At 43.2% G+C, this 81,876-nt stretch carries 62 protein-coding genes and 1 tRNA gene (1 of these 63 cut by a window edge); 29 read left to right on the top strand and 34 right to left on the bottom strand.

Annotated features, from left to right (window positions below):
- The coding region (locus EAH55_RS07005) for an NAD-binding protein (RefSeq protein ID WP_162996778.1) at positions 1-86 on the bottom strand (86 nt) is incomplete at its 3' end.
- Positions 87-239: 153 nt separating this feature from the next.
- Between EAH55_RS07005 and EAH55_RS07000 the strand changes: the two genes are divergently transcribed.
- The 9 genes from EAH55_RS07000 (at position 240) to hemH (ending at position 8,606) form a co-directional block, all read left to right on the top strand.
- Positions 240-1,493, top strand: a complete 1,254-nt coding sequence (locus EAH55_RS07000; RefSeq protein WP_317127561.1) for a 3-deoxy-D-manno-octulosonic acid transferase — start codon at positions 240-242, stop codon at positions 1,491-1,493.
- Between the two features lie 84 nt (positions 1,494-1,577).
- On the top strand, positions 1,578-2,387 hold the full coding sequence (locus EAH55_RS06995) for an alpha/beta fold hydrolase (RefSeq protein WP_121808979.1): 810 nt from the start codon (positions 1,578-1,580) through the stop codon (positions 2,385-2,387).
- A 3-nt stretch (positions 2,388-2,390) separates the two neighbouring features.
- Positions 2,391-3,014, top strand: coding sequence for a lysophospholipid acyltransferase family protein (locus EAH55_RS06990; RefSeq protein ID WP_121808978.1), 624 nt, complete (start codon positions 2,391-2,393; stop codon positions 3,012-3,014).
- Positions 3,015-3,026: 12 nt separating this feature from the next.
- Positions 3,027-3,653, top strand: a complete 627-nt coding sequence (locus EAH55_RS06985; RefSeq protein ID WP_121808977.1) for a lysophospholipid acyltransferase family protein — start codon at positions 3,027-3,029, stop codon at positions 3,651-3,653.
- A 3-nt stretch (positions 3,654-3,656) separates the two neighbouring features.
- Complete coding sequence (locus EAH55_RS06980) at positions 3,657-4,745, top strand: glycosyltransferase (protein WP_121808976.1); 1,089 nt, start codon at positions 3,657-3,659, stop codon at positions 4,743-4,745.
- 26 nt (positions 4,746-4,771) lie between these two features.
- Positions 4,772-5,404, top strand: a complete 633-nt coding sequence (locus EAH55_RS06975; protein ID WP_121808975.1) for a carotenoid biosynthesis protein — start codon at positions 4,772-4,774, stop codon at positions 5,402-5,404.
- 93 nt (positions 5,405-5,497) lie between these two features.
- The gene (locus EAH55_RS06970) at positions 5,498-6,349 is read left to right on the top strand and encodes a 4-hydroxy-3-methylbut-2-enyl diphosphate reductase (protein ID WP_121808974.1); all 852 of its coding nucleotides are present in this window, start codon (positions 5,498-5,500) and stop codon (positions 6,347-6,349) included.
- 29 nt (positions 6,350-6,378) lie between these two features.
- Positions 6,379-7,080: a fatty acid desaturase gene (locus EAH55_RS06965; RefSeq protein WP_121808973.1), complete on the top strand. Its 702-nt coding sequence runs from the start codon at positions 6,379-6,381 to the stop codon at positions 7,078-7,080.
- Between the two features lie 500 nt (positions 7,081-7,580).
- On the top strand, positions 7,581-8,606 hold the full coding sequence (hemH, locus tag EAH55_RS06960; protein WP_208644804.1) for a ferrochelatase: 1,026 nt from the start codon (positions 7,581-7,583) through the stop codon (positions 8,604-8,606).
- Positions 8,607-8,729: 123 nt separating this feature from the next.
- Here the strand turns inward: hemH and EAH55_RS06955 are convergent, their stop codons facing one another.
- From EAH55_RS06955 to crtD, 3 genes are all read right to left on the bottom strand, one after another.
- Positions 8,730-8,921 (bottom strand): cold-shock protein, encoded by a 192-nt coding sequence (locus EAH55_RS06955; protein ID WP_112573252.1) that lies wholly within the window; start codon positions 8,919-8,921, stop codon positions 8,730-8,732.
- A gap of 167 nt (positions 8,922-9,088) precedes the next feature.
- Positions 9,089-11,026: an alpha-amylase family glycosyl hydrolase gene (locus EAH55_RS06950; RefSeq protein WP_121808972.1), complete on the bottom strand. Its 1,938-nt coding sequence runs from the start codon at positions 11,024-11,026 to the stop codon at positions 9,089-9,091.
- A gap of 168 nt (positions 11,027-11,194) precedes the next feature.
- Positions 11,195-12,688: a 1-hydroxycarotenoid 3,4-desaturase CrtD gene (crtD, locus tag EAH55_RS06945; protein WP_244228107.1), complete on the bottom strand. Its 1,494-nt coding sequence runs from the start codon at positions 12,686-12,688 to the stop codon at positions 11,195-11,197.
- Positions 12,689-12,864: 176 nt separating this feature from the next.
- On the opposite strand from crtD, the gene EAH55_RS06940 reads away from it, so the two are divergent.
- Positions 12,865-15,366: a M1 family aminopeptidase gene (locus EAH55_RS06940; protein WP_244228106.1), complete on the top strand. Its 2,502-nt coding sequence runs from the start codon at positions 12,865-12,867 to the stop codon at positions 15,364-15,366.
- Positions 15,367-15,513: 147 nt separating this feature from the next.
- Here the strand turns inward: EAH55_RS06940 and EAH55_RS06935 are convergent, their stop codons facing one another.
- From EAH55_RS06935 to rplM, 7 genes are all read right to left on the bottom strand, one after another.
- Positions 15,514-16,020, bottom strand: a complete 507-nt coding sequence (locus EAH55_RS06935; protein ID WP_223818103.1) for a lipocalin family protein — start codon at positions 16,018-16,020, stop codon at positions 15,514-15,516.
- Between the two features lie 228 nt (positions 16,021-16,248).
- A complete protein-coding gene (gene pyrH, locus EAH55_RS06930) occupies positions 16,249-16,953 on the bottom strand; it encodes a UMP kinase (RefSeq protein WP_121808969.1) in 705 nt (234 codons plus the stop codon).
- 126 nt (positions 16,954-17,079) lie between these two features.
- Positions 17,080-18,204, bottom strand: a complete 1,125-nt coding sequence (gene nagA / locus EAH55_RS06925; protein ID WP_121808968.1) for an N-acetylglucosamine-6-phosphate deacetylase — start codon at positions 18,202-18,204, stop codon at positions 17,080-17,082.
- 182 nt (positions 18,205-18,386) lie between these two features.
- Entirely contained in the window at positions 18,387-19,238 is an 852-nt protein-coding gene (gene tsf / locus EAH55_RS06920) for a translation elongation factor Ts (RefSeq protein WP_112573241.1), read from the bottom strand.
- 165 nt (positions 19,239-19,403) lie between these two features.
- Complete coding sequence (gene rpsB / locus EAH55_RS06915; RefSeq protein WP_112573239.1) at positions 19,404-20,246, bottom strand: 30S ribosomal protein S2; 843 nt, start codon at positions 20,244-20,246, stop codon at positions 19,404-19,406.
- Positions 20,247-20,264: 18 nt separating this feature from the next.
- Entirely contained in the window at positions 20,265-20,651 is a 387-nt protein-coding gene (gene rpsI / locus EAH55_RS06910) for a 30S ribosomal protein S9 (RefSeq protein ID WP_090529485.1), read from the bottom strand.
- Positions 20,652-20,676: 25 nt separating this feature from the next.
- Positions 20,677-21,114: a 50S ribosomal protein L13 gene (gene rplM, locus EAH55_RS06905; RefSeq protein WP_091220406.1), complete on the bottom strand. Its 438-nt coding sequence runs from the start codon at positions 21,112-21,114 to the stop codon at positions 20,677-20,679.
- Positions 21,115-21,531: 417 nt separating this feature from the next.
- Here rplM and EAH55_RS06900 point away from each other — a divergent pair, with 417 nt between their 5' ends.
- Positions 21,532-22,821, top strand: a complete 1,290-nt coding sequence (locus tag EAH55_RS06900) for a BamA/TamA family outer membrane protein (protein ID WP_121808967.1) — start codon at positions 21,532-21,534, stop codon at positions 22,819-22,821.
- A gap of 89 nt (positions 22,822-22,910) precedes the next feature.
- Positions 22,911-23,597 (top strand): PAS domain-containing protein, encoded by a 687-nt coding sequence (locus tag EAH55_RS06895; RefSeq protein WP_121808966.1) that lies wholly within the window; start codon positions 22,911-22,913, stop codon positions 23,595-23,597.
- Between the two features lie 55 nt (positions 23,598-23,652).
- Here EAH55_RS06895 and EAH55_RS06890 read toward each other — a convergent pair whose 3' ends face one another.
- A complete protein-coding gene (locus EAH55_RS06890) occupies positions 23,653-24,054 on the bottom strand; it encodes an SPW repeat domain-containing protein (protein WP_091165187.1) in 402 nt (133 codons plus the stop codon).
- A gap of 118 nt (positions 24,055-24,172) precedes the next feature.
- On the bottom strand, positions 24,173-24,658 hold the full coding sequence (locus tag EAH55_RS06885; RefSeq protein ID WP_121808965.1) for an ABC transporter ATPase: 486 nt from the start codon (positions 24,656-24,658) through the stop codon (positions 24,173-24,175).
- A gap of 46 nt (positions 24,659-24,704) precedes the next feature.
- Between EAH55_RS06885 and EAH55_RS06880 the strand changes: the two genes are divergently transcribed.
- The gene (locus EAH55_RS06880) at positions 24,705-25,187 is read left to right on the top strand and encodes a hypothetical protein (protein ID WP_121808964.1); all 483 of its coding nucleotides are present in this window, start codon (positions 24,705-24,707) and stop codon (positions 25,185-25,187) included.
- On the opposite strand, the gene EAH55_RS06875 is transcribed toward EAH55_RS06880, so the two are convergent.
- Both EAH55_RS06875 and EAH55_RS06870 read right to left on the bottom strand, forming a co-directional pair.
- Entirely contained in the window at positions 25,182-25,979 is a 798-nt protein-coding gene (locus EAH55_RS06875) for a (Fe-S)-binding protein (protein ID WP_121808963.1), read from the bottom strand. The two genes, EAH55_RS06880 and EAH55_RS06875, sit on opposite strands and share 6 nt — an antisense overlap.
- 108 nt (positions 25,980-26,087) lie before the next feature.
- Positions 26,088-27,389, bottom strand: coding sequence for a (Fe-S)-binding protein (locus EAH55_RS06870; RefSeq protein ID WP_121808962.1), 1,302 nt, complete (start codon positions 27,387-27,389; stop codon positions 26,088-26,090).
- A 207-nt stretch (positions 27,390-27,596) separates the two neighbouring features.
- Here EAH55_RS06870 and EAH55_RS06865 point away from each other — a divergent pair.
- The 3 genes from EAH55_RS06865 (at position 27,597) to EAH55_RS06855 (ending at position 29,530) form a co-directional block, all read left to right on the top strand.
- A tRNA-Phe gene (locus EAH55_RS06865) sits at positions 27,597-27,669 on the top strand.
- A gap of 353 nt (positions 27,670-28,022) precedes the next feature.
- Positions 28,023-28,808, top strand: coding sequence for a hypothetical protein (locus EAH55_RS06860; protein ID WP_121808961.1), 786 nt, complete (start codon positions 28,023-28,025; stop codon positions 28,806-28,808).
- A gap of 335 nt (positions 28,809-29,143) precedes the next feature.
- Positions 29,144-29,530, top strand: a complete 387-nt coding sequence (locus EAH55_RS06855; RefSeq protein WP_121809057.1) for a DUF302 domain-containing protein — start codon at positions 29,144-29,146, stop codon at positions 29,528-29,530.
- Positions 29,531-29,650: 120 nt separating this feature from the next.
- Here EAH55_RS06855 and EAH55_RS06850 read toward each other — a convergent pair whose 3' ends face one another.
- On the bottom strand, positions 29,651-33,355 hold the full coding sequence (locus tag EAH55_RS06850; RefSeq protein WP_121808960.1) for an ABC transporter permease: 3,705 nt from the start codon (positions 33,353-33,355) through the stop codon (positions 29,651-29,653).
- 1,066 nt (positions 33,356-34,421) lie between these two features.
- Here EAH55_RS06850 and EAH55_RS06840 point away from each other — a divergent pair.
- The 3 genes from EAH55_RS06840 to EAH55_RS06830 are packed head-to-tail and all read left to right on the top strand — an operon-like array spanning position 34,422 to position 40,123.
- Positions 34,422-35,846, top strand: coding sequence for a TolC family protein (locus EAH55_RS06840; RefSeq protein WP_121808958.1), 1,425 nt, complete (start codon positions 34,422-34,424; stop codon positions 35,844-35,846).
- Positions 35,847-35,857: 11 nt separating this feature from the next.
- On the top strand, positions 35,858-39,025 hold the full coding sequence (locus tag EAH55_RS06835; RefSeq protein WP_121808957.1) for an efflux RND transporter permease subunit: 3,168 nt from the start codon (positions 35,858-35,860) through the stop codon (positions 39,023-39,025).
- Between the two features lie 12 nt (positions 39,026-39,037).
- Positions 39,038-40,123 carry an efflux RND transporter periplasmic adaptor subunit gene (locus EAH55_RS06830; RefSeq protein ID WP_121808956.1) on the top strand — a complete coding sequence of 362 codons (1,086 nt, stop codon included), beginning with the start codon at positions 39,038-39,040 and terminating at the stop codon, positions 40,121-40,123.
- Between the two features lie 124 nt (positions 40,124-40,247).
- Here the strand turns inward: EAH55_RS06830 and EAH55_RS06825 are convergent, their stop codons facing one another.
- The 3 genes from EAH55_RS06825 to EAH55_RS06815 form a co-directional block, all read right to left on the bottom strand.
- Positions 40,248-40,706: a hypothetical protein gene (locus EAH55_RS06825; protein WP_121808955.1), complete on the bottom strand. Its 459-nt coding sequence runs from the start codon at positions 40,704-40,706 to the stop codon at positions 40,248-40,250.
- Between the two features lie 31 nt (positions 40,707-40,737).
- Positions 40,738-41,688: a heme-binding domain-containing protein gene (locus tag EAH55_RS06820; RefSeq protein WP_121808954.1), complete on the bottom strand. Its 951-nt coding sequence runs from the start codon at positions 41,686-41,688 to the stop codon at positions 40,738-40,740.
- 63 nt (positions 41,689-41,751) lie between these two features.
- Complete coding sequence (locus EAH55_RS06815) at positions 41,752-42,804, bottom strand: alpha/beta fold hydrolase (RefSeq protein WP_208644803.1); 1,053 nt, start codon at positions 42,802-42,804, stop codon at positions 41,752-41,754.
- A gap of 418 nt (positions 42,805-43,222) precedes the next feature.
- Here EAH55_RS06815 and EAH55_RS06810 point away from each other — a divergent pair, with 418 nt between their 5' ends.
- On the top strand, positions 43,223-44,398 hold the full coding sequence (locus tag EAH55_RS06810) for a cupin domain-containing protein (protein WP_121808953.1): 1,176 nt from the start codon (positions 43,223-43,225) through the stop codon (positions 44,396-44,398).
- Positions 44,399-44,419: 21 nt separating this feature from the next.
- Positions 44,420-44,614 (top strand): Sec-independent protein translocase subunit TatA/TatB, encoded by a 195-nt coding sequence (locus tag EAH55_RS06805; RefSeq protein WP_121808952.1) that lies wholly within the window; start codon positions 44,420-44,422, stop codon positions 44,612-44,614.
- Between the two features lie 68 nt (positions 44,615-44,682).
- Here EAH55_RS06805 and EAH55_RS06800 read toward each other — a convergent pair whose 3' ends face one another.
- From EAH55_RS06800 to EAH55_RS06765, 8 genes are all read right to left on the bottom strand, one after another.
- Positions 44,683-48,759: a hybrid sensor histidine kinase/response regulator transcription factor gene (locus EAH55_RS06800; protein WP_121808951.1), complete on the bottom strand. Its 4,077-nt coding sequence runs from the start codon at positions 48,757-48,759 to the stop codon at positions 44,683-44,685.
- A 62-nt stretch (positions 48,760-48,821) separates the two neighbouring features.
- Positions 48,822-50,297: a right-handed parallel beta-helix repeat-containing protein gene (locus EAH55_RS06795; RefSeq protein WP_162996769.1), complete on the bottom strand. Its 1,476-nt coding sequence runs from the start codon at positions 50,295-50,297 to the stop codon at positions 48,822-48,824.
- Positions 50,298-50,320: 23 nt separating this feature from the next.
- Positions 50,321-52,375 (bottom strand): glycoside hydrolase family 2 protein, encoded by a 2,055-nt coding sequence (locus EAH55_RS06790; RefSeq protein WP_121808949.1) that lies wholly within the window; start codon positions 52,373-52,375, stop codon positions 50,321-50,323.
- Positions 52,376-52,504: 129 nt separating this feature from the next.
- Positions 52,505-54,019, bottom strand: coding sequence for an alpha-L-fucosidase (locus EAH55_RS06785; RefSeq protein WP_121808948.1), 1,515 nt, complete (start codon positions 54,017-54,019; stop codon positions 52,505-52,507).
- A 72-nt stretch (positions 54,020-54,091) separates the two neighbouring features.
- Positions 54,092-55,858 (bottom strand): RagB/SusD family nutrient uptake outer membrane protein, encoded by a 1,767-nt coding sequence (locus EAH55_RS06780; protein ID WP_121808947.1) that lies wholly within the window; start codon positions 55,856-55,858, stop codon positions 54,092-54,094.
- Positions 55,859-55,869: 11 nt separating this feature from the next.
- A complete protein-coding gene (locus EAH55_RS06775) occupies positions 55,870-59,184 on the bottom strand; it encodes a SusC/RagA family TonB-linked outer membrane protein (RefSeq protein WP_121808946.1) in 3,315 nt (1,104 codons plus the stop codon).
- Between the two features lie 474 nt (positions 59,185-59,658).
- The gene (locus tag EAH55_RS06770; RefSeq protein WP_121808945.1) at positions 59,659-61,131 is read right to left on the bottom strand and encodes a glycoside hydrolase family 32 protein; all 1,473 of its coding nucleotides are present in this window, start codon (positions 61,129-61,131) and stop codon (positions 59,659-59,661) included.
- Positions 61,132-61,303: 172 nt separating this feature from the next.
- Positions 61,304-61,771, bottom strand: coding sequence for an Lrp/AsnC family transcriptional regulator (locus EAH55_RS06765; protein ID WP_112573113.1), 468 nt, complete (start codon positions 61,769-61,771; stop codon positions 61,304-61,306).
- Between the two features lie 94 nt (positions 61,772-61,865).
- Between EAH55_RS06765 and EAH55_RS06760 the strand changes: the two genes are divergently transcribed.
- Complete coding sequence (locus tag EAH55_RS06760; RefSeq protein WP_121808944.1) at positions 61,866-62,765, top strand: DMT family transporter; 900 nt, start codon at positions 61,866-61,868, stop codon at positions 62,763-62,765.
- 41 nt (positions 62,766-62,806) lie between these two features.
- Here EAH55_RS06760 and EAH55_RS06755 read toward each other — a convergent pair whose 3' ends face one another.
- On the bottom strand, positions 62,807-63,055 hold the full coding sequence (locus EAH55_RS06755; RefSeq protein WP_208644802.1) for an ABC transporter permease: 249 nt from the start codon (positions 63,053-63,055) through the stop codon (positions 62,807-62,809).
- Positions 63,056-63,258: 203 nt separating this feature from the next.
- Here EAH55_RS06755 and EAH55_RS06750 point away from each other — a divergent pair, with 203 nt between their 5' ends.
- The 7 genes from EAH55_RS06750 (at position 63,259) to EAH55_RS06720 (ending at position 75,342) form a co-directional block, all read left to right on the top strand.
- On the top strand, positions 63,259-63,861 hold the full coding sequence (locus EAH55_RS06750; protein ID WP_162996768.1) for an RNA polymerase sigma factor: 603 nt from the start codon (positions 63,259-63,261) through the stop codon (positions 63,859-63,861).
- Between the two features lie 73 nt (positions 63,862-63,934).
- Complete coding sequence (locus tag EAH55_RS06745) at positions 63,935-65,119, top strand: FecR family protein (RefSeq protein ID WP_121808942.1); 1,185 nt, start codon at positions 63,935-63,937, stop codon at positions 65,117-65,119.
- 190 nt (positions 65,120-65,309) lie between these two features.
- A complete protein-coding gene (locus EAH55_RS06740; protein ID WP_121808941.1) occupies positions 65,310-68,645 on the top strand; it encodes a TonB-dependent receptor in 3,336 nt (1,111 codons plus the stop codon).
- Positions 68,646-68,668: 23 nt separating this feature from the next.
- Positions 68,669-70,261, top strand: a complete 1,593-nt coding sequence (locus EAH55_RS06735; RefSeq protein WP_121808940.1) for a RagB/SusD family nutrient uptake outer membrane protein — start codon at positions 68,669-68,671, stop codon at positions 70,259-70,261.
- A 63-nt stretch (positions 70,262-70,324) separates the two neighbouring features.
- The gene (locus EAH55_RS06730; protein ID WP_244228105.1) at positions 70,325-71,950 is read left to right on the top strand and encodes a glycoside hydrolase family 28 protein; all 1,626 of its coding nucleotides are present in this window, start codon (positions 70,325-70,327) and stop codon (positions 71,948-71,950) included.
- A complete protein-coding gene (locus EAH55_RS06725) occupies positions 71,951-74,164 on the top strand; it encodes an alpha-N-acetylglucosaminidase (RefSeq protein ID WP_121808939.1) in 2,214 nt (737 codons plus the stop codon).
- Positions 74,164-75,342, top strand: coding sequence for an acyltransferase family protein (locus tag EAH55_RS06720; RefSeq protein WP_121808938.1), 1,179 nt, complete (start codon positions 74,164-74,166; stop codon positions 75,340-75,342). The genes EAH55_RS06725 and EAH55_RS06720 overlap by 1 nt, the downstream gene beginning before the upstream one ends.
- A gap of 70 nt (positions 75,343-75,412) precedes the next feature.
- Here the strand turns inward: EAH55_RS06720 and EAH55_RS06715 are convergent, their stop codons facing one another.
- The 6 genes from EAH55_RS06715 to EAH55_RS06690 form a co-directional block, all read right to left on the bottom strand.
- On the bottom strand, positions 75,413-75,874 hold the full coding sequence (locus EAH55_RS06715; RefSeq protein WP_162996767.1) for a hypothetical protein: 462 nt from the start codon (positions 75,872-75,874) through the stop codon (positions 75,413-75,415).
- A 132-nt stretch (positions 75,875-76,006) separates the two neighbouring features.
- Positions 76,007-78,319, bottom strand: coding sequence for a PAS domain S-box protein (locus EAH55_RS06710; protein ID WP_162996766.1), 2,313 nt, complete (start codon positions 78,317-78,319; stop codon positions 76,007-76,009).
- Positions 78,320-78,711: 392 nt separating this feature from the next.
- On the bottom strand, positions 78,712-79,950 hold the full coding sequence (gene soxC / locus EAH55_RS06705) for a sulfite dehydrogenase (RefSeq protein WP_244228104.1): 1,239 nt from the start codon (positions 79,948-79,950) through the stop codon (positions 78,712-78,714).
- 2 nt (positions 79,951-79,952) lie between these two features.
- On the bottom strand, positions 79,953-80,537 hold the full coding sequence (locus tag EAH55_RS06700; RefSeq protein ID WP_121808934.1) for a c-type cytochrome: 585 nt from the start codon (positions 80,535-80,537) through the stop codon (positions 79,953-79,955).
- Between the two features lie 13 nt (positions 80,538-80,550).
- Positions 80,551-81,807, bottom strand: coding sequence for a YeiH family protein (locus EAH55_RS06695; RefSeq protein ID WP_121808933.1), 1,257 nt, complete (start codon positions 81,805-81,807; stop codon positions 80,551-80,553).
- A gap of 28 nt (positions 81,808-81,835) precedes the next feature.
- Positions 81,836-81,876 carry the 3' portion of a phytoene desaturase family protein gene (locus tag EAH55_RS06690; RefSeq protein WP_121808932.1) on the bottom strand. Its footprint extends 1,405 nt past the window's final position, so only the last 41 of its 1,446 coding nucleotides appear in the window; the start codon falls outside the window, past its right edge; it ends in the stop codon at positions 81,836-81,838.

The raw sequence follows: 81,876 nt of genomic DNA, 5'->3' as shown, positions 1-81,876 counted from the left end.
ACACAGGTTACTTCATTCCCTGTTTCGGCCAAACAGGTTCCCGTTACCAAACCAACATAGCCAGTACCAATTACTGCAATTTTCATAGTGTTAAGTGTGTTTTAAATTTAAGGTAAGCAAATTGTATAATGAACCATATTAACAGCTTATTACGGCACCGGGCGGGCCATAAAACCAATATTGTAATTATTGTTATTACTTTTATGCCCGGCTAAGATAATCATTCAGCATTAAAATTGATGTTATTATATAATATAGGTATCAAATTATATTCCCTTTTTATCCGTTTTGCCGCATTGTTTAACAACAAAGCCAAACTTTGGGTTTCAGGGCGTAAAAATCCTGTCTTTGTACGTATAGAAAGCAGTATTTGGTTTCATTTTGCTTCACTTGGTGAGTTTGAACAAGGCCGCCCAATCCTGGAAGCTATGAGGAATTTACACCCCGGCAAAAAAGTGGTAGTTACTTTTTTTTCTCCTTCGGGCTATGAGATCCGGAAAAACACCCCGCTTGCCGATTATGTTTATTACCTGCCCTTAGATACTTCCGGTAATGCGAAACGATTTATCGATGCCATCAACCCCGAAACTATTATTTTCACCAAATACGAATACTGGTTCCACTTTTTTAATGAAGCGCACAAACGTGATATTCCGCTATATATAGTATCGGGGATATTCAGGCCGGGGCAGGTGTATTTTAAATGGTACGGCGGTTTTAACCGGAGAATTTTAAGCTTGGTAAGCCACTTTTTTTTACAGGACGATGCTTCTGAACAATTATTACAGGGTATTGGCATCACCAATACATCAGTAAGCGGCGATACCCGGTTTGACCGCGTTTGGGCCAACGCGCAAAACCCCAGAGTACTACCCTTGATAGAAGAATTTAAAAACGGGCATAAACTGTTTATAGCAGGAAGCAGCTGGCCGCAAGATGAAGCGCTGTTGGCCAAACTGGTAAACCAATACCCCGACTGGAAATTCATCTTTGCCCCACATGAAATACCTGAAGAAAAAATAAAAAACCTGATAGACCTACTTCCAGAAGGAAAAGCGATTACCTTTTCGCAATTAAAAACCGAAGCCGAAGGCTTGCAGTCCGGAGATTTCATATACCAATCACTTACATCTAACAATCTCCAGTCGCTGGTGATAGACAATATCGGTATGCTTTCGTCCCTTTACGCCTATGCGGATATTGCATATATAGGCGGTGGATTTGGCGTAGGCATTCATAATACCTTGGAAGCAGCAGCTTTTGGGTTGCCCGTTATCTTTGGCCCTAACTATCAAAAATTTAACGAGGCCAGAGAGCTCATAGCCATTAAAGCCGGGTTCAGCATCAGCAATGAAACCGAACTGAAAGAAATTGTTGACAGATTAATCAGCGACGAAGCATTTTATAACAATACCCGGAAAAAAGTGGCCAATTACGTGAAGGAAAACGTTGGGGCCACGGAAATGATCATGAAGTATATCGATAAGCGATAAAGAATTCCATGTTTTGGTCATACTTTCCAAAACAAAACAACTGCATTCACTGTACAAAAGCCATAAATTCTTAATATTGCCTTAATGGGTTTTTTACATCTGCCTGGCTTGGGCAAAGCACATTTTCACGAGTACGGTAGCGGGCAAAAGCCTTTACTGGCCTTTCATGGCTACGGCATGACGGGGAAGCAGTTCCATGTGCTTGACCAATCAGTTTTACCACGATATCATATCTACGGCTTCGATCATTTTTTTCATGGCGAAAGTCGGCTCGACGGCTGGACAGAGCAGCAGATCCTGTCCGGAATGCCCAAGGCCATGGTGCGCAGTTACATGGAAGAATGGTTTAAACTTTATGGCAAGCAGCGTTTTTCGGTGATGGGTTATTCCATAGGCGCCAACCTTGCCCTGATACTGGTTGAAGAATATGCCGACATGATTGACGATATCATATTAATGGCACCTGATGGCCTGGCTGTTTTTAAAGGCTTTCACTTCATTTTGCACAATAAGTTTGGTCGCGCAATTTTCCGTACGGCTACCAAAAGCAAATGGCTTGCCCCTTTCCTGGTTAAAAGCGTAAAAAAGGTTGGCGTTATTGACGAAAGCCTGTATAAGATTGCTTATAATGAAATTGACACCGAACAAAAGCGGCTTGATACCTATTATACCTTAAATTTGATCAGGCAGTTAAAGCCCGATGTGCAGCAGGTAGCACAACTGATCAATCAGCATAAAATTAAATGTTTGCTGATATTTGGAAAGCATGATAAGCTGTTCCCCAAATCGGCCGCGATGCCCTTTTTAGGAATGCTTGATGATGCTGAAGTGCATGAAGTTGAGCTTGGGCACTGGCTGGTTACAAAGGCTCTTGATGAGTATTTAGTTAAATAAAACATGGTACCCTCGCGTAAAAAGAAATTCTGGAGTAAACTTTATATCAGCTACGTAAGGTGGTGGATTAGCCGCAATTTTAAGGAGGTTAATGTACAGCCTTTTGAGCCACGTCCCGGCCATTCTATATTACTTTTAAGTAATCATTTTAGCTGGTGGGATGGCTTTATTGCCAACTGGACGGCCTATTACAATCTCAAAAAGCAATATTACGTAATGATGCAGCAAGATCAGTTTGATCAACGCAGCTATTTACGATATATTGGCGCATACTCTATCCAAAAAGGCTCAAGGGCTATGCTGGAGTCGCTCACCTACTCGGCCGGGATATTGGATAAACCGGATAACCTGATCGTGATATTTCCGCAAGGCGAATTATTCTCAAACCACGAAACACATATCCATGTTGAAAAAGGTGTTTATAAACTGATGCAACAAATAAAAGGCCCCTGCCAGATTGTTTACCATTGTATCCTGATAGATTATTTTGAAAGCCTGAAACCCCGGGCTTATGTTCACCTTTTTGATTTAGGTGTTGCCAATGAGCTTACCTTTGAGCAGCTGAAGGAGAATATTAACCAGGCCCATCAGCAAGCTTTGAAAAATCAAATCAATATGGAGCATTGATCTGTATCAACTATGATCAGCAATAAAAAGAACTTTTTCCTGAACCGCATTGTGCACTATTACATTAAATGGGTAGTTGGCAAAACGTTTCATGAACTATTGTTTAATGATATTGTGGTTGATCAAAACAGGTCGGTATTATTAATAGGCAATCATTTTAGCTTTTGGGATGGCCTAATTTTGTATTGCATAAACGATAAATTGCTGAAGAAAAAGCTGCATGTGATGATCCTGGAAGAAACGGCCCGTAAAGAGCGTTTTTTGAAATATGTCGGTGCTTTTTCGGTTAAAAAAGATTCGAAAAATATCCTCCAATCGCTTGACTACGCCGCAGCATTACTTGCCGATCCTGCCAACCTGGTTTTGATGTTTCCGCAGGGAAAACTGTATGCTAACTTTGTTACAAACATAAATTTTGAGAAAGGGGTTATGAGGATAATTGAGAAAGCTGCCGGAAATTTTCAAATTATTTTCGCTTCAACTTTTATTCAGTACTTTAAACATAAAAAGCCGACTGCAACCGTTTACTTAAAAAGCGAACCCGAAAATTACGCCGGTAAAAACATAGATAAATTACAGGCAGCATACCAAAGGCACTACGAAGCCTCCAAACTGCTGCAAACCGAATTTGATATATAAAAAGTGACAATAGCTATATTAATAACCCTCTTTTTTATCATACTCAGGTTTGCGGTAACGCTGTTCAATTATATCTCCAACCCCAAACTCCCTCATATAGGCCGGTACTACTCGGATAAGGTTTCGATTCTGATCCCGGCGCGTAACGAGGCCGGTAATATATTAACACTGCTAAATTCCATCTACAAGCAGGATTATAACAATTATGAGGTTATCATTTATGACGATGACTCTACCGATGATACTTACCGCGTTTGCCATGATTTTGCAGCCAATCACCCGCATTTCAGGGTAATAAAAGGCGGCAAACTACCCGATGCCTGGATGGGGAAAAACTATGCCTGCCATCAAATGGCCAAACAGGCCGATGGTAAATACCTGCTGTTTTTAGATGCCGACGAGCAGATCAGTAATCATCTTATCAACAGCGCGATACACCGCATGCACTTGCATCAGTTAGGCTTATTAAGCCTGTTTACTAATCAAACCATGCTTACCCTGGGCGAAAACCTTGTGGTTCCGCTGATGCATTTTATATTACTTAACCTGCTGCCTTTACGCCTGGTGTATATCGTAAAAAATGCTTCGGTGGCAGCAGCCAGCGGACAGTTCATGCTATTTGATGCCGCCATTTATCACAAGCACCAATGGCACAAAGCTGTAAAAAATAAAGTTGTTGAAGATGTAGAGATCATGCGCCTGATCAAGGCCGAACGTTATAATGGCGAGGCTTTACTGGCCAATGGCATGATCAGCTGCCGTATGTATCGTGGTTATGACCAAGCGATAAACGGTTTCAGCAAAAACTTCCTGGCGGCTTTTAATTACAGCATTATTGGCTTTCTGGTATATATCACTATCATTATTGCCGGTCCGCTCATTATCCTTACTACTTTAAATCTGCCTCTCATATTTTTTACTGTAGGGTTGATCTTGCTTACGCGGATCATGATCTCTCTTTCGGCAGGGCAAAAAGCCGGGTATAACATCCTTCTGCATCCCGCTCAAATGTTTAGCCTGCTTGCTGTGGCAGTTTTATCTATACAACGCTATCTTACCAAAACCACCATGTGGAAAGGGCGAAAGATTTGAGATCCTCTGAATTCAATAGGGCGATATTGGCAAAAAACAGAATCTGTGTTACGATCATTTTTTTGTTTCACCTGGTGGGTTTAATCGGCTTCACTATCCCATCTTTAGCTGCATTATTTATAGCGTTGGTGCCCTGGCATTTACTATTGATGCTTGGGGTTGTTATTTATAGCCATGACGTTTTTAACGGCAGGTTTATGCTATTCGCTGTAATTATTTTTATCGCGGGCTTTATGGCCGAATATATTGGTGTGCATACCGGCTGGCTGTTTGGCAATTACAGTTATGGCGCAACACTCGGCACAAGGCTGCTCGATATCCCCCTGATGATCGGGGTAAATTGGTTTCTGTTGATATACGCTACAGGAGTTTTTTTACGAAGAAGCCGTCATTTCAACAACAAGTTGGCAAGGATATTAACCGGCGCTCTGGTGCTCACCTTGCTTGATATGCTTATTGAACCTATCGCCATTCATTTTGATTACTGGCATTGGCTGGGTGGTGCTGTTCCTTTACAAAACTACGTTTGCTGGTTTGCATTGAGCGCGTTGCTGCTTTTTATATCTGAGCAATTTAAATTTAAACGGCAAAGCATTGTTGCTCCGGCGTTGCTGATTGCACAATTTGTGTTTTTTGCTGTTTTGAATCTGATGTATTAACTTAAGTCGATCAAAATTCATCAACATAAAAATCAGCTAAATCAACGCAATCATTACAATCAACGATTAATTTTGCCGTAAATTTGCAACACCATGGGAGATTATCAGTTACAGGTTACTATTGATCAGGATTCGGGCTTTTGCTTTGGGGTGGTTTATGCCATTGACATGGCCGAAGAGATTTTAGAAGAGGACGGTTACCTGTACTGCCTGGGCGATATTGTGCACAATGATGAAGAGGTTGAGCGACTAAAATCAAAAGGCCTCCGCATTATTGAACACAGCCAGCTTAAGGACCTCCATAACGAAAAGGTACTTATCCGTGCCCATGGCGAAGCACCTGATACTTACCGCACGGCTTTAGAAAACAATATTACCCTTATTGATGCTTCGTGCCCGGTAGTGCTTAAGCTGCAAAACCGCATCAAAACTTCATACGACTCAAACGAGAAGATTCTGATTTTTGGCAAGCACGGCCACGCCGAAGTGGTTGGTTTGCAAGGACAGACCAATAACGAAGCGATAGTTTTCCAGGATATTGCCGAATTGGATCATGTAGAGCTTCCGCACAATATCACACTGTACAGCCAAACCACCAAGAGCATGGATAAATTCTACTCGGTGAAGGATGAGCTTATTTCGCGCGGATATGACCTGAAAGCTAACGATACCATCTGCCGCCAGGTAAGCAACCGTGATAAAGATCTTCCTAAATTCGCGACACGTTTTGATAAGATCATTTTTGTATCGGGCAAAAAATCATCAAACGGCAAGGTATTGTTTGAAGTATGTCGCAAGCATAACCCTAACACCTACTTCATATCATCAACCGACGAACTGGAACAAAGCATGTTTGCACCAAACGATACTGTAGGTATTGCCGGCGCTACATCAACCCCTATGTGGCTGATGCAAAAAGTAAAAGCCGCCATAGAAAGCTTTTAACAGCACGCTTTTTGCTGTAACATTATAGCATGCAAAAAAGCCCTTCACATACCGGTTTATTAGTAGCCGCCCTGGTAATTGGCTGCTGGGCAACAAGCATTATATTATTAATGCGATGGCATTTCAGCTTTACCAATCCCCTTGTTTATGTATTTGTGCTGGTACAGATGCACCTGTATACCGGGCTATTCATCACCGCGCATGACGCCATGCATGGTACCGTTTCGCCCAATAAGGGTTTAAATAACTTTGTTGGTTACCTGAGTACTTTTCTTTACGCTTCGTTCTGGTACCCGAAGTTATACACCAAGCACCATAAACATCACAGCCACGTACATACCCACCACGACCCGGACTACCACCAGGGCAGCTTTTTTGCCTGGTATGTGCAGTTTATCCGCAATTATCTGTCTGTATGGCAAATTGTGGTCATGGCCATTGTTTTTAATATCCTGAAAATCTGGATTCCGCAGCCAAACCTGATCATGTTTTGGGTGGTGCCATCGCTCTTGAGCACATTGCAACTATTTTATTTCGGCACTTATCAGCCCCATAAAGGCGAACATAACAACCCGCATTTTGCCCGGAGCCAGCGCCGTAATCATATTGTCGCTTTTTTTAGCTGTTACTTTTTCGGATACCATTATGAGCATCATGAAGCGCCGGGTGTGCCGTGGTGGAGGTTGTGGAAAGCTCCGTTACCAGAAAAGAAGAGGCTGACCAATCCATAATTCGCCAATTGCGCGGTAGCCGCGTTAGGGATAGAAGCGTAAAGCCCAAAGCGTGCGCCGGATTTGTTATCAGGCAAAGCGAGGACTTGCAGCGGATAGCCCGGACCGCAGGCAACGCCCATATTTTAAAACTGATCAAAATTCACTCCCAACAATCAATCACTTATAATCACTTCGCTGTTCGAAGTCTCTGACTTCGAACCTATATGCTTGTAGTTTGCAACTACAGCCATATTAGTAAAACTGCAAATAACTTCTTAATAACACAATACTGTAGTCTGAAGACTACATGCATAGGCGTCCGAAGTCAGAGACTTCGGACAGCACAGCCGCCAAGCACGTCCCCCCTGTAAAGTCGGGGATTGCTTCGTGCCTCGCAATGACGGGAGTAGATAACAGAGAGTATTTCGACACAAAAACCTTACACCTCATTTATTTGTAATTTGTGACCACCGTCATAAGTTACGGGGCATTTTTTGTTACTTTTGTACCTGATAATTATGGCTAAAAAAGGAATTTTACTGGTTAACCTGGGCACACCGGATAGCCCGAGTACAGCAGATGTTAAGCGTTATTTGAATGAGTTTTTAATGGACCCCCGGGTTATTGATATTGGAACCCTTTCACGTACCATTTTAGTAAAAGGCCTTATTGTTCCTTTCAGGGCGCCAAAATCGGCCAAATTGTACCAGGCCATCTGGGATCCTAAAACAGGCTCACCACTATTACATTATAGCATTTTACAGCAAAAAGCGTTACAGCAGCGCCTCGGCGATGAGTATATGGTTGAGTTGGCCATGCGCTACCAAAACCCTTCTATCGAATCGGCTTTGGAGAAACTGAAAGCAGCCCTTGTTGAAAGTATCCAGGTAATTCCGTTGTTTCCGCAATATGCCTCGGCCAGTACCGGTTCTGTTTATGAAAAGATTATGGATATTGTGGGTAAATGGCCAACATCGCCAAATATCACCTTCATTAACTCGTTTCATGATAACGAGTTAATGATTGAAACTTTTGCCGACAACGCGCAAAAATATAATCCGGATACGTACGATCATGTTTTGTTCAGCTTTCACGGCTTGCCGCAAAGGCAGCTGATCAAGGCCGATCATACACATAACCATTGCCTTAAATCATCAGGTTGCTGCGAAACACTTACCGATGCCAACAGGTTTTGCTACTCGGCACAATCGCACCACACTGCGAAGCTAATAGCTGATAAAATGGGGATCCCGAGAGAGAAATATACCATCTGCTTTCAATCACGCCTGGGTAACGACCCATGGGTACAACCTTACACCAGCGAAATTGTAGCCCAACTGGCCAAGGAAGGCAAAAAGCGTTTACTGGTATTTTGCCCTGCCTTTGTTGCCGACTGCCTTGAAACTGTATACGAAGTAACAACGGAGTACGGTGATGAGTTTAAAGCACTGGGCGGAGAGCATGTTCAACTGGTAGAAAGCCTGAACGACGCTCCCAAGTTTATTGAAGCTTTAGTACAAATGGTAAATCCGGTGGTTGCCTAAAAAAGCTTAATAGATATAAATGAAAGCCTGATGATATTATATACATCGGGCTTTTTTATTGCATAAAAAAAGCATCTGCCCATTGCTGAACAGATGCTGTACGATTTTTATATAATTGATAGTTTAAGCTACTTTTACATTTACCGCATTTAGGCCTTTTTTGCCTTGTTCTACATCGTAGGTAACGCTATCGTTTTCACGAATAGTGTCAATCAAACCTGATACGTGTACAAAAACTTCGGCGCCACCGTTAGTTGGTGTAATAAATCCGAAACCTTTGGTTTCATTAAAGAATTTTACTGTTCCTTGCATTATATTTTATTTAAGATTGCAAAGATATACATTAAAATCCAATAATTATTTAAAAATAAGGCAATTACACCTTTATAGTTTTTAAGAGTATAACCATTCACCCCAAAGCGGAATGTAAAAGTATCATTTCCTATCGGCCAGAAGCCTTAACTCTTAGTGTTTTAACTTCTTTATTGCTGTAAAACAACACTACTGTACACATGATATTCGCCCGGTTGCAAGGTCATGGAATATGGCAATGATGTTACATTTATGCTGTTTTTGGTAATATTGTCATACCATGTTCCGGTTGATGGGAAGCTGATACTGGCTGATTGCGGCATCACATCAAAATTACCAACTACTTCAACATTGGCGCTGGCATCTTTTAACTGGATGGTTTTAACAGCACCCGCAAGATCATAAGTAGAATTTGTTGACGCAAATACAGCATTCTTCTCTTTCATTTTAATCATTTTGGCGTAAATGCCATATAAACGCCGTCTGTTAGGGTCGGTATTGTAGTTCCAGTAGATGGGCTTATTGCTGGTACGGCCGCCCTGATCAATACTTACATCATAGCCAAGCTCACCAAACTGCCAGAGCATTTTAGGCCCCGGAACCGAGAACAGGAATGCTGCTGCCATTTCTTCGCGGGCCAGGCCGGTGTTTCTATCTTTTACATTATAGCCATTATAGCTGTTACCGTAGCTTTCGTTTTTAAATTGCAGGCGTTCTTCGTCATGGCTTTCAAAGTAGCTTACCAGATTATAAGGCTGGGTAAATGTATGCTGATCGTAAAACAAACCCTGGAAATTGGAATTGGTTAGCCAGCCCATGGTGGCTTCATTGGCATTGTAGTTCAGGTTATTCCAAAGCATCATGCCTTCGCCGGCCAGTTCTTTCTCCTCCTGGTTAGCCGCAAAGTGCTCCAGTATCACGTAGAAATTATTATTGTCGATACTTTTAATGTAATTGTTATAATCTTTCCAGATAGCCACGCGACTGGCGTCATATTGTCCCCACGGACCTACAGCAGCATCAGAAGTGCCATAATTAACCTGTGTAAACCCTTTGGAAAGGTCAAAGCGGAAACCGTCGATCTTATACTCCGTCATCCAGAATTTGAGCACGTTCTTGACAAAATATTTGGTATCGGCACTTTCGTGGTTAAACTGGTAACCCACGTTATAGGGATGCGTAGGGTCAACATTATACCATGGGTTATTAGCCGCAGGCTTGCCGGCGGCCGTGTTGAAATACATTTGCACCATAGGCGATTGGCCAAACGAATGGTTAAGCACAATGTCCTGAATCACGGCTATACCGCGTGAGTGGCACTCGTCTATAAAAGCTTTCAATGCATTTTTGGTACCGTAGTACTTGTCAGGCGCAAAATAAAAAGATGGGTTATAACCCCATGAAAGGTTTCCTTCAAATTCATTAATTGGCATTAACTCAACGGCGTTAACACCCAAATTTGATAGATATTTTAAAGTATCGGTAAGGGTTTGATAGTTATGGGCATCAATAAAATCCCGTACCAATAGCTCGTAAACAACCAGGTTCTTTTTGTCGGGACGGGTAAAACTCGTGTTTTTCCAGCTGTATGCAGGCTGATTGGCCTGAAACACACTCACATTACCGGTAGTTTTTCCTGTTGGATATTTCTTCAGGTTCGGATACGTATCTGACGAGATGTATGAATCATTATCCGGATCAAGCACCTTTTCGGTATATGGGTCGGCTACTTTTAGTGATTTATCAATATAAAACTGGTAACCGTATTCAGTAGTGGGGTCGATGTTATCTATCTGTACCCACCAGCGTTTGCCATCGGGCGTGTTGTTCATAACGGCTTTGGTATCATTAGCATCCCAACTGTTAAAGTCGCCTATTACCGATACCGATTTTTTGCCGGGTGCATACAGGTTAAAAATAACCGATTTACCCGAGTTGATGAAGGTAACACCATCCTTAGCCCCTGCCGGTAATGCCTTTCCGGTACTCACCGTCGTATCACCGGGAACGTTCCCGGTATTGCCCGGCAAAACGTCTTTCTTCTTGCATGAAGTAAAACCGGCCAATAAAAGTCCGGCAAGTAATAAGTAAACATTCTTGATTGTCATATCTCGTTATAATTGGTTTTTGTACCGAAGCAATGTGTAGCCTACTGGTTTTCAGGCCACATCGCATCACCGTCGCAATATCAGTAAAATAATTGGTAAAATTATCTTTCGTTAAAATTATGTATTTATCATTTGAAGAGATGTATCTCTACATTTTAGGCGGCATTGTTAATCAATCAACCCGCTCACAATTTTTGCCGATAGCAAACACAGCGGAATCCCTCCTCCCGGATGCACACTTCCACCGCAAAAATATAGTCCCTTTATCTTCGACGATCTGTTAGCGTGCCTTAAAAAAGCAGCGAACTGACTGTTTGAGCTGGTACCGTAAAGTGAACCCTGATATGAAGAAGTACGGCTTTCGATGCTTCGCGGATCGAGGATATTTTCATTCACGATAAGTTTGCTGATGTCTTTATTTAACAGTCGGCTTAATTTGCTTAAGATATTTTCCCGCCCGCAGGCTATAAGGCTATCCCAGTCCTGTCCGGTATTGGCAGGTACATTGATCATTACAAACCAATTTTCGCAGCCCTCAGGCGCATCATCCGCTTTATATTTTGAGCTGATATTGAGGTAAACAGTTGGATCATCATATATGTCTTTTTGTTGCCAGATATGATCAAACTCAGCTTCGTAATCGGCACTGAAAAAAATATTATGTAAGTCGAGTTCTTTAAACTGAGTTTTTACTCCCCAGTAAAATATCAATGCCGAGCTGCTCCGCTCCTGGCTTAATATTTTTTGAGGATGAAGTTTTGGATAGTCCTTTAGTAATTTATGATAAGTAAACCAGATATCCATGTTGGATACCACAACATCCCCTTCAATGATCTGTTCATCTACCCGGATTCCATTTACTGTTTTCCCGTCTAAAAAAATCTCTGTTACGGGGCTATTGTAATGAAACTTTACGCCTAACGATTCCGCCAGTCTTACCAGGCCTGAAGTGATGCTGTACATCCCCCCCTCCGGTAAATAAGCGCCAAAGTGCTGCTCCAGGTGCGGGATAACGTTCAGCGTAGCCGGCGCATGATAAGGGTTGGAGCCGTTATAGGTTGCATATCTGTCAAAAAACTGAACAATGCGTCTATCCTTAAAAAAACTTTGATTAGCCGCATGCATGGTACGGAAAGCATCTATTTTCCCAAACCTGAATACCGACTTAACCGTATCCCAACGCAAATAGGTTTTAAGCCTGTGCAGGGATCGTTCTAAGAAAACGTGATTGGTGATATTGTAGATTCGGCTGCTGTTTTCAAAGTATTGTTTTATGGATGTAGCAGGCTCTCCGGTTTGTGCTTGTACCTCGCTCCCAAGCTTATTAAAATCAGCATAGGCAATTAAACGGGTACCGTCTTCATAAAAATATTTGCAAACGGGATCCAGCTTTTGGTACCGGAAATAATCCGAAGGTTTTTTACCAGCCAGTTCAAAAAGCTCATCCACATATTGCGGCATGGTGAACAGGCTCGGGCCGGCGTCAAAGCGGTAGCCATCCTGCTCAAATTGATTAAGCTTGCCACCCGGATAACTATTGGTTTCATAAACTTCAACCTCATATCCTTTTATCGCCAAACGAATAGCCGCGGCAATTCCGGCTACGCCGGCACCAATAATTAAAGCTTTTTCAGGAAGAGGCATAGCGGTAAAGATAAGCACATTGGCCTTTAGCTATGATATTCAAAATCAAAATCAGTTGCCTGTACGTAACATAATCTTGTCCCGCGCGTCATAGGTGATTTACGCACAAAACATTTTAGCTGCAGGGATGTATATTTGAAAATTAACTATCCTCAACAGCTTGCAAAAAAAGCTAACTTGTTGTTATTAAATATATGACTGATCGAAAACTTCTAAAACAACTCATGCTGTCGTGTGCCCTTACCGCAGCGGCAATGACTACTGCCTACGCGCAGCAAACACCTCAACCCGAAAATCCGGCTTTAAAAATTTACCGGGCCGTACCAACTAAAATCAACGACCTTATCCACACCAAGCTTGATGTTAGGTTCGATTACAAAAAACGTTACCTGTACGGTAAAGAATGGGTTACTTTAAAACCTCATTTTTATCCAACCGATAGCTTAAGGCTTGATGCTAAAGGCATGGACCTTAAAAACATTTCGTTAGTAAAAAATGGTAAAAACGTTCCGCTAAAATTTACTTACCAGGATAGCCTTTCGGTAGCTATTAAACTGGATAAAGTTTACCACAATAACGAAAGCTATACCATTTACATTGATTATACCGCCAAGCCTAATGAACTAAAAGAAAAAGGCAGCGCGGCCATCAACGATGCCAAAGGTTTATACTTCATTAATCCTGATGGTACCGAAAAAGATAAGCCAACCCAGATCTGGACTCAGGGCGAAACAGAAAGCTCATCTGCCTGGTTCCCTACCATTGATAAACCGAGCCAAAAAACTACCGAAGAGATCACCATGACCGTACCTGCAAAGTACGTGACATTATCAAACGGTAAGTTAACCGCTCAAAAAATAAATGCCGATGGTACCCGCACCGATACCTGGAAACAGGATTTGCCACACTCGCCGTACTTGTTTATGATGGCTGTTGGCGATTTCAAGATCTATAAAGACAAATGGAAAGATAAAGAGGTAAGCTATTACCTTGAACCAAAATACGCTCCTTACGCCAAAGAAATTTTTGGTTTTACCCCGGAAGCTATCGACTTTTATTCAAAAACACTGGGTGTTGATTTTCCCTGGGTTAAATACTCGCAGATTGTGGTTCGTGATTATGTGAGCGGCGCGATGGAAAACACATCAGCTACCCTCCATGGCGATTATGTACAGGCCACTCACCGCGAACTGATTGACGCTAATTATAACAATGGCCGCAGTACCATCGTTCACGAACTTTTCCACCAATGGTTTGGCGATTATGTTACTGCCGAAAGTTGGAGCAACCTTACCGTAAACGAGTCCTTCGCCAACTTTAGTGAAACCATTTGGGCCGAACATAAATATGGTAAAGACGAAGCCGACGCGCACAATTATGCCGATATGCAAAGCTATCTGCGTTCGCCGGGCGCTAATACCAAAAACCTGGTCCGTTTTTACTATGCCGATAAAGAAGATGTTTTTGATGCCGTAACCTACCAAAAAGGCGGCCGTATCCTGAACATGCTCCGCAACTATTTAGGCGACGCCGCGTTCTATAAAGGCCTTAACATTTACCTCAAAACAAACGCGTTTAAAAACGGCGAAGCACAACAATTGCGTTTAGCATTTGAAGAAGCCAGCGGTCAGGACCTTAACTGGTACTTTAACCAATGGTATTATGGTGCCGGTCACCCGATATTGAATATCAGCTACAAATGGGATGAGGCTACCAAAACCGAAACCGTGTACCTGAAACAAAATCAGGATGGTCAAACCTTTAAACTGCCGATGGCAATTGATATTTACCAGGGCGGTAAAAAAGTGCGTCATAAAGAATGGATGAACGATAAGGTAGATTCTATCAGCTATCAACTGGCCGGCAAACCAGACCTTGTAAATGTTGACGCTGATAAGATCCTGCTAACCAAGAAAACCGACACTAAAACCATTGATGAGCTTTCATTCCAGTATTTCAATGCCCCTAACTATCTCGACCGCTTTGAGGCTATAGATGCTGCGGCGGCTGATCAAACCCGTCCGCAAGCACAAAAAATACTGATTGCTGCTTTAAAGGATAAATACTACGGGCTGCGTGTTAAAACTATCAGGGCGTTAAACCTCACCAAAGATGATGTGCGTAACGCTGCACAGCCGATACTGATTTCTTTAGCGCAAACAGATAATAATACCCTGGTAAGGGCAGCTGCAATTACCGCTTTGGGCAAACTAAAAGCAAGCGGCAACATGACCTTGTTCACCCAGGCTATGTCGAGCGAGTCATATGCTGTTCAGGGAGCAGCTTTAAATGCAATCGGGCTGCTTGATCCGGCTAAAGCACTAAGCTTAGCTAAAGGCCTTGAAAAAGACAATAAGGGTGCGTTAACAACCGCTATCACTAACCTGTACACCGCTAATGGCAATGATGCCGAATGGCCATTTGTTTACCATGCATTTACAGAAGCAGGCATTCAGGAAAAATTCAACACGCTTAAAAACTTTGCTGATATGACTGCTAAAGTTAATAAGCCAGAATATGCCCAGCAAGGTATTGAAGAGCTTAAAAATGCAGGTATTAAATTTAAAGTTTACGGCGCCGCCCCTTTTGTGATTACCCAACTGGAAGGTATAAAAGCTGCACGTACTACCATGAAAGATGATGCATCGGTAAAAGCTGCTGATGATGCCATTAAAGCTATTAATGACGCCAAGTAATCAATCATAAGAGTTAAAATGCAGAAGGCCGCTCTTTCATAGGGCGGCCTTTCTTTTTCATAATAGTTTTGTAGGACGTAAGTTGAGCTGAAGGCTTAAAGCTTTCTTTAGGAGCAGGAGTTTTGCTTTAAGCCTTCGGCTTTTAACTTACCCTTTATGTTGTTGCGATACCAGCTTTTCAACCGCATAGCCCATTTCTTTACAATGTTCTACTATCCCTTCATATTCCGCTTTGGGTATTGATGGTTTACGGCTCATGATAAATAAAAATTTATGATCCGGATGTCCAACAACCACATACGAGTAGTCGGGAGCAAGGTCGATAACCCAATAGTCGACCTTAATTGGCCAGATAAATTGGGCCTTCATCTCACCGTCCTTCTCTTTTTCGGGAAATAGCTTTGACTTATAGGTATGCACCTCCTCGTTGTCTCCTTTTTTGGCACAGGTTACTACGTTGTAGTAGCCGTCATTGTTTAATGTATAAGTAGTGGTGGTTTCGCGGGTGCCCCTGTCAAACATAGTTGGGATGGAATATAGAGAATACCATTTGCCCGAAAACTTATCCAGGTCAACCCTGGATACCGGCCTGTTAACCGGTCCGCTGTATGCTGTTGTAAAAAACATCAGCAATATCCCCAATACAAACTTCATAGCCATAAAAATTAAAAACCCATATAATACCAATTACGGAATTACATGGGTTTAAAGTTTTTATAAAGCTTATAGACGGAGGTTGTAAAAAGCTCAAGCTCATACTCCAACGTCATTGTGAGGTTCTAAGGAATCCCCAACTATACAAAACGGATTTGCGTGGTTTCTCGGCTAATCGGAGATTGCTTCGCACCTTGCAAGGACGCTTGTATATTAGTTTGCGGGACCTTATTTCACTAAAGTACCGATATCCTCGCCTTTGGCAATTTTCATAAAGTTACCTTCTTTGTTCATGTCAAATACAATGATAGGCAGCTTGTTTTCCTGGCAAAGGGTAATAGCGGTCATGTCCATTACGTTCAGGCCTTTGTCATATACTTCCTGGAAGGTGATCTCGTCATAACGGGTTGCTGTCGGATCTTTCTCCGGATCGGCAGTATAGATACCATCAACGCGGGTACCTTTCAATACCACGTCGGCTTTAATTTCGATAGCGCGTAATGAAGCGGCAGTATCAGTAGTAAAATAAGGGTTACCGGTACCTGCCCCGAAGATCACGATCTTGCCCATTTCCAGGTGGTGCATAGCACGACGACGGATATAAGGCTCGCAGATCTGCTCCATTTTAATGGCCGATTGCAGACGCGTTTCCACACCAATGCTTTCCAAAGCATTTTGCAGCGCCATACAGTTAATAACGGTTGCAAGCATACCCATATAATCAGCCTGAGCGCGTTCCATGCCCGATTTTTCGGCACTTAATCCCCTGAAAATATTACCGCCTCCAACAACTACCGCAATCTCAATACCGGCATCATAAACGTTTTTAATGTCATGAGCATACTGCAAAACCTGGTTATTATCAATACCATATTGCCTTGTGCCCATCAGCGATTCGCCCGAAAGTTTCAGTAATATTCTTTTGTATTTCATTTGGTGTGATTTGCTAATAATAGAAATAGATGAAACCTGCTTTTGTTTATATCAAGAATTGATAAAGCTCTGTTCATACGGGAGTAGTTCGCCAAAAATAGCGAATAAATTTACAGTGTTAAAATTTTATGTTGTCTTTGTTAAAAAATCACCCTTCAATATTGTTTCAAGCACTTCAAAATCAGCGTTAAAAACAACAAGGTCGGCATCAAAGCCTTGCTCAATTTTACCCTTCTTTGTTTGTGAAGCCAGCTCAGCAGGATATAATGATGCCATGTTTACAGCCTCCGCCAGGTCTATTCCTACTTTTTTAACGCAGTTTTCAACTGCTTTAAGCATGGTAAGGCATGATCCTGATAAGGTACCATCGGGCATGGTATACCTGTCTCCCCGTAATTCGTGCTGGTAAGCGCCTTCTTTAGTTGAGGTAACGGCGTCGGTGATCAGGAAAAGTTTATCACCAAGCTCGCGTTTAGCTAAACGCACCATTGCAAAATCAACGTGAATACCATCAGCTACAATACTGGTATACGGCCGCTCCTCAAAAATAGCAGGGATATAGCCAGGCTCGCGGTGGTGCATAGATGGCATAGCATTAAACAAATGTGTAACGGCTTGCACCGGTTTCTTTAAAAATGATTTGCCTTCGGCATAAGTGGCATTGCTATGGCCTGATGATATGATGATCCCCTGCTCATACAAATAGTCAATTACCTCCTGATCCTGCAGCTCGGGAGCTATAGTAATCATTTTAATAACCCCATCTGCCTTTTCAACCCATCCCTTAACTTCGGCAAGCGTAGCTTTTTTAATGAATTTCTCGGGGTGGGCACCTTTTTTTGCAGGATTTAAATATGGCCCTTCCAAATGCAATCCCCAGAAAGCGCCTTTACTTTTTTCACGATATACCTTGGCCGCTTCAATACCGGTTTCCACAATATCATTGGTATTGGTACCGATAGTAGCAAATACACCAATGGTACCCTGGCTCAGCAGATCATGTTCTAATTGCTCCAACGCCTCAACGGTTGGCGTACCGGCAAAAAGTTTACCGCCGCTACCGTAGATCTGCAAATCAATAAATCCGGGGGCAAGATATGCGCCGTTCAGGTCCTTCTTTGCAACATTCGTTGGGATAGCGCTTTCGTCAATAATATCTGTGATGGTACCGTTTGAGATTAAAACGGCTTTACCTTCGGCGATGGTGCCGGTTGAAATGAGTTTAAGGTTGTGGAGGGCGAGGATAGGCATGATTTAATATTTACGTATTCAACCATTGTGTCATTGCGAGCGTAGCGCGGCAATCGCACAGAAGCGCGGCCGCTCTGTATAGCATTCGATTGCTTCGTCGTCCCTCGTCGCAATAACATAACTTTGAGGGCAAACCAACAGGGCAAAAAAAATCCCCCGATTTTCATCGGGGGATAATATAATTAAGCTCCTAAAGCTACTCGCTTAAAGGCGGTTACTGTAAGGCCTTTTTCAACCGCGTCAAGGAATTGTGAAACGCTCTTAGACGAATCTTTCACAAACTCCTGGTTTAACAGGGTTGAGTCTTTGTAGAATTTATTCAGTTTACCGGCAGCAATTTTTTCAACCATTGCTTCTGGTTTACCTTCTGCACGGATCTGATCTTTAGCAATTTCAAGCTCACGCTCAATTACCGAAGCATCAACACCATCTTTATCCAAAGCGATAGGGTTCATAGCAGCAATTTGCATAGCTACGTCTTTACCGGCTTCTTCAGCAGCTTCGCCACCAGCAGTAAGTGCTACCAATACACCTAAACGGAAGTTACCGTGGATGTAAGCAACAACTTTTTCGCCGCTAACTACTTCATATTTAGAAACACCGATTTTTTCGCCGATTTTACCGGTTTTTTCGATGATAGCTTCAGAAATTTTCTGACGACCAGTTTCAACGTCGATCTCCAACGCTAAAAGCTCATCAATTGAAGCTGGTTTAGCTTCAACAGCAGTGTTAGCAATTTGGTTAGCGAAAGCAACGAACTCAGCATTTTTAGCTACGAAGTCGGTTTCGCAGTTAAGTTCGATGATGACACCGGTTTTAAAATCAGCCGAAGTACGTGCAATAACAACACCTTCGTTTGATTCCCTGTCCTGACGGCTTGCTGCAACTTTAGCACCTTTTTTCCTTAAAAAATCGATAGCTGCTTCAAAATCACCGTTAGTTTCGGTTAATGCTTTTTTGCAATCCATCATACCGGCACCGGTTTGCTGGCGCAGTTTGTTTACGTCGGCTGCAGAAATTTGTACTGTAGACATGTTTTTTTGAGTTTTAAGATTTTTTATATCGGGTTACAAGTTACCGCTATGGTGTTATGCTACTGTAACCTGCAACTATTTTTAATATTAAAAATCTCCCACCCCTTGCTGAGGTGAGAGAATTAATATAATTTTTTGTTGTACCCTAAGGGTTAACAAGGAAGATTATTCTTCTGTTTCAGCAGCTGGAGCTTCAGTTTCACCTTCAGCAGCTACTTCAGCAACTTTGCGGGTTCTTTTGCCGCCTTCGTTAGCTTCAGGAGCATCAGCTTTAGCTTTTGCAGCTACTGCTTCTTTTTCAGCTTCATCTTCTTTCTCGCGTTTGCGCTCATCTAAACCTTCTTCGATAGCTTTGATGATGATGCTGGTGATCAATGAAATTGATTTAGTAGCGTCGTCATTCGCAGGGATCGGGAAGTCGATGTTTGAAGGATCAGAGTTGGTATCAACCATAGCAAATGTAGGGATGTTCAACTTTAATGCTTCTGAAACCGCGATGTGCTCTTTCTTAACGTCGATCAGGAATAAAGCAGCTGGTAAACGGTTCAGATCAGAGATACCACCTAAAAGGGTTTCTAATTTGATACGCTCACGCTGAATCATCAAACGCTCTTTTTTAGAAAGGTTGCTGTAAGTACCGTCTTTAGTCAATTTATCGATGTTTGACATCTTTTTGATTGACTTACGTACAGTAGCAAAGTTGGTTAACATACCACCTAACCAACGCTCGGTGATGTATGGCATGTTTACGCTTTTTGCGTAATCAGCAACGATATCTTTCGCTTGTTTCTTTGTAGCTACGAATAATACCTTACGGCCTGATTTTACAATTTGTTTTATAGCTGCAGCAGCTTCTTCAACCTTAGTTAAGGTTTTATTTAAATCGATAATGTGGATACCGTTACGCTCCATGAAAATGTACTGTGACATTTTCGGATCCCATTTGCGGGTAAGGTGACCAAAGTGTACACCAGCGTCCAGTAAATCCTGATAAGTTGTTCTTGCCATTTTGTTGTCCTCCTGTGATTAACGTTTACTGAATTGGAATCTCTTACGTGCTTTCCTGCGACCTGGTTTTTTACGCTCAACCATACGGTCATCGCGGGTCATTAAGCCTTTAGCACGTAATGCCGGTTTCTTTTCAGCATCAAGTTCAACAATAGCTTTAGCGATAGCTAAACGAACGGCTTCTGCCTGTCCTTTTACACCACCACCTGCAACGTTTGCTTTAACATCGTATTTTCCGGTGCTACCAGAAACCTCAGTGCTCTGAGTTACGATATATTGCAATGGCAAAGTAGGGAAATACTCTTTGTAATCTTTACCGTTAACGATGATCGCGCCATTTCCTTCTGTAAGGTAGATGCGGGCAACGGCTGTTTTTCTTCTGCCTGAAGTGTTAGTTGTTGGCATTTTTTTTCTCCTTAAAAATTAAAAATTAAATGGCTTTTGGGTTTTGCGCTGCATGAGGATGCTCAGCACCTGCATATACATGCAAATTGCCGAATAATGCTTTACCCAAACGATTTTTAGGTAACATACCACGTACCGCTTTCTCGATGATGCGGGTTGGATGTTTCGCCAATAACTCCTTAGGAGAAATAAAACGCTGACCACCTGGATATCCAGTGTAACGAACATAAACTTTGTCGCTTAGTTTGTTGCCGGTCAGTTTTACCTTGTCTGCGTTGATAACGATCACATTATCACCACAGTCTACGTTTGGGGTGAAATCAGGCTTGGTTTTACCACGAATGATCATTGCGATCTTCGTAGACAAGCGCCCCAAAATCTCGCCTTCGGCGTCAACAACAACCCATTGTTTGTTAACGGTTTTTTTGTTGGCTGAGACAGTTTTGTAACTTAACGTATTCACTTGCTTTAAATTAAATTGTTTAAACGTTTATTATACCCCGTATTTTCGGGACTGCAAAGATAGGGTTAATTACTTTATTAGCAAATAGTTTTTAAGGAAAAATTTAACCATGATTTTTAGGATTTATAGATCAGCATGATTTTATTTTGTCTGAACCTGAATTTGTTAAATTTTCATTATTATCAGAATTCCGGAAATTCTGATAATTCGTTTAATTCGAGTTCAGACATTGAGTGTTGCCTGCGGGCCGGGCTATCCGCTCATACGCCTGCAGGCCTTACGCACATTAGCCGGTATCCGCTGCTATCCCTAACACATTGTTAAGGTTATAATAAGCCATCCTTTATTTTGTAATAAGTTTTTTACATTCACATGATATAAATATATTAGCGGGAACAACTATTAACCCCTAAATAATTGGCCCGCGCTGTTTACCGGCTTACCTTAACCTTGCTTGTACTTTTAAGTGCCGGCAAGCTATTTGCCCAAACCCTGGCCGATCCGGTTGATTCACTACAATCACAGGTAGATGCCACCAGTATTTTAGCTTCCATATTCAGCGGCAAAAGCAGCAAGCCTTCGGTAACAACTACACAATCACAAAATCGCACCTACTGGTCGGTATTACCATCGGCCGCTTATAACCCCAGTGTGGGCTTTGCCGTCGGTGTGATCTCATCGGGAGGGAAATATTTTGGCGATCCTTCAACTACTACACTTTCGGTTATTAACGCGGGCTTTTACTTGTCAACCAGCGGGCTCTCTACCTTTGAGTTTAAGCAAAATGCCTTTTCGGCACAAAACCAATGGAACCTGCAGGGCACCGTACAAATAGGTAAAACTGTTGCCATGGATAACGGCCTTGGCACGGGCCGGCGCAGCTATGGCGAGGGTAGTTTTTTCATGAATGATACCCATTTTGAAAACAATCCTGACGCCTTTCCTATCCGCTACCTGTACATCAAAGCCAACGAACGAATCTATCGCAAACTGGCTAACCATATCTATGTGGGTGCCGGCTTAAGCTTTAATTATTACAGCCACATTGATGACGACCGCAAGGATATTCCCATAACCCAAACACACAATTATCGCTATAGCATCCGCAATGGTTTTCCCATTAACTCGTATCAAGCTAATGGTTTGCTTTTCAATTTCCAGTTCAACAACCGCGATCAGCCAAACCGCCCGTTCAGGGGGATTTATGCTGATATTGTTTTGCGCAGTAATCAAACCTGGCTGGGCAGCAACCGTGATGCCATGCAGATAAAGTTCGAATTCAGGAAATACTGGAGCTTATCATCAACCCATCCTGAACATGTATTTGCAGTCTGGCACTGGTCAAACTATCTGTTAAGCGGGGCCCTGCCCTATCTTGAGTTGCCAGGCACCGGCAGCGATGCTTACGGACGCATTGGCAGGGCTTTTATTATAGGCCGCTTCAAAGGCATGTCATTCGTATACAATGAGGCCGAATACCGCTTTCCGCTTACATCAAACAAGTTGCTCAGCGGTGTAGCATTTATTAATGCCGAAACGGCCAATAACCAGCAACGCATCAGGCTGTTCAGGCATTGGGAACCTGGTGGCGGCGCAGGCCTGCGACTGTTGTTTAATAAATACACCCGCTCCAATCTCTGTATTGATTATGCAAGGGGAACTTATGGCTCAAGCGGTTTCTTTTTAGGACTTAACGAAGTGTTTTAGCTGTAAGCACGCTTAGTTAAAAGCACCGGCATTATAAATGGTGTCATTTTTGTACTGAAAAAGTTTTTGAACAAGCAATTGACCGTAAAATGCGTACTCCGTTAACCTCACAACTACTTGGCGACCTTATTGAAAAAGGCTACGAATATGTATTAGTTAAAGTAACTGTAAATCAGCAAACAGAAGAAGTTGTTGACATTACCCTTGTACCTGTTAAAGGAAAGCCGGAGCTGAATAACCTGCCTGCAGGCTTTGAAACCTTTTACCGCATAACCCGCGAGCCTATGCAGCTGGTGTGCGGTGTAGACAAGACCAGTATTTTTATCGAGTATCAATCGGTTGACGATGCCATAACCGACAAAGATATTTTTGACGATACCTATTTCAGGATGAGCGAAGAGTTTTTCAGGCAGGTGCTGGATAGCCTTGAAGACTACGCCGTGATCACCACTGATAAAAACGGCAATATCAACAGTTGGAATACCGGCGCCCAAAAAGTACTTGGCTATACAGAACAGGAAGCTTTAGGACTTAATGCCCGCATATTTTTTACTATTGAAGATATCGCTTCCGGCAAACCCGAAATGGAATTAAAGAAAGCATTGAGCATGGGCAGGGCTATTGATGAACGCTATCATGTGCGTAAGGACGGATCACGCTTTTGGGGCAGCGGTTTGTTTTTCCCGCTGTTTGATGAAGAACACAATCACAGGGGCTTTACCAAAATAATGCGCAATCAGCGCGAGGAGCAGCAAGCCAAGGAACTTGGCATATAAAACAAAAGAGGCACCCGAATGAGTGCCTCTTTTGTTTTATATTTTTTAAACGGAATTAAGCGTTGTAGCTTACACCGTGGTCTTCTTCAACCTGTGGGTTAATGAATGGAGAACCTTTAGTAAAGCAGCCTACAATTAAAAGGTAAGCACCAAAAACTAATTGAGGTAACACCATTTTATCAGAAAACGCGTAAACCCATGGTGAGCAAAATAAAAATGAACCCATAATTACGTCACCAACATTGTGCATAACCATCGGAAATTGTTTAATAAAACCCATTTCGTTTTTAGCGAAGATAGCCATGATCAGTTGCAACCAGCCAATTATTAAAGGCAGGAACAAAGCAGCGCCACCAACATGCAGTGTACCACCGAAAGTCCATAAAGTTGAGATCATTAACAGGGCTACAACGTAGTTTAAAAATCCGTAAGTTTTGGTTGAGATGAAGCCTTTCATTTTTATAGCTTATTTATAAAGTACCAGTATAAACGATTTATATCAAAATTCTGTGCCAAAGTTAAACATTTGTATGGCTTAAGCACAGTAAATTTTAAAAATTTGAACCCGCAGATAATTAACTGGTTACCAGGTCGCGGAATAACTGAATATGCCAGCTATCCTTAAACGGAACCTCCCATTTAGTTTCCAGTTCGGTTAAGTTTTGCACCAGGTTATTGTAAACAATAGTTTCTTTGTTGATGCTGCCGTCTTTAAGCTTTGCTTCAAAACCATGGCGTGGCAGTGATAACACTTCCTCCCCTTCGCGATAGGCCAGGTTGAACCTATCAAACAAGTTAATGCCCAAATGCTGCTGCACCTGCTGCATAAAATGAACCGACTTATCAATTGAACAACCGCTGGCGCCTGCCTGGCTTTCATCAACTATTAAAATAAAAAAACGGTTGTACCTGACTTCGGCCTTAGCCTTCAACTGGTTGTTATGGGCTGTCCAACCGGTGGTAAACCTATCCAGTTCAGGCTGTATAGCGGATACTTCCTGATCGGTTAATTTCCTGTCCGACTGATATATCCAAACTCTTGACTGTGGAGAAAAAATCATTTCCAAAAATATCAATTTATTAACTTCAGGTTACATTCTTGTTGTCATGAAAACATCAAATATTCCGGCGATCGGGAAAACCATGCTCATTACATCAATTTTTGCCTTCAGTGCGCTAAATTACGGTTTTAAAGCCGAAATGAGCGAACAGGAATGGCTAAACTGGAGCAACAAATGCCTGAACATCAGTTTTAACCCATCCGGCGAAAACAACCTGAAAAAATGGGAATTAAACCTCACCGCCGATTATTTTATCCGCCTCCGAAAAACTTATCAACAGGGTAAGCAGGAATATTTTTCGTTTAACCTGCACCGCCTCACCAATATTGACTACATAGTCGGCGATACCACAGGCATACTTAAATTTAACACCCAAACCGACGATATTATTGTGCAAACCTATGAAGATCCCGCAGGCAATATCGACTCTATGGCTACTTCGCTCGGTTTACCGGTACACAATATGAACCCGGCCCGGTTTGACAGTTTGAAAAACGCGCTGAATTATTTCAGGATGAAAAGTTTATAAACCATTGGCCCTTGCGGTGATCTCAGCAATATCAAGCACTTTTATCTCCTGCTCTTTATCCTGATGTTTTACACCATCGGTAAGCATGGTCATACAAAACGGACAGGCGGCAGCTACTACCTGGGCTTTAGCCTCAATCACATCGGCAATACGCTCCATGTTGATTTCTTTTTTACCTGCCTCCGGTTCCTTGAACATTTGAGCACCACCGGCGCCACAGCACAAACCGTTTGATTTACAGCGCTTCATTTCAACCAATTCGGTATCCAGTATTTCAAGCGCCGCACGAGGGGCTTCGTAAACATCATTCCCCCGCCCTAAATAACAAGGATCGTGGTAGGTGATTCGTTTGCCTTTAAAGCTTTCACCCCCCTCGGCCTTGAGCTTACCATCATTAATGAGCTGCTGGATAAGCTGGGTATGATGAATTACCTCATAATTGCCGCCCAAGCCGGGGTACTCATTTTTTATAGTATTGAAGCAATGCGGGCAACCCGTAACTATTTTTTTGATGTTATAACCATCCAATACCTGGATATTCATCATAGCCTGCATCTGGAACAGAAATTCATTACCGGCACGCTTAGCCGGATCGCCGGTGCAGTTTTCCTCCGTTCCCAAAACAGCATAGCTGATACCAACATGATGAAGGATCTTACAAATATCACGGGTGATTTTGCGGGCGCGTTCATCAAAGCTACCAGCACAACCAACCCAAAATAATATTTCAGGTTCTTTGCCCTGGGCAGCCATTTCGGCCATGGTAGGGATAGCCAATGGTTCATTGTTCATAGTTCATAGTTTCTTTTATGCCCGATGTTTAACGGACATCATATCATTAATTACTTCTTTATTCAACATAGCTATGATCTATGAACCATTAACTATGATCTCTGCAACCTACTGTTCTTCCGCCCAGTTAAACCTGTCGGCCTGGCTGTATTTCCATGGGGCGCCGTTGTTTTCCACGTTGCTAAACATATTGTTCAGGCTTGCCGGTGCCTGCGATTCTTCCATCACAATGTAGCGGCGCATTTCGGTTATAATTTCCAGTGGATTGATATTTACCGGGCAAGCCTCTACACAGGCATTGCAACTGGTACAGGCCCAAAGCTCTTCCCGACTGATATAATTATCCAGTAATGATTTATCATCCTGGTAATCTTTCCCATGCTTATCGATGTTATTACCAATCTCCGTAATACGGTCGCGCGTATCCATCATGATCTTGCGGGGTGATAGTAATTTACCCGTAATATTAGCCGGACAAACAGAAGTACATCTGCCGCATTCAGTGCATGTATAGGCCTCCATGAGATTTTTCCAGGTAAGATCAGTTACATCCTTTGCGCCAAACCTTCCTGGTTCACCGGTATTTTCGGGTACGTAAGATGGATCAAGCATCGCTTTAACCTCATTGGTAACTGATGCCATATTGGTAAACTTACCCTTAGCATTCAGATTAGAATAATACGTATTTGGAAAAGCCAGCAGAATATGAAAGTGTTTTGAGTATGGCAGGTAATTTAAAAAACACAGGATGCCTACGATATGAAACCACCAGCAAACCCTTTCGGTAATTACCAATGCCGAAGCACCATCAGGCAGCAATGGAGTCAGCAAGGAGCTCACAGGAAAACTTCCGGCGCTAACGTAGTGACCAAAATGTAACAGCTGCAATTTATAATCGGCCGCGTTCATGGTCAGGAAAGCAGTCATGAGCAATATCTCGGTAATGAGGATATAGTTGGCATCAGATTTTGGCCATTGGGTCATCTCTGTGCCGGTGAACCTTTTCAGATGGATAACATTACGCCTGCAAAGAAAAACAATACATGCAGTAAGCACCAGCACAGCAAGCACCTCAAACGCCCCTATCAGGAAACCATACAACCCGCCAAGCGGATTGGCAAAGATCCGGTGCGAGCCAAAAACACCATCGATCATGATCTCCAGCACCTCCAGGTTGATGATGATAAAGCCCACGTAAATAAAAAAGTGCATGACAGCTGCCACAGGGCGTTTAACCATTTTGGTTTGCCCAAGGGCTATTTTTGCCATAACCTTCCAGCGGAGCGCCGGCTGGTCGGCACGGTCAGTATCTTTACCTAACAATATGTTACGACGTATTTTGGCTACATTTTTACTGAACAGGTAAATAGCGGCGCCCAATATGATTATGAATATAATTTGTGCAATCATTATGCATGCATAGTATTAGTTCAAAGTTAATTGAATTGTTCAAAGCACGAAATGTTTTGCGATCAGAAAAAAATATTCAAAAATTAAGTCACTGATTTTCTGTGTAGTTATTTAGTAAACGAGGGATTATCTAAACTTTTTTCAAAAAAAAGTTTTCAAACATAAAAAAAAGGCTACATTTGCACTCCCCAATCACGGGAACGGTTTGGTACCATAGCTCAGATGGTAGAGCAAAGGACTGAAAATCCTTGTGTCACTGGTTCGATCCCAGTTGGTACCACAAGCAAAAAAAGGTCATTTTCTTATCGAAAATGACCTTTTTGCATTTTAGGGCATCCTTTCTCTCCGACCAAATATCGATTCACATTCACATCGCCCCGTATCTGATCAGATGATTTTTTTTCCTATTTAAATACCTCATTAACAGCATTTTAATAATTTACTAACAAATTGCTTATCATATATATTATTTGTAAGTTTATGTAACCAATTGTATTATTTATGGCGGTAAAATTTTAGGCATTTATTTTGGCCTTACTTTACTTTTTTATTGAATAATTAAGTTATCACCCGCCAAATAAAAGCCTTCGCAAAACGAAATAATTTCCTATATCATATTTAAACTTAAGCACTATGAATAAGATTTTAATTTTCGCAGCTTTATTTAGCTTCCTGATTCTGGGATGTAAGAAAAAAGAGAAGTCTCCTGATACAGGCCTGTCGGGTGCATATGAACTTGAAAAACAAGTTCTCGATCGGGGAGGCAAAGACTCTATTATTAAACGAACGCAAGTTAAAATCTATACGGATCGTAACTATGTATACGCCAGTATAGTTCCCGATTCATCTGTTGGGTTTGGTGTTGGCACGTACACACTTGACTCGGCTAACCGACTTCAGGAACATAGTATTTATACCAGCAGAGCGCTTGACTCATCCCTAACCTATAATCTTGAGATTACAAGAAAACCTGATGGTTTTACCCAAGTCATTCCCGACTTTGCCACGGTAAAAGGTGTAAAATATGCATTGAAAGAAGAGTATAAAAAATTCCCGCCAGCAGATACGTCATTGCTTGATGGCTTGTGGAAAATGGAAAAAACCTATACCATAAAAGGCAAAGACACGATCCCAACCGATGTAACGCAGTATAAAATATTCTGGGGAGGACATTTTATTTTCATACACCGGTTTGTTCAGAATAAGGAAAAAAACATCTTTAAAAATGGGTTTGGGACCGGAGTGTTTACTTTTAGTAATGATACGCTTAGGGAAGAAGAGCAAATATCAAATTACCGGCTTCTTCAGGGTAATAAATTTACCGTTAAAGTCACCATGAATGGCCATGATGAATATACCCAAGTGATTAATAGTGCAACAAATGGCCAATCTGTAGAAATATACAAGCGTGTCAAATAAAAATAAAAAGTCCTTATTTAACCTTGTGTCACTGGTTTGATGCCAATTGGTACCACAGAAACAGAAATCCTCTTAGTTAACGCTAAGCGGATTTTTTGCGTTTATAAGCCTTTCAGGCTTCTGGGATTTATCAAACTTCTGAGTTTGAGGTAAAACTTATTAACTACGGTTAAAGTCATTTAGTGGTTATCTTCGAATATCGGTTTGGAGCTACCGATTAAACAATTCCAATTGCCTGTATAAGAATATTTGCTAACTATGTACCTGCATTAACCTATGTGCCAATTAACCTACCTGCTGCGATAAATTGGCTTAAAATACTAAAACCTAAAACCATGAACCCAACAGGAGTTATTATCAGACAGACCGTTTATACGGTGAAAGAAGTAATCGACCGCCTGGAGAATGCCTTAAAACAAAAAGGCATTACAATTTACGCGCGGATAGATCAGCAGGCAGAAGCGCTTAAAGGCGGGATCAACCTTCCGCCATTTGAGTTTCTTTTATTTGGCAACCCGGCTAAAGGAGGGTTGATAATGGAGTTTAATCCCGCGACAGCGCTCGACCTGCCCCTTAAAGTTATCGCCTGGAAAAACGGAGAGGATAAAACATGGGTAGCTTACAACGATCCGGACTTTATAAAGCAACGGTATTCGTTAACAGACCAATTGACTGCAATCCTGGATATCGGTCCTATTGTCACAGCAATTCTACAGCATTAAATATTTTAATTTAAGGAGCTACAAAGCCATAAAAAAGAAAGGCCATCTTTCGATGGCCTTTCTTTTTTATAATAATCTCAACAAGAAACTTCTGCTGAATATTTTAGCTTCCCATGCAAATCATTCGCTTCGCAAGCTTTTTACCGGGTTTACAATAGCAGCTCTGATTGTCTGGAAGCTTGATGTAATAAAGGCAGTTAATAGCATTCCAGCACCACTTGCCGCAAATATCCACCAACTGATCTGCGTTTTATCCGCATAGCTTTCCATCCATTTGTTCATAGCCCACCAGGCCAGCGGTGTCACAATTACAAAAGCCAACAGGATAAGCGATATCAATTCGGTAGAGAGTAAGCGTACAATTTCCGTAACCGACGCGCCAAGCACCTTTCGTATGCCAATCTCCTTGGTACGCTGACCGGTTGTATAAATAGCCAGGCCCAGCAGGCCGAGGCAACTGATGAATATGGAAAGACCAGTAGCCCAGCTCAATAAGGTAGACGTTTGTTTCTCCTGATCGTAGAATTGTTCTATCGATTTATCGTAAAACTTATAATTGGTATCGTCGTCTGGGTAAAATTCTTTCCAGATCTTGTTCATTGCGGTCATTGTTTTTGACCAGGAAAGGCTGCCAGGAGTTTCAGGTTTCAGGGCAATATGGATAACGCTATTATGAAAGAAGTTGTTACCGCCGGGCGCAAGAATAACCAGGGGACCTATCGGCGACTGTAATGAATGGGTATAGAAATTACCGGCAACACCAACAATACGCCGGGATTTTGAATTGTTCAGTTTTTCCAGCGTTTTACCAATCGCGTCGCCCGGGTTTGCAAATCCAATGGTGCGGGCGTACTTTTCATTAATTACCACACCTGTTGTACTATCGGCAGCGGTAATATTCCGGCCGGCTAATAATTTGATATGATAAAGTTTAATATAATTTTCATCGGCATATTTTATTTCAACCGAAGTGATAATTTCCTTTTTCCCATCTTTATAAAGTGCATTTGTAGCATTTGTTGCCCCTGATGAAGGAGGGAAATACCCAAGGCTTACCATTTCAACACCGGGCAGGGCGCCGAGTTTGTTTAACATCACCTTGTTTGTAGACGCTTTACCAACCTTGTACGGGGTTTGGGCATAAACAATCGCGTCTTTTTTAAAACCGAGGTCCTTATGCAGGGCATAATAAATCTGTTTGCTTACCAACATGGTGGCCATAATAAAAAACTGGGCAATAATAAACTGCGATACGGTGAGGGATTTACGTAGCCATGCATTCCGGGTTTTGTGGGTGCCGCTTTGCACCTGGTTTTTGAGCACCGAAACAGGTTTATAACCCGACAGCATTAGCGCAGGATAAAAGCCTGATAATATGCTAACGATAACTGTTAACACAAACAGAAATATAAATATATCGGGCTGCTGCAGAAAATTGGCTTTTACACCGGGGGCTACAAAACCCGAGAACAGTTTTAAGATCAAGGGCGTTAAGCCGATTGAAATGATCACCGCGAAAAGCGTAATCAAAAATGTTTCGCTCAAAAACTGCATGATCAACTGTGGACGGCTGCTTCCCATGGTTTTACGGATACCGATTTCTTTTGCCCGCTGGGTAGCCTGCGCCGTGGTTAAATTGATAAAGTTGATACAGCCTAACAGCAGCAGGAAACCGGCAATGGCCAGCAACATATACGATTTACTTTTGCTTGCAGGCCCGCTAAAATCAAAAGTACCATATAGCTGGTTAAAATGGATATCGCTCAAAGGCTGAACAGTATAGGTTTGCTCACTCGCGTTTTTGAGGTCTTCGGCACTTTGCGGGTTGCTTTTTTTATACAGGGCGTTAACCTGCTTTTGTACGTTTGCTGCCGAAGCTTTCGGATTCAGCTTAATAAACACTTCCGATGCCGAATTGGTACTTCCCCAACTGTCCAGTTGCATATCCATACCCAGCCTGTTTTTTAGGTTGCCCGAACTGAACGAAATAAAGTCGTGGGCAGAAAAATCAGTATTCTCTTTTATGGTTTCAACTATGCCCGATACTGTTGTTTTTAATGTATCATAAGTTACCGTTTTACCAATCATCTGCTCGTAGCTAAGCGAGGGAAAGTAAACCTTGGCCCGCTCGGAAGTAAGTACAACATGGTAAGGTTCGTTTAACGCCGTTGTAGGCGAGCCGGCAAGCCACGTGTAATTGATTATCTTAAAATAATTCTGATCGGCCAGGGTAATATGATCTTGTCCTTTAAGCTTTACGGGCGCGTTATTTTTATCGGTAACCATTACATCAGGGTTCAATGTATACAAGGGCGCAACTATTTCGACCCCGGTAACGTTAGCCTTTATCCCTGCAGCCATCGGGGTGGTAACCCCATAGCTGTGGCTCTCGTTGCCCTGAAACTTAAAATTGGATACCACGCGATATATCCGGTCACTATCCTTATGAAACTTATCAAATGAAAAATCGTAATGTACTATCAAATAAATTACCAGCGAGGCGCTGATACCAATTGAAAGCCCTACAATATTGATCAGGGTAAATACTTTGTGTTTCCAGAAATTCCGGAAGGCGATTTTTAAGTAATTTTTAAACATAGTGCCGCGATTTGATTTCGAAGGAGACCACTTAGGAATGGCATCACGATTCGAAATTACGGGCGCAAATTGAGGGTGAATGCCCAATTTATAAGTTGAGCAATCCTTTTTCAGGTTATTTTTATACTCCATCGGGCTTTGCCCGGTCATTTGTTTAAAAACACGGGTAAAGGTACTTTGCGAATTAAATCCAGCTTCATAGGCTATGCCCAGAAAAGTGATATGATCATAAGCGGGGTCCTGCATTTTCGCGGCCACATCCCTCACACGGTATTCGTTAACAAAATCATTAAAGCTTTTTTTAAGTACCGTATTAAGGATACGCGATAGTTCATGTGTATGCAGATCGAGTTTTCCGGCTAATGAACTTAGCGTTAATTCGGGATCCTGATAATATAAGTTGGCTTCCATTGCCCTCTTCAACCAAATCCCTTTACTCTTTGATTCTCCCGTTGGCGACGATCTGAGAGGCGTAGATTGCTGAACAATTAGTGCAGCCTGTGGCCTCAGGAAAGCAGCCATCGAAGTCCATATAATGATTACCGCCAGGAAGATGTAGAAAGTATAATAAACGTGTGTACCCAATTGATTCCGGTAGCCGAAATAGTCTACGGCGGCATAGGCGATCCACAAGGTCCACAATAAGGCCGTAGCCGCCAATAAGCGACGCAGCCATCGAAATTCAAGAAGCGACCGGTCCATCAAAACAGGTTGCAGCCGCCGGTAAAAATGCTGGATAAGCTGATGTGACTTATACAGATAAGTCATGATTGAAATAAAGATGAGCAGCTGAAGTACCGGGTTCAGCACCTGAAAAGTATTGGTTACATAGGTAGCAGCCCCCGTCCGGATGCTTTCTTTAATCTCCAATACCAGCACGGTTTGCTCCAACAACAGCGGACTGAAATGCAGCAGGTGCCTCCGGGTAAATTTGAACTCGGGGCGCGTTATTTTCAGCACATAGAAACAGATCATCGGCCCCATAGCCAGTAAAAATTGCATGGGTAACCTATCCCAGCCGGGCAAATAGTTTTCCAACCGCATATCCATACCTAAAACCCGTATCATCCACAAAACCATTGTGGCCAAAGCCAGGGCAAGAAATCGGTTTGCAGAGCGATTGACGCTTTTTGTGAACCATAGAAGCAAAGCGAAGGTAAGCCCTACGAATATTGTTCCGAGGGCGGCCAGGTCATACAGGTTGATATGAAAGGTGTAAGAATTCAAGTAATTAAATATATCAATCGATATTCCAATCCACTAACAGTCTGATAAATAAAATATTACATTTTAGTCAAACTATACACTTGTAACAAAACCGAACATTAATGCGTCCGGTTTTGAAATGCCATTTCAGTTTGAGCAAAAGCTGATCTTATTAACACAAATTGTTAAGGTAAAAATAAAGCTTAAATAGGTACAGGTCGATTTTTTCTTAATCAAACAAAGGCTTGGTTAAGATAAGGCATCAGGCTGCAAATATCAATATCAGGAGAATCCAACCAATGATCAATGGAGAGTAATCATAGCAGATCTGGGTTAAGCATTCAGCATGAGTTTTACTGAACTTTGCCGATAATCAAGAAATACGCCCCTCTCATTAGTTGCCAAACCTTTTTCAACGACTGTTTTTGCCTGTTTAACGAATACCAACTCAAATCTCTCACCAGGCATTCTATTTTTATACCAATAAAAATATGAACATGGGCTTATTGATTTTCACAACGATATTAAGAAGTAAGCGGGACAAGGAAACACCCCGGCATTATCGGTGCGGAAAGGAGATGATTAAATAACCCGGTTATAATTAAGCTTTACAACCTGCAATGAAAAAGCTACTGCATAACATTCTGAGACTATTGCTCGTCCTCCTGATCTTCATAGGACTACAGGGACGGGTACTTGTACGTTATGCCATTTTTTTCAACAAGAACGTTTCAACCGAAGCCAGCCATTCAAAAGATGTCCATGTCCGGGCGGGCATTATTCATTGTAAACTACAGTCTTATACCCAACAATTCAGGCATTCCGCGCTTCCCGCCGAAATAAGCCTTGTTACGTTTGGGATTCTCGTTGTAATCATCTTTATAGCGCTTCCCGCCTTCCGGGAGGTTTTTACTCCCATTGCCCCCATTCCTCTTTTATACCTCAGAGGGCCGCCATCTTTCAATTAAAATATCCGGACAGTCAGCTTCATGCTGATTGTCGCTGATAGGCCGGTTTCGCCGACTTATCTAACAGCTAATAATGGGCCTTTTCGGGCTTATAACATGCATATTTTAATTTTTTCCAAATGAAAACGAACATAAAGTTTTTAGTTTTCAGTCTCACGTTAACATTATATCTGGGATTGAGAACGCTGCCTGCCATTGCCCAGGAAAACAATGGTCATGTGCTGAGTATGAAAGAGGCCCTGCAACTTACACTCTCACGGCAGGAATTATTAAAAGCAAAGGCTAATTACGCCAATGCTTCCAAAGAAAATATCACCGCAGCCAGGCGCGATGGATCACCGGATTTCATCCTTTCCGCGCAACAGGGCTATGGTACAATTAATGGCCTCAACGGGCCCCCTTCGGGCATTAACGGATTAATCTCGACTACATCGGGTCCGGTTTCCGCTTCTCAAAATTGGAACGCCGCCTTTGCCGCGCTCTATTCATCAGAAATCAACTGGAATATTTTTTCATTTGGCTTGCAAAAAGCACACGTAGCCGATGCCAAAGGAATTTATGACCGGGATGAAGCCGACCTTGAACAGGAAAAGTTTCAACAACAGGTAAGGGCGGCATCCGCCTATCTGAATTTACTTGATGCACAACGCCTGCATTATTCTGAGAAAGTAAATCTTTCCAGGGTTTCTGCGCTGAGGGAGGTGATCCTCACCCGTACAGTTAATGGCTTAAATGCAGGGGTGGACAGTTCAATCGCTAATGCCCAGTTGTCACAAGCTAAGAATGCATTGACAGACGCGATTGCTTTTGAACAAAAACAGGCTGCCAACCTGGCCATGCAATTAGGCATGACCAAACAGGATTTCCTGTTAGATAGCTTATATATCAATCAACTACCCGCGCAGCTCCCGCAGCGCCCTGTTTATGATATCTCCAATCACCCTCAATTGAGGTTCCTGGCAGAGCGGGTAAAAAGCAGTGAGCTTGATGCTGCCTACCTTTCCAAAACCAGCCTGCCTAAAGTTTCATTTTTTGGCACGTTGCAAGACAGGGGCTCAGGTTTCGGGACAAGCTATAATCCGGCTGATCCCGGCAGTTATAATCAAGGCTACTTTAATGGTATTGCGCCCTTACGGGGAAATTATCTCATTGGAGTAGGTGTTTCCTGGAACCTGTCAAACATGGGCAGGGTTAGTTCCAGGCTCAAGAGCCAGCGCTATTATGCCGATGGACTGACCAACGAATATCACTACCAGGAAACCAACCTTACCAATCAGTTGGAAGAAGGGAATAAGCAATTGGTTAACGCCCTGCAAAAATACCGGGAAGCCCCCATTTTGTTAAAAGCGGCAAGTGACGCTTATGAGCAAAAAAAGACCCTATACAGCAACGGCCTTGCTACTATAGTTGATGTGACGCAAACGCTGTACGACTTGAACCGGGCGGAGACAAACAAGGATATCGCCGGTAACGCGGTATGGCAGGCGCTACTGTATATGGCCGGTTCTTCGGGAAATTTAGACCTATTTATTAACCAATATTAAATACAACGATCATGAATCTTATTCAATCTTCATTAAGGAAGCCAATAACGGTGATTGTCGTTGTAATTGGCGTAGTGCTGGCGGGGATAATTGCCGCCACAAAAATCAATATTGATATTTTTCCGAACATTAACCTGCCTACCATATACGTTTCGCAACCTTACGGGGGCATGTCGCCCCAGCAAATGGAGGGCTTTGTTTCTACCAATTATCAAAACTTATACCTATATGTAAGTGGTATCAAATCAATAGAAACCAATAACATAGAAGGCTTGAGCTTACTCAAGCTGAGTTTTTATGATGGTACAAACATGGCGCAGGCGGCGGCAGAAGTTACCTCGCTTACCAACAGGGCTTTCGCCGAAATGCCTCCGGGAACCCCGCCGCCCATCATTATTCGCTTTGATGCCTCTACGTTACCTGTAGGACAGTTGACTATCAGTAGCTCGAAACGTAGTAACAACGAGCTGCAGGATTTGGCCAGTTTATATGTCAGGCCCAACTTTTCTAAAATTGCCGGTCTAACCTCGCCACCACCTATTGGCGGTAATGCCAGAACTGTTGTTATTAATGTTGACCCAGACCTGATGCGCAGCCATGGTGTAACTGCCGACCAGATCACCGCGGCTATAAAGGATAACAACCATATCTCGCCGGCAGGAACCGTCAGCATCGGGCGTACCTCCTACCTAACACCTTCCAATACCGTATTGAACAAGGTTAAGGACTTTGAAAAAATTCCGCTGCTTTATCAAAATGGAGCAACCATCTATCTTAAAGATGTGGCAAGGGTGGTAGATGGGGCTGATATTACTACCGGCTTTGCTTACATTAATGGTAAAAGAGCGATTTACATCCCCGTAATCAAGGCTTCCAGCGCCTCCACATGGTCGGTAGTGCAGGATTTGAAAAAGGCAATTCCAAATATGCAAAGCCTTTTGCCGCCGGATGTTTCTTTAAAGTTTGAGTTTGATGAGTCCGTTTACGTGATCAACGCGGTAAAAAGTCTTATCAGCGAAGGTGTTACAGGAGCCATCCTGGCAGGATTAATGGTATTGCTGTTTTTACGCGATAAGAGAAGCGCCTTTATCGTAGTGGTGAATATCCCACTTTCTGTAATTATAGGCACACTGGTGTTGAAGCTGTTTGGGCAAACGCTGAACATCATGACGCTGAGCGGTCTTGCGCTGGCTATCGGTATCCTGGTAGATGAGTCGACCGTGACGATTGAAAATATTCACAGGCATATGGAAATGGGCAAGAAAAAGGCCCGCGCCGTAGCCGACGCCTGTGAAGAGATTGCACTGCCAAAACTCCTGATCCTCCTTAGCATCCTGGCAGTTTTTGTGCCTGCCTTTTTCATGACCGGCGTACCCCAGGGCATGTTCCTACCCTTGTCATTAGCAGTAGGATTTTCCATGATAGCAGCATTCCTTTTATCACAAACGCTTGTGCCTGTATTGGCCAACTGGGTACTTAAAGTTCCGAAACATCATGAAGAAAAACCCCAAACAGCGGATAAGCCAAACCGGTTCGACCGGTTTAAGGCAGCCTGCGTGCAAATAGTAAAATGGATGATGAGCCGCAGCCGCGCAAGTGTCGTGCTTTACGTGGCCATTTCTTTCATCATAGTTGGCTTCAGCGTATCCATAATAGGTAAGGATATCCTGCCTAAACTAAACAGCGGGCAATTCCAGGTCCGGATCAGGGCACCACAGGGAACCAGGCTTGAGCAAACCGAAAAAACGATGCTTGAAGCCCAACAGGTATTATATCAAACTGTAGGTAAAAACAATGTTGATATTATATCTGCTTTTGCAGGGCAGCACCCTTCTTCGTTTCCAACTTTGCCGGTCATTTTGTTTATGAGTTCTTCTAACGAGATTGTTATGCAGGTTAACCTGAGCGACAATTACAAGGAAAACATCCAGGATGTTAAGGAAAACCTGCGGAAAGCGCTTCATAAAGCCATGCCGGATGTGACACTATCATTCGAGCCGATTGATTTAACCAGCAAGATCATGAGCCAGGGTTCATCTACACCTGTCGAGATAGCTGTAATTGGTAAAGATATAGCCCAGGGGCAGCAGTATGCAGATACCCTGATATCGCAGTTGAAACAGGTTCCGTTTTTAAGGGATGTGCAACTGAAAGAGCAGTTGAAAAGCCCGGCGATCCATATCAATATTGACCGTGACAAAGTAACACAGATGGGCCTTACCATGACACAGGTTAGCAATTGTATTACCCAGGCCACATCATCCAGCCGCTTTACTGATAAGATTTTATGGCTTGATCAAACCAATGCCAATTCCTATAACGTGCAGGTGGAGATACCGCAACCCGATATGGGCAGCCTTGACGACCTTGCCGAGGTTCCGATATTCAAGAACAGCGCAAGGCCTGTACTCGGCGATGTTTGCACCTTTAACATGCAGCCGATAGTAGGCGAATATGACCGTAAGGGGGCTACACGCTACTTATCAATAATAGCTAATATTTATAATAAAGACCTCGGCTCCGCCTCGGCAGCTGTAAATAAGATCCTGAAAAACAGCAACACACCACCTCGCGGAATTTCGGTAGAGGTAAGGGGATTAACTATCCTGCTTGACCAGACGCTCGCCAGCCTGCAATCCGGTTTGTTGATTACTATTATCGTTTTATTGCTGATGCTGTCTGCAAATTATCAGTCGTTCCGCTTAGGCTTTACTGTTATTACAGCGATACCAGGCGTATTGGTTGGCTCCCTGCTCATTTTGCTTGCAACGGGGTCAAGCCTCAACCTCCAATCATACATGGGTATAATCATGTCTGTCGGGGTTTCTGTTTCCAATGCTATCCTGTTAATTTCTAATGCAGAAGAAATCAGGAAAAGCGGTAAAAATGCCATGGAATCAGCTATTGAAGCGATGGAATTAAGGCTCAGGCCAATCCTGATGACCACCATTGCCATGATTGCGGGCATGATCCCAATGGCAACCGGACTGGGTGAAGCCGGCGGACAAACAGCTCCTTTGGGCAGGGCTGTTATAGGCGGGCTAATTGCATCAACTTTTGTTTCCCTGTTCATTTTGCCGGTAATCTTTTACCTGGTGCAACAAAAGTCAACCACCAACAGTGTTTCGCTCGATCCTGACGACCAGCTAAGTGTATACTTCGATCCTAAAAACTCATAAAAAAAAGAAATCATGAAATCATATCAATATATCCTGTGCATGCTGGCCGGTAGCCTGTTTGCCTCATGCGGAAGTAATCAAAATAAGCAACCTGTGCAAACCATACAAACAACCCCGGTTATCAGGCTTCGGGAAGGTGATCTACATACCAGTATGAGCATTCCAGGTGTGCTTCAACCCTATCAAGCTGTCGACCTTTACGCCAAAGTAAATGGGTTCATCAAAACGATGACGGTAGATATCGGTAGCCAGGTGCATAAGGGCCAGTTGCTCATTACGCTTGAAGCTCCGGAAATGATTGCCGCGCTTAAGCAGTCGCAAGAAGATCTTCATACCAAAGAAGCAATTTATCGCGGTAGTAAAGCTACCTATGACCGGCTTTACAGAACGAGCCGGACCCCGGGCACCATATCACCCAATGACCTTGAACTGGCGCATGCCAAAATGAGTGCCGATAGCGCTTCCCTGCTCGCTGCCAGATCTGCCTACCAACTGTCAGGCGATTTAAAAGATTATCTTGAAGTAAGGGCCCCGTTTGACGGCGTGATCAGCTCACGTAATGTGTATGCGGGAGCTTACGTTACCCCATCAGACAAAAGCTCCAATAAACCGATGCTCACCCTTCAGCAACAAACCAAATTACGGCTGGTTGTAGATGTACCGGAAGCAGCAACAGCTTATTTCACCGATAAGGATACCGTTCATTTTTCGGTAAAGACATTACCAGGGAAGCAATTTGCAGCTGTAGTGAACCGGAAATCGGGAAGTATGGATCAAACACTCAGGACAGAGCAGATGCAGATGGATATTGTTAACAATGACAGGCAGTTATTGCCGGGTATGTTTGCCCAGGTAAGCCTTCAACTCAACAACACACAAAAAACCTTTATTGTGCCTCAAAGCGCAGTGACACAAAACTCACAGCGGGTATTTGTGATAAAGGTTGTTAACAACAAAGCGCAATGGGTTGACGTGCAAAAGGGAAGAGAAACGGCCGACAGCCTCGAAGTTTATGGCAAGCTGCATACAGGCGATATATTGGTTACCAATGCTACCGATGAACTAAAGGAGGGTGCACCGATCAATGTAAAAAGATAAACACCAAATTACCCATCATGAGCCGTTGCTTCATGATGGTTTAAATAAAAAGGCTAATGCGATGTGCATTAGCCTTTTTATTTAGAGAAAGCTTTTCGATCCCTGCAGTAAAATACCCTCCGCTTTAGGGTAATACGGCAGCCCGCTGATCTATTATAAAACGAATCCGCTCGTTGCGGTCAGGCCGTGCAACAGTTGAAATATATGAACTGCCAGGCACAAACTGATAATCGGATTTGAGCGGCTCTATGTCAGTCTGCGAAATTTTAAGGGTTTCAACAGTATAAATTTCACCATTCATATTGGTGCCGTACCAGCTTGGCATTTGCTTTTGTTTCCATGTTACCAGGGTATAATATGCGCCGGGCAACTGCTTCGCAACCGGGTAATTGGCTGCACACAGCGCAATATCATTTCCATAAAGCATTAGGATATTACCTTTTTTATTGTCGATCAATGAACAAATAGGTTTCTGGTTTTTAACCTCATATAGATATTCGGGGGCCAGCACAGCATTCTTTTTTTGCTGACAGGCCCCACATAGCAGCGCTACAGATAATGTGCATGAAATTACTTTCAACATGATCTTATATTTTAGTTTACAGATTAGTGATTTATTTGGTGGGAACATTAAAGACGAAATCGCTTTCAGGAGCCAGTAACCTATGGCAATTGATACAGGTCCTGTCAAAAATCGCGGTTTTTCCGTATGGCTTCAGTCCGAACCCATCGAATTTGGCAAATCCCCAACCTTCGGTCGCCGCATATTTCCTACTATCCTTTACCATAACCTGCACATTTTGAAAATTGCCGGGCCTTACTATGCCATCGCTGCTTTCCTGCTGCTTGCCCCAAACGGCTTTAACCATTATAGCTCCATCCGGGAAAGGCATTTTTTTTGATTTTATAGCATTGTACATAATAGCATTGGCGTATACTACACGCATACTTCCGCCATCATATTTATCTGTTACACTGATGATCCTCCAATTTTTATAATCAGCGTAGTAAGGAACGCCATTTAGGGAAACGGGAATTTGCGACGGCTTTGCATCAGCCAGTTTTGAGGTAATAGTGTCCGGCTTCACAATTCTGGCTGTATCAACTTTATGCCTTCCGGGTAGCGTATTAACATACTTTTTAAGTATTGCAAGATCTGACGCTGATACCCGCGAACCGCTATGCAGCAGGCTATAACGGCTAAGTGGCATTTTCCCTTCCTCTATGGCATTAACCATTTCCCATAACAATAGTTCCTGTATTACAGGCGGGTTCTTGTCCCACTCAGAAAAATTAAATCGTGACCGGCCTTCCCTGATGTCATGTGCAACAAAAAAAGAGGCCGGTGCGATCCGGCCGTACCATGCCGGATCAGCAGCGTTAGAATGGCAATCATAGCAGGCCTGTTTTAAAATCCGGGTAACCTCTTCCGGGGCAGATATTTCCTTTGTCGCCGGAGGATTAACAATAGCCGGCGATGCAGACTGCAGTAAAATAAAACCGCCTGCCAATGCACTGATAATAAAAACAACTCTGCGGTTTGCTATTGGGTGTGTTTTTTTCATAACAATTTGTTTTTCACTTTATACCACCGGCGAAAGAGCCGGTGGTATAAAATGCTGTACGGGTTACTTTGCTAAATTGTCGACTTCTACAATGGCATCTGCAAAAGCTTGAGGTGCTTCCTGTGGCAGATCATGACCTATGCCTCCGTTAATGGTATGGTGTACGTACTTGCCTTTAAACTTATTGGCGTATTGTGACGGGTCAGGATGTGGCGCTCCGTTAGCATCGCCTTCAAGCGTTACTGTTGGCACTCCAATAGCCGGAGCCGCGGCAAGTTTCTTTTCAAGCGCATCGTATTTCGGTTCGCCCTGGGTAAGGCCCAGCCTCCAGCGGTAGTTATCAATAACCACTTTAACGTGATCCGGATTATTAAATGCCTGGGCAGCCTGCTCGTAGGTTGAATCACTGAAGTTCCATTTAGGAGAGGCCAACTGCCAGATCAGCTTATTGAATGCAGCAGTGTTAGCCGCGTATCCGGCAGCGCCCCGCTCTGTTGCGAAATAGAATTGGTACCACCATGCAAACTCGGCCTTAGGAGGAAGTGGCGCTTTATTACTGGCCTGGCTTCCGATCAGGTAACCACTTACCGATACCAAACCTTTTACCCGTTCCGGCCATATCGCGGCAATGATATCGGCAGTACGTGCTCCCCAGTCATAGCCGCCCAGGATTGCCTTTTTAATTTTCAGGGCATCCATAAATGCTAAAATATCTTCTGCTACGGCCGCCTGTTGTCCGTTACGTTTAGTTGAGGCCGAAAGGAAGGTGGTGGTACCATAACCACGCAGATATGGCACCAGCACATGGTACCCTTTTGCAGCAAGGATATTTGTTACCTCGTTATAACTGGATATATCATAAGGCCAGCCATGCAGGAGTATTACGGCTTCCCCGCTGGCAGGACCTGCTTCAATATAACCCACATTTAACAACCCGGCCTTTACCTGTTTGATTGGTGCGGATTGATTTATTACTTGTGTACTGTTAACATTTGCAATCCCTGCCTTGCCCTGACCTGCATACGCGGAGTCAAAGCTCATTAGCGGCAATGCTACAAAAAGCAGTTTCATTTTAGCCCACAGGCTGTTGCGTTTTCTCAATGGTAATTTGTTCATGATAGTAGTTTTTAAATTAAATTTTATGTAATATTTTTCACTTAAGCTAAAGTATAGGGGCCTCCAAAGCATAGGAAAGAGGATTCGTTGAATCGGCAAATACAATCGTTAAACAACTGCTTTAATAATGACCGGGAGCCGATAGATATCGATAGCCGATCGGAACTCATTATTCAAAAGCTATCTGAGGAAAAGACGCAATTTAAAATCAGCCTCAGAAAATAGCCTCCATTATTTTCATCACATAAAAACACCTTTAACGACACGTTTTGCCTGTTCACCGAACACAGTCAGCCAATTTTTTACGGCACCCCGGAATTTAACGACACGTACTGCCCGTTCATCGAATGTTGTCAAGAATGCAATCTCCGACTCCGGAATTTTACAACGTCTTCGAAAAACAAAAGACATTCAATTTATGGAAACTACAAGACGTGAATTTCTTTCAACAGCATCATTAACAGCTATGGGCGCTGCCGTACTTGCAACAGGACTTGGTACACTTATGCCTGAAAAGGCTAAAGCCGCGCTAAGCAAACCGGGGACAAAAGGACAGGCCAAAGCTGAAACCGAACTGGAGGATTTTGTTTACGATATAGAAAATGGCAGCACCGGTTACCAGGGAGCAGGTGGTTCGGCCAAAGAAGCAACTGTAGAAGAGTTCCCGGTTTCGCAAAGCATCGCCGGTGTTTCCATGTACCTTAAGCCGGGAGCTTTCCGCGAAATGCACTGGCATTCCATTGCTGCCGAGTGGGCTTATATATTGGACGGCGCGGTAAGGACAACCGTAATTACCCCCGACGGCACCACCTCAACCGATGATTTTGAAAAAGGGGATATTTGGTTTTTCCCTAAAGGCCATGGGCATATGCTGCAATGTTTGGGCGATAAGCCTTGCCATTTCCTGTTGGGTTTCGATAATGGTCATTTTTCGGAATTCGGTACGTTTAGCGTAACCGATTGGATAAGCCATGTTTCGCCGGCTATTATGGCTAAAAACACCGGGCTACCAACCAGCTTTTTTGCAGGCCTGCCTAAAAAGGAGCTTTATATTGGCTTAGGAAAAATCGCGGTGAAACCCCGGCCAAAAAATATTAACCCTGCTATTCCGTTCAGCAACTCCATGCATAAATTCAGTATGGAAAAAGAAGGCATTTTTCAAGAATTTAAAGGTGGTTCGGTAAAGCTTGTTTCATCGCTGGAGTTCCCGATTCAAAATACCATTACATCTATGCGCATGAATATTGAACCCGGAGCCATACGTGAACTGCACTGGCACCCAAACGCCGACGAATGGCAATATGTAATGGAAGGAAAAGGAGAGTTAAGCATTTTTGGCTCGCATGGCCGGGTAAAAACCATGCCTTATCATAAAGGAATGGTTGGCTTTATTAAACAAGGATACGGCCACTTCATTGAAAATACCGGAACCGAAACCCTGAAACTGATCATATTATTCAACAGCCCCGTTTACCAGGAAATTTCGATGAACGATTGGTTAAACTCAAACCCGCCCCAATTAATTGCCGATCATTTTGGCATGACACTGGAACAAGCGGCATCGCTCATCAACCACCAGAATGGTATTTATTAAGCCTATTTAATTATAAGAATCATGAATTTATTACAGCCAGAACATATCCTGCTTATCGTATTCGCCATGTTGTTATTATTTGGCGGGAAGAAAGTGCCGGAGTTAATGAAAGGCCTTGGCACAGGGATTAAAGAATTTAAAGACGCACAAAACGGGATCTCGACGGAATCCAAAATTGTAACAGAAAAAGCAAGAGATGGACATGAAAGTGTTTAAACCCATCACCCGGAAAAGCGGCAAAAAATGGGTATAAGTCCGCTTTTCCATTTGCCTTACACATTTAACTAACTATTCATAAACTCGGTAGGGTTTTTCCCGTACTGTTTTTTAAACTCTTTACTAAAATATTTCCTGTCGCTAAAACCAACCATATAGGCCACTTCATTAACGGTATAGCGTTTGGTATTGAGCAAGATCCCCGCATGGTTCATTTTAACAGATTTAATGAAATCATTGACAGACAGACCGGTGAGCGCATCCAGCTTTTTGTATAATACAGGCTGACTCATACCTATCTCGCTGGCCAGTTCAGGAACGCCGAAAGCTAAATTATCAAGTTCGTGCTCAACGATCCGAACCAGCTTATTGATAAACTCATTATCTATTGTATCAACCAAAGCTTTTGTTGCCCGGATATTTTTTTCAGAACCGGCATCCCAAATAGGGTCAGGAGTAGCGGTGATCTGCCCTTTGAATGCTTTCCGGATCCTCTCGCTTGCGTTTAGCAGGTTGTTAACCTGAAGCAGCAGCACTTCAATACTGAAAGGTTTGGTCAGATAAACGTCGGCGCCCATTTTAAGGCCTTCTATATGATTTACGCCCGATGCCTTGGCGGTTAACAGGATAACCGGGATATGATTAGTCCTTTGATCTTCCTTAATGTGATGACATAAGGTAAAGCCATCCATCTCCGGCATCATTACATCGCTTATAACAAGATCCGGGATCTGCTCCTTCGCGGCCTCCCAGCCTTTCACACCATTTTCGCAGCTGATCACCTCATAGTGCTGCCGCAAAAATTCAACAATAAATGAACGCACCTCGGGGTTATCCTCAACAAGTAAGATAGTCTGCTTCTTGTCTTTTGAAGATTTAGGCAAATCAACCAATTCAGCCGCGGGTGTAACAGAACCATCACCCAACGCAGGCCGTTGTACCTTCAGAAAATCATTGACGGACGTTCTCTGCAAATCGGCCGGTTTAAAATGACCAGCACCCTTACGCAGGCTAACGACAAACGAGGTCCTGTTACCTGAAGCGGCTACTTTACTTTCTACAGAAATAGACCCTTTATGCAGTTCAATAATACTTTTTGACAATGCAAGCCCGATACCGTAACCTGTATTTTGTTTACCCTGGTCATTTTCCTGGAAATAGTTTTCAAATAAATTCTTCAGGTTTTCGGGGGCAATTCCTTTACCGTTATCGGCCACAGTAATGGTTACATTGTCTTTCCCCTCCTCTACCAGAATATTAATATAACCGCCGCTGCCGGTAAACTTGAAGGCATTATGCAGCAGGTTAAAAAACACTTTTTCCAACTGTATTTTATCAAAATAAAGCGGAATAACATCGACGGAAGCAATCAGGTCAATTGTGATATTGGCCGATACCGCGTGATCATAAAAAGAGTTATAAATTTCTGATATGGTAGCTACAATATTATGCTCCACGATATGCAACTTCAGGTTCCCGGTTTCTGCCTTTCTGAAATCCATCAGTTCATTAACCAATTGCAGCAGACTGTCTGAGTTTTTCTTGATGATATGCAGCTGCCGGGTTTGCGCGCCGCCCTTTTCTTCGAGGATCATCTTTTCAACCGGGCCGAATATCAGGGACAGATGCGTGCGGATTTCGTGCGAAATATTGGTGAAAAAATTAAGCTTTAGATGGGTGAGCTCTTTATCCCGCCGTAACAGTGCCCTTAATATGATGAAACGTACCAATAAAAATACGATGCTGCCGATAAACAACAGGTACAAACCATAAGCCCAGATGGTTTCCCAAAAAGGAGGCAATACTTTAATATGTAACACAACCGCCTTGCCCCAAACACCATCGTTGTTTGAGCCCTTTGCAAAAAATGTATAGCTCCCAGGCGAGAGGTTGGTATATGGCGCCGATGGAATATCGGTATGCACCCAATCTTTATCAAAAGGCTCCAGCTTGTAGGCATACCTGTTTTTATCAGATTTGATATAATTGAGCGCTGCAAAATCAATGGTGAACACATTTTGGGCATGTGAAAAAACCACATTTTGCGTAAGGCTGATATCCTTTGAAAGCAGGTTATCCGCCTGGTTGATCCCTACCGTTTTGTTAAATAGCTTTAATGAGGTAATAATTACCGGGGGAGGGATCGTGTTATCTTCAATTTTTGAAGGAAAGAAGCTGCTTAAGCCGTTAAGCCCGCCAAAAAGCATTTCGCCGTCACTTGTTTTGCAACCTGAGTTAATATTAAATGTATTGCCACCCAGGCCATCGTTTTTACTGTAGTTTTTAAAGGTTTGCGAGGCGATGGAAAATTTGGACAAACCGTTACCTGTACCCATCCACAGGTTGTTTTTTTCATCCTCCAAAATGCTGAGTACATTGTTATTGGTTAACCCTTCCCTTTCAGTATATGCTGTAAATTTTTCGAGAGCGGTATCATACAGGGCGAGCCCGCCATAATAAGATCCCACCCAGATCCTTCTTTTGGTATCCTGGTAAATACAGTTAATATCGGTCGACTTAAGGCCCTGCTCCTTTTTGTAAACCGTTATTTTATTGTGGCCAGAATCTGTTTTATATAAACCGCTTGCAGTGGCAATCCAGATATTTAAATCCATATCCTCTAAAAAGGCCAATACCGATTTTTTGCCGATTTTGCTGATCACAGGTAAATCAACACGTTGCAACAACGCATTACTTTGACGAAAAATAAGCAGTCCGTTTTGTGTGCCCACCCAAAGATTACCTTTTGAATCGTGCAGGAGGCTAAGCACTTCTGAGCCAAGCGTCACTGGGTCATTTTCCTTATACAGAAAACGTTTAAAGCTACGGCTTGCCGGGTTAAACAGATTTAAGCCACCGCCATGGGTACCTACCCATACATTCCTGTCTTTATCAATATAAACCACTTTCACCAGGTCTGATCCAAGCGATGTGGGGTCATTTATCTTGTTTTGATAGGTAGTAACAACATCTGCCTTGCGGTCAAAATAGTTCAGGCCGCCCCCTTCTGTGCCAATCCACAGGTTGTGCCTGTCATCCTCGGCAACTGCGCTTACCACATTGTTGTTAATGGCCGAATGATAATGTACAGTTTGATAAGTTAAAAACGTTGTGTTAGGGTTGGATACCATGTTGATACCTCCCCAATAGGTACCAATCCAAACCGTGTTTGAATTATCGATAAAAACACTGTAAATAGAATTTTGACTTAAACTGTTCTTATCCTCCGGATCATGCCTGTAGGTTACGAATTGCCTGGTCAGAGGATCTAAAATATTGAGCCCGCTTTGCGTACCTATCCAGATCTTCCCCGATTTTTCGGGCTGAAGGATCCTGATATTATTATTGGCAGGCCCCTTAGTACCATTGTTAGCAAAAAAATGAGTAAAAGTTTCTGAATTGCTGTTATAAAGGTTCACGCCGCCGTGCAATGTGCCTATCCATAAGTTATTCGCGGCATCTTCGGTAATGGTGGTTACATAATTATCGCTCAGGCTATTGGCTGCATTGTCATTATGCTTATACATTTTATAGGTGTACCGGCCCTTAAACTCTTCCATTTTACTAAGCCCGGCAGATGAACCCATCCAATAATTACCGCTATGGTCCTGGTATATGGTATGAACATTGGTACCATATAAACCGGCAACCGAATCGGGCACAGAGATAGAGCTAAACTCGCCGGTCGGCTTTGAAAAACGATACAGCCCATCAGACGACCAGACCCACATGTTTTTGTGTTTATCCTCGTAAACCGCACTTATAATTTCAGGGCCGGCAACGTGCCGGTTTAGCTTAACCCGTTCAAAACTATCAGTTTCGGGATTATATTTGTTTAAACCGTTGCGTGTGCCCACCCAAAGCGCCTGGTGCGAATCGACGACGAGCGATGTAATATAATCGGACGAAATACTTGAGCGGTCGGCAGGCTCATTTTTATAGATCTTAAAGCCCCTGGTATTGTATTTATTAAGCCCATGCTGCGTACCATACCACATAAAGCCCCGGCTATCCTGAACTATAGCTAAAACAGAATTTTGAGATAAGCCATTATCTACCGTCAGGTTTTCAAATGCTATGCGCTGACCATAGGCAGATAGTGAAATAAATATGCAAAACAGGAATGTGGTTATAATTAGTTTCATCTCGCCGCCCGGAAAATAAAACTAATTAAATTTATCTTACTTACCCAACACCTATGCATTTATCATCGGGGCCCATTTGAAATATATGACTGGTATAAACTTTCAGGGAAACCCGGCACCAATGCCCTGAGCTTTTCTGGCAGGTACATCCACGGAAAAGATTTGCTTTTTGGAGATGTTTTTGGGCGATTGGATTTCACGTTGGCCGAGCTTTTTAAGTTGGTCAGATTATCTAAGCCAATAATATTACCGGCAAATACATTATTATTAAAATAAACCTTGCTGTACTGCTTTGGCGATTTTGTAAAAACACCGTAGTTTTTACCGGCAAATAAAAAATAATTATCATCAAAGCTCACATGATCGGGGATGCCGTTTTCAATATCCGTGACCTCGGTTGTGTATTTCGGGCCATCGTTATAAAAGATATTTCCTTTTACTATCGTGCTATCAGTTACCCCGGCAAAATTAAAAAGCCGTTTACGGTTCAATCCATCATTTACACTTAAGTTATATTGAATGATATTGCCGGTAGTCATCACATTATCTTTATTGATAAGATCAGATATCACCAGCATAAACCCACCCTCGTTGTCATGGCTATAATTGTACTGGATAATGGTATTCCTGCTGTTGCCGTCGATATCAAAAGATTGCCCGTCGTTGGCCCAGTTATCATTTTGCGTGTAGGCTACTTCATTGTATTGTATAACCGTATTATCGCTGCTGTGCGGCCAAATGGCCACCGCGTTATCCTTTGCCCTGGTGCGGGTGCGAAACAGCTTGTTATGTTCAATCATGGCGGTATCAAAAGCCTTAACTACGATACCATCGCCGCCAATATCGTCAAGCAGGCAATTACGGATCACCAGGTACTTGTTCGGGAACCATTTTGTCCTGACGGAGAACGTACCGTTACCACGAATACCGTTGCGGTCAACCCGCTCCACTTTACAATTCTCTATCAGTAAATGTTCAATATTGCTTGGCTTTGGCCCCTGGCAATCCCAAAAGATGCCATATCCTTCGGCCGATCCTTTTTTATTATCACCATTAATATCATGAATGTACAAATTGGCAAGCCTGATATTATGTAAGGTGCCTATATCTTCGGCTAATATCCGTACCCCTGTAGGCCCTGTTTTTTGAAAAGGAACAGTGCTGTCAAAATTTGATAATGCCAGATATTCCACCACAATGTTTTGCAGGTTCTTTAACAAAACCGCGTCTTTAAAATGACCGTTTGCCTTAATCTCGGGCAGGGCGCCCGTTCCGAAAGCGCCGAAAACAACCGGGGCTTTTGCTGTGCCCGATCCCATCGGTGTTAATTGCCCTTCCCATATGCCACCCTTTTTGAATAAGATACTGTCCCCGGCTTCAAAAACCTGTTTGTTTACCCTGTTTAATGAACGCCAGGCCTTACCGGCACTACGACCATCAAAGTTATCATCACCTTTTTTATCATCGATATAATAGGTACCACCAAAAACTTTTAATACAGCGCTGCTACATAAAAACAGCATTAGTAATTTCTTCATACAATTTATTTATATACAATGGCTTAATTCTCCAGTGTCCATTCGCAGGAATCTTCCAGCAAACGCCCGTCAACATTGCTGCTTACTTCAATTTTATTTTTCCCCTTTTGCAGGGTAATGTTATCCCATATTGTGGTGTGAAAATCATTGGCCTTACCGCCTTTTACGGCAACACCGTTCAGCATCAGTTTCACATTTGGTTTGGTGCTGTATACTTTAACGGCGGTTGCCTGCTGATGCCTAACAGTGTTCCTCCGGTCGGTAATATATAACATAGGCTCGGTATTCCAGTTAGCTTTATAAAAGTAGAAGGCATCCTTTTTAACCGCCCTGTTATATGTTACCAGGCCTTTATCATTGATACCATCGGCATCGCCTTCGGTACGGACAGACGAACCAAAATCGGCCAGCGCCCATACAAACTTGCCCCATACAAAGGGTCGCTTATAAAGCTCCTGCCAGTTAACCTCATGATAACGGGTTTGCCATTCTTCGGGGTGAAATTTTCCATCGGCGTCTGGCTTGTCTTTATTTTCGGCATGTTTAAACGGACTGCCACCTGCTCCGTATTCGCTTACGGCAAATGGTTTCTGCGGATAGTCATGATGTGTTTTATCTGCCCATACGCCAATTTGCTTAAACTCGCCATCGTACCATCCGTAGTATTTGTTCCAGGCAATAATATCTGATACCTGGTTAAACTGGCTGCCATCTAAAAAGGTAGCGGCAGTAGTTAAACGGGTAGAGTCTTCCTGCTTAGCCAATTCATTCAACTGCTTTAAAAATGGTACAGGGTCATCATGATCAAGCTTTAACTCGTTGAATAAACCCCAGAAACAAATAGCAGGGTGATTATAATTTTGACGGATCATTTCTGTTAATACCTGCCTCGCCTGGCTTTCCAAAGCCGGATTTTTTAAATAGCCTGCACCAGTGTACCCTCCCGGACCAACAAAGGGAATTTCAGACCATACCACCATGCCATTCCTGTCGCAGAGGTCATAGAAATATTTACCATGTGGATAGTGAGTTAAGCGGATAGCCGTAGCTCCTATCTCTTTAATCAGCTCCATATCTTTATTCAGATCTACACTGTCAACGGCTGAAGCTTTACCTTCCACATCTTCATGAAAACCAACGCCATGCAAATCGAGGTATTTGCCGTTTAAGATAAATCCTTTGTCCGCGTCAACCCGGTAAGTTCTGAACCCTAAAGGCTGGGTAACCTGGTCAATAACCACCTCATTGTTCATGAGGCTTACATTCACGGTATACAAATAAGGATCGGCCTTACCGTTCCATAAATGAGGCTGCTTTAAATTTATAGTTTGGTTGCATTGCTGCTTGTTGCTAATGCTGTTTGTGGTAGATGCAATGATATTTTTGCCGGCATCCAAGATATCAGTCCTAAGCTTTAAATCCCCTGTGTTATGTACCGATAATTTGGTCGTGATATTTACTTCCGCTGTTTTATCAGATAAGATTTTCGGCGTCAGATACACCCCGGGTGAAGCATAATCCAATGGAGAAATACAATCTTTAGATGTTACCAGTAAAGACACCGGCCGGTGAATACCTCCGTACACGTTAAAATCGCCGCAGAGCGGCAACACATCCGTTCTGTAAGCATTGCTTACCTGTACTTCAATATTATTAGTCTCACCCGGCTTAACCCAATCAGTTATCTCGATACAAAAAGCCGTATAGCCACCCTTGTGCTCCGTAATAAAATGTCGGTTTATCAAAACCGCAGCAACGCTGTTCGCCCCTTCAAAATACAGAAACAGCCTTTTGTTTTTCCAGCTTTCCTTTACTAAAAAGTTTTTTTCATAGATACCGGCTTCCCTTGCATAATTGGCCTTGCCTTTTAGTACATCACCGGCATTCCAGGTATGGGGCAGGGTTACGTTGATCTTTTCAGGCTGTTTCCGGATATCATAAGCAAAGTGAAACTTCCAGTCGCTGTTGAAATTGAAGACCTGCCGGCCATCGATGGCGCCGATCTGAGCAAATGAATAATTTGTACAGATCAGCAACAGTAAAAAAAGATATAAATATTTTGATAATAGTTTATTCATAAAGCACAAGAAGGTAAACCGGCCCGGCGAGGGCCAGTTAATTTTGCGGTTCAGGCCTGATAATTTTAATTGATTATGGAGTTAAGACAATGAAAGCTTTCTCATTTAATATTATTCGAATCCCCGATGTCAGGGCATAAAATCGCTTTTAAATAAACCTACGGATACAAGCGTTGGGTTAAAGCGGGATGATTCAATTACCAGCCTTACTTTACCGGCAGTAACCGGCTTGAAGTTCAACAAGCGTTTGTAACCCACAGTGGTGCCGGATGTAATCTCTGTCCATTTATCATCCTGAAGGTACTGTAGCGAGAACTTCTCTATCCGCTGGCCCTTGGTGATATCTTCCTGCAATTGCAGCACATTAAAAGATACCGGAACAGCCGAATCAAATTCAATTACAGCGGTAGAATCCTTCCCCTTGGTTGTCCAAAATGACGAACCCTGCCCGTGCACGAGCGCATTATTATTGATCCCGTTTGGGCAATGAACCGTAAAGCCTTTCAACAGGTTATTTTTAAAAAGTGATTCGCGTAGTTCAGTCCAATCTTTCAGGGCTTGTACATCGCTATCTCTAATAAGGCCCCTTGTATCGGGAGGAATGTTTAGCAACAATAAACTATTGCGGCCAACCGAGGAAAAATAGATATTCAGAAGTTCCTTACCGGTTTTAACCTTTACGTCTTCTGCCGGGTGATAAAACCATCCCGGCCTGATGGATACATCGGTTTCGGCAGGATACCAAACCAATCCTTTCGCACCTTTCAGCCTGTCGCGACTGCCGAGGTCCTCACCCGCTTTATAAACCACTGGCTTTACCATTACATCCTTTTGCGACGCGTCGGCTATTTTCTTTTGTTGTTGCTCATCAACCGGTAATACACTCCATTCGGTTAACCTGCCTTTACCAGTTTCGGTACCAACCCAGCGCACATCAGGCCCTTGTATGGCAATTACTGCTTGAGGTTGCAACCTGCGGATCAGCTTATACCAACTATTGAAATCATAAACCTGCTTTTTACCATTCGGGCCTTCGCCGTTCGCACCGTCAAACCATACCTCATCTACCTTGCCATAATTGCTGAGCAGCTCTGTCAGTTGGTTTTCAAAATAGGTATTGTATTTAACCGAATCACCATAGTACGCCGAGTTTCTATCCCACGGCGATAAATAAACCCCGAACCCAACACCATACTTTTTACAGGCGTTGGCTACTTCCTTAACAATATCACCTTTGCCGTTTTTATACGGTGTATTTTTAATGCTATGCTCAGTAAAGCGGCTTGGCCACAGGCAAAAACCATCATGATGTTTGGCTGTGATGATCACCTGTTTTATACCTGCATCCTTAACGGTTTTAACCCATTGCTCGGCATTGAGTTCAGTTGGGTTAAATTTCGAGATATCTTCTTTTCCATCGCCCCACTCCTTATTTGTAAACGTGTTAATGCCGAAATGAAAGAACGCGGTAAGCTCCAATTGCTGCCACCTCAATTGCCTTGGAGATGGCGTTACATGAGCAGCTTTATAAATTATATCCGCCTCTTTATCGCCGGGCGATATACTTGTAAAGCTGCCGTTTTGCGCATGGGCAGCACCGGCCAGCAGTAATAATGGGAAAATTAGCTTGTTAAAAAATGGCATATTATAATGATCAAATTACTTTAAAGCTTTACCGTGCAGCCTGTATCGGCGCACGGTAAAACTCTAATTTATTTAATTAATCCACCCGTCGTTTTGTTTAAGGTTAGGGTTTCTTTGGGTTTCAACCAAAGGGATAGGCCAGTTGTAAATGTAATCGCCCTGGAACGAGTAGGTGTATACATTGGCACCCCAAACCTGTTTTACGCCATTGCCGGCATAAAAAACTTTGTCTTTCCATGATTTCCAACGCAATTCATCAAAATAGTTGATCCCCTCGTTAGGGAACTCAACCCTGCGCTCGTTCCTGATGCGCTCGCGCAGGTCATCCTGCCCGGCTACCGCTGTGGCTGCACTTGAATTTAATAAGCCAACCCCTGCCCTTGTCCTTACTTCATTTACTTTGGCAACTGCTTCTGAGGTTAAACCCTGCTCATTAAGTGCTTCGGCCCACATTAACAACACATCAGCATACCTGATGATCGGGAAATCTGTTGGCCCGTAAGAGCGGTTAATGGTTTCAGAAATACCTTCGTAAACAAATTTCCTGTACAGGTAATAAAAATAGCTTTGCGTATCTGTACGCAGGTCGCCACCAATAGCAGCCTCTGCACGATAAGGCCAACGTGAGGTAACAGTTGCATTTAATGAGTTATAGGCACCATTATAGGTAGAGTATGGTGTAATCACATTAGCCGCCAAACGTGGATCGCGGTTGGCATACGCTTTAAGGATCCTTTCTTCGTTACCGGTTGGCAGGTATAGATTCATTGCCGCGCCCCTGGTTGTAGCTGCGGTAATCTCGGCAGCGGTAAGGTTATTCCTCAAAAAGAAAACCTCACGTTGCGCCGGTGTAAGACTTGAGTATCCAGGCAATACCGTATCCCAGTTAAAGTTTGAGCCATCAAGATTTTGGTACAGATCGACAAGGTTTGGCGATACAAGGTATTGGTTCCAGCATGACCCAAAAGATGAACGGGTACCGCAAAACCATTGTGTGGTTGAACCATAACCGGTTGTGCCGCCACCCGCAACGGCAACGTTCTGGATAGAAAATATCATTTCGCTGCATTGTTCATTGGCTGCTTTAAACAAAGTTACATAATTGGAGAAAAGCGCATACCCAGCCGATTTTACCATATTAAAATCAGCCGCGGCCAAATCCCATTTTTTTAAGTACAAATAAGCCTTGCCGCGTAACGCGTATGCCGCCCCCTTGGTAACATGACCGTAATTGGCTGCGCCTGCCGCGTAGATCTGTGGTAAATTGGGCTCATTAATGGCATCGGTTAAATCGGTAACAACCTGGTTCCAAACTTCAGTTTCTGTTGAGCGTGGTTTTGTTGCTTCATCTGCCGTAAACGGCTCAAGGTAAATTGGCACGCCTTTCCACAATTGGTTTAATCTCAGGTAAAAATACGCACGTAAGAACTTGCACTCGGCAACGTACCTGCTTTTTTTGGCAGCATCCGACGGCGATTTCAACGGTATGTTTTTGATGGCATCATTTGCGCGCTGAACCCCTTCGTAAAGGTTTTGCCAGGTACTGCTAAAAAGCGAGTTACCTGTAGTGATGGTTCCCGACAGCATAGATTCCTGGCTTCTGTATTGGCCGGTATAGGCAAACCTGTCAAACATATACAATTCCAGCTCGCTGTCGCCGCCTGTGTTTTCGCCAAGCCTTAGGGCCTGGTAAACCCCGGTAACACCCAAATCGGTAAAGTTATCGGTTGTCCACATGGTAGATGAAGCCACGGACGAATATGGTGCTGTATCAAGCAGGTTCTTTTTACAACCTGTTACAATAATTACGGTAAGTAATGCTATAAATATCTTTTTCATCATTTTTCTCCTTAAAAAGTAGCGTTTAAACCAACTGAATATTGACGCATGGTTGGATATCCCACACTTGCCCCTATTTCAGGGTCAAGACCAGGGTACTTGGTAATGGTGAGTAAATTTTCGGCCGCTACGTAGATCCTTATCCTGTTCATGGCCCATTTCTCCGAAATCCGTTTAGGGATAGTGTAGCCTAACTGAACGTTTTTAAGTTTCACATACGATGCGTTATACAGGTAGAAATCGCTGGCTACAGCGGCATTCTGCACATCGGATGTATTTTTTAACCTTGGATAATGCGCGCCTGTATTATTTGCAGCATCGGTAGGATTAGCATCATTATAGTAGTAATGATTGTCAGCAACAAGTGTGCTGACCGCGTTACCTAATGATACAATAGAGTTGTTGTAGCCTATATCATTCCAGTAATAGTACATACCAAAGCTACCTGCCCATATCATAGAGCAATCAAAACCTTTGTAAGCAACATTGAATTGCAAACCTGCATTGTATTTAGGTACTGATGATTTTTTGGTGAGCTGTGCATCATAGCTGTTGCCGTAAATACCATCATTATTGGTATCGCCGTAAATTAAATCGCCGTAGTAGATCTTGGTTTTTCCGATACCATTACCCGGCTGAAATTTATAACCGGCATCTATCATGCTTTGCAGCCATGCCATATCCTGCGTAGTGCGGATCATGCCATCTTTCGGACCACCGTTTTTGTTTACCGTTCCGTCGGCATTATAGTAGCTGCCATTTCCTTTATAAACCGGGTACAGGTAGTACTCGTTAATAAGATGTCCTTGTATCACCCTTGTTGTGCCACCGCTGGATACCTGTCCAATATTTGACGAGTATACAGAAGCGCCGCTTGCATCAGTAGCATAACCTTCCTGCAAGGTGCCCTTATATTTTTCAACCCGGTTAAAGTTGTAGGCAAAATTACCCGACACGTTGAAGGTTAAATCGCCGGCCTTGCCATGATATCCCAGGGTAACCTCAATACCACGGTTTGAAATTTCGGCAATGTTTTGTGTAGCGGCAGTCGCGGTACCTACTGTTAATGGTACTGTTGGCGTAAATAAAATGCCGCTGGTATACTTCCGATAGGCATCTATCTCAAAGTTCATTTTGCCTTTAAACAGCGATCCGTCTAAACCGATGTTGGTAGTTGTGGTAGTTTCCCATTTAAGGTTTTGATTGGCTGTTTTTGACTGGATTAAACCTGTTACCGCGGCGCCGTTAAATGAATATGCCGTGGTACCATAAGTAGCCATATAATCATAATTACCTAACGAGGCAGATGAGTTTAGCACGTTATTACCGGTTTGGCCCCATGATGCCCTCAGTTTTAAATTACTTACATAATTGTTGATATTCTGCATAAAGGGCTCTTCCGAAATTCGCCATCCTGCAGCAAAGGCCGGGAAAAAGCCCCAACGGTTTGCCGGTGCAAATTTTGAGGAACCATCATACCTGAACACCGCTTCCAATAAATAGCGTTGCTTGTAATCATAATTCAACCTGCCAAAAAACGACCTGAGCGAATAATCATAAGCATCACCGGTGGCGGCTGTTGGTGTTGTTGACGAGCTAAGGGTAGTTATTGTAGGGTCGATAAGGCCTAACTTGGTGGCATCAAAATAATAGTAGTTGTAATAATACTGGTCAAAACCGCCTAATACACCAATGTTATGATCTTTGGCGATGGTGGTATTGTATCGCAAAACAGCATCCCAGGTAAGCAGGTAATTTTTATTAAAATCATAGTAAGTGCTCAACTGTGCCGGAGCTGCTGCTGCCGATTTTAAAGTATTGGTTGAAAAATCCCAACGCTCTAAGGGAATGGTAAAGGAGTTATTTTCCTCGAAACGGGTTTGATAGTTAAATTTAGTTTCAAGCACTAAGCCTTTGTACAAATTAACATTTGCAAAAATTGTACTGTTAAACCTCGATTCCTGGTCGCGCCCGCCGGTGCTGTTTAAATAAGTAAGGATGTTATTAGCTGTTGATGATTCCTCGGGTGCAGATGGGAAACCATATTTACCATTATAATATGGATATACGCCCGGGGTGGTTTGCCTTAAATAGTTAAAAGCATTGCTTGTACTGGCCAGCCCGTAAGTTTGTAACGATGCGAAGGTTTGGGTACCAACAGTTAAAAACTTGGTAGCCTTTGTTTGCAGGTTAACCCTGAACTGATATTTGTCAGATCCGGTATTTTGCATAGTACCCGGGTTACCGTTATATCCGGCCGATAACAGATATTGCGTGGTTTCGTTACCGCCGTTCAGGGCTATGTTATGGTCTTGCAGTACATTGTTTTGAAAGATGGTTTTGGCCCAGTTTGTATTTGGGTAAGCGATGTAATTAGGAACGCCAATAGCATTTAAACCATTGGGATCGGCATCGGCTTTTTGCCACTGAGCAATGGTAGCATCAGTATAAACCGGTGTTTGGCCCAGGTTTCTGTAACCTTCATTTACCAATTGCATGTGCCTAACGTAGTCGGTTACAAACGAAGGCATGCTGGTTGGATTAGTTTTAGATGCTATTCCGCTATAGGTAATTGTAGTTTTGTTTTTACTGCCCTTTTTAGTGGTTACTAAAATTACGCCATTAGCTGCCAGGGATCCGTATATAGATGCAGCAGCCGCGTCTTTCAGTATCGAAATACTTTCAATATCATCGGGGTTAACAGCATCCAAAGTACCCTGGATTCCGTCAATCACTACCAGCGCGTTATTGTTGTTTAGCGTACCCAGGCCCCTGATGCGGATAGTAGCCCCATCGGCACCCGGTTTTCCCGAACTTTGCATCACCGATACCCCCGAGCTTAAACCTGTTAATGCCGATGAAACGTTAGTTACGGGACGATTTTCTAAATCCTTTGCGCTAACCGTAGCTACCGAGCCCACAACATTTACCTTCTTCTGTGTTCCGTAACCTACAACCACCACATCGTTAAGATTGGTGCTTTGCTCGGCCAAAACAACATCAACTACTGAAGCATCCCCGGCAACTTGCTCTTGCGTTACAAAGCCTATGTAGGAAAATACCAATACAGCTTTATTATCGGATACGTATAAGCTGTAAGTTCCTTTACTATCGGTAACCGCCCCTGTGGCTGTTCCTTTAATTTTAACACTTACACCGGGCAAGCTAATGCCTTTGGTATCTTTTACTGTACCGGTAATCTTTTTTGTTTGGGAATAAGCATTAGGAATAAAAATAACGAGTACTGCCATTATCGCCAGCATGCTTTTAAGGCGTTGTTTAGCTATACTCAGTTTAAAATAACTGCATAAGTAAATTTTATCCATTTTGGTTCATTTTGATTTGGGAGTTTTATTTAATTGTGATCGTTTAAAATGGAGATCAGGTGATAATTGAACCGCTATCACTATGGTATTTAAGCATGCGGTCAATCCAGCCCGATCGTTAAGCAGGTCAATGAATCTTCATCTCTTTCATGGTTTGTTTATTTTTGGTTTAAACAAAACTGACTGAAATGGCCTGTTTGACAGGGGTAATATTCTAAGGAAATTGGGGGAAAATCCTAAATGGTGCAGGATTTGACGTGAATTGGAGTAATAGCCCGGCAGTTTTGCGTATTTAAATTCAGTATGGCCAGATGTTCAAAGACAGGGAGTCTTGGAGCTGAAAAACATTTTTGTCCCCTCAGGGTCCCTGAGGAAACGTAAGCGCGCCAGAGATGAAGAGCACCTATCATAAAAATAAAAGAACACGGAGGACATCCGTGTTCTTTTAAATATACTCAGAGCTTATACCCTCGGTTACTTCCAAATAGATTTGAATGCGGTTTGCTTCAGGGCGATGCCTTTAACAGCGATACGATCAAAAGGCTTATTGGGGAAAAAGATGGTAGTCATGGTGGTAAGCCCTTTATCAGCAAAAAGTTCTACCGAGGTACCGTCAATTACCAATGTCAGGTCGGATGTTTTTGTTGTGGCAAACCTTGGCGCAACAAAACGGCCTTTAAAATCTTTCTGAAAATCAACTTTACCGGCCTTTGTTCTGTCGATATAGTATTGGTTGGCTTTTTTATCGTAACCTATCACCAGCTCTTCGCCAAGGCTGTTGGATAGTGTTACGGTATAATCGTTAATTGATACGATATTCGCCTTTAGCAGGCATTGAGCAGGTAATTTTCCGCTTACTATGCCTTGTGCACCTGCAACAATATTTTTCAACTCACCTACCGGAACTGAAGCCAGCAATAATTCGCCATTCACTTTTCTCAATGCCAAATCTCGCGGAATGGTCATAGCGTTACGCCATTTTTCGGTAGGCACCTGGTTGGCATATTCCCAGTTACTCATCCAGCCTAAAAATATTTTGCGTGCGCCGGTATTGCCCCATGTTATGCCGGCGTACTCATCCGGACCATAATCAAGCCAGCGGGTTTTGGTATCAACAGGAGTAAATTTATTACCATCAAACTGTCCCACAAAATACTGTGTTGCCGAACCGCCATTTGGTCCGCCGGGATTGATATTAACAATGAGTACCCAATGAGTTTTACCATCAACCTTTAAAGGGAACAGATCAGGGCATTCCCAAACACCACCATGGGCACCTATCTCCAATCCAAACTCGCTTTCCTTTTTCCAGTTTTTTAAATCAGGGGCGGAGTAAAACGTGATATGATCTTTAGTAGCCAGCGTCATCACCCATTTCTTTTCTTTTGCATACCACATCACTTTGGGGTCGCGAAAATCTTTTATACCGGGATTTCTCAGCACCGGGTTGCCTTTGTACTTAGTCCAGGTATTACCATTATCCAAACTATAAGCAAGGCTTTGATTTTGAAATTTATCAGTTCCTTCCTTTTCGCCTTTAGGATCATGATGCGTGAAAATGGCCACCAACGGCATCTTACCCTTTTTACCAAAGCCGCTTGTATTGTTTGAATCAACCACGGCGCTGCCAGAAAATATATAGCCCAGACTATCAGGATACAGCGCTATCGGCTTCTCCTTCCAGTGTATAAGATCTGGACTGGTTGCATGCCCCCAGTGCATTGGCCCCCAGGTTGATCCTTTAGGATAATATTGAAAAAACAGGTGATAGGTATGGTTAAAATAAACCATGCCGTTAGGGTCATTTGTCCAATGTTGTTTTGGCGAAAAATGGATCTGCGGACGGTATTGTTCCGAATAAGTTTTTGAGGCTGAATCCTGGGCCTTACAAATACAATTTAAGGCGATAATGAAGGTCAGCATTAACAGGCCAAATTTTGTTTTCATAATTTAAGTTTTAATAGGTTACGCGTTGGCAGGAAATACAAAACTTATAAACTTATTTAAATTTTACTGCATATACTTCGTTGTTGCTCAAATAAAAATTCAAAAAAGTTAACTCTGGTCGAGATTCGTGACTCTTTGCTCAACCAACATCTCATTAAAACATTAGCAGCTCCTATTTCGGCATCGGAAAAGCAAGTCCATATTTAACGATATCCATACTTATCGATGATTTGAAGCGCTTAATACCCGGATTGTTAAAAAACAACTCATGCGTAAGCGCCTCATATTCCTTCATGGTAAACACCATGATGATCAGCATAAAATCAACCTCGCCTGTAACATAATAGCATTGCTGAACCTGGGGCGTTTTCCTGAAACGCTCTTTAGTTTCGTTAATGATGGTTACCTTATCGGTTTCCATTTCTACCTGGACAACTATGGTGATTGGCGAACCCAGATACTCCGGATCAATTATCGAAATATCCTGCCGGATCACACCTGTTTCCCTTAGGCGGGTAATACGCCGTTGCACTGCCGGTGCCGAAAGCCCAATGGCCTCGCCTATATCGCGCTGAGATACCGTATTGTTCACCTGCATCATCTCCAGGATCTTATGGTCGAGCTTATCTAATGGTTGCATTTCTCAAAAATGAAATAAAATTGCAAAATACACCTCATTTTTAATCAAAAAATGCAGGATTTACGCACTAATATTGCAACTCAATAAGGCAATAATGAAAAACATCAATAAAGGAATATTTATGGCGCTGGCTGCCGCCATGCTGTGGGGAGTATCCGGCACGTGCGGGCAATTCCTTTTTCAGAAACGCGGTATCAGTGTAGAGTGGTTAATGTCGGCAAGGATGCTGTGTGCAGGTGCTTTGTTGCTTGGAGCGGCAGTAGTTAAAAAAGATCGTGATATCCTAAAAATATGGACTGATCCTAAAGACAGGATTAAGTTATTGTTATTCGGGATCCTGGGCATGCTTACCGTACAGTACACCTATTTTGCGGCCATTAAATATTCAAACGCGGCTACCGCTACCATTCTGCAATTTTCGGCGCCGGTACTTATTGCCATTTACATGGCCTTGCGGCATGGTCACAAATTATCCCTTATTGAATATATTTCCGTAACCCTTGCTGTTTCGGGTACATTCCTGCTGGTAACACATGGTAACTTTCACGCGTTCAATATCTCTCCACTGGCATTCGGACTTGGTATGGCTTCGGCAGTAAGCCTGGCAATTTATACGCTTATGCCGGTACCCTTATTAAAAAAGTACAGCCCTATAAGCGTTATAGGCTGGGGATTGTTTATTGGCGGTTTGGCTATTTCATTTTTTAAAGCCCCGTGGAATTATGATGGTGTATGGGATAGCTATACCTACATGAATACCGCCTTCGTGATCATTTTTGGCACACTGATCCCATTTTATCTTTACCTCAATGCAGTCCACCTTATCGGCGGACAAAAGGCCAGCATCCTCACATCAGCAGAGCCGCTTTCAGCTACATTCATCGCGGTGTTTGTTCTTGGCCTTTCATTTCAATTGATTGACTGGATGGGGACCTTGCTCATCATTGCTACCGTTTTTCTGCTCTCACTTCAGAAGAAGAAAGTACTGAGCTGATCATTCCGTCAGACCAACCCGGTAAGTATTTTCGGTATAGCTCACTCGCTCCTTAAACTCTTTACCGGGTTTGTCAACGCAGCTTTTACCGCCTGGAAACTTATGGTAATAAATGCAATAAGGATAGCCATGCCGCCGGCCAATACAAATACCCACCAGGTAATATCAATCTTGTAAGCAAAATTCTGCAGCCATTTGTGCATGAAATACCAGGCCAACGGCGCGGCAATAGCAATGGCTAATTTTATGCCTTCCCACCCCTTCCCGAAAAGAAGCACCTGTTCTTCCATCAGCAATTAGGCAAAATGCAGTCCCCCCTTCCAAAACGAGCGCCCTGCTGTTCGCTTTTAGATAATGGTCATAAATTGCACACAAGACAGGTTAATTGCCCGCATCAATCCTGACGCCACTTCATTTTTTATTGTAATTATTACACCAATAAATTATTAGTGTGATAAAAATTACATAATTTTAAATTCAATTAAACTTAACATTGCCAATTCGCCCGCTTCATAATGAAAATGAGATCCTCGGTAAAATAGCAAACGGGGATACCAGGGCCTTTTCTTGCCTTTTTGATTCCTATTATAAGCATCTTGGTCAGTACGTTTACCGCGTTACAGAATCTGCTGAAGCTGCCGAAGAAATTGTACAGGATGTTTTTGTGAAGATTTGGGCCAAGCGACAGGATCTGACAGCGATTGACAGTTTTACCAATTACCTTTTTATCATAACCCGTAACCGCACCTATCGCTTTTTAAAAGAACGGGCCAGTGCACACCTCAAACAGCAGGAATGGGAAAGGCAATACCAGGAAGAGTTTCATTTGCCCGACAATATCTCACCGGAAGAGAACCTGTGCCTCGTGATTGACAGGCTGATTGAAAAGCTCCCTCCCCAGCAAAAAAAAGTTTATGAGTTAAGCCGCGTTGGGCTTTTAAAGCATAGCGAAATTGCGGATATGCTTTCCATTTCAACAGAAACGGTCAAGAAACACATTATGGCTGCCAATAAATTCATAAAAGAGAACCTTTCGGAGAAGAACGACCTTGTTTTTCTGTTGTTTGTTATGGGATATGCCCACTTTTTGAAATAATTTATATTTTTTTAAAATCTGACTACCCCTTTTTGATTTTTTATGACTCTTTAGCTGTAGAAGAACATAAAAAATGTCTGAAAGATTACCTTACTTATTTCATCAATATTTTAACAAAACCGCTACACCCCAAGAGCGCGATGAATTGATGCAGCTCATCAACGAACCGGGTTCAGAAACCGAGGTGTACGGATTGATGGAAGAAGTATTTAAATCGCACCAGTTTGAAGAGGACCCCTTCCCCGCCGGAGCCCGCGAAAGAATGCTGGATATGGCATTGGCCGGTTATGCTCAGGCTGATTCAGATAACAATATTGTCCCGATTAAAAAACGCTCAAACGCGCTGATCTATGCCGCCGCGGCTATCGCGGTATTAGCCATATCGTTCGGTTTGTATCAATATCGCCTCAGAAAAAACGACGAAGCCCTTGCCGCTAATAAAGCACACCAGGACGTTAAACCTGGTGGTAATAAAGCAATATTAACACTTGCCAACGGTGCTAAAATTGAACTTAACGACGCGCAAAATGGCAAGCTTGGGCAACAAGGTAATACAGCCGTGGTTAAGTTGGCCAACGGCAGTCTTGCTTATGTACCCGGTGGCTCAACAACCGGGGCGCCGATGATCAATACGATGTCTACCCCAAGAGGCGGCCAGTACCAGTTACAGCTACCCGATGGAACAGCAGTTATGCTTAATTCGGAATCCTCTATTTCATATCCAACGGCGTTTACCGGCAAAACAAGGAACGTTACCGTTACAGGCGAAGCCTATTTTGAGGTGGCAAAAAATAAAAAGATGCCTTTTATAGTGAGTTACGGCAGTCAAAAGGTTGAGGTGCTTGGAACCCATTTTGATATCCGCGCCTACCAGGAGCAGCCGGGCAAAACCACACTTTTAGAAGGCTCCGTCAAAATATCTAACGGCAACGAGAAACAGATCCTGGTGCCAGGGCAGCAGGCGGTTTTTAATGCCAACTCCAAAAAGTTTGATATAAAAACAGTTGATACAGAAGATATAGTAGCCTGGAAAAATGGCTTGTTCCTGTTTGACAATACTGACCTTGACCAAGTGATGCTGGAACTGTCCCGGTGGTATGATATTGATGTTGTTTATAAAGGGCCTAAACCTACCCTGAATTTTACCGGCGAGGTAAAAAAGAGTAACAACCTTTCTAAAGCTTTCAAGATCCTGGAATCAACAGGTGGCGTAAAGTTTACGATAGAAGGGAAAACAGTTACCGTAGAAAAGAAATAACCATAATTTAACCAATAACCAATTAACCCAATAAACTTAAAAACATGAGCATACACCCTAAGTAACTTCGGTAAAGGGTATCTGAAAAAGCAAGCCCCTCCGGATTCCGGCCAGAGAGGCTAAGTGATTGGATCAACCCAAATTACAATTGTAACCATTGATTTTAAACTTAACCCAAACATTCAAATGTATGAAACATCTTCTACATTCTAAAGCCCCTATGCCCATAGGTCAGGGGGCAAATGAGATAAACCTACGCGATAGTTATTTTAAACAGGTATTACGGATAATGAAACTCACGGGCGTCCTTTTGTTTGTGCTTACCATGCACCTTAGTGCATCTACTATGGCGCAAAAAGTCAGCCTTTCCAAAGAAAACGGTAACCTTAAATCGGTTTTAAAGGAATTGCGAAAACAAACCGGGTATTTGTTCATGTACAATAACCAGGTTATAAAAAAAGCGCTGCCAGTATCTATCCATGTTACTGACACAGAGCTTAGCAAAGTGCTGGCTGAAATATTCAAAGATCAGCCATTAACTTACGAGCTGGATGATAACACCATCATTATCAAGGAACCAGCCCAAACGGCGAGCAATGGCCAAGCAGAAAAGCCGGTTCCGGTACGCGTTACTGGTAAGGTGGTTGACAAAAAAGGCCTGCCCATTCCGGGGGTAACCGTACAGGTTAAAGGCGCGTCAACCATTACCTCAACCGCTGCCGATGGATCATTTACCATCAATGCTGAAAAAGGCAGCACACTTCAGTTCCGTTTTATCGGGTTTGAAATGAAAGAGGTAGTGGTAGAGAGCCAGACATCGCTTACAGTTGTACTTAACGAGGATCAGAAAGGCTTGAACGAGGTTGTGGTTGTAGGTTACGGTACCAGTACCAAAAAGGAACTGACCAGCGCCATCTCAACCGTAAAATCTGAATCATTCAACGCCGGTGTTGTTGCAACCCCTGCCGACCTCTTGGAAGGTAAAGTTGCCGGTTTAAATATCACTAACGATGGTAACCCTAACGGAACAGCAACGGTTACGCTTCGCGGACCTTCATCATTACGTGCAGGAGCAGCTTCTACCCCGTTTTATGTGATAGACGGCGTTCCGGGTGCTGACTTTAGTTTGGTAGCTCCTTCAGATATCGCCTCTATCGATGTTTTGAAAGATGCTTCTGCATCGGCCATTTATGGTACCAGGGCTACCAACGGTGTAATTATAGTTACTACCAAGAAAGCCAAATCGGGCCAGTTACGCATGACCTACGATGCTTATGCTTCTATGCAAAAGATTTCCAACAGGTTTGAAGTAGCTACTGCCGATCAGTTAAGGGCTTATGTGAAAGCAAACGGTCAAAGTTTTACACCAGCAAATGATAACGGCGGCAATACTGACTGGGGTAAGGAAATAGAACGCAATACAGGCTTTTCGCAAAATCATAACTTATCATTTGGCGGCGGCAGCGATAAAACAACTTTCGGTGGAAGTATCAACTACCTCGAAAACCAGGGTATCGTAAAAGGAAGCGGACTGAACCGTTTTGTTGGCAGGCTGAACCTATCGCAAAAAACACTAAACGACAAACTAAAGCTTGATTTCTCACTGAGCAATTCGGTAACCAATTCGGATTTGATCATCAATGATATCCCGCAAACAACTACCAATGGTCAAAACCCCAACTTGTTTAAATCAGTTGTTCAATACCTGCCTACCCGCACAATTTACAATGCAGATGGCACTTTATACACCGACCCTACTTTGTTGATAGGTTATAACCCGGTTGGCCTCATCAAAAATGATACTTATAAACAAAAAATAAACCTGTTATTGGGTAACGTAAAAGGTACATTAACCTTGCCTGCAGGCTTCCTGTATAACTTTAATCTTGCTTACCAAAGCCGCACAACCAATAACAATACCTACCATAATTCGGCATCGGAACTGGCTCAAAACCTGGGTGGCCAAGCCATTCGCTCAACTTATGAGGATACCAAAAAGCTGTTTGAAAACTACTTAAGCTACGTGCATAACTGGGGTAGCAATGATTTCAAGATCCTTGCCGGTTATTCGTACGATGAAACCACAACAGGTAACGGCTTCCAGTCATCCAATCAAAATTTCGTATCGGATGATACCGGTTATAATAACCTTGGTTTGGGTACCCCTCCTGCCGGTTATCTGGTTAACTACGGAACCGTGCAGGTTGAAACGCTTCGCCTGATCTCGTTTTACTCACGCGTTAACTACAGCTACAAAGGCAAATATATTTTCCAGGCTTCTTTAAGGCGTGATGGTTCTAACGCGTTTGGTGCCAATCATCGTTGGGGTTACTTCCCTGCCGGATCTGCCGCATGGAGGGTGATCGATGAATCGTTCATGAAATCGCAACACTTGTTTGACGATCTGAAAGTGCGTGTTGGTTATGGTAAAACAGGTAACTCACAAGGTTTCCCGGCTTACACTCCGCTAACCCAATACGGAACAACAGGCAGCTTCTATTATAATGGCAACTATATCGGCGCTATCGGCCCTACGCAAAACCCTAATCCAAACCTGAAATGGGAAGCTACTGCCACCATAAACGCGGGTATCGATTTCTCTTTATTCCAGGGACGACTTGGCGGATCTGTGGATATCTACAACAAGAAAACTACAGATATGATCTCGGTGATCCCGGTATCAACAGTTACTAACCTGGTATCAACCTTAACTGCCAACGTAGGTAGCATGAGCAACAAAGGTGTAGAGATAGCACTTAATGGAACTCCTGTAAAATCGGGCGCGTTTAGCTGGGATACTTACGGAAACATTGCCTTCAACAAAAACAAGATCACTTCATTGGGTGTAAACCTGTCAAAAATTTATGCAGGTTACCCTGAGGCGCCTGGCCAGAGCGGGATCCACGTATCCATCATCGAGGCCGGTTATCCGCTGGGCGAATTTTATACCCTTAAGTATTTAGGCAGAACCAATGGCGTTTCAACTTTCCAGGGTGCTAATGGTCAGCCGACCACTACGCCAACAAGTGCCGACCAGACTTATGCCGGCAACGCGCAACCTACCTATACTTTTGGATGGGGAAACAACCTGAACTATAAAAACTTCAGCCTTAATTTCTTCTTCCGTGGTCAGGGTGGTAATAAAATTATGGATGCATCGCTTGCAAGCTTTAACCAGCCAACGCAGGCCTCGGCACACAACGTACCTGTGTTAACCTTAAGCGAGCCGGGTAATGATGTAAATGCCAACTTATTCTCTACAAGGTATCTGGAAAGCGGCACCTTTGTACGCTTAAGCAACGCTACACTGGCTTATAAATTTAAGGTTCCGGGTAATTATATCCATGGTGTAAGGGTTTATCTAACCGGTACCAACCTGTTCATCATCACCAAATACAAAGGTGTTGATCCGGAGTTGAACCTGAGCTTAAATAACCAGGCAAGCGGGCAATTCATTGGGGTAGATTACAATAACTTCTATCCTAAAACACGCAGTTACCTGGTTGGTGTTCAAGTAGATTTATAATTAACCATTAAAGATCAAACAAGATGAATCGTATTAAACAACATATAGTTTTTAGTTTTTTAGCGGCATGTATGGCTTTGGTGGCTTTACAAAGCTGCACCAAGCTTGATGTGGTACCTGTATCAACGCTTACCCCGGCAAACTTCCCTAAAACCCCCGCGCAGTTTGTGGCGGCAACAGGGCCAATTTATACTACCTTTCGCGGCACTCCGGGACGTAACCTATGGCTTACTTTAAACCTAAGTACCGACGAAAACGTACTGGTTGCCCGTGGTGGTAACTGGCTTGACGGCGGTACTTATTCAACCCTTAACCTGCATACTTATACCCCTGATAATACCATATTTGAAGACGACTGGACATGGGGTTTCTCAACCATCAGTACCTGTAACCAGGTGTTATCATTATTTTCGTCGGTGGCAGAAAGTGCAGCTAAAGACCAAACCGTAGCCGAGATAAAAACCATGCGCGCCATGGCATACTTTTACATGATGGACCTGTTTGGTAATGTGCCTATCTCCAAAAGTTTTGGCGATACTACCAATTTGGGAACCCAAACCCGTGCACAGGTGTTTGCCTTTGTTGAAAGCGAGTTATTGGCCCAGATCCCCAACCTGAGCAGTACTGTTGACGTATCAACTTATGGCAGGCCTACAAAGTATCTTGCATACACCATACTGGCAAAAATGTATCTGAATGCCGCTTATTACATTGGTACACCAAGATACCAGGACGCGGTTACCATGTGTGATAACGTGATTAAAGACAACAAATACGCTTTGGATGCCGATTACCTGGGGATGTTCAGGCCAAATAACGGTCCGCAGATAAAGGATTTCATTTTTGCTATCCCTTACGATGGAAACCTGGCGCAGGGGCAATACTATGCCCGGTGGACACTGCACCCGGCCCTAAAAACCAAGTACAGCCTGCCTTATGCACCCGATGGGCCAATGTATACCTTCCCAACCTATTATGCGCTTTTTAACGACGCTAATGACGTGCGTAAAAAACAATACTTAACCGGGAAGCAATATTACAACGACGGTACGCCTATCATGATTACCACCACCAACAAAGGTTTGGATGATAATTATAGCGGATCTGATCCGGGTGGTGTAGTGAAACACCAGTTAGAGTTTACGCCTGATATCATCTGGAGAAACAAAGCCACATTTGATATAGGCAATGATGAACTTGCCAATGAAGAAGGCTACCGTAACAACAAATTTTATCCGGACAGCACTTCTACCTCACGTAACCAGGGTAACGATGTGCCGATGTTCAGGTATGCTGATATATTGCTGATGAAGGCCGAGGCTATTTTAAGAGGTGCTACCGCCACCAATGGCGACTCGCCTTTAACGTTGGTTAACCAGGTGCGCAGCCGTGCAAAGGCGGCTTCATTAGGTTCTGTAGCACTTTCAGATATCCTTGATGAGCGCGGACGCGAATTTGCGGTTGAGTGGTGGCGTCGTAATGACCTGATCCGTTTTGGACAGTTTGAAAAAGCATGGGGTATAAAAACAGATGCGGATCCAAACCACCGGATCTTCCCGATACCAAATCCGGAAATTCAGTTAAACCCTAAATTGAAACAAAACCCGGGCTATTGATAATCCATAATTAGTAATCCCCGGCTGGAAACGGCCGGGGATTTTATTACGGGTAATTTTTTGATGAAAGTGATTACTTTAACTGCCGCAAACTTTAATTATAAAGAGAGTGGCTATGTAAAAGCCTTTATAAATATGATGAGAGCAATCCTGTTATTCCTGTTTTCCGCAACCCTGATCAATGTTGCATCCGCGCAGCAAAAGGTTTATAATATTAAAAAGCTGGGCGCGGTGGCCGATGGCAAAACCGACAATGTCCGTGTCATTCAGGATGCGATTGACAAAGCCGCCGAAGCGGGTGGAGGAACTATTTGGATCCCGGTTGGTAAATTCGTAACCAGTGTTATTCACCTGCGATCGAATATTGAGTTACACCTTACCGCAGGCGCTGAATTGTTAGGTTCTGCAAAACGCATTACTTACGGTCCCGAAAAGGCTTCTGCGCTGATTGTTGCAGAAAAGCAACAAAACATTTCCATCACCGGAAAAGGTACTATTGACGGGCAGGGCGATGCATTGATCAAAGATATTTACCGGATGCTGAACAATGGCACGCTAAAAGATAAGGAATGGAAAACCTATAACGACTGGCACCAGCTGCGCCCTGAAGAAGATAACAGGCCTAAGCTTATTGTATTTGAAAAGTGCGACAAGATCAACCTTAAAAACTTTACCATTAAAAATGGATTGTGCTGGATCCAGGATTACAGAAGCTGTACCAATATGGTTATTGACAGCATTAACGTGATCAGCAATACATTTTTAAATAATGACGGGATTGACCTCGTTGATTGCAAAAACGTAAAACTCACCAATAGTTTTTTTAACGTAGCCGACGATGGGATCTGTCTGAAATCATCCGACCCACAAGGCGCTTGCGAAAATATATACATTGCCAATTGCAAGATTCGTTCAAGCGCCAGTGCCTTTAAAATGGGAACCGCATCATGGGGTGGTTTCAAAAAAATAACCGTTCGCGATATTTATGTGTACGATACCTTCCGCTCTGCCGTGGCCATTGAATCGGTAGATGGTGCTATTATCCAGGATATCGATATTAAGGGTGTTATAGCTAAAAACACAGGTAACGCCATATTTATCAGGTTGGGCAAACGTGCCAAAACAAGGCCAGTAGGCGAGATCAGCCGCGTTTACATAGGCGATGTCAAAGTTGAAGTACCGGCCGGAAAACCGGATGCAGGCTATCACGAAGAAGGTCCGCTGGAGCAATTTGCACACAATATTTTCCCATCTTCGGTTTCCGGGATCCCGGGTTCGCCGGTTAGGGACGTTACGTTGGAGAACATCGACATCACCTATAAAGGCTCAGCCAAAAAGCAAACGGCGTTTTTCAACATCGATTCTTTAACCAGAGTGCCTGAAAAAATCTCCTCATACCCTGAATTTTCCATGTTTGGCGAATTACCTGCATCAGCCTTTTATGCGCGGCATACGGAGGGACTCAACCTGAAAAACATCCATATCAATTACACCGGTCAGGATTTCCGTACACCGTTTGTTTTTGATGATGTGAGCGAACTGGCTGCCGATAAAATCAATGTATCTGGCTTTAAAACATTGCCCCTATTGTATTTAAATAATGTTAAGGTTAAATTATTACAGGATATTCAACCCACCGATAAACGCGAGCAGATCATAAAAACCAACAACCCTAAAACTTCAAATTAAATGAGCTGTAAAACAAAGCTTTTTATTTGTGTATTGCTCGGCGGTATGTGTTTAACAACAATAAATGCCCGGGCACAGCTAAACGTTCAATCATCTTATGCTTTAATAAAAAGGGTTATACCCGGTAACGCGCAAAAGTTTATTGTTCAACCACTTCCGGCGGCAGACGCCAAGGATGTTTTTGAGGTAGAAGGTGCAAAAGGCAAAATCATATTAAGGGGCAATAACGGTGTGGCTGTGGCGTCCGCCTTGTATTATTACCTTACCGAATATGCCCACTGCCAGGTTACCTGGAACGGTACAAACTTAAACCTGCCCGTAAGTTTACCCATGCCGGCTAAAAAGATCCGGAAAGCTACGCCATATCAGTATCGCTATTACCTTAATTATTGCACCTATAGCTATAGCATGAGCTGGTGGGACTGGAAACGCTGGGAGAAAGAAATTGACTGGATGGCCCTGCATGGTATTAATATGCCATTGGCTATAACCGGCCAGGAATATGTATGGGACAAGGTGTACAGATCCATGGGTTTCAGCAATAAGGACATGCAGGATTTTTTTACCGGTCCGGCATATTTTGGCTGGTTTTACATGGGCAATATCGATCAATGGGATGGCCCGCTACCTGCAAGCTGGATAAACAGTCACAAAGACCTGCAGGTAAAAATATTACAGCGTGAGCGTGAACTTGGCATCAAGCCTGTGCTTCCTGCATTTACCGGGCATGTGCCTGCATCGTTCAAAACGCATTTCCCTAATGCCAAATTGAAGCAAACCAATTGGAAAAATGGTTTTGCCGATACTTATATACTGGATTCGGAAGATCCTTTATTTGCCGATATCGGTAAAAAATTCATCCAGGAACAAACCAAAGTTTACGGTACCGATCACCTGTATTCGGCAGATACATTTAACGAGAATGAACCACCATCTAACGATCCAAAATTCCTGTCGGAACTAAGCGCGAGGATTTATGATGGGATGAAAAATGCGGATCCCAAAGCTGTTTGGGTAATGCAGGGCTGGCTGTTTTTCAGCGATCGTAAATTCTGGCAAAACGAGCAAATCAAAGCTTTATTGAATGCCGTATCTAACGAACACATGATCGTGCTGGATCTTAATACCGATTATGAACCGGTTTGGAAACGTACCGAAGCTTTTTACGGCAAACCCTGGATCTGGAACATGCTGCACAATTACGGCGGCAATAACAGTTTGTTCGGGAGGATAGAAGCTGTAGCCGCACAACCTGCACAGGCGCTAAATGATCCCAAATCGGGGCGGATGGTAGGCATTGGCTTAACCATGGAAGCCATAGAGCAAACGCCGGTGCTTTATGAGTTAATGACGCAAAACACCTGGCAAAATAAACCTGTCAACCTAGATGAGTGGCTGCCGGCCTATCTCTTCAATCGCTATGGTGTGAAAAGCAAAGATGCCGTGGATGCCTGGCAAACCCTCAGGACTACCGTTTTCAACGGCAAAGATATCCGCGATGGCGCCGAATCGATCATTACAGGCAGGCCAACCCTTGATTCTGCCGCTGTATGGACCCGTACACATCTAAACTATAACCGTAAGGACTTATTGCCCGCCTGGGATAAAATGGTTGCAGCTATACCGGCATGCAAGCAAAGCAGCGGTTTTAATTACGACCTGGTTGATGTAACCCGGCAAGTGCTGGCAAACTACGGCCGCCCACTTCAGTTGAAATGGGTGAAGGCTTATCGTGATAAAGACCTTAAATCTTTTGAGCAGTATAGTAACGATTATATCAACCTGATAGCTGACATGGACAGGCTGTTGGCCACTCAAAAGGATTTTATGCTTGGCCCCTGGATAGCCGATGCCCGCAATTGGGGCACTAACCCGAGTGAAAAAGCGCTTTATGAAAAAAATGCCCGCAACCTGATAACACTTTGGGGCGATGCTGATAGTCCGCTGCATGAATACTCGTGCAGGCAGTGGAGCGGTTTACTCAATGATTTTTATAAAACACGGTGGCAAAAGTTTTTTACGCTGCAGAAGGAATCGATCGAAACAGGTAAAGAACCCGACTTTAAGCTCTTTGACAAATCGATAAGTAGTTGGGAATGGCAATGGGTTAATTCATCCAAAGCATATCCTGTTACGCCTGTTGGTAACAGCACATCGGTTGCACAGCAGCTCTATGAAAAATACAGAACAGCAATGGCTAAGGATCTTGAATAATGGAAACGAATAATACAAGCAAATCATCGGATAACCCTGTAAAAAAACCTGTACGACTGTTATCATTAGATGCGCTCCGTGGTTTTGATATGTTCTGGATCATGAGCGGGGAAGGTGTTGTACACGCGCTTGCTAAAGCTACCGGCTGGCCATTACCGGTATGGATGTCGGGGCAGCTGCATCATACTGTGTGGAACGGTATTACTTTTTATGATATGATCTTTCCGCTGTTCCTGTTTATTGCAGGCGTATCTATGCCTTACTCCATGGGAAGTAAAGCGGCAAAATATGGAGTAAATCATCCGCATCTATTACCCTCAGCGGCAAAGGGCGAAATTTATCGCTCCATGATCAGGCGCGCTGTGATTCTGCTTTTTTTAGGCATGGTGGTTAATGGGCTGTTTAAATTCAACGGCTATGAAAACACCCGCTTTGCCAGCGTGCTGGGCCGCATCGGGCTTGCCTGGTTTTTTGCAGGTATCATTTATCTGAATGTTGGTACCAAAGGTCAAATTCTATGGTTCGGTATTTTGTTGCTGGGCTATTGGGCAGCTATGGAATGGATCCCTGTACCGGGTTATGGGGCCGGGGTTTTAACCATGAATGGCAGCCTGGAATCTTACATCGACCGCTTGCTGCTTCCCGGCAGGCTGCATGATAAGGTACATGACCCGGAGGGTGTGCTATCTACCATCCCGGCAATAGGTACAGCCATGTTGGGGATATTCACCGGCCAATTTTTAAAGCTTGAATCAGTAAAATGGCCTATGTGGAAAAAGGGGGTAAGCTTATTCGTGGTTGGTTTGCTCTTTATTAGTGTAGGTTTACTTTGGGATCTGTTTTTCCCCATCAACAAGCGCTTGTGGAGCAGCTCTTTCGTGCTGTTTGTTGGTGGTTGGAGCCTGATTTTCCTTTCGGTATTTTATTTAATTATTGATGTTGCCGGTTTCCGCAAATGGGCTTTCCCTTTTGTGCTTATCGGCGTAAATTCGATAGTGATCTACCTTGCCTCCGAAGGAATGATAGATTTTCAACATACCGCAAATTATTTCTTTGGCGGTATCATTAGCCATCTTGCCCAAAACTGGCAGCCGGTATGGGCAGCCATATCTGTGGTTTTAGTGCAGCTAACACTGCTTTATATTTTATACAGGAATAAGATTTTTCTGAAAATATAACTTACGATTTGCGCCGTTGATTCGATAACGGCACAGATCATTTTACATTCGGATCGCCTTGATGAACATATTATTCCGATTCAAGCTTAAGTATAGCATTTCTATCTCCGTCGTCATAATAAGTTAATCTGACATATAAATTGGGGCGAATAACCCCACCGTAAAAGAATGTTTGATGATAACCTGAGCGTCCTACTTCAAAATGAGAATAATGGAATGAAACACCTTGCACAGTAAATCCTTCATTACCATGCCCCTCCTTTGATTCAGGATAATAATTTTCCACTACTCCTTCCACTATCTTAAGTTCCTTGCTGTTGCTGTTTAACAGGGCCTCATCATGTTTGTAAACATCGATTTTTAACTTTTCGATACTTAAGTATAAGAAAGAAAAGATTACAACTGGTGGTATCACCGCCAAAAAAGCATTAACCTGCTGCCCCGTGTTAAGCGTTACTTTCAAATTTTTCCCTTTTCCAAAATACATCGCAATACAAAAACCTACAAATAACGCCACGAAAGCATAACGCATGATTAAATACAACATACTGGGAGGGTTATCTAAGGTGCTGTATACAGTATGTAAATGATGCATAGTGACAGGCTGGCTTTCAAATATAAAATATTCTTATTTGTTCTTACCTGAATACGTATCGCTTTATGGTCAGCGTGAGCCGAAAGATTGAACTGATGGGATCTTTTCATGGATTCGATGTATAACATCATCCATTTCGTGCGCGCAACATTCCAATAAAGGTAAAACTTCATCACGTTCCTCTTTTGTCTGCGCTAATTTTAACAAATTGATCAGGCCGAGCATGGTAGCCACTGGTTTGCGGATCTGATGCGAACTCATCCACGCTACTTCGCGCAACAATTCGTTTTGCTGCCTGATCTCTTCGTCTTTTTCCCTCCGGAGCGTAATATTCTGACAAATGATCACGTAGCCCTGAAAAACATTACCATCGCTGTAAGCCGGGGATAACTGTGCTGAGATCCAAACAGGGGTTTTATCCCTTGTATAAATTAATATGTCTGAAGCAAAAGTTTCGTGGAGTGATTGCCGGCGGACAAATTCATCCAATACGGCATTATTGGTGTCGGGACCCACAAGGAGGTCGGTACCCTGCCGCCCGCAAATTTCCTGTAATTTATAGCCTGTTTGCTCTTCAAAGGCTTCATTCACCCACTGCACCGTTCGTTCCGGATCGGTAACAATTATCATATTATTTACGCGACGGATCATATCGGCCAGCTTCTTATTCTCCTGCGTACTTCTTTTAAGCGCGTCAATATCTTTAATAGCGCCAATCAACCTAATCGGTTTTTTTTGAGCATCATAAACAAAATAGCCCTGATCCATAACGTATTTATAAACGCCATCGCCCACATTGATCCTGTATTCACACTCCCAGTTGGTAAGGCCCTGCCCGCTGATCTTTGCCTGGCTTTGCACAACCTCATCAATATCATCAGGGTGGATAAGCGCCCGCCACCAGCTTAGGTCATGGCCAATCTGGTTTACCGGTATTGAAACCAATTGAGTAAGGCTGGTATTGTAGATCAGTTTATCCTCAATCATATCCAGATCATATACAACATCTTTAGTAGCCTGCGATACCAGTTCATATCGTTCTACCGCTTCTTTTAACTTCAGATCCTTTAATTTATCTTCGGTAACATCTGAAAAATAAACGCCAACACCTTCATCTGTTGGATATGCCGCCAACCGGATCCATTTTCCCAAAACAATAGAATAATCTTCACGCCTGACAATGACCCGTTCCTCCAAAGCCCGTTGATAAGCAGGATACAATTTATTTTGCTCTTTCGGAAAAAGTTTAAAAATACTCCCGCCTACTACCTCTGCCTCTTTTTTTCCGATCAGCTGTAAAAACACATCGTTAACACGGATGATGTTCATGTCTGTGTCAAGTGCAAAAAAGGCATCACTGATACTGTTCAGTGTATTTTCAAAATTATAAAGGTACTTGTTCCGCTCATGCTCAAGTTGCTTAAACTCTGTGATATCCTGCAGCGAACCTATAATTTTCCGGCCGGGATCCCGTGTGTCGTCAAGGCGGGCCAGTTGCCTGATGTAACGGGTACTTCCATCCAGGGCAATTATCCGGTGTGTGACATCCAACTGTTTGCCCTCTGTAATCAGTGCTTCAAGGGCCGAAGTCATCGCCGAACGGTCTTCCGGATAAATATGCTGAAGGTAGATATCAAATGCATCGCGCCCATCTGTTTTATCCAAACCGGTAAGCTGGTAAACCTCATCTGACCAAACTAACAGCCTTTGAGCAGGATAAAATTCCCACCCGGCTACTTTGGTAAATAATTGAGTATCCCGAAGCTTCCGTCTTTCTTCCAGCAGATCCTGGTTCATACGCTCCAGTTTTTGTTCAAAAATCACATACTCGGTTACATCGCGCGCCATAACAAGGATATGGGTTTGCCCGTTAAACAGGATCTGATGCGATGTAATGTTGACGATGATTTCGCGGCCGTCTTTTTTTACATGCCGCCAGGTACCGCTTTGGTTAATATTACCTTCCAGCCGGGCGGCGGCGGCAATTACGTTCGATCTATCCTCAACCGGCCTGATATCCAAAATTGATCTGCTCAGAAATTCCTCGCGGGTATAACCATAAGCATCAGTGGCAGCATCATTTACCGAAACGAAACGAAGCGTCCCCGGATCATAAATCCACATGGGATTAGGATTGGAATCATACATATCGCGGTATTGAGCTCCGGTCATGTGAAGTTTCCGGTTGTCGGAACGGATCAGGAACAACAACAACACGCCGGTAATAAGTACGAAAAAATATCCTTTCGCGGAGCTTAGCCACAGAAATTCAACATTGCTTAACCGGTGCCCAAAAAGAAAAAGCAGCTGATCGCTAAAAGTGATCCATAAGATACTGATGACAATATAAACCAAACTTATCCGCAGGGCTCCAAATCTCATTCTAAAAACCATTGATCCAACAGTAGTTAAACGTTTTATAACCAAATAGGTTGTAGACTTTCATAGGATAAGGGTTGAGGCATTAAAAAAAGTACAGCTATATGCTGCGAATAATAGCCAGTATGATCCAGATTATTGCCCCACAAACAATTAACCCTCCAAATGCAACCAATAAACCGGTAACCACTAAACGTGGATTGTAATAAGAAACCTTTTTGTCATCACTTTGAGGCACGGCAATTTACTTTTAAGCAGGATGGAAAATGAAAAACGTATCAGGCTATAACTGTTTAAACGACAGTTCCTCAATAATAAGCTTTTCCAACGAGAATAAAAAATATTTATCAAAGCAAGATGCCTGGAACGTTCTGAAAGGCAGAATCTTAATTTAGCTACTTATGGTTCTCCGGTTTAAAAACCACATTTCCATCCCGTTTAATGCGCCATGCTGTTACCGGATTCATGTGGTAACCGCCTATATCTTTGCCACGGGCGTCGATGAGTTGTTTTAAAGTAGGCTGGGTATAGCCTGTTTCGTCGGTAACACGACTGAGTATTTCTGTTTCTGAGCCATCCCAATGCCAGAGATGGCGAAAATAGGTATGCGCTTTTTCCAATACCGGGCCCTGTAGCCGGGCTTCAATCCAATTTTTACCGGCATCGGTACTTACTTCAACCTTTACCACCTTTCCCCTGCCGCTCCAAGCTATACCACGAATTTCGATCCAGCCGCGTTCAATCGTTTGCGGGAAGGATGGGTAGGTGATGATAGACCGGGCATCCATTTCAAAGCTGAACATCCTGATCTTATCTTTTACCGGGTAGGTATATTTTGAAGTTTCCTCGCGAGTAAAATATGGCGCGTCAGAAATTTCTATCCGTCGTAACCATTTTACATTGGTATTGCCCTCCCATCCGGGTAAAAGCAAGCGCGCAGGGTACCCTTGCTCCGGACGAATGGCTTCGCCGTTCTGTGCGTATACGATCATGGCATCGTCCCAGGCTTTACGAATGGGGATGCTTCGGGTAAGCACGGCAGCATCACCGCCTTCAGCTAAAAACCAGGTGGCTTTAGGATTCACGCCCAGTTCACGAAACAGGGTTGAAAGCATCACGCCCGTCCATTCGCTTTGACTGGTGAGGCCAAGGATCTCCTGTACGGTCATATCCTCTTTACCCGTGCGGAAATTGCCAGCACATTCAATAAAACAGGTGCGGGTTACGGATGGAAAACGTTTCAAGTCATGCAGGCTAAACTTCATGGGCCGCTCCACCATCCCGTGTATCAATAACTCATATTGATTTGGGTCGATGGAAGGCACACCAGCATGGTGCCGTTCAAAATGCAGATCGGATGGGGTAATGGTACTGTACAGATCCTGCAGCGGTGTACGTGATGAAATATCCGATGGCTTCTTAACCGGGCTTTCAAACGGCGAACGTGTGCCAACCTTTCCCGGCAGCGGACCGGGCTGCTTTGTAGGATCGGGAATCGCAGGTACTCCCACCTGGATATATTTTGCAAATACCGAGGTTACCGGCAAAATAGCCGTAGCCAGAGCACCGCCCAGCAAAGTACGGCGACTTATTTTCTTTTCGGTTGTTTTTACCGGCTTGTCCTGCTGTTCCATACTCATTTCACTTCCGGGCCGCCCTTGCGGTCATCAACAATAAAAAGTTTTTGTGCCGGCATCTCTACTTTAGATAGCGTACGGGCATTCATTATTTGATTGGCTTTAATGATCTTATTTTCATTCAGCAGCCAGGCGCAAAGGCTGTATACTTCATCATCAGTAAGCGAACCTGGCGCGTTATAAGGCATGGCCCGGCGTACATAATCAAACAAAGTAGTGGCGTAAGGCCAGTAATTACCTATAGTTTTGGTTTTACCACCGCCCACCACTAATGGCGGACCGGGCAACTTCACGCCTTTAATCTCCTTACCATCTGCCCCGTGACACGCTGCGCATTTATTGGTGTAAATTACCGCCCCTTCGGCCACATTGCCACTCCCCGATGGTAAGCCTTTACCATCCGGACGTATATCAATATCCAATTTGGTTATATCCTGTTGGGTGGCAGTCTTGCCATAACCAAATGTTTCGGGCCATTTTTGCTTATTTTGATAAGAAAGCCAAAGCCAGATCACCACCCCAATTATGGTGATCCCCCCGAAAATCAGGGCATGGCTTCGCCTTAGCTTTAACTTTTTAAGCATGATAAAAGCTATTTTAGAATAATATCAGCGCTATAACCAGCGTAATGAAAATATTAAAGGTTTGTGCTATCAGGAACGCGTATAACGGCTTTTTGCTGTTCCGGTTAAACAGATCGGCAAAGTTGGTTTCCAGGCCAATACTGGTAAAGGCGAGGGCAAACCATAGTCCCTGCAAGTTCTTCAAACTATCCTTAACCGTAGCAGCAGCCGATGGTGGCAGAAAGAAAGAAAACAGCAACGATGCACCTATAAAACCCAACACAAATTTTGGAAAACGCTCCCAGATCACTTTAAGTGTTGGTTTGGTTTCTTTATCACTTGCCGATGGGTGTTTGGTGTAAGTCCAGTAAATAGAGATAGCAAAAGCTGCCAAACCAAGCAACACATTTTGTGAGAATTTAACAATGGTACTAATCTTCAGGGCTACCTCACCTACTAATGATCCTGAAGCTACAACCGCGCCGGTAGTGTCGATACTGCCACCCAGCCAGGCGCCGGTTACCGGTTCCGAAAATTTGAAGTAATGGGCGATGATGGGCATGAAGATCATCATCGGGATAGCCGTGATCAACACCATCGATATTACATACGATAGCTTTTTTGAATCGCCTTTGATAGCACCCGCTGTGGCTATGGCCGCTGATACACCACAAATGGATACCGCGCTTGATATCATCATGGCCATTTCGTCATCAACCTTAAGCTTTTTGCAAGTCCAGTAAGCAAAGTACCAAACAGAGGTTACAACCAGTAAAGCTTGTATCAAACCTAACGAACCTGCTTTTAAAATATCGCCAAAAATTACGCTGGTACCTAACAATACCAGGCCTACTTTTACAAACAACTCAGTTGAAAGTGATGACTTTAACCATTCCGGTAGTTTAATAAAATTGCTGATGAGCAAACCCAAAACCAAACTGAATATTACAGCCTCAAGGTTAAGCGATTTAGCCTGGCTGCTTCCAGCAAGCACAAGCGCAAGTATAGTAACCACATAAACCAGTGGAAAGCCTAAAGCATAATTTTTAACAGATTTGCCGGTTATAAATGCGCCTATACCGCCAATAATGGCTACAAAAACAAATTGTAAAAGTATTTTAACAAGGTTTGCCGAACCCAGTACAGTTCCGGTTAAATCGGCACCGGTTTTCCAGCCGAAAGAGGGTACAGGTAAAAGCAGGCCTGCCAGCGACAGGATAATGATCAAAGAACCTAAAATAACTACTGCCCAGTCTTCATGCAGGGTTAGTTTAGTAGTGGTGGTTGACATAATTGAATTTTTATAGTGTGATAATATGTTATGATTTTATGCTGATGTTAAAAACATCTTTTAGCGCGC

The organism is Mucilaginibacter kameinonensis (assembly GCF_003675385.1).
In the GTDB taxonomy this organism is placed as follows: Bacteria; Bacteroidota; Bacteroidia; order Sphingobacteriales; family Sphingobacteriaceae; genus Mucilaginibacter; species Mucilaginibacter kameinonensis.
This window is presented reverse-complemented; position numbering and strand designations above follow the sequence as displayed.

Bases quoted from the DNA above. Each gene is read 5' to 3' on its own strand.
- pyrH (WP_121808969.1), bottom strand. From the start codon at position 16,953: ATGAAATACAAAAGAATATTACTGAAACTTTCGGGCGAATCGCTGATG.
- EAH55_RS06735 (WP_121808940.1), top strand. From the start codon at position 68,669: ATGAATCGTATTAAACAACATATAGTTTTTAGTTTTTTAGCGGCATGT.
- rpsB (WP_112573239.1), bottom strand. From the start codon at position 20,246: ATGGCAAGAACAACTTATCAGGATTTACTGGACGCTGGTGTACACTTT.
- nagA (WP_121808968.1), bottom strand. From the start codon at position 18,204: ATGCCTATCCTCGCCCTCCACAACCTTAAACTCATTTCAACCGGCACC.
- EAH55_RS07000 (WP_317127561.1), top strand. From the start codon at position 240: ATGTTATTATATAATATAGGTATCAAATTATATTCCCTTTTTATCCGT.
- EAH55_RS06785 (WP_121808948.1), bottom strand. From the start codon at position 54,019: ATGCCATTTTTTAACAAGCTAATTTTCCCATTATTACTGCTGGCCGGT.
- EAH55_RS06780 (WP_121808947.1), bottom strand. From the start codon at position 55,858: ATGAAAAAGATATTTATAGCATTACTTACCGTAATTATTGTAACAGGT.
- EAH55_RS06940 (WP_244228106.1), top strand. From the start codon at position 12,865: ATGACTGATCGAAAACTTCTAAAACAACTCATGCTGTCGTGTGCCCTT.
- EAH55_RS06700 (WP_121808934.1), bottom strand. From the start codon at position 80,537: ATGCTTAAAAAGTTAAAGCTAAGGCGAAGCCATGCCCTGATTTTCGGG.
- rpsI (WP_090529485.1), bottom strand. From the start codon at position 20,651: ATGCCAACAACTAACACTTCAGGCAGAAGAAAAACAGCCGTTGCCCGC.
- EAH55_RS06715 (WP_162996767.1), bottom strand. From the start codon at position 75,874: ATGCGTTATGCTTTCGTGGCGTTATTTGTAGGTTTTTGTATTGCGATG.
- EAH55_RS06810 (WP_121808953.1), top strand. From the start codon at position 43,223: ATGGAAACTACAAGACGTGAATTTCTTTCAACAGCATCATTAACAGCT.
- EAH55_RS06795 (WP_162996769.1), bottom strand. From the start codon at position 50,297: ATGAAGAAATTACTAATGCTGTTTTTATGTAGCAGCGCTGTATTAAAA.
- EAH55_RS06775 (WP_121808946.1), bottom strand. From the start codon at position 59,184: ATGGATAAAATTTACTTATGCAGTTATTTTAAACTGAGTATAGCTAAA.
- EAH55_RS06965 (WP_121808973.1), top strand. From the start codon at position 6,379: ATGCAAAAAAGCCCTTCACATACCGGTTTATTAGTAGCCGCCCTGGTA.
- EAH55_RS06895 (WP_121808966.1), top strand. From the start codon at position 22,911: ATGCGTACTCCGTTAACCTCACAACTACTTGGCGACCTTATTGAAAAA.
- soxC (WP_244228104.1), bottom strand. From the start codon at position 79,950: ATGGAACAGCAGGACAAGCCGGTAAAAACAACCGAAAAGAAAATAAGT.
- EAH55_RS06730 (WP_244228105.1), top strand. From the start codon at position 70,325: ATGAAAGTGATTACTTTAACTGCCGCAAACTTTAATTATAAAGAGAGT.
- EAH55_RS06745 (WP_121808942.1), top strand. From the start codon at position 63,935: ATGTCTGAAAGATTACCTTACTTATTTCATCAATATTTTAACAAAACC.
- EAH55_RS06805 (WP_121808952.1), top strand. From the start codon at position 44,420: ATGAATTTATTACAGCCAGAACATATCCTGCTTATCGTATTCGCCATG.
- EAH55_RS06740 (WP_121808941.1), top strand. From the start codon at position 65,310: ATGAAACATCTTCTACATTCTAAAGCCCCTATGCCCATAGGTCAGGGG.
- EAH55_RS06695 (WP_121808933.1), bottom strand. From the start codon at position 81,807: ATGTCAACCACCACTACTAAACTAACCCTGCATGAAGACTGGGCAGTA.
- EAH55_RS06720 (WP_121808938.1), top strand. From the start codon at position 74,164: ATGGAAACGAATAATACAAGCAAATCATCGGATAACCCTGTAAAAAAA.
- EAH55_RS06790 (WP_121808949.1), bottom strand. From the start codon at position 52,375: ATGAATAAACTATTATCAAAATATTTATATCTTTTTTTACTGTTGCTG.
- tsf (WP_112573241.1), bottom strand. From the start codon at position 19,238: ATGTCTACAGTACAAATTTCTGCAGCCGACGTAAACAAACTGCGCCAG.
- EAH55_RS06770 (WP_121808945.1), bottom strand. From the start codon at position 61,131: ATGAAAACAAAATTTGGCCTGTTAATGCTGACCTTCATTATCGCCTTA.
- EAH55_RS06890 (WP_091165187.1), bottom strand. From the start codon at position 24,054: ATGAAAGGCTTCATCTCAACCAAAACTTACGGATTTTTAAACTACGTT.
- EAH55_RS06820 (WP_121808954.1), bottom strand. From the start codon at position 41,688: ATGAAAAAAACACACCCAATAGCAAACCGCAGAGTTGTTTTTATTATC.
- EAH55_RS06885 (WP_121808965.1), bottom strand. From the start codon at position 24,658: ATGATTTTTTCTCCACAGTCAAGAGTTTGGATATATCAGTCGGACAGG.
- EAH55_RS06970 (WP_121808974.1), top strand. From the start codon at position 5,498: ATGGGAGATTATCAGTTACAGGTTACTATTGATCAGGATTCGGGCTTT.
- EAH55_RS06990 (WP_121808978.1), top strand. From the start codon at position 2,391: ATGGTACCCTCGCGTAAAAAGAAATTCTGGAGTAAACTTTATATCAGC.
- EAH55_RS06875 (WP_121808963.1), bottom strand. From the start codon at position 25,979: ATGAACAATGAACCATTGGCTATCCCTACCATGGCCGAAATGGCTGCC.
- EAH55_RS06765 (WP_112573113.1), bottom strand. From the start codon at position 61,771: ATGCAACCATTAGATAAGCTCGACCATAAGATCCTGGAGATGATGCAG.
- EAH55_RS06995 (WP_121808979.1), top strand. From the start codon at position 1,578: ATGGGTTTTTTACATCTGCCTGGCTTGGGCAAAGCACATTTTCACGAG.
- EAH55_RS06710 (WP_162996766.1), bottom strand. From the start codon at position 78,319: ATGAGATTTGGAGCCCTGCGGATAAGTTTGGTTTATATTGTCATCAGT.
- EAH55_RS06935 (WP_223818103.1), bottom strand. From the start codon at position 16,020: ATGAAGTTTGTATTGGGGATATTGCTGATGTTTTTTACAACAGCATAC.
- EAH55_RS06880 (WP_121808964.1), top strand. From the start codon at position 24,705: ATGAAAACATCAAATATTCCGGCGATCGGGAAAACCATGCTCATTACA.
- EAH55_RS06830 (WP_121808956.1), top strand. From the start codon at position 39,038: ATGAAATCATATCAATATATCCTGTGCATGCTGGCCGGTAGCCTGTTT.
- EAH55_RS06870 (WP_121808962.1), bottom strand. From the start codon at position 27,389: ATGATTGCACAAATTATATTCATAATCATATTGGGCGCCGCTATTTAC.
- EAH55_RS06835 (WP_121808957.1), top strand. From the start codon at position 35,858: ATGAATCTTATTCAATCTTCATTAAGGAAGCCAATAACGGTGATTGTC.
- EAH55_RS06760 (WP_121808944.1), top strand. From the start codon at position 61,866: ATGAAAAACATCAATAAAGGAATATTTATGGCGCTGGCTGCCGCCATG.
- EAH55_RS06860 (WP_121808961.1), top strand. From the start codon at position 28,023: ATGAATAAGATTTTAATTTTCGCAGCTTTATTTAGCTTCCTGATTCTG.
- EAH55_RS06725 (WP_121808939.1), top strand. From the start codon at position 71,951: ATGAGCTGTAAAACAAAGCTTTTTATTTGTGTATTGCTCGGCGGTATG.
- EAH55_RS06800 (WP_121808951.1), bottom strand. From the start codon at position 48,759: ATGAAACTAATTATAACCACATTCCTGTTTTGCATATTTATTTCACTA.
- EAH55_RS06855 (WP_121809057.1), top strand. From the start codon at position 29,144: ATGAACCCAACAGGAGTTATTATCAGACAGACCGTTTATACGGTGAAA.
- hemH (WP_208644804.1), top strand. From the start codon at position 7,581: ATGGCTAAAAAAGGAATTTTACTGGTTAACCTGGGCACACCGGATAGC.
- EAH55_RS06985 (WP_121808977.1), top strand. From the start codon at position 3,027: ATGATCAGCAATAAAAAGAACTTTTTCCTGAACCGCATTGTGCACTAT.
- EAH55_RS06840 (WP_121808958.1), top strand. From the start codon at position 34,422: ATGAAAACGAACATAAAGTTTTTAGTTTTCAGTCTCACGTTAACATTA.
- EAH55_RS06815 (WP_208644803.1), bottom strand. From the start codon at position 42,804: ATGAACAAATTACCATTGAGAAAACGCAACAGCCTGTGGGCTAAAATG.
- EAH55_RS06755 (WP_208644802.1), bottom strand. From the start codon at position 63,055: ATGGAAGAACAGGTGCTTCTTTTCGGGAAGGGGTGGGAAGGCATAAAA.
- EAH55_RS06950 (WP_121808972.1), bottom strand. From the start codon at position 11,026: ATGACAATCAAGAATGTTTACTTATTACTTGCCGGACTTTTATTGGCC.
- EAH55_RS06825 (WP_121808955.1), bottom strand. From the start codon at position 40,706: ATGTTGAAAGTAATTTCATGCACATTATCTGTAGCGCTGCTATGTGGG.